Source organism: Haliea sp. (assembly GCF_041395985.1).
Taxonomy (GTDB): Bacteria; Pseudomonadota; Gammaproteobacteria; order Pseudomonadales; family Halieaceae; genus Haliea.
This window is the reverse complement of sequence record NZ_JAWKZJ010000008.1, coordinates 56,465-169,444: the sequence shown is the minus strand read 5'-3', so window position 1 is coordinate 169,444 and position 112,980 is coordinate 56,465. Positions and strand designations below refer to the sequence as shown.

Here is a 112,980-nt window from a genome sequence, read left to right as displayed (position 1 = left end):
GAGCCTACACGCTGGAGGCAATGCGGGAACTGGTCACGCGCTCCCTGGAAGATGGCACGCCTTCGGTCATGACCGCCATGGCGAAATACCACGCAACCGAGTTGATGCGCACGCTGGTCAACCACGGTATGGATGTTGTGGGCGGTCGCGGCATCCAGTTGGGGCCGCGCAACTTCCTGGCCGCGGGCTACCACGCGCTGCCCGTTGCGATAACGGTAGAGGGCGCCAATATCCTGACCCGGTCCCTGATGATCTTTGGTCAGGGTGCGATGCGCTGCCATCCTTATCTGTTTGATGAGATGCAGACCCTTGAAGCGGAGGAGATTCACGAAGGCCTGCGCGAGTTTGAACCGTTGCTGATGGGGCACCTTGGTCACGCGGGGAGTAATTTTGCCCGCCTCGTCACGCTGGGCCTGAGCGGCGCGTACTTCAGCGCGGTGCCTGCCGGGGCCGATGACTTCAGCAAGCGCTGGTACCAGCGCATCAATCATCTGAGTGCCGCCCTGGCCATCTGCGCCGATGTGGCACTGGGCGTGCTCGGTGGCGACCTCAAGCGCCGCGAATTGCTGTCCGCCCGACTGGGTGATGTGCACAGCCAGTTGCTTATCGCCAGCAGCCTGTTGAAGTTCCATGCCACCCAGCCGCGCAGCGAGGAGGCTGATGCGCACGCGGCCTATGCGCTGCAACGCGCGCTGCACCTCGCCCAGGAAGCGCTGGTTGCCTACTGCGCAAACTTCCAGCCCCGCGCTCTGGGACTTGCGCTGCGTGCCCTGTGTCTGCCCCTGGGCCGCATCTACCCGGCGCCAGACGACAACAGCATACGCAACCTGGGTGACCTGGTGATGGCGCCCAACCCGGTGCGCAGCATGCTTGCCGAGCGGGTCCACCTGAGTGTTGATCCCGAGGATGCGGTGGGGCGGGTGGAAAGCACCTACCAGATGCTGTTGGCCGTGGAGAAGCCCTTCGTTGCGCTGCAGAAAGCCTGGAGCAAGGGTGAACTGGACGCCGCAACGCTGGACGAGGCCCTGCAGGATGCCGTGAGCAAGCAACTGATCCCGGCGGAGGATGTTGAGCGGCTGCGTGAGTATGACGCGCGCCGCCGGGACTGCGTGCTCACTGACCATTTCGAGGCCTTGCTGTGAAGATCGAATGACCGTGCAGGGGATGGCGCAGCCCCGCGGCGCGGGGCTATCGCCATGAGCGGACGCGTCCCGCGGGGAGGGTGTCGACGGAGGCTTAGCCCTGGCTGGCTGCCAGGGCCTGCTCGATGTCGGCGATGATGTCGTCCACGTGCTCGATACCGACCGAGATGCGCACCATATCTTCACTGACACCGGCGGAGGCTAGTTCCGCAGGATTCAGCTGGCGGTGTGTGGTGCTCGCGGGATGACAGGCCAGTGATTTCGCATCGCCGATGTTCACCAGGCGCAGAATCAACTGCAGGGCATCGATGAAGCGTGCGCCGGCATCTCTACCGCCCTCGATACCGAAACTCAGGATGCCGGATGCCTTGCCACCGCAGATCTTCTTGCAGGTTTCACGGTAGGGGCTGTCCTTCAGGCCGGCGTAATTGACCCAGCTTACCTGCGGGTGCTTGCGCAGGTATTTGGCGACCTTTTTGGCATTGTGGCAATGACGCTGCATCCGCAGGTCCAGCGTTTCCAGACCCTGCATCAACAGGAAAGCGCTGTTGGGTGACAGCGCTGCGCCGGTGTTGCGCAGCGGCACAACGCGGCAACGGCCGATAAACGCGGCGGGCCCCATGGCTTCCGTGTACACCACACCGTGGTAGGAGGGGTCCGGTGTGTTCATGATCGCGAAGCGCTCAGGATGTGCGGCCCAGTCGAACTTGCCCGAGTCGACAATGGCGCCGCCGATCGTGGTGCCGTGGCCGCCAATGTACTTGGTCAACGAGTGCACGACGATGTCTGCACCATGCTCAAAGGGGCGGCACAGCGCAGGCGTGGCGACCGTGTTGTCAACGATCAGGGGCACGCCCGCGGCGTGGGCGATTTCCGCCCAGCGCGCGATATCTACAACATTGCCGGCCGGGTTGCCGATTGACTCACAGAACAGGGCCTTGGTGTTCCCGTCAATTAGCGCGGCAACCTTGTCGAAGTCATCGGCTTTGGCAAACCGCGTTTCGATTCCCTGGCGGGGGAACGTGTGGGCAAACAGGTTGTAGGTGCCGCCGTACAGCTGGGAAGTGCTGACAATGTTGCTGCCAACTTCGGCGATGGCCTCGATGGCATAGCGAATGGCGGCCATTCCCGAGGCAACCGCGAGTGCACCGATGCCGCCTTCGAGTGCTGCCACCCGCGCTTCCAGCACGGCGTTGGTGGGGTTCATGATGCGGCTGTAAATGTTGCCGGGGACCTTGAGGTCAAACAGGTCAGCGCCATGCTGCGTATCATTGAAGGTGTAGGAGGTTGTCTGGTAGATGGGTGTGGTCGCCGCGTTTGTAGCCGGATCGCCATCGTAGCCCGCGTGCAGTGCAATGGTTGCTGGTTTCATGGTGGCATGCTCACTTGTTGTCGAATTTTCGTTGGGCTGGAGGTTAGCAGACGCAGGACGCTTGGCAAGCCCCGCGGACCCACGTGACATGGCGCAACTTGCCCTGCAAGCTGAAGTGTATACAGTAGCAGTTTCGGTTCGGAAGGAGGCAGCGCATGAAGCTTACGGTCAACGGAATTCCGCGGGAGCTGGACTGTGACCCGGACATGCCTCTGCTCTGGGCACTGCGCGACCTGCTGCAGCTGCGCGGTACCAAGTACGGCTGCGGCAAGGGCCTGTGCGGTGCCTGTACCGTGCATCTCGACGGCAAGGCCCGGCGCAGCTGCCAGGTAACCGTGGCGGAGGCCGGCGCGGCGGCGGTGACCACCATTGAAGGGCTGTCCGCCGATGGTACGCATCCACTGCAGCAAGCCTGGCGGGAGCACAATGTACCGCAGTGTGGGTATTGTCAGCCCGGCCAGCTGATGGCTGCCAGTGCGCTGTTGACGGCGAGTCCGACGGCATCGGACGATGAGATCCGCAGCGGCATGTCCGGCAACCTCTGCCGCTGTGGCACCTACCCGCGTATTCATGCCGCGATAAAAAGCGCGCAGGGCAAGGTTCCCCTCGCCGACCAGGCGGGGGATTGACCATGAGTGTACTGACTCGCGTATCCCGCCGACGTTTCCTGCAGCTGACCGGCGTTGCTGCCGGCGGTCTGGTACTGGGGGCGGCGCTGCCAGGCCGCGCCGCGCTGGCCGGTGTTCTGGAGCAGTCCAGCGGTGCCGCGTTGAATGTCTTCGTCAGTATCCGGGAGGACGGGACGGTGGAAATCGTTGCGCACCGCTCGGAAATGGGCACGGGTATTCGCACCAGCTTGCCGCAGATCGTCGCGGACGAGATGGAGGCCGACTGGCAGCGCGTGCGCGTGATTCAGGCGCAGGCGAACCCTGCTTACGGGAGCCAGAACACTGACGGCTCTCGCTCGGTGCGCGATTTTTACCCGGTTATGCGGCAGATGGGTGCGGCCGCGCGCACTCTGCTGGAGCGCGCGGCGGCAGATGCCTGGGGCGTGCCGGCGGCACAGTGCGCAGCGCGTAACCACTCGGTCGTTGGCCCGGACGGCCGAACGCTGGGTTTTGGCGAGCTCGCTGCGCGCGCCGCAACGCTGCCCATGCCCGAGCCGTCTACGCTGCGCATGAAACCGGAGTCCGACTTTCGCTATGTGGGCCACGGCCTGCCCATTGTCGACCTGCAAGACATGACTGTAGGCAAAGCCACTTATGGCATTGACGTGCATCTGCCCGAAATGCTGTACGCGAGCATTGAGCGCAGCCCCTGGCTGCAGGGGAGAATAAAGGCACTGGATGCCGACGCTGCGCGCACGGTGGCCGGTGTGAGCGACATCGTGGAACTGAGGGCAGTGGAGGGCCCGCCCGGTTTCAACCCCATTGAAGGCGTCGCGGTGCTGGCAAGCAACACCTGGAGCGCGCTGCGTGGTCGCGGCGCACTGCAGATTGACTGGGCGAGAAGCAAGCACAGCGAGCATGACTCGGCGGCGTATATCGATGAACTGGTGTCCCGGGTCGAGGGCGGCCCGGGTGAGGTACGCCGTCGGCGCGGCGACGTCGAGTCCGCGTTGGCCTCGGCACACCAGGCCGTGACCGCGACCTATCGCACCCCTTACCTCGCGCATGCCCCCATGGAGCCCCCGGTGGCTACAGCACGTGTCAGCGACAACGGCTGTGAGGTCTGGGCCTGCACGCAGACACCCCAGGCAACCCGGCAGGCCGTCGCAGATGCCCTCGGCCTGGACGTCGACGCCGTCGTTGTTCACGTGACCCTGCTCGGCGGCGGTTTTGGTCGCAAGTCCAAGCCGGATTTTGCCGTGGAGGCGGCTCGCCTGGCCGCACATGCCGGGCGCCCGGTACAAGTGGTCTGGAGTCGCGAGGACGACATCCGCCACGATTACTTCCACGCCTGCAGCGCGCAGCATTTTCGGGGCGCGCTGGATGTCGGAGGTCGCGTTACCGCGTGGCTTGCGCGGGAAGCCTCACCACCCATCGGCGCCACCTTTGATACCACGGTCAGCATGAACAGCGAGGGCGGACTGTCACAAACCTTCGCCAGTGTCCCCTTCGCTGTGCCCAATCTGCAGATTGAAAGTCATCCGGCGCCCGCTCACGTGCGCATAGGCTGGCTGCGTTCCGTCTATAACATTCCCTATGCCTTCGGCGTCGGCTGCTTTGTCGACGAGTTGGCCCACGCAGCGAGGCGCGATCCGATCGAATTCTGGCTGGCGCTCATCGGTGACGACCGACTGCTCGACTTCAGCGGGGAAGGCTTCTCTTACAGTAATTACGGCCGGTCACTCGAGGACTACCCCTACGATACCGCGCGCCTTGCGGCGGTGATTCGCGCACTCGCGGACCGTATACCCTGGAAAACACCCTTGCCCGCGGGTCAGGGCTGGGGGTTCTCGGTGGCGAACAGTTTCCTCAGTAATATGGCCGTGGCAAGCAAGGTGGAGGTGCGCGACGGCCGACTTCGCGTGCTGGAAATGCACGGTGCACTGGATGCGGGCCGCATCGTCAACCCCGATCGTGTCCATGCACAGATGGAAGGCGGCATGATTTTTGGCCTGAGTCTGGCCTTGAATGGCGAAATCACCTTCGGAGGAGGCGAGGCACAGCAGTCCAACTTTCATGACTATCCCGTTGCCCGAATGCTGCAGGTGCCGCCGCTTATCAGGACCTACATCCTGCCCAGCGAGGCGCCGCCCAGCGGTGTGGGCGAGCCGCCTACGCCACCCGTCGCACCGAGCATTGCCAATGCCGTTTTTGCCGCGTGTGGCCAACGTATACGGGAGCTGCCGTTGGGCAGGCATTTTAATGTATAGGCCATCATCCCGCGGTGTGTCTGTTTGCTACCGGGGAGCCGCCGCATGCGATTGATGTCCCTTGGCCTGGTGCCCCAGATTCTGATCGGTGTCGCGCTGGGTTCGGTGCTGGGCGCAGCGGCCCCGGGAGTTGCCGCGCCGCTCGGTCTCCTGGGCGACCTCTTCGTGGGGATGCTCAAGGCGGTCGCGCCCCTGCTGGTCATGTTGCTGGTTATGTCGGCCATTGCCAATCGACATGAAAGCGGCAGCGACGGGCGCAAGTCGGCCTTCACCCTGCTGCTGTACCTCGTGGGGACCGTCAGCGCAGCGGTGGTGGCCGTCGGCATGAGTTTTGCCTTTCCCCAGCATATCGCGCTGTCTGCTGCAGCCAGTGGCAGTCCGCCGGTCGCTGTCACTGCGGTGCTGAGCGATGTCCTGTTCAAGCTGATCGACAACCCGGTCAACGCGCTGCTCACCGGAAACTTTCTCGGGTGCCTGACCTGGGCGATTCTGCTGGGTATAAGCTTCCGGCGTGCCAGTGCCAGTTTTCGCGAGCACCTGCAGACCCTGGCCACCGGCGTTGCTGATATCGTGCGCCATATCATTCGCCTCGCACCGCTGGGTATTTTCGGCCTGGTGTGCGCAACGGTCGCCAGCACCGGCCTGCAGGCCCTGGCCGGCTACGCCGGCCTCGCCCTGCTGCTGGTGTGCTGTATGCTGGTCATGGCACTGTTGGTCAACCCGCTGCTCGTGTTTCTCGTCCTGCAACGCAACCCTTATCCGATTGTCTTCAAATGTCTCGAGGAGTCTGGAATCACGGCATTCTTCACCCGCAGTTCGGCGGCGAACATTCCGGTTAACCTGAATCTGGCGAAGAAGCTGGGCATCAGCGAGGAGTTGTACACTGTGACCATACCGATCGGTGCCACGGTCAATATGGCGGGAGCCGCCATCACGATCACTGTGCTCACGCTCGCCGCAGCCAACACGCTGAATATCGAGGTGTCTCTGGGGGGGGCGTTACTGCTGTGCATGATTGCAGCGCTGTCCGCCTGTGGCGCCAGCGGCGTGCCCTCGGGGAGCCTGTTGCTGGTCCCGCTGGCGTGCTCGCTGTTCGGCATCCCCCTTGATGTGGCTATGCAGGTGGTGGCGGTTGGCTTCGTGATCAGTGTGATACAGGATTCCGCGGAAACCGCGCTGAATTCAAGTACGGACGTGGTGTATACCTACGCGGCGGACCAGTCGCGACTCTTTGCGCCGGTGTCCAGGAGTACCGCAGCATGACCCTGCGCCAGTATCAGGTGGATGCGTTTGCCGAGCGGGTATTCGAGGGAAATCCCGCCGCCGTGGTGCCGCTCGAGGCGTGGCCGGATGACAGTGTGCTGCAGGCGATCGCGGAGGAGAACAACCTCGCGGAGACTGCGTTTTTTGTTCCCGGCGGGGAGGGCTACGCACTGCGCTGGTTCACACCGGCTGCGGAAGTCGACCTGTGCGGGCATGCCACCCTCGCCGCCGCGCACGTGCTCTACACACAACTGGGCTACGATCAGGCCTGCGCGCGGTTTTTCACCCGCAGCGGTGAATTGCAGGTGCGTCGTCAGGGAGAGCGTTACCTGATGGACCTACCGGCAGTGCCCGTCGTGTCCTGCCCCACGCCCTCGGGTTTGGTGGCGGCACTTGGCAGCGCGCCGGTAGAGGTGCACCGCGGTGGGGACTATCTGCTTGCCGTGTATGCCAGTGAAGCGGAGGTCCGTGACTTGCGGCCGAGCCTCACGCTGCTCAGCGAGCAGCCTGCGCAGGGTGTCATCGTGACCGCGCCCGGCCAGCTGCACGATTTTGTCAGCCGTTTCTTTGCGCCCAGACTGGGTGTGCCGGAGGATCCGGTCACCGGTTCCGCCCATTGCCGGCTCGCCCCTTACTGGGCGGGGCGCCTCGCGAAGGAGCGTTTGTCGGCCCGTCAGGTGTCATCCCGTGGCGGCGAGCTGGGCATCGAGCTGCAGGGAAGCCGCGTGCAGTTTACCGGCAGTGCGGTGCTGTTCCTGGTGGGTGAACTGCATGGTGTGCGGCTTCAGGCAGCGCCGTAGCACTGTTTGACGGCACTGGCTCCCGTCGTGCGTAGCGCCTGGTATTTCTCCCAGAAGCCGGCGTCCACGCTGCGCAGGTAGGCGCTCCGGTTGCCCTGGCGGTAGCGGGTCAGGTGGCGTGGCCCGCCGTTGTAAACCCCATAGGTGGCCCGGGCCAGGTCGTCCACGTTGCCATTCACCGTGTGCTCACCGCGCTTGATCGCGTAGTCCACCAGGTAGTGCGAGAGAATCTCACTGCCTGCACGGGCGTTGTAGCCAACATTGTTCTGCAGCGCCTCGAGGTCGTAGATGTTGCGCCAGACGTGCTGGTTGATCTGCATCAGGCCCACCGAGCCCGCAGAGGAGCGAATTGGCACTACCGTGCCGTTCTCCGCAACGAACTGGCGCCAGCAGGATTCCTGCCATGCAGTTGCACGCACCAGATCCTGGTACAGCGGGAAAAACTCGGTGGGCACAGTGCCGCGGGCGCGTTCGGCCGCAATGCTCTCGTCCAGCAGTTGCTCCATGGCCAGCAGGTAGCGGTCGAGGTCAGCGGTTGCCGGTACCCAGCCGGTTAATAGTTGCACCAGACTCTTGCTCACCGTGCTGGCGTGCACATTCGGTATCAGCCAGGCAAAAGGGCCGGACGCGGCGGTCTCCTCCGGGCTTTCAATGTCCAGTTCAGGCGGCAAGCCCAGCAGCTCTCGCAGTTCGGGATCAACCGCTGTGCTGTAAGCCAACTCATCGTCACTGACGCTGGGGGCCAGCAGGCGGGCCAGGCGGCGCAGGGTCTGGCTGTCGAGCGTAAAGCCGAGTTGCGGCGCCATGTCATCCAGTGCCTGCAGCGCGTTGCCGGCACTGATAAATGCAGCAAGCTCCAGGCTGCGGCCACCCGGCACAGCAAGGGCGTTCTCTCGTAGCAGGGGCGCGAGGCGTGTCCAGGTGGAGAGGAAGAGTCCACGCACCGGGTCGCGTCCGGCGGGGTCAGTGGCCAGGGCATGGCGCAGTTCGTAGCGTGCCTCCATCAGCAAGGCGAGCAATTCCGCGCGCAGTTCCGGGTCTGCCGGTGCTGCAAGGTCTTTGATCAGCCAGGTGGCGAAGGCATCCCAGGCCTGCCAGGCAGCGTCCCAGGCCGCCAGCTCGGCGTCGGTCAGGGGTGCCGGATCTCCTGCGGGCAGGTCGGCGACCACGACGCTGGGCGCGCGCATCGACATCACCACGGTGAGGGCGCCCGGCCTAGCGTGCGCCCCGCGCAATTGCAGCGAACTGGCGACCGCGCTGCGCTCCTCCAACTTCGCCGGCAAGGCATCATGAATCAGTGAGCGCAACTCCGTGAGTGCGGGGCCGAAGTCCAGTGTGATGGCGCCGAGCCGCGGGTGTACCTGATCCTTGATCCAGTCCCAGAGCATCCCCGGCAGTTTCCGGCTGCCATCCTCACTGCTGAGCATGTTGGAATCCGTGACCCGAAAAGATACCCGGTCGCTGCCGGGTGTAACGCGCACATCCTCAAAGGTTTCAATCAGCCCACTCCAGGCGACGGGCAGGCGGCAGCGCCCACCCAGCAGCAGTCCGACCCGCGCATCAATGCGGCTGGTCAGGCGTAGCTGGCCCTGCTCGGTGCCCTCCACCCTGGGATCGGAGAGTGTCAGCGCATTGCAGGACTTGGAATCGTGGAACAGCTCAGCCTTGCGGTCAGCACCGTTGAACAACTGTGCGGCCAGTGCCTCTTCAACAATGGCAAGATCCAGCTCGAGGGGCAGCTCTATGTCGGCGGCCGCCGTGGGCAGCGCACAGGCCAGCAGCAGCGCGGCACAGAGTGCGCCGCGCAGGTCGAGGAGAGCAGAGTGTTGACGCATGGGGTGCAGCGACCGGTATGCAAGGAAAACCAGGACGGATGATACGCACAGCAGATGCTCCGCGACAGACGGTGGGCAGCAAATATCTTCGGCAAAAAGTCACGCCCGACGCCGGCCTCAGTCGGCCTCTTCGAGGGTTTTGATCAGCGCGTCGACATCAACCGCCTCACCGGCCAACCCGGCGACAATGTCCTTGAGTTGCGTCAGCGAAACGCGGCCCCGCTCGCGCGCCAGGGCACGGGTGACATCGTCAATGCCCGCCTGGCCATCGGTCGCCTGGCCAAGTGCCTGATCCAGCCGGTGCATGAACACGGCGGCGCGCGCAGTGACCGGCCCGGAGGAGCGTCGTGTGAACAGAGTGTCAGCCGCTTCCGCCCACGCCGTTTTCCACTCGATGACCTGTGCATAGCGCCAGTCACTGATACCCCCGGTGCGCACCAGGATGGCGGCCGCATAGTACTCTGCCAGCCCTTCAACGATCCAGTCTGCGCGCTCTCCTCCGCTGATGCCCGTCCCGACGTGGATAAGCTCATGAATCAGGCTACTGGTGCGGTTGCCGCTGATCAACGGGCGATCTGCGTGCATAAACAGGGAGCGTGTGCCGGACAGTCCGCCGCGCCACATCGGCTTGCCAGCGGTTACGATCAGCAGGTGCTCGGGAAAGTCGGGCAACACACGTTTGACTTCGGGCAGGTTCCAGGCAATGAACGCGAGCGTGTCCTGCAGTCGGTCTCCCTGGCCAGCAGGTGCGGCGACACGCACATCCGTGCCGGCGATGATGTCCTGCCGGCTGGTGATGTCTCCAACGATCAGCCAGCCCTTGGGGCGGGGAAATATCCGCCCGGGGTCGGTGATCAGGTAGCGCGAGGAGGAACCTTCACGAGTAGGGTAGGGGGCGGCAACCGACCATTCTTCCGGCAGCATAAACTGCAATTCGGCTTTGCCCTCCAGGCCCTTGGGCGCGCGCGCGGCGATGGGCGGGACCAGTTTGTCACTGCGCAGAATCGCCCAGTCATCTGTCAGCAGCGAATCATAGCTGCCACTGGCTTTCTGTTCGTCAATCACAAACTCATAGTGCAGGCTGTCTTCCGGCTCGCGCGGTTTCCATACGGCCGTGTTGCCCTCTACGGTCAAACCATGCGCTGCCCGCAGCGAGCGGTGACGCTCCGGGTCCAGTGTCAGGGTCAGCTGGCTCGGTAGCCGCTCGCCGCTCAGGCGTATTTCCACCCGGGCAACGTCGCTGTCCGGTGCAATCTTAGCCTGGTAGAGAATGTCATAATCGGCCGCCTGCACGCGTGTGGCGGCGAGCGGCAGCCAGAGCAGAGCGGTAAGGAGGGTTTTCGTCAAAGCAGACATGGCAACCTGACATCGGTGAGGTGAGGCGCTGAGGATACCAGTGGCGCTGGCAAAAGCCATACCGGTGGCAATTGTGCCAGGCCGGACGTACTATTTCCCTGCGGTCTCAACAATAAGGCAATAACCGACAGGGGGCGCCATGAACGAGAAAAGCAGTTTCGATATCCAACAGATCATAGAGCAGGTTCGGGCGATAATCACCCAGCCGGTCAGTTATTTTCAGTCGATGCCCAGGGCAGGCGGGTTTGGCGATCCCGTGGTGTTTGTCGCGGTCATGGGTGCCGTCGCAGGTGTCATTGCCGCGCTGTTTGCGCTGTTCGGCTCTGCGGGTGGCCTGCTGGTGGGTGTGTTCGGTGCCCTGATTTTTGGCCCGCTGATGGCTGTTCTGGGGGCGTTCATTGGCGCAGCCGTGCTGTACGTCATTTGGAAGCTGATGGGGTCCACAGAAGATTACGAAGCGGCATTTCGCTGCCAGGCTGCGCTTGCCGCACTGTACCCCGTCAGCGCCCTGCTGGGGATTATCCCCTACATCGGCAGTATCGTGACGATCGCCTGGGCGGCCTGGTTGCTGGTGGAGGCCAGCGTCGCCGTGCATGGGCGACAGCGGAAAACCGCACAGATTGTCTTCGGTGTGCTGGCCGTGCTGTTCATCTTCACCAGCCTGGGCAGCGAGCGCGCTTCCCGTGAGATGGAGACGCGCATGGAAGCCATGGGCGGCCAGTTCGAGGATCTGGAAGACCTGTCACCCGAGGAGGCCGGCCGAAAAATGGGTGAGTTTCTCAAAGGCCTGGAAGAGGGCGCCCAGTCGGACAGAGATCAGTGAAGAGACCGCCAGCCTAGGGCTGTGCACGCACCCAGGCCAGTTTGCCGCAGAGTTCCCGCGCGCCCTCCAGAGCGCGTGCAGTGGGGCGCTGGATCAGGTCCGGGTTGACCGACACCAGGCCGCCCTCGAGCGCCCGGAGACCCGGGTAGGCTTCCCAGTGCTGCAACCACTCCGGGTGCGCAGTGGCCATGCCGCCGGCGACAATCACGCGAGGGTTGCGCGCCAGCACCGATTCCAGATTGACGCGCGGTGCCAATGTGGCGGCATCCGCAAAAATATTGCTGCCGCCGCAGAGCGTGATGATCTGGCTGATCATGTGGTCTCCGTTGACTGTCTGCAGAGGCCGGTGCCAGATCTGGTAAAACACGGAAAGCGGTTCGGCTGAGGTGTAAGCGCCAGCGAGGTCCGCGAATCCGGTTTCTACGCGCTGTGCTTCGGCTTCACTGACCGCCTGAGTGCCCGCCAACTGTCCCAGGCGGCGGATACTGGCAGCGATATCCTCGAGCGAGCGCAATTCACTGACATACACCGGAACGCCCAAACGCTCCAGTTTCTCCAGTGCGCCGGCGCCGTTTCCCGAGCCCCACATCAGGATGAGGTCCGGTTGGCTGGCGACAATCTGCTCCAGGCTGAATGCATTGAAGGAGCCCACCACCGGCAGTGCGCGCGCCGTTTCAGGAAAATCGCTGTGGCTGACAACGCCGACCAGGCGGTCACCCGCACCGGCGCTGTACAGGTTCTCCACGATGTGTGGTGCCAGGGCTACGATACGCTGCGCAGGTTGCGACAGAGTCACGGTGCGCCCGGCGAAATCGACCACCGTTACCGGTTGGCCCGCACTCGCGGCGGCGTACAGGGCGAGCAGCCAGCACAGGGTGAGGCTGCGCATCACAGGCCGATCACCAGGGGTTGGCGCCCGTTTGGGTGTGGCTGTACCAGAACTTCGGCATGAAACAACTCGCGAAACAAGGCCGGGGTAAGCACCGTTTCCGGGCTCCCGCTGGCCACCGCCTGCCCGCGGTCCAGCACCAGCAGGCGATGGCTCACGCTGGCGGCCAGGTTGACATCATGCACCACCAGTATCACCGCACAGCCGCGCACCGCGATACCGGCGATGGTTGCGGCGAGCTGCTGTTGGTGCGCCAGGTCCAGTGCCGCGGTCGGCTCATCCAGCAACAGCAGGGTGCCGCGCATGTCGTCGGGGTGCCACAGCTGCGCCAGTACCCTGGCCAGTTGCACACGCTGCCGCTCGCCACCGGAAAGCTGCGTATACAACCGGTTGCGCAGGGAGAGTGTATCCGTGGCCCGCAGCACCTGGCGCACAATGTCCTGGTCGACGCGTAACCCGGTGCTGTGTGGCGTGCGTCCCAGCAGCACCACTTCTTCGACGGTGTAGGGAAAATTCAGCAGTGAGAGCTGGGGCAGAAACGCGCGCTGTTGAGCCAGTTGCTGCCGCGGCCAGCTCTCCAGCGCGCGACCGGCAAACAGCACGCTGCCGCTGGTGGCGGCAAAGTCCCCCGCGAGCAGCCGCAGCAGGCTGGACTTGCCGGCGCCATTGGTGCCGATCAGGCCCATCACTTCTCCCGGCGCAAGACTCAGGCTGATGTCCGTGAGTACGGGGTCACCCCAGGGCGCGGCATCCACGCTCTGCAACGCTAGCAGGCTCATGTCTGCATCCCGTACTGGTGGCGCTGACGTAGCAGGGAGATGAAGAACGGCACGCCGATCAGCGCGGTGATGATGCCCACCGGCAGCTCTGTGGGTGCCAGCACGATACGCGACAGTGCATCGGCGCAGACCAGCAGGATGGCCCCGGCGAGTGCGCTGGCGGGAAGCAGGGTGCGGTGATCGGGCCCGATCAGCAGGCGCACGATATGCGGCACCACCAGGCCGACAAACGCGATGGTGCCCACCAGCGCGACCGATGTCCCCACGCCCACAGCCACCCAGGCGATCAGTGCCAACTTGGTGCGGTTGACCGGTATACCCAGATGGCGCGCTTCCGACTCACCCAGCAAAAGCGTGTTGAGCGGCAGGGCGTATTGCGGTAGCGCCAACAGCACGGCCCCGGCGACTACCGAGGCCAGCAACAGGCGCGGCAGGTTGGCACCGTCCAGCCCGCCCATTTTCCACAGGCTGATCTGGCGCAGGCGCTCGTTGTCGGTGAAAAACTCCAGCAGACTGCCGGCAGCGCCGGCCAGCGCGGTAATAGCGATACCGGCCAGCAACATGGTGGCGACAGAGGTGCCGTTCTCCGAACTGGCCAGTCGATAGACGAGCAACACCGCCAGGACACCACCGGCGAAGGCGCCCAGTGATACCAGGCTCAGGCCGGCAAGGCCGGACAGGCTGCTGCCCCCGGCCACAATCAGCACAGAGGCGCCCAGTGATGCGCCAGCGGTGACGCCAATCAGCGATGGGTCCGCGAGGGGGTTGCGAAACAGCCCCTGCATGGCCGCGCCGCTCATGGCCAGAGTGGCACCGATAATGCCGGCCAGCAGGACCCGCGGCAGGCGAATCTGCTGCACGATCAGAGTGGCCTGGCCGCGGTCGCCTCCGAGCAGGACCGCCAGCGTATCCGAGGGCGCAATGTGTACGGCACCCGTGCCGAGTGCCAGCAACATGGCCAGAGGCAATGTGACAGCGAGGAGCAACAGCAGCCGCTGCGCCCGACGCCGTCGATCGATGACGTTAGTAATCAACGCCGAGCCGGGCCTTGATGCCGGCATTATAGGCGTGTTTGATTTCCTTGACCTCGGACACGGTGTCCATGATGTCCTGTAGCGCCTTGCCGCCACCCCGGCCCGTGACCACCACGCTCTGTTCGGCCGGCCTGCCGGCAAGGGCCGCGAGCACCGTCTCTTCGGGCAGGTAGTCAAAGGCCAGCATGTAGGTGAGTTCGTCCAGTACGACAAGGTGGTAGGCAGGGTTGGCCAGCATCGCTGCGGCCTGCTCCCATGTGCGCTTGGCGGCCGCGATATCTGCGCTGCGATCCTGGGTGTCCCAGGTGAACCCCGTGCCCATCTGATAGAAGTCTACCTGCGGACAGTGCTCCCGCAGGTAGATCTCCTCGCCGGAGAGCTGCTCGCCCTTGATAAACTGCACAACGCCGACTTTGTAGCCGTAGCCGAGGGCGCGCATGACCATGCCGAAGGCGGAACTGGATTTGCCCTTGCCATTGCCGGTGAGCAGTATGCCTACGCCACGTTCGGTGCTGGCAGCATTGATGCTGGCATCAACATTCGCCTTCTGCTTCTGCATGGCCTTCTTGTGTCGTTCGTTCTTGCGGTCATCTGTCATGGTGGTGCTCCTAGAAACTGTAGCGCAAGCCCGTGTAGGCGGCGCGTTCGCTGCTGCGATAGCTGGGGATTTCCTCATAGCTCGCATCCAGCAGGTTTTCCACCCGGCCATACACTTCGAGGCGCGGCGTGAAACGGTAGCGCACGTTCATATCGACCACGTCGTAGTCGTCGAGCTTCGAGCCGTCGAACTCCTGGGCATCACGGGATGCGCGCAGATTCAGGCTGAGTAACAGCTGCTCCCCGAGCGAATGCCATTGCAATCCCAGATTGGCGAGATGTCGGGGGCGATACACCCGTTGGCCACCGGCCGCGGTTTCGGTGTCGTTGTACGTGTAGTTACCCTGCAGGCTCAGCCCCATGGGCAGCGGGACGTCAGCCATCAGCTCAACGCCGCTGGAATCGCTGTTGTCGCTGTCCTGGAGATAGCCCGAGAAGCTCTCCAGGTCGAAGTAGATTTCGTCCTCCACCTGTTGTCTGAAATACACCGCCTCCAGTACCAGCCCGCTGTTATCGTACCAGCCGACACCGAGGTCATAGCCCTCGCTGCGTTCTTCCTGCAGCACGCTGCCTGTGGCGGGCGGGCTGGCAAAAAAGCTCTTGTTATAGGCGATTTCGTACAGGCTGGGCGCGCGAAATCCGGTGCTCCAGGCGGCTTTGAGCTTCACTTCACCGGCATTCAGGGCCGGCAGCAGGTAGGCGGCACTGACGCGATAGGAGTCGTGACTGCCGAAGTCTTCATTGTCGTCGTACCGTGCACCGGCGGTAAAGAACAGCTGGTCGGCGACGCGGCCCTGGTACTCCAGGTAATAGCCGGTCTGGTCGCGCTCGGTGTCGAAAGTGCCATCGTTCAGTGACTGCGTCTCGTGGTCGACGCCGTACACCAGTTGCAGGCTGTCTCCGGATGCGTAACTGCCGAGATAGGTCACACGGGTCAGATCGCCCTCGGTGCCAAAACCGGGCAGGCCAGCGGTAAACAGCTGCCGCTCCGTTTCGCTGCGATTGTAGGCGAGCTCATGCTGGAACTGTTCGCCGCGGAAGCTGGCAGCGGCGCGCAGCGCCTGCTGCTGGTAGCTGTCTGCACAGCGATTACTGGGTGCGAAGGTATCCACGGTAAAGCAGTTGTCGTACGCATTGTCACTGTCGACATCGCGGCCGACCAGTTCCAGACGCAGTTGGTCGCTGACATTCCAGCCCGCCCGGGTATGCAGGGTGCGGTTGTCGTAGCCGTCGTCGTCTGCCGGATCTGTGTCGGTCGTGCGTGAATTGAAGCCGTCGGTGCTGTAGTCAGCGATTGACAGGTTGCCATCGAGTTGCTCGTTGCCGGCGTGGAACTCCGCGCTGTATTGCGAGGTGCCATAGCGCCCGGCTTCAGCGGCGAGCTGCCCACCCGCACCGGGTTGCGTGGCGCGGGTGCTGATGTCGATGACGCCACCGGCATCGGCGCCGTACATCAGCCCCTGGGGGCCGCGCAGGATTTCCACGCGCTGCACACCGCTGCTCAGCAGATGCTCCAGGCGCGGGCCGAACTGCGGTGCGGTGGTGTCGGACACATTGATCCCGTCAATCAACAGCAGGGTGCGATACGCCTCCTCACCGCGTATCCGCAGCGAGGACACTTTACCGGCACCCCCGTTGTTGGTCACCGCCACGGATGGTGCCGTGCGCAGGATGTCCTGCAGGCTGGCAAAGCCGAGGCGTTGAATGTCCTCGGCGCTGATGACCGATACCGAAGTGGCGACTTCGCGCAGGGGCATGGCGACGCGCGAAGAGCTGATGACAATCTCTTCCAGGGCCGGATTGGTGGTATTGCCCAGGGCGGGCAGAGTGGTAGCCAACGCAACGGCGCCGGCGAGTTTTACTGCTTTCATAGGTAGTCCTCAATGCCGTGACACAGGTGGCGATTGAGGGAGGGAATCAGGGAACGCAATGCGGGAGAGGCATCATGCAACCTTCAATGAAGCCCTCCGCTCCATCGTTGCTCGTAACAGGCAGGTATCGGGCTCACAGAGTGCTCTGTTTACCGTTGCGGGGGCAGCGGAGGGATCGGCGCGGTGCCTTACCTCACTTCCCATTTAACCTGCCCAGCCGTGTCGAGTGACACCGGCGGCAGGCACCTGGTACGTCGCGCACTGTAGAGCGCGCGGCGTGGACTGTCAATTGTCCAGATTATGTCGACATGATGCAGGCGTCGTTCCCCGGGCGCGCATCGCGTAGAATGACGAGCCAGAGGCGAAAAGAGAGCGTTCATGACAGTGTCAGCAAAACAGGAAGCGCTGGTAGCGGAGCTACTGGGTAGAAAGCCCCGCGGGCTGCGGGAGGTCGCCGTGGCGGATACGCAGGGCCAGCCGCAGGTGATTCGCGTGGCGTCCCTGGTCGAGAGCACGCCGTTTCCTACCCTGTTCTGGCTGGTGGATCCGGCACTGAACTACCGCATCGACCGGGAAGAGGCGAGCGGACTGATTGCGCGCCTGCAGCAGCAGGTCGATGGTGATAGCGCGCTGCAGGAGGGTATGGCCGCTGACCACGCCGCCCACATCCGACTCCGCGATGCCTACCTGAGTGCTGAGGAGCGGGCATCCCTGCAGCGCCTGGGGTTTGTCGAGGTGCTGCGCCAGCGCGGGATCGGCGGTATCGCCGATTTCCAGCGCATACGCTGCCTGCACACCTGGTATGCGGCCCATCTGGTGGTGCCCAATACCATCGGTGGCCTGCTGGACGCGCATTGGGCGGCCGGGGCCCTCGCCTCGGGGGAGACCTAGCGCATGCAGAGTGCCAACCAGGCCGTTCTGCAGGCGGCCTTCGCCTGGCTGCAGGAGATGCCGGAGATCCCGGTGTGGTTATGCACGGTGGCCTCGGTGCAGGGCTCTGCGCCGCGACCGCCGGGGGCGCTCCTGGTGTGCAATGCCCGCGGCGATCAATTGGGGTCGCTGTCTGGCGGCTGCATTGAAGAGGATCTGTTGGAGCGCCTGCGCTCCGAAGCGCTGCCGGTGGCGGGTGCCGAGCTGGTGCCCTATGGCGTCACGGCGGAACAGAATGAGCGCCTGGGTTTGCCCTGTGGAGGCTTGTTGCAGGTGTTGCTGCAGCGGCTCGAACCGGCCCGGGACCTGCCCTGGCTGGCTGCAGCCCTGGAGGCGATCGCGGCGCGGCAGTGCTTGCAGCGGAGCGTCGCCATTCCCGCTGGCAGCACGCAGTGGTGCTCCGTGGTGTCCCACGTGCCACTGCAATTGCAGCCCGGCGAATTGTGCCAGACCTTTGGTCCGCAAATGCGCATGCTGCTGGTGGGTGCGGGGCAACTCAGCCAGTCCCTCGCCGAGCTGGCACTGGCGATGGATTACGATGTGCTGGTCGTCGATCCGCGTGAGGGATTGCGTGCGCAGTGGCAGGGCCCGGCTGTCTCGCTGCTGGGTGGGATGCCGGACGACGCCGTACGCGCATACGCCAGTGACCGCCACAGCATCGTTATTACCCTGACGCACGATCCGCGCATTGATGACATGGCGCTGATGGAAGCCCTCACTACCGAGGCCTGGTACGTGGGTGCCCTGGGATCGCGGAAAACCACCGAGAAGCGTTTGCAACGGCTGCGGCAGCTGGGTCTGGATGCTGCGCAACTGGCGCGCTTGCATGCCCCTGTCGGGCTGGATATCGGCAGCAAGACACCGTTGGAAATCGCGGTGTCTATCATGGCTGAGCTGGTCAGCCTGCGCCGCCAGAGCGTCGTCGCGTGACTGTCGGGGTCTTGCTGCTGGCCGCCGGGGAAAGTCGGCGTTTTGGCAGCGACAAGCGCCGTGCGCGGCTGCCGCACGGCCCCCGGTTGCTGACCGTCGTGGTCGACACGGTGCGCCGGACAGGTTTGCCGCTGCGCGTCTGCCTTCGCCCCGGGGAGGCAAGCCTCGCGGAGGAGTCCGGGCTGGAGTCAGGTGAGGTGCTCGTCTGCACGCAGGCTGCAGGCGGTATGGGCCACACACTTGCAGAAGGCGTGGCACAGCTGCCGTCCTGGGCAGGCGTGCTTGTTGCGCTGGCAGACATGCCCGGGATTCGGGTGGACACATTTTGTCAGGCAGCCGCCGCGCTGACCCCTGAGCGTATTGTCGTGCCGGAATTCCGCGGGCGTCCCGGGCACCCGGTCGGTTTCGGCCGTGACTGGTTTCCCCGGTTGCGGCAGTCGACCGGCGACGCCGGTGCGCGGGCGCTGGTTCAGGAGGCGGGAGGCTTGTGCGACAGGCTCGCAGTGACTGATGCGGGTATCCTGCGCGACATTGACTATCCGGACGATCTCGGCGGCTGGTCTACGGGCCCTGCATAAGCTGCAAGCGCCGGTTCGCCGGTGCTATAGTACCCGGCTTTGCATTTGCCACCGGGACATCCATGACAACCAATACTGATGATTTGCGCATTCGGCGCACCAATGAACTTATCGCACCGCAGCAGCTGATCAGCGACATCGCGGTGAGTGACACGGCGGCCCAGACCGTGACCGCCGCGCGGCAGGCGATCCACAACATTCTCGTCGAAGAAGATGACCGCCTGCTGGTCGTGGTGGGCCCCTGTTCCATTCACGACCCGGACGCGGCGCGTGATTACGCGGCGCGCCTGAAGCGTGTCGCCGAGGTACTGCAGGCTGACCTGCAGGTGGTGATGCGGGTGTACTTTGAGAAGCCGCGCACAACGGTAGGCTGGAAGGGGTTGATCAACGACCCGGACCTGAACAACACCTTTCAGATCAACAAGGGCCTGCACCTTGCTCGCAAGTTGCTGGCAGATCTGGCCGCCATGGGTCTGCCCTCGGGCACCGAGTACCTGGACCTTATCAGCCCGCAGTATGTGGCGGACCTGGTGGCGTGGGGTGCCATTGGTGCGCGTACCACCGAAAGTCAAACGCACCGCGAACTGGCGTCGGGACTGTCCTGCCCGGTCGGGTTCAAAAATGCCACGGATGGCGACATCCAGGTGGCGATAGACGCGATCAAATCCGCCTCCCAGCCGCACCACTTCCTCTCGGTGACCAAGCAGGGGCACTCGGCGATTTTCCAGACTGCCGGCAACGAGGATTGCCACGTTATCCTGCGCGGGGGTAAGCACCCGAATTACGACATGTTCTCCGTGGATGATGCCGCTGCCATGCTGCGCAAGGCCGGCCTGCCAACCCGCATCATGGTAGATGCAAGCCACGCCAACAGTCGCAAGATCCCCGCGCGGCAGGTGGACGTGATTCGTGATATCGGCGCGCAGGTGGCGCGGGGCAATCGTGCCATTTTCGGACTGATGATCGAAAGCAACCTCGTGGCGGGCCGCCAGGACGTGGTGGCGGGGGAGCCGCTGGTTTACGGCCAGAGCATTACCGACCCTTGCATCGACTGGCCCCATACAGAAGATCTGTTGGTCGAGCTGGCCGCCGCTGTGCGCGCCCGGCGGGCACAGTAACCGGGCCCACCACGCCCAACGGGAGGAACCATGTTCAGACGTCTGTGTTGGCTACTCGCCATGGTCCTGCTGGCGGCCTGCGGTGAAGGTGCGCGCGAGGAGGCTGGCCCCGGGCTGCCAGCGATCAGTGAGCACACCGCTGGCATGCAGTACATGGAGGGCTTCCAGAGCCTGTACTGGGATGAGGAGCGGGGACGCCTGTACCTCGAGATTGGCGAGTTCGAACAGCCCTTCATTTACGTCAGCAGTTTGTCCAGCGGGGTTGGCTCCAATGATCTCGGCCTGGATCGCGGTCAGCTGGGCAGCACCCGTCTGGCGCGCTTCACCCGGGTAGGGGACAAGGTGCTGTTGATGGCCGATAACCCGCTCTACACCGCCCGTAGCAACAATGCGGACGAGCGCCGCGCGGTTGATGAGGCCTTCGCCCGCTCTGCGCTGGCCAGTTTCCCGATTGTGGCAGGCAGTGCCGGGCGCGTGCTTGTCGACGGCACAGATTACTTCCTCAGCGATGTGCATGGCGTCGCGCGCCGCCTGCGCGACCGGGATGAGGGCGAATACCGCACAGACCCGGCGCGTTCGGCGGTCTACCTGCCGCGTACCCGCACGTTTCCAGACAATACCGAGGTGGATGCGCTGGTGACGCTGGCCGGCGAGCCTGCCGGCGAGCAGCTGGCCACGGTAACCCCGGACCCGCGGTTGTTGACTGTGCACCAGCATCACTCCTTTGTGCGCCTTCCCGAGCCGGGATACGAGCCGCTGCCTTATGACCCGCGCTCCGGGTTTATCGACCCGGACTACGATCAGCAACTTGCTGACTACGCTGTTCCCATCGGTGAACCCGTGCGTCAGCCCTACGCCTGGCGGCACCGGCTGCAGAAGAAAGACCCCGAGGCAGAGCGCAGCGAAGCCGTGGAACCCATAATCTATTACCTGGACCGCGGCGCGCCGGAGCCGGTGCGCAGTGCCCTGATGGAGGGTGCATCCTGGTGGAACGAGGCGTTTACGGCGGCAGGGTACGACAATGCCTTTCAGGTCAAGCTGCTACCAGAGGGCGCAGACCCGATGGATGTGCGCTACAACGTTATTCAGTGGGTACACCGCTCAACCCGCGGCTGGTCTTACGGGTCCAGCGTGCGTGACCCGCGCACCCAGGAAATCATCAAGGGACATGTGACGCTGGGCTCACTGCGGGTGCGTCAGGACTACCTGCTGGCCGAGGGTTTACTGGCGCCTTACGGGGAAGACGGTCATGTACCTGCAGACATGCTGGAGTTCGCGCTGGCGCGTATACGCCAGCTGGCCGCTCACGAAGTGGGCCACACCCTCGGACTGGAGCACAATTTTGCCGCCAGTGCAGACAACCGGGCATCGGTGATGGACTACCCGCATCCGTATGTGACGCTCACAGCGTCTGGCGAGCCGAACCTCTCTGCAGCTTATGCAACGGGGATCGGCGAGTGGGATAAACGCGCCATCATCTACGGTTACCAGCATTTCCCCGCAGCGGTAGACGCGAACGACGCACGTGAGCAGATTATCCGGGATACCTACGCTGCCGGGCTGCACTACGTGGCGGACGCACATGCCCGTGGTGATGCCTTTGCCGTCACGGCGGGCCCGGCGCACCCGTTGGGCAGCCTCTGGGATAACGGCAGTGACCCGGTGGCCGAGCTGAATCGGCTGATGACCCTGCGTGCGACGGTGTTGGCACGCTTTTCCGAGCGCACGGTGCGGTTGGGGCGCCCCCTGGCTCAGCTGGAGGATGTGCTGGTGCCCATGTACCTGTTGCACCGCTACCAACTGCAGGCGGCCGCCACCCTCCTGGGTGGGCAGGTGTTTACCTATGCCCTGCGCGGTGACGGACAGGTGCCTGTGGCTGCGGTGCTGCCCGCGCAACAGCGCGCTGCGCTGGAGGCGTTGCTTGCGACGCTGGCCCCGGAGGCGCTGGCCCTGCCTCCCGCCCTGTTGGCGCAGATACCGCCGCGTCCGCCGGGCTACAGCGACAGTCGTGAACTGTTCCCGCGTGACACCGGCTACGTGTTTGATCCCCTCGCGGCGGCGGCAACGGCAGCGGGCCTGACGCTGGACCTGTTGCTGAACCCGACCCGGGCCGTGCGCATGAACAACAACCAGGCGCGCTCTGCCGCCCAGCCGGGTTATGCGGAGCTGCTGGACGCCCTGCTTAAACGCAGCTGGTATGCGGACACCGAGCAGGGCAACGCAGGCGCACTGCAGCGGGTGGTGAATATGGAGACACTGCAGCGCTTGCTGCGTCTTGTGGGCAGCGGCGAGATTGAGCCGCAGGTGCGTGCGGAGAGCCTGGATGCCCTGCTGGCCCTGCGCGGCTGGCTGGAGCAGCGTGTGTCGGTGGTCCCTCCCGCGTGGCGGGCGCACTACCGTTTTGCGTTACTGCAGATCGCGCAGCTGTTGGACACGCCGGGCGCCATCGAAGGTTTGCGTACCCTCGAGGCCCCGCCGGGCTCTCCCATCTGAGGCCCCAGTGCGGGCGCTGGTCTCGCTTGTTATACCAGCAGCCGGCAGTCGCAGCCTCGGGGATGCCTGCCGGCTCACGGCTTTGTAGAGTGGGCGCAGGCAGTAACGCCATAATAATAACGATGGAAAGGATGTTCCTGTGCTGGAACTGGAAGCACTACGCCAGCAGGCGATGCTGGATACCGGGCTGGAGGATTTTGGCGACCCGGCGTTTTACGAGGCGTTGGAGCGCTTGCTGGAAGCGCTGCACAGCGAGGCCCGTCTGAACGACTTCGGTAGATTGCGCGCCGAAATGACCATTCTGGAAGGGCTCTCCCGCCGTCTGGAGATAGAAGATTATCTGGCGCGCCATCCGCAGGTGGCGGAGGAAACCGTGCTGCGGCCGGTGTTCATTCTGGGCCTGCCGCGCACTGGCACCACCGCATTACACCATCTGCTGAACCAGGATCCGCGCAATCGCACCCTGCGTCTCTGGGAAGCCCAGCAGCCCGTGCCGCCGCCGGAAACCGCAACGTACACCAGCGACCCGCGCATTGCCGCGCGTGCCGAAGGGGTGGCGCTCACCGAGACCTTCCTGCCGGGTTTCAAACAGACACACCTGATTGACGCAGAAGAGCCGGACGAGTGCTATATGCTGCTCAATCGCAATTTCATGTCGGTGGAATACTCGGCGCTGTTTCACGTGCCGAGCTATGCCAACTGGCTGTATACCAACCTGTGTCGCTCCGACAGCTATGACTACCACCGTCGGCAGCTGCAGCTGCTGCAGTCCCGCCACCCCGGGCAGTGGGTGCTCAAAGCACCGTTTCACCAGCTTGGCCTGCGCGAGATACTGCGCGTCTATCCCGACGCGATCATCGTGCAGACGCACCGTGCACCGTTGGCGTTCGTTGGCTCCGGTTGCAGCTTCAGCGAGGTGCTGCGGCGCAGCAGCAGCGATGTCATTGACCGGGCAGAAATCGGGCGTGACTGGATGACCATGCTCACCGCCTACACGCGCACCTTCGAGGCCGATCGTGCAGCGCTGGAGCCGACTCACCCGGGCCAGTTTCTCGATGTTTACCACGATGATTTTGTCGCCAACCCCTGGCAGCTCATCGAACAGCTGTATGCGTTGCGCGACATGCCGCTGGATGAGACAGCGCGTGCGCGCATGCAGGCGTGGCTGGATGCCCACCCGCGTGGCAAGCACGGCGTGCACCGCTACCGGCTGGAGGACTACGCCATCAGTCGCGATGAAGTGGCCGCGCTCTTTGCCGACTATATGCGGCGCTATCACCTGAGACTGGATGAAGAGGTAACGGTATGAATGAATCTGTAAACGCTGAACAGCGCGTCATGGACGGCAGCACTTGGAGCGATTTCTGCGATGCGCTGAAAGCCGCGGGCGCGCTGGTCGACGCCGAGAAAGCGCCCCAGGATGCGTTTACCCGGGCCGAGGGCTACCGCTACCTTTCGCGCATGTTGCGCGCCGGGCTGGAGAGTTTTCTGGAGGCGGGTGACCCGCGGTTTCCAGAGCTGCGCTGCCCGGCCCACGAAACCATCAAACTGGGGGCTGACAATCCCGACAATCACTACCAGACGGCGACCATTGATCCGCAGTATGACTATCGCATCACGGGTACGCGCGGCACTGTGAACTACCTGGGTTTTGGCACGGTGATCAATCGCTACAGCAGTGGCGGCGGCATGAAGACCGACGGCTGGCTGGATTCGCGGGACATGGAAATCAACCCGGACGGCACGCTGGAGATTATTGTCAGCCAGCGGCAACAGCCCGGCAACTGGCTGCCGATGGGGCCGGAGACCAATTCGCTGAATGTGCGCCAGACCTTTCAGGATCGCCGCAACGAGACCCGCGCCGAGATCCGCATAGAGCGCCTGGGCGCGGAGCACGAACGTCCCGACCCCCTGTCGCCGGAGAAGCTGGATCGCGCCCTGCAGGGCGCGGTGCAGTTCATACGCAGTACGACGGGGCTGTTTGAAGGCTGGGCTGCGAGTTTCCTGCCCACGCTGAATCAGGTGGCGCCGGCGGATCAGGCATTTTGCCAGGCCATTGGCGGCGACCCGAACATTTATTACTTCCACAGCGCCTGGGCCCTGGCGCCGGACGAAGCACTGTTGATTGAGGCGCCGGTTGTACCCGCCTGCCAGACCTGGAACTTCGTGCTGCAGAACTGGTGGATGGAATCACTGGATTTCCGCTACCACCAGATCCACTTCAACAAGCACACCGCGACCTATGAAGACGGCGGTGGTGTGGTGATCGTGGTGGCCCACGAGCAGCCACCGCAGGCGAATTGGGTGGAAACTGCGGGCCATCACAGCGGTACCCTGTGCTGGCGCTGGATCGGCGCGAGCGAGCACCCGCCGGTGCACGCCCGCGTGGTCAAGTTCAGCGAGTTGGGAACACTGCCCGGCCGCCGGCGCTAGCTGCCCAGCAGGCGCTCCCGGGCAGCCGCGTACTCCCGCTGCAGGCGGGCGACAAGCTCGCCTGCAGGCAGGATCTCTTTGACCGCCCCGATGCCCTGGCCGCAACCCCAGATATCCTTCCAGGCCTTGGCATCGCTGTTGCCGCCCGAGCCAAAGTTCATCGCCGAAGGATCGCTCTCGGGCAGGTTGTCCGGGTCCAGCCCGGCGGCTTCGATGGAGGGACGCAGGTAGTTGCCATGTACACCGGTGAACAGGTTGCTGTAGACGATGTCCGCCGCGCCGTGGTCGACGACGGCCTGCTTGTAGGCCTGCTCGGCGTTGGCTTCCTGTGTGGCGATAAACGCCGAGCCGATGTAGCCGAGGTCGGCGCCCATTGCCTGTGCGGCGAGTATGGCATCGCCGGTGGCGATGGAGCCGGACAACAGCAGCGGGCCATCGAACCACTCGCGAATTTCCTGAATCAGCGCAATCGGTGACAGAGGGCCTGCGTGACCGCCGGCGCCGGCGGCCACCGCGATAAGGCCGTCCGCGCCTTTCTCGATTGCCTTGCGCGCGAAGCGGTTGTTGATGATGTCGTGCAGGACAATGCCGCCGTAGCTGTGCACCGCCTCATTGACCATCTCCTTTGCTCCCAGCGAGGTGATCACGATGGGTACCTTGTACTTTACGCACATCTCGAGGTCGTGCTGCAGGCGGTCGTTGGAGCCGTGCACGATCTGGTTGACGGCAAAGGGTGCCGCCGGGGTGTCCGGGTGTTCGGCGTCCCAGGCCGCCAGTTCGCGGGTGATTTTCTCCAGCCAGACGTCCAGCTGCTCGGCAGGCCGCGCATTCAGTGCGGGGAAAGAGCCGACAATTCCCGCCTTGCACTGGGCGATGACCAGGTCCGGGTTGGAGACGATGAACATGGGCGCGGCAACGGCCGGCAAGCGCAGTTTATCCTTTAGAATTGCGGGTAGTGCCATGGGAAGGGGCTCCGGTTGACCGATGAATTTATGCAATTTATTGCATATTTGGTCAATATGCAACCTTTTGCATGGAGCGCGCACCAGGAGTAAGCTGACGAACTCCGGTCAGACCGTCACACAAGGTTAACAGTCGCAGCCATGGCTCTCTCTCACGCAATCATGACTGCTCTCCTGGAAGATGACATGTCGGGCTACGAGCTCGCCAAGGCCTTTGATATTTCACTGGGCCTTTTCTGGCGCGCCAGTCACCAGCAGATCTACCAGGAGCTGCACAAACTGGCAGACCGCGGCTGGCTGCAGTGCGAGACCGTCGCCCAGGCCGGCAAGCCGGACAAGATCGTCTATGCGCTGACCCAGGCCGGCCGCGATGCCATGGCGGAGTGGGTGCTGGGCAACTCGCGGGTGCAGGAGGGCAAGGATGATCTGTACGTCAAACTGTACAACCTGTCAGAGGCCAACGCCGCGCATCTGGCGGTCGAGATCGGGCAGCGGCGGGAGCAGATGATGCAGCGGCTGTATCTTTATGAAAAAATCCGCCGGCGTCACTACGCGGATCCGGACGCACTGCCCGTGCGGCGCAAGGGCGTTTATCTGGCGCTGCTGGCGGGTATCCGCCAGGGCGAGCACTTTCTCGCCTGGTGTGATGAGGCACAGGCGATGTTGGGGGATATCGGGTAGCCTGCAGCCTGGGGCATGCCTCCTCTCAGAGGCTTGCTTTTGTCTCTGCAAATGCGTGCAGCGCCGCGTCGATATCCCCAGTGCTCAATGCTGCGGACATCTGGGTGCGGATGCGCGCCCTGCCTTTCGGTACCACGGGAAACGAGAAAGCCACCACGTACACGCCCCGGGTGAGCATCGCCTCGGCAAACCGCGCTGCGGCGCCAGCATCGTGCAGCATCACGGGCACAATCGGGTGTTCCCCGGGCAGCAACTCAAAGCCCAGTGCCTGCAAGCCCTCGCGGAAGCGTGTGGTGTTGTCGGCCAGCCGGGTGCGCAGGGTCGGCTCGGACTCCACCAGCTCCAGTGCCTTGATCGCGCCGGCCACCACCGGCGGCGCCACGGTGTTGGAGAACAGGTAGGGGCGCGAGCGCTGCCGCAGCAGGTCGACCACTTCCTGGCGCGCCGCTGTGTAGCCGCCACTGGCGCCGCCCAGCGCCTTGCCCAGGGTTCCGGTGATGATATCCACCCGGTCCATGCAACCGCGGTACTCGTGTGTGCCCTTGCCGGTGGCACCCAGGAAGCCGGTGGCGTGGCAGTCGTCGAAATGCACCAGGGCACCGTACCGGTCCGCCAGGTCGCACACCTCGTCGAGACGCGCAATATAGCCGTCCATGGAGAACACCCCGTCGGTGGTGATCAGCTTGAAGCGTGCGCCCGCCGCATCCGCGGCCTGCAACTGCGCTTCCAGGTCCGCCATGTCGTTGTTGCGGTAACGGAAGCGCCTGGCCTTGCACAGGCGGATGCCGTCGATAATGCTGGCGTGGTTGAGTTCGTCGGAGATGACCGCGTCCTCCTCGCCCAGCAGTGTTTCGAAGAGCCCGCCATTGGCGTCGAAGCAGGAGGGATAGAGTATGGTGTCGTCCATGCCGAGAAATGTCGACAGCCGCTGCTCCAGCTGCTTGTGCAGGGTTTGGGTGCCACAGATAAAGCGCACTGAGGCCATGCCATAGCCCCAGTCCCGCAGGCCCTCCGCTGCAGCCGCGTTCACCGCCGGGTGCTGTGCCAGCCCCAGGTAGTTGTTGGCGCAGAGGTTCAGCAGCTCCCTTTGCGCCACGCCGACATGGGCACCCTGGGGTGTGGTGATGAGTCGCTCGTGCTTGGTCAGGCCGGCGGCATCAATCTCCGCCAGCTGCCCGGCCAGGTGTTCGCGAAATGCGCTGTACATGGTGGTTCAGTCCTCCCAGTTCAATACGACTTTGCTCGCTTCGCCCGAGCTCATGACATCAAAGCCCTGTTGAAAGTCGCGGAAGCTCATGCGGTGGGTGATAACCGGAGAGATATCCAGCCCGGACTCGATCATCACCGACATCTTGTACCAGGTTTCGTACATCTCGCGACCGTAAATCCCCTTCAGGGTGAGCATGTTGAAAATCACCGTGTTCCAGTCGATGGCGGTGTTTTCGCTGGGGATGCCGAGCATGGCCACCTTGCCGCCGTGGCACATGTTGGCCAGCAGGTCGCGGAAGGCCTGGGGGTTACCGGACATTTCCAGGCCCACGTCGAACCCCTCGTCCATACCCAGTGACTTCTGGACCTCGGCAATGCTCTCCCGGCTCACGTTGACCGTGCGGGTGGCGCCCAGGGTGGCCGCCAGCTGCAGGCGCTTGTCGATGACATCGGTGATCACCACGTGGCGCGCGCCGGCGTGTTTGCAGACGGCCGCCGCCATGGCGCCGATGGGGCCGGCACCGGTAATGAGGACGTCTTCGCCGAGCAGGTCGAATTGCAGCGCGGTGTGTACCGCATTGCCGAAAGGGTCGAAGAGGGCGGCTACATCGAGATCAATACCGGCGGAATGCTCCCACACGTTGGACATGGGGAGCGCCATGTACTCGGCAAACGCGCCGGAGCGGTCGACGCCGATGCCGCTGGTCTTTGCACACAGGTGGCGTCTGCCCGCCATGCAGTTGCGGCAGCGACCGCAGACCACATGGCCCTCGCCAGAGACGATCTGGCCGGGGCGGAAATCGACGACATTCGAGCCGACAGCAACAATCTCGCCCACGAATTCATGGCCGACGATCATTGGCACCGGCACTGTCTTCTGGGCCCAGGCGTCCCAGTGGTAAATGTGCATGTCGGTGCCGCAGATGGCAGTGCGTTTAACCTTGATCAGCACATCGTTGATGCCGAACGCGGGCTCGGGAACCTCTTCCAGCCAGAGGCCGGGACGGGCTTCTTTCTTGACCAGTGCTTTCATGAGTATCTACACCATAATGGAAATTATCCGGTATAGTAGAGACCTAGAATCCTCGATACAAGAATATTCTCTACTAAACTGGAAATCGTATGTCGAAATCCTCTCTCGATCCGGCCAGCAAGGTGCTTTGCGAACGCGTGACGGAGCTTCGCCAGGCGCACGGATTCACCCTCGAGCAGTTGGCCGCCGCCTCCGGGGTCAGCCGCTCCATGTTGAGCCAGATCGAGCGCGGGCAGGCCAACCCGACGCTGGCAGTGACCTTCCGCATTGCACAGGCCTTTGGTCTGAGTATAGGCGAACTGGTGGATGATCCCCTGGCCAGCGGTTTGATTGAAGTGGTGCGCGCCAACGACCCCTCCAGCCTGTTTCGCGCCGACAGCGAGTGCCAGATTCGCACACTGTCGCCCCTGCACATGGAAAAGCACGTGGAGTTCTATGAACTGCAGCTGCAGCCGGGTGCCAGTCTGGACAGTTCGGCACACTTCAGCGGCACGCGGGAGTTGCTGACACTTTCGGCGGGCGCGGCGCGGGTTGTGGCGGGAACCACCGAGTGTCGCCTGGACAGCGGTGATTCGGCCCACTACCGCGCGGATGTGGAGCACAGCATCCGGTCACTGGGCGATGAGCCCCTGCGCGGCTACCTGGTCGTGACCTACAAGTAGCGGCCCGGCCTGCGCGGCCCGGCCTGCGCGGCCCGGCCTACGCGGCCCGGCCTAACTACATAAACCCGGTTGGGATGGTCGGGGGTGGGGCAGTGCGTCGGCATGCATTGCGCGGAGGCTTCTGTTATATCGGGTGTAAGAATACCAACACAGACGAACAGGAGTGGGCCATGCAGGATCTCGATTTCACAGGCAAGATCGTACTGGTTACCGGCGGCGGTGCTGGCATTGGTCGCGCCATCGTTGAGGCGTTTGCGACGCGCGGCGCGCGACTGGTGGTGGCGGAGATCAATGCCGAGCGCTGTGCCGATTTGCGGGAGGCCCTGGCCGCCAGCGCAACCGATGCACTGGTCTCCAATACCGACGTCTGCGACCGCGCGGCAGTCGACGCCCTGATGGCCGAGGTGCAGGCGCGTTTCGGCGGGCTCGATGTGCTGGTCAATAACGTTGGCGACTTCCTCGGTCTCATCAAGCCCTTCGCGGCCTGTACCGACGAGGATCTCGACCGGCTTTATGCTGTTAACCTGAAGCATATCTTCACCGTGACGCGTGCTGCCATACCGCTATTGCAGTCGCGTGGACGGGGCGGCAGCATCATCAGTATCTCGTCCATTGAGGCCTTTCGCGGCATCCCCATGGTAACCACCTATTGTGCCTTTAAACACGCGATTACCGGGTTCACCCGCAGCCTGGCGCTGGAGCTGGGACCGGACGGAATTCGCGTCAACGCTATTGCACCTGAAACCACTGAGACCGACCAGGTGCGTCCATCTGAACTGATCGCGCCTGAGCATCAGGCGCACATCCGGCGCTGGATACCGCTGGAGCGCTTCGGCAGGCCACAGGATGCCGCAGGCTGTGCATTGTTCCTCGCTTCCGAACTGTCTGCCTGGGTGACGGGCACGACGATAAATCTCGATGGCGGTGCGCTCGCGGCGGCGGGCTGGTATCGTGACCCCAATGATCTGTGGACCAATGTGCCGGTGGTTTCTGGCAACGGTTTCAATTTCTGACTGTCGGGTCCAGAGCGTACATTCGATAGACAACGAGGACTTCCGTGACTGATTCAACACCGGGCGCCGCGCCGCGCGCCTATATCCTGTCGTTCCAGTGTCCAGACCGGCTGGGCGTTGTGGCTCGCTACTCCCAGCTGTTTCTTGAGGCCGGTGCCTTCATCACGGAGATTTCCAATTTCAGCGACCCGGTCAGCAACACTTTCCATTTGCGTTGCGTCTTCGACGACCGCGCCATGACGGTGCCCTATACCGAGTTCTGCCGCCGCTTTGCGCTGCTGGCGGACGATATGGGTATGCAGTACCGGTTGCGCCCCGCCGACGACCTGCCACGTGTGCTGCTTGCCGTGTCCCGTTACGACCACTGCCTGGTGGCCCTGCTCACGAAGTGGCGCGCAGGTGCGTTACCCGCGACCCTGGTGGGTGTGGTGAGCAACCACGAGGACTGCCGTGAACTGGTCGAGTGGTACGGCCTGCCCTACCACTACCTGCCGGTGACCCCGGAATATAAGGCTGAGCAGGAAGCGAAGCTGCTCCAGGTGTTCCGCGAGGAGGGGGCGGACCTGCTGGTGCTGGCGCGCTACATGCAGATTCTTTCCGATGCGCTCTGTGCCGAGCTCGCGGGCCGCGCGATCAACATCCACCATTCATTCCTGCCCGGTTTCAAGGGCGCCCGGCCTTATCACCAGGCCTATGACCGCGGAGTAAAGGTCATCGGCGCCACGGCCCACTACGTCACCCGTGACCTCGATGAAGGGCCGATCATTGCCCAGGAGGTCAAGGCGATTGACCACCAGGTGTCGGTTGAGCAGATGATTCATCTCGGTCACGACACCGAGGCCATCGCCCTTTCCCACGCCGTGCGACTGCACTGCGAGGAGCGCGTGCAGCTGAATGGTCAACGCACGGTGATTCTGTAGCGGCGGCGCGCCGCGTCAGGGTTTCCAGGGCACGCCGTTGATATGCCCGCCACCGTCCACGTAGAGGGTGTTGCCGGTGAGGTAACGCGACCCTTCGCTGGCGAGGAACAGCACCACCGGCGCAATGTCTTCCTCCGGGTCTCCGCTGTAGCCCATGGGGATCATCTTCTGGATGCCGGCCATCATTTCCGGCATCTCCGCCATGCGCGCACGGAACGCCGGGGTCGCTGCGCCCGGGCACACCGCGTTGCAGGTGATGCCGTCCTTCCCCCATTCGACGGCGGCGGTGCGGGTCAGGGTGCGAACCGCTTCCTTGGCACAGTTGTAGTCAACCGTACCGGCGTGGGCATTGACACCGTTGAGCGAGCACATGTTGATGACACGTCCCCAGCGCTGCGCTGCCATCACCGGATACACCGCCTGCATCGCGGCCGCGACGGCATGAAACCCCGCCATCATTGAACCCTGCAGGCGCTCATCGCTGATGCCGCTCACCGTGGTGCCCGCGCTGCCGGTGGGGTAGGCGTTGTTGACCAGTACATCTACGCGACCGAAAGCGTCCAGCGCCTGATTGACCATCGCGCGTACGCTGGCCAGATCGCGTATATCGGTTTCGATGAAGAGCCCCTTGCCGCCCAGGGCGGGTAGCGCGTCGGCGACAGCCTGGCCTCTGTCGCGGTCGATTTCGGCGACGACTACCGTCCAGCCATTGCGGGCGAAGACGCGAGCCAGGCCCTCGCCAATACCGCCGCCGGCGCCGGTGATGATGACCACTTCAGGTGTGTGCATGTCAACTTCCTCTGCTGCGAGTCGCAGGAATATACTATCGAAGCCTGGCGACAGGCAATTTTGCGGTCGGCACGTCGCCCCGCAGGCCCGGTTCGACGCATCGCGAGTCGCGCCCGGCGCCGACCCGCCGATGCTGGACGGGTAAACGAAGAAAATCACCGGGGAGGGAGCAGATGGAGATCGTGAGCAGGGCACTCAGGTTTGGTGAAGGGCCGCGCTGGCGCGATGGCTGGTTGTGGTTCTCCGATATGCGGGACAGCGCGGTGAAGCGTGTACGCCCCTGCGGTACGCAGGAGACCGTGCTCAGGCTGGAAGGCGACCCTTCCGGGCTGGGCTGGTTGCCCGACGGGAGTCTGCTGGTGGTTTCCATGCGCGATCACCGGCTGTTGCGTTGGACCGGGAGTAGGCTGGAGACCCTCGCCGACCTGTCGCCCTGGTGCGGCGGCCCCGCGAACGACATGGTGGTGGACCAATTCGGCAACGCCTTTGTGGGCAACCTGGGTTTTGACTTCAGTGAGGGTGAGGCCATGCGCTCCACTGTGCTGCTTCGGGTTGACGTTCGAGGCAGGGTGGCGGTGGTCGCTGACGATCTTGCCTGTCCCAACGGTATGGCGATTACGCCGGACGGCAGCACCCTGGTCGTGGGTCAGAGTGCGTCGTCCGACCTGCTGGCTTTCGATCTGGACGACGCTGGCAATCTTTCCAACCGGCGGGTTTATGCGGCTCTGACGGAGGGGCGGGTCTGTGATGGCCTGTGTATGGATGCTGAGGGCTGTGTCTGGGTTGCCTCGCCGATGACCCATGAGTTTTTGCACATCCGCCCCGGCGGTGAGTTGCTGCAGCGTGTGGACACGGGCGAACGGTTTGCGATTGCCTGCATGCTGGGCGGTGATGACCGCCGCACATTGTTTTGTCTCACCGCGGCGTCTCTGGAGGTGTTCGGGGATCCCGAGCAGATCGGAGGGCAGGTAGCCAGCATGCGTGTCAGTGTTCCAGGGGCGGGTTGGCCGTGAACCGGCCCCGCAGCGCGTGCGTGGTGGTACCGGCGGCGGCAGCCCTGTGCTAACCTGCCGCGGTGTACAGCAGAGGATGGGACATGAAACGGCAGAGTCTTTTTCGCGCGGTGGCGCTGGGTGCGCTGACTGCACTGGTCGCGGGCTGCACCTGGGTCAAGATCCCGGATGAAGCGCGTGCCCTGCCGCTGGTGGAGGCGTCCGAGGTTGCGCAGTGCAAGCGCCTGGGCAACATCACCACCAACGTCGCCTGGAAAGTGGCCGGCATTGAGCGCGGTGAAAACAAGATTCGTGTTGAACTCGACAATCTGGCGCGTGAGCGCGCGCTCAGTATGGGCGGCAACGCGGTCGTGCGTGAATCCATCCACGAGGGAACGGGCGATTACACCGCCTGGCTCTGTCCCTGATCCACGTCCCCACGGGGCGTCGCTGACGCTGCCGGAGGTGTCCACAGGATGACAGTGCCCAGGTCCCGGGGCAGCGCAGGCAATTATGTACCTTCAGTATTTCGGCCTCAGTGAAACGCCGTTCTCCATTGCGGTAAACCCACGCTATCTGTTTATGAGTCCGCGTCACCGCGATGCGCTGGCGCATCTGCTTTACGGCGTGGGCAGCGGCGGTGGCTTCATACTGCTCACCGGGGAGGTGGGCACCGGCAAGACCACGATCAACCGCTGCCTGCTGGAGCAGCTGCCCCCCGACACTGATATCGCCATCGTGTTGAACCCGGCCTTGAATGCGCAGGAGCTACTCGCCACCGTCTGCGATGAACTCGGCATCGAGTATGACGCCAACCAGCTGTCGCTGAAGGCGTTGACCGACAGCCTGCACGCCTTTCTGCTGCGGAACCATGCCCAGGGACGCAAGACGGTGCTGTTGATCGATGAGGCCCAGCACCTGGATTTTGAGGTGCTGGAGCAGATCCGCCTGCTCACCAACCTGGAAACACACAGCGAAAAACTCTTGCAGATTGTGCTGATAGGCCAGCCTGAGCTGGCGCAACTGCTGCAGCGTCCGGAGCTGCGTCAGCTGAATCAGCGCATCACAGCGCGATATACCCTTGCGCCCCTCAATCAGGCTGAGACGGCGGCCTATATCCGCCACCGGCTTCAGGTCGCCGGGCTTCCTGCCGGGCGCGAGTTGTTTCCGCCCGAGGTGGTGCGCGGTATTCACCGCGCGACCCGCGGGATACCCCGGTTGATCAACGTGGTGTGCGACCGCGTACTGCTGGGTACCTACGGCCGCAATCGCACGGTGGCGGATCGGCAGGTGCTGGCCCAGGCCATTGAGGAGGTGCTGGGTGAGCCGGTCACTGGTGCACGCCGCTGGCTGCAGCTGTGGCCGCTGGCTGCGGCGGCACTGGTGCTGCTGGTCGGCGTGTGGTGGCTGGCGGGAGTGAGTCGGCTCGCAGCGCCGGCGCCATCGGCGGCCTCAGCACCGGCAGCCACGCCTCCGGTTGCGGCAGCCGCCACACAGCCGGCTCTGGCAGCACCACCGCCAACACAGGCAGTGGCCGCACCGGTGCAGACCGAGGCGCCTGTTTGGGAGCTGTCGCCGGCGGAAGCGCTGCAAACCCTGTGGCAGTTGCAGGCGCCGGGTCCGGCGCCACCACTCGACCTGCTGTGTGACAACAGCATTCGCTTTCCCCTGAGCTGCCTGCGCGACAGCGCCGATACCTGGCAGGAGGTGATAGCGCTCAACCGGCCCGTCTTGCTGGATCTGGTGACTGCTGATCGATTTGCGGCCGCTGCCGTGTTCCTCGGTGAGTCATCGGGCAATGCCCTGCTGTGGTCCGACAAGGGCCTGATGCGTGTGCCGTTTGTGCAGTTGGCAGAGCGCTGGCGCGGCGGCTACCGACTGCTCTGGCGCCCGCCTGAGGGCTTCTCGGGGCCCGTAGGACGCTCGGACTCGGGGCCGGTCGTCGCAGATATCGCGGGACTTTTTGCCGAATTGGACGGGCAGGCCGAGCCGCTGGCTCTGGAGGATTACTCTCCGCTGCTGGCGGAGCGCGTGCGCCTGTTTCAGGCCAGCCAGCAGCTCAGTGCGGACGGGGTGGTTGGCGAACAGACCCTGCTGCGGCTGAACATCGCCGCGGGGCGCGATCTGACCGCGGCGGCGGCGTTGCAGCGATTGACGGCGGGGGCTGAGGCGCAATGATTCTTACCCCGGCAGTACAGGAGCGCCTAGCGTGTCGCTGATTCTGGAAGCGCTCAACCGGGCGCGTCGCGAGCAGCAGAATGCCGCGCCGGTGCCCGGTGTAGACAGCATACATTTCGAGGCTGAACCGCAGCAGCACCGACAGCGCTGGGCCTGGTTCCTGCTGGCCGCAGGAGGGGTTCTGGTGGTCGGCATACTGCTCGGCGGATATGTCACACGGTTTGCCGGGCCCGCCGTGCAGTTTCCGGTGCAGCCTGCGACGCCGCTGTTGCCGCCGCCCAGCGCATCGACAGAGGTCGCACCCACGGCTCAGGCAACAGCACCCCCAGTGGCTGTTGAGGCGATAGCGCCGGTCATGCCTACCCCGGTGGAGACGGCTGCGCCTGCGACCGCATCGGCAATGCCCGAAGAACGCGAGGCCAGCCCGGATGTGGCCGCCCTGTATGCCGGTGCCGCCCAGCTCGCAACCGAAGTGCCCGAGGTGCAACCAGCACCCGCCGCGGAGGACAGTGTTGCAGGCGCCGAAGACCCGCAGCCCAGAGCCGAGAACAGTGTGGATATCGCCGCCCTGGCGGCCGCCGCGGAGCAGGCGCTGGAGGATGTGCGACTTGCCGAGCACCCTGCGCCTTTTCTTGCCGAGCTTTCCCAGCAGCGCAAGGACGCGGTACCCACCCTGATGTACCTGCAGCATGATTACCGCGCGGAAGGCGGCTCCAGTGTGACCATCAACGGTCAGCAGGCGTCGGCCGGGCAGTCGGTCGGCCGCGGCGTGCGGGTGGATGAGGTGTTGCCCGACTCCGTCGTGCTCAGCCACGAGGGCGAGCAGTTCCGCTTGCGGGCACTGAACAGCTGGGTCAACCTGTAACCGGAAACGCTGCTTCAGTCGCGGCGCTATAACACCAGAGGGAGCAGTGCAGCGCGCTCGAAATCCATGGGCAGCGCATCGCGAGCGCGCTCCCAGGCAAGCTGTGAGTGGTCGCGGGCCGCCTGCTGCAGCGCCCGGTGGTCGAGTTGTGAAAGAGCGGCGAAGGCTTTTTGCAGCCTGATTTGCACCGCGATATTGCCCGCCCCGTCGCGGGCAATCGGCGTGAATACATCGTCCAGCAGATCGTGCACTGCAAGTGTCTGGAACCAGACCTGTGCCTTCGGCGCTTCGCCCTCGGCGTCCGTTTCCGCCTCCGTCGTGGCCCAGATTGACAGTGCGCGCGTGGCACGCCCGATCACATCGATGGCGGTGCCGGCGTCGTTCACCCCCGGTGAGAGTGCGCGTGAGGCGATTTCCCCCAGCACAATCAGGCCGAAGCGGGGGTCATAGTCGAAGGTGCGTGCGCGGCCGAGGGAAAACGCTGCCTGGATGTTCTCGAGCACTGTCTGCGGGCAGTCGCCCCCCGCCACGCAGGCCAGCGGTGTCTGCAGGTTGGTCAGGGTACCGGGTTCCACCAAGACGAAGATCTCCAGCCCGTGCTCCGCACTGCACTGCAGCAGCGCTGCCATATCGATGTGCTCCACGTAGCCTACTCTGTTCGCCAGAACCCTGCCTGCACCGACCGGGATACGTTGTTGCACTGACTCACAGGGGCGTGCGCCGATTCCGGGAAAGCGCGCCCGCCCCACCAGCGCCCGGGTGGCGACGTCCTCCACCCGCTCGACGGTTTCCGTCACCTTGGCCAGCTCGGAGAGGTGCTCGATCCAGCGTATCAGCGCAATGACAATCAACATGATGATCAGCACGGTGGTCAGAAATAGGACCACGTGTCCGCGCTCTCCGTATACGCCGGCATTCAGCGCCACAAGCCCGACAAGGCTGAACAGAAAGGTGCCGATGAACACGCTCAGGGCGTGCCTGGAGACTTCGTTGTCCATCACCAGCGCGGTCGCACGCGGCGACGTGCTTACCGTCACGGAGCCATGGGCGGTCACCAGGGTGGCCAGCGAAAATGTGGCGACCGCAAGCATGCTGGATGCGAGAATGTTCAGGATTCTGCCGACCGCATCCGCTGTCACCAGATCGGACATGCCGGGAGGGATTACCGGCGTCAGCCAGATGCCCAGCAACACTGAAATAAAGCCGGCGACCGTGTAGAGCAGGGCGATCAGCCACAGCTTACGCGAAACCTTGCGCTGCAGCCATTGCCAACGCTTTGTCAACCGCATGTGCCCCACCCCCATGTGTGTTATCCGTCCCCTGTGATCGCCGTTGTCGACACGATTCACAGCACTCCTTGATGGAGAGTACACTGCATAGAGGGTCAGGATCTGCTTTTCGCCATACTGCAGGGCCCGGTTCCCGGTTTGCAACACGAAGCGACGGATAATACTGACAGACAATCGGCTGCTGGCGGGCATCAGCGACCGGGAGGGCCTCTCTGCCATGAAATGGACACACCACCATGCCACCATCAACGGCATTCGCATGCACTATGTGGAGCAGGGAGCCGGCGTGCCGGTGGTGCTCTGCCACGGTTTTCCCCACCTCTGGTTCAGCTGGCATCGCCAGATCAGTGCACTGGCGCAGGCCGGTTATCGGGTAATTGCGCCGGATATGCGCGGTATGGGGCAGACCGAGGCGCCGCTGCCGCTGCAGGCCTATGATATCGATCACATCACGGCGGACCTGGTCGGCCTGCTGGAGCATATCGGCGAGCCTCGGGCCGTGTTCGCTGGGCTGGATTTCGGGGCCTTTGCCGTCTACGACCTTGCCCTGCGTCACCCGGAGCGGGTGATTGCCGTGATTGGCCTGGAGAACCCGGCCGCGCCGCACAACCCGGATGAGCCGCCGCTCACGGAATACCGGCGCATGGGCGAACAGCACTTCCTGCATATCGAGTATTTCCGTGAACCGCCGCGCGCAGATCGGGAACTGGCGGCGCAGCCCCGGCGGTTTTTACACAAGGTGTTCCATACGCTGAGCGGGGCCTGCAATTACTTTGACATGTTCCGTCACCCGCCGGGCACGTCCTATATTGATGCCATGGAGGAGCCGCCACCGCTGCCCTGGCCGTGGTTGTCGGAGCTCGAGCTGGAGTTCTTCGTCGCCGAATACAGTCGTACTGGCTTTACCGGGGGACTCAACTGGTACCGTGCGTTTGACCTCAAGTGGGCGCAGCGCAAGCCGTTTGAAGGGGTGCAAAGTGCGGTGCCTGCCTACTTCCTGGGCAGCGAGCACGATGTCGATCTCGAGGGCTTTCACGGTGAAGACCCGATCGGCCAGATGCGGGCCATCTTTCCACAGCTGCGTGCGGTGCGCATGATTCCGGGTGCTGGACACATGGTCCAGCTGGAGGCCTCGGATGCGGTAAACGAGATCCTCCTCGACTACCTCGCTGATATCGTCAGTCAGGACGCCCAACTGTCGCCGTGAGCGGCCACGAGGCCGTCTACGTCAGTGGATAGCGAGGTGCAGGCCTTCCTTGCCGAGCAACGTCACCTCCTGCTCGAGTTCCCGCGCCGTAAGCGGGTGGCGCTGTAGCCACGCCGGCGGAAACTCCAGGCTGATACCGTCCTCGTGCGCATGCACGGCAAAGTCGGGCAGGGCCTCCAGCTGTTCGACGTACTTGAACAGCAGCGCCAGCCGGAACAAGGTGACCAGGCGCAGCAGACGGGGGCGATCGCTCTCGGCCACGCCAGCCCAGAGCGGATGGTCCAGTTTGCCACGCTGTGTGGCGGCGAGAAGCGCCATCTGCTCCTGCTCTTCCTGGGAGAACCCGGGCAGGTCGGCATTTTGCAGCAGGTAGGCGGTATGGCGCTGGTAGTGTTTGTGTGAGATGGCCATGCCGATCTCATGCGTCAATGCCGTCCGTTCCAGGAGGTCGCGGTCGGTTCTGCGCAGTGACCAGCCATCGCGACTGGCGTTGAACAGGGTGCGCGCTCGACGGGCCATCAACTCCCCCATGACCGTGTCCACGCCGTAGCGTTGCATCAGCGCATTGATGGTGCGTTCACGCACATCTTCGTGCCCAAGGCGCCCCATCAGGTCGTAGATCACACCTTCGCGAAGTGCACCCCGTGAAGTTCGCAGCTGCGTGATGCCCAGCTCATCGAACAGGGCGCTGGTAATGGCGACACCGGCCGCGATGACGTTGCGTCTCTGGCTGCTCAACCCCTCCAGATCAATGGCATCGAAGTGCTTGAACTGCAACAGGCGCTTTTCCAGCTTCGCCAGTGCCTTGCGTGTAATCCCTCCCTCACTCCAGCCCTGGCTGACCAGCACCGATTCAATGGCCTGCAATGTGCCGGAGGAGCCCACACATTCTGCCCAGTGGCGTGAGTGAAAGTGATAGCGGATGTGGGAAACCTCAAGCCGGGCCCGCTCGTACGCGGCGCGGTAGTGACTACGGCTCACTTTGCCCGCGGGAAAGCAGCTGTCCGAATAGGAGACACAACCCATTTGCAGGCTTTCCAGCCGCTGGGGTTCAAACCGCTGGCCGATGATCAGCTCGGTGCTGCCGCCGCCGATATCAATGACCAGCCGTGACTGGGCGTCGTCGGCCAGCGTGTGGGCCACCCCCAGGTAAACCAGGCGAGCTTCTTCTCCGCCGTACACCACATCGACCGGCGCCCCGAGAATCCGCTGGGCGGGCAGGGTGAACTCCCGGCGGTTGTCAGCCATGCGCAGGGCGTTGGTGCCGACCACGCGGATGCGCTCCGGATCGACACTGCCGAGCATTTGTGCAAAGCGAGCCAGGCAGTCGAGGCCACGTGCGATGGCGTCCGCGGACAGTCGTCCATCCACCAGCCCCGCCCCTAACTGGACTTTCTCTGCCAGTGCCTCGACCGGGCGCATTTCGCCATGCTCGACGCGGGCGACGATGAGGTGAAAGGAGTTGCTTCCCAGGTCGACGGCTGCCAGCAGGCTGCCGTCGGCGAGAGGCGGTTGTACAGGGTGCGACAAGGCAGTGATGTCCCGTGCTCGTGTTCGGAGGCCTCCATGATAGCGGATGCCCTCTGCTGGCGCACGGAGAACGGCGTGATCAGGTGAGTGCGTAGGCCACGATGAGCAGGGTGACGAAGCCGATGCCGGCGCTGGTCAGCACCACTCTCGGCGTTGTTTTCGAAAGCTCGACTAACGGATCCCCGCCGCGCTGCACCCGGGCAATGACCGGCCACTCAATGGCACCGGCGAAGGCCAGGCTGCCAACGCTGGCCGCCAACAGTGCAATGCTGCAGGGTGTCTCTGCCGGAATGCTGAGCATGAACAGGGCAATGGCTGCGAGGGACCCCAGCGTGCCCGCATAGCTCATAACGAGGAACTGGCGCGGGCTGTTGTGCTTGAAATCCCATTCGAAAGCGAACAGGGCCAGGCGGGACGGACGCCGGTAGCGCCCCCGCGTGGCGATAGCGCCCAGGTAGTGGAACCATTCATGAACCAGGGTGCAGATGATGGCGCCGGCAGCTGCACCGCTGAGTACACCCAGTATTGCGGCAATAGGGAGTGCGGAGCTGCGGAACCAGTCATTGGCTGCCGCGAATATTGCCAGCAGCAGGGCGACGGTCGCAGCATGCGCAAGCGCCACGTTTCGGGGGTGTATGCCGCCCTTGGCGGAGACGGTGGTGTCTAGCGTGTTGTCCATGGTGCTTCCCGCTCAGGTAAGACCGATGGAGATTGTACGCGCCTCAGCGGCGTCTGGATCCGCTCCCCGGGGGGTGCTATTTACGCCCTGCGCCCGAGGGCCGTGCGGCGTACCCGCCCGGTTGACCGCTGATGCCTGACTGGATGTTCTGGATCTTGCCGCCGGTCTTCAGGAAAGCGCGCGTTTGTTCTTCTATGGAGTTGGAGGTCTCCACCGCCGCGGGCTGCTTTTTCTTGGCGGGTGCGCGTTGGGGCTTGGCAGACATAACCGGGTCTCTTTAAGCTGGACGGCCGGACAGTGTACCACAGCTGGCGCGCAGATGCTCCGGGCTACCCGATCACCACCCGGCGCGGCACGCGCGCTGGCATACGGGTCAGCAGTTCATAGCCTATCGTGTGTGCTTTTTCGGCCACTTCGGCAACCGGCAGGCCGGCGCCCCACAGAACCACGGGGTCGCCCAGGGCGACGCCCGGCAGGTCGGTCACGTCTACGCTGATCATATCCATGGAGACGCGGCCCGCCAGGGGCGCGCGTTGGCCGTTGACCAGTACCGGCGTGCCGTTGCCTGCGCCGCGCGGGTAGCCATCCCCATAGCCGACAGTCACGGTGGCTATACGTGAGGTCCGTGTCGCCTGCCAGGTGGCACCGTAACCTACCGCCTCGCCAGGCGCGATATCGCGCAGCGAGGTGACCCGCGAGACCAGGGTCATGACCGGACGCAGCGTATCCGCCGCGGTGTGGGGGGCAGCGAAGGGTGAGTTGCCCCAGAGCATGAAGCCGGGTCGGATCCAGTCGTAGTGGCTGTCGGGCCAGGCCAGGGTCGCCGGCGAGTTTGCGGCGCTGCGCTCTCCCGGGAGTGCCTGCGTCAGCCGCTCGAAGCGTGCGATTTGCTGCAGGGTTGCGGGGTGATCCAACTGGTCGGCACAGGCGAAGTGCGTGGTCAGTACCGGTGGCCCCGCAAGCTTGCCGCAGGCCAGCAGTCGCTGATGAAATTCGGCGACCTGCTCCGGCGCCACGCCCAGACGGTGCATGCCGGTATCCACTTTCAGCCAGCAGTGCAGCGGCGCCGGCAGTGTCGCCCGCTCCAGCCAGACCAGCTGTGTGGCGTTCTCTATGGTCAGCCACAGCTTGTGTTGCGCGGCGAGAGGCACCTCATCGGGATGAAAGGCGCCCTGTAATAGCAGGACGGGCGCGCGAATGCCCGCATCGCGCAGCTCCAGTGCCTCTTCGAGGCAGGCGACCGCCAGCGCGTCAACCAGCGGCTCCAGTGCCCGGGCCATGGTGGTGGCACCGTGCCCGTATGCATTTGCCTTCACCACCGCCATCACCCGGGATCGTGGTGCCAGCCGGCGTGCGAGGGCAAGGTTGTGGCGCAGCGCTGACAGGTCCAGCCGTGCCTCGCAGGGTCTGGCCATCAGTAGTCGTACCGATGCCGGGCAAACAGGGTTTGGGCAGCCAGCCAGACATCACCCACCTGTCCGTCACCGACGGGCTGGTTGTCGATGGACAGCACCGGTGCCACTTCCTTGCTCGAACTGGTGAGCCAGACTTCGTCCGCGCTACGCACCTCATCCATGGTGATTACCCGCTCGGCAACCGGGATGCTGCTGTGTCGACGCAGCATGTCGAGCAGCATGAGGCGGGTAATGCCGGGCAATTTCTGATGATCCAGCGGTGGTGTTGCCACCGCGCCGTTGGCGACAATGAAGACGTTGCAGGCGGCAGCTTCTGTCAGCTCACCCGCCTGATTGTAGAGCAGCGTCTCACCGTGGCCCCGGCTGTGTCCATGCTGGTAATGCATGACGTTGCCCAGCAGGGCGGTGGATTTGATGTTACAGCGTCGCCAGCGCAGATCTTCCGCCGTGGAGACGTGAAAGCAGCGTGCCGCCGCCTTGTCCGGTGCTGGGGGTGGGGCAATGTCGAAAGCGAAGGCGTAGCGAGTCGCTGTGATGTCCTCCGGGTAGGCGTGATTGCGCCGCAGGTCTGCACCGCGGCTGATATGGAAGTAGAGGCCGAGGTTGCCACCGCCATTGCGTTGCACGAGCTCATCGGCAATGGTCCGCCATTCCGCCTCGTCCAGCGTGACTTTCAACTCGATGGCGTCAAGGCCCTGCTGCATGCGCTGCATGTGCGGGCCAAAACCCACCAGCTTTCCAGCGTAGGAGGGCACCACCTCGTAGATACCGTCGCCGAAGAGAAAGCCCCTGTCCATGGGAGAAATACGGGCTTCGCTCATGGGCAGATAAGTGCCATTCAGATACACGATACTCATAGTCGTACCTTAGCCGGGTTAAAGAAAAATACCTTCATGCCGCCGCCTCAAGGAACCCTGTTAGCGTGCGCAGCTCACGAATCACCGCCTCGCCTTCGGAGGGGGGCAGCCCGTCTTCAGTGAGCGTGTTCGCTCGCGTCACGCCGTCTACGCTGCCGCGCTCTGACAGGTAGCGCAGCGTCTCCAGGGCTGAGAATTCTGACAGCAGGTCGCGCTCTGCCCAGAGTCCCAGAAAGGCCAGCAGCCCGTAGGCGCCCCAGTTGGAGACGTCCGCCACCAGCAATTCGTCGCAGGGCGTAACGGCCACGCGAATATCGAGACCGGCGATGGCCTCGGCAATATTGCCCATGCCGATTTCGTTGCCCCCGTCGCCGATGGCAATGGTGGGGCAGTGTGCAAGGGTCAGAAAAGGGTCGAATACACCGCACTGGGCGCTGATATCCTCCCCGCGCATATTGTAGTAGCGGCCATCAGCGGCGAGTCCCGGTCGCTCGATGCTGATAATGGCGCTGGGCTGGTTATCTGCCAGCCAGCGGGCGGCGCTGGCCGAGCCATCATCCGCGGGGTCCCGCTCCAGGGGCAGGATACGATAGCTGCTGGCCAGCACCTGTGCCAGTGGTGTGGCGCAGGCAATCACTGGCCGTGCACCGAGTGCCTGCAGGCCGTTATACAGGGCGATGGCGCCGACGGGACCATCGGTCTCGAAAGTGCCTGCCACGGGAAAGCCGGTGCCAATCAATACCGTGCCGCGGATATCGTGTAGCCGGCGTGCGGCGCGCAGGTAATAGCCCGGCGGGAGTGCCGCGCGGGCAACCTGCATCTGCCGTGGATTGCGCGCCACCAGCAGGCTTTCAATGGCTTCACTCAGGGCCTGTTCATCCACGGTTCTCACTCCTCGGGCAGGGGCTGCAGGGGCAGGTGTTGTAAACGCCAGTGATGCATATGCAAGGCATTGTGCGCCGCATGGGGACTGATTGCCGCAAAGTGCACCGTGCCCCCGGGGCTCAATTGGCTCATGCGGGATGCATCGATGGAGATCGCCGAGCCCAGCTTGGGATAGCCGCCGATGGTCTGCCGGTCGTTCAGCAGCACAATCGGTTGGCCGTCTGCCGGCACCTGAATGGCGCCGAGGCAGATACCCTCGGAGACGATGCCTGCGATGTCGCAGCGAATCACCGGGCCCTCCAGACGATAGCCCATGCGATCAGCACGTTGCGATACGGACCAGGTCGCGCTGTAAAAGCGTCGCTGTTGCAGGCGGTCAAAATGCTGCTGCTGGTAACCCGGCACTACGCGAACAGTCAGTTGTCCCGCGTAATGGGGTCTCTCGGCCGGCGGTACACACAGGCGTGGACGCCGGGTATCGCTGCGGCAGGGCAGGACGTCGTCGGGTGCCAGTTTCTCTCCGCGCAGCCCCCCGATGCCCTCGCGCAGTACGGTGGCGGTGCTACCGAACTGCGGGGTAACCTGAAAGCCATCGACCACACCGAGGTAATTTCGGCAACCCCGCTGCGGATGGCCCAATTGCACCCGGTCGCCCTTGTGTACCCGGTGGGTGGTCCACAGGTCTGCGGGCTTTCCGTTGACAAGGAGGGGGGCGTCAGCGCCGGTTACGCAGAGCAGGGTGTCCGTGTCCACCTCCACCTCGAGGCCGCCAAAACTGCACTCGAGCAGCGTGCAGTCGGCGCTGTTGCCGAGCAGCCGCTGGCAGAGCAGAAAGGCTTCCAGATCCATGGGCCCGCCTGTGGTGAGGCCCAGGTGATGCTGGCCAAAGCGCCCGCGATCCTGCAGCAGGCTGAGCACGCCGGGTTGGCGGACGCGCAGGCTCATGACAGTTCGCCGCCCAGTGCCAGAAAACGCTGCCGATCAATCGGCTCGAAGCGCACCCGGTCGCCTACGGCAACCGGCATGGGCGGGTTGTGTTCCGGATCGAACAGGCGTTGCGGGCAGTTGCCAATCAGGTTCCAGCCGCCCGGCGACACGGCGGGATAGACGGCGGTCTGGCGGTCGGCGATGGCCACGGCACCGCGGGGCACACGCTTTCGGGGTGTAGCCAGTCGTGGTGCGGCGATCCGGGAGTCGACGTGGCCGAGGTAGGCGAAGCCGGGGGCAAAGCCAATGGCATACACGGTGTACGCGGCGGCGCTATGCAGCGCAATCACCTCCTCGATGGCGAGCCCGCACTCCCTCGCCAGTCGCTCCAGGTCTGCGCCGCTCTCGGTACTGTAATACACCGGCAATACGATTTCCCGGCCGCCCTCGGCGGCGATGGCTTTGGCGATTGTCGGCTGCAGGGCCTGCAGCCGCCGCAAGACGCTGAAATGGTCTGTGCGCAGGGCATCGTAAATCACCAGCAATGATGCGTAGGATGGGACGAGGTCAATCAGGTCATCGCCCAGAGTGCCGCGTGCAGCCTCCGCGGCCGCTCGTACCTGTGCCGCCTCGCGCGGGCCGGCAGGTTCGTCCCCCGCCTCATTCGCAAAGGAGATCAGGATCGCATTCTCACCGGCGTGCCGCAGCTGCATGGCTGTCATGCGCCCCCTGCAATCAGCTGCCTGATCTCCTGAATGGCATTTACACCGTCCGGATTGTCGCCATGTACGCAGAGCGAGTCTATGGCCAGTGCCAGTGATTTGCCGCCGTGGGTGGTGACGGTGCTGTGTTCGAGGATCTGCCTCACCTGATCCAGCATGCGCTCTCGCGCGTGCACGGCGTCGGGCAGGCGCCGGGACCGCAGGCGTCCGTCGTCGGCGTAGCAGCGGTCGGCGAACGCCTCAAAGAGCAGGGTCAGGGCGTATTTCCTGGCCTCCTCGCGATGGCTGTCCGCCTCGGGCGTTGCCTGCAGCATCAATGCCAGCGGTCTGTGATAGCCGGCCACGCTGCGCATGACCGCTGTGCGCACGGCATCGTCGGCCATCATGTCGTTGTACAGGGCACCGTGTGGCTTTACATAGGTGATCTGCAGGCCGTGGCAGGCAGCCATGCCGTCCAGTGCGGCGATCTGGTAGCGCAGGCTGCTGGCCAACTCGTCTTCGCTGAGTGCCATGCTGCGCCGGCCGAAGCCGACCAGATCCGGGTAGGCCGGGTGAGCGCCCACGCTGACCCCGTGACGCGCTGCCAGAGCCAGGGTGCGGTCGATCGTCAGTGGGTCGCCGGCGTGGAAGCCGCAGGCGATGTTGGCCTGGTCGATATGTGGCATGACCGCGTCGTCCAGGCCCATGCGCCAGCTGCCATAACTTTCGCCGAGATCACAGTTGAGCAACATGCAAGCGACTCCTGTCGGGGGGCTGGTCAATCAGAGTACGGCCAGCTGGCTGTTGCGCAGGTCGGTAACCAGCATGCAGCCGGGGCTGTGGGTGATGGCCAGAGGTGGTTTCGCCTGTTCCAGCGCCACCTGCGGGGTTACCCCACAGGCCCAGAATACCGGAAGCTCGTCCTCGGCAATAGTCACCGCGTCGCCGTAGTCGGGGTGGTGCAGGTCGGCGATGCCGATCAGGGACGGATCGCCCAGGTGAACCGGAGCACCGTGCACGGCGGGAAACCGGGTGCAGATCTGGATTGCGCGAATCGCGTCCGCAGCCCGCATCGGGCGCATGCTCACCACCATGTTGCCGGCAAAGGGGCCGGCCGCTGTACAGGGCAGGCTGCTGCGGTACATTGGCACGTTGACGCCCTCCGAGACATTGCGCACGTCCAGTCCGTCTGCGAGCAGGGCCTCCTCAAAGGAGAAGGAGCAGCCAAGGGCGAAGGTCACCAGGTCCGGTTGCCACAGTGCATGCAGGTCGGCACGTTCCTCCTCGAAGGCACCGTTGCGGAACACGCGGTAACGGGGTACGTCGCTGCGGATGTCAATATCGCCCAGCAGCGGCAACGCTGTGTCGCCCGCCGCTGCGCTGACCGCCAGCAGGGGACAGGGCTTGGGATTGGCCTGGCAGAACCGGAGGAAATCATGCGCCCATTCCTGCGGCAGAATGACGATGTTGCACTGCACGAAGCCGGGCGCACAGCCCGACGTGTTGCCCGTGTGCTCCCCGGCGCGAATGCGCCGACGCAGTGCCGCAGGGGTCAGTGACGAATCCATTGAAGTCCTCGGTTGTCAAACAGGATAGGCGTGTGGAGCCGGCGCGCTGTATCCCGGATAATGTTCATCCCGTTGGTAACATCATAGTGGATTCGCCTCATGCTCGACCAGCTGTTACAGGTATTGACCCCGCGATACGTCAGTGAAGATGTCTTTGTCGCTGACAACATGCATCCCAGGGCGCCCCGCGTCTTTGGCGGGCAAGTGTTGGCACAGGCACTGCAGGCGGCGGCCGCCACGGTGCGTGCCGAACGCGCCGTGCATTCGCAACACGCCTATTTTCTGCGCCCGGGTGACCCCACTGAGGACATACGACTGGAGGTGGATCGGGCGCTCGATGGGGGCAGCCTGAGCTCGCGGCGTGTCGTGGCACTGCAGCGTGGCAAGCCGATACTGGTGTCTTCGGTATCCTTCCAGACCCCCGGTGCCGGCGAAGACTTCCAGCGCTCGGCACCTGAGGTGCCGCCGCCGGAAAGCCTGCCCAGCGAACGGCAACGAGCCCTGGAATCCGGTGACATGGACGACGCGTTTCCGCTGGTGACCGGGGAGGACCTCGATGTGCGCATGCTGACGCCCGTGGACTGGCACAATCCGCGCCCGCTGCCGCCGTCATTGTCGCTTTGGGTCAGGGCCAATGGTCGGGTAGACCACCCGGATTCGGTGCATGCGAGCCTGCTCGCGTATTTCTCCGATACGCTGATGATTGATGTGTGCCTCGCCGCGACCGGCCGCTCCTTCCTGCAGAAGGACCTGCAAGTGGCCAGCCTCGACCATGCCCTCTGGTTCCATGCGCCGGTGCATGCCGATGAATGGCTGCTGCATACGGTCGAGGCGGAGCGCGTGACGGCGGGTCGCGGCCTTGCGCACGGACGCTTCTTCAACCGCGACGGTGTACTGGTGGCATCCGTGTCCCAGCAAGGCCTGATGCGGCAGCGCTGATACGTTGCCACGTTGCATGGGGCATCTTATGATGGCCCGCCACATCGCGTAGACAGCAGCAAGGATCGTGACATGCCACACCCCGCCATCACTGCCGAAACCTATCCCCACAAGCCTGCCATCATCATGGGTGGCTCCGGCGAGGTGGTCACCTATGCCGACCTCGACGAGCGCAGCAATCAGGCGGCCCAGTTGTTCCGCTCCCTGGGGCTGAAGAAAGGCGACCACATCGGCATGATGCTGGTGAACTGTCGCCAGTTTCTGGAGATCTGCTGGGGCGCGCAGCGAGCCGGCCTGATCTTCACGCCGATCAGCACCCACCTGAAGCGGGACGAAACCGCCTATATCCTGGAGAACTGCGGGGCAAAACTGTTCATCGCGTCCCACTCGCTGGCAGCGGTGGCCGGTGAAATTCTCGCACTGGGCTCATCGGCGATCCGCCACTTTTACATGGTGGATGGCCTTGCCGATGGCTATGAGTCATGGGATGACAGCATTGGCCTGCAGCCGACAGAGCGCATCGCGGACGAGGCCAACGGGGTGCCCATGCTCTACTCATCGGGCACAACCGGCAAACCCAAAGGCGTATTCCTGCCGCCGCCCAGTGACGATGTCAATGCGCCGCACCCCCTGGCGGGCACTCTCGGCGCCGTGTTCGGCTTTGGCGAGGAAACTGTCTACCTGTCGCCGGCACCCCTGTATCACGCCGCACCGTTACACTACAACATGATGACGCTGTACCAGGGCGGCACCACGGTGGTCATGGAAAAATTTGATGCAGAAGCCGCGCTGGCGCTCATCGAAGAGCACCGCGCCACCCACAGCCAGTGGGTGCCGATCATGTTCGTGCGCATGCTGAAACTGCCCGAGGAGGTGCGCAAGCGCTATGACGTGAGCAGCATGCAGTTTGCAATCCACGCCGCGGCGCCCTGTCCGGTGGAGGTCAAGGAACAGATGATCGCCTGGTGGGGCGAGGTCATTGTCGAGTACTACGCGGCCAGCGAGGGCATTGGCATCACCATCATCGATTCTGCGAACTGGCTTACGCACAAGGGTTCTGTGGGGCCCGCACTGGTGGGCGCGGTACACATCGTGGATGATGAGGGTAACGAATTGCCCCCCGGGGAAATCGGTACCGTGTATTTCAGCGGCGACCAGGCCCAGTTCAATTATCACAAGGAGCCGGGCAAGACTGCAGAAGCCTTCAATGAGCGCGGCTGGGCGACAACGGGCGACGTGGGATATGTCGACAAAGAGGGCTTCCTCTACCTCACGGACCGCAAGAATTTCATGATCATCAGCGGTGGGGTAAACATTTACCCGCAGGAGATCGAAAATCTGCTGATCACCCACGATAAGGTCGCGGACGTTGCGGTGTTTGGCATTCCCAATGAGGAGTTCGGTGAAGAGGTGAAAGCGGTTGTACAGCCAGTGAACTGGGCGGATGCCACGGACGAGGTGGCTATCGAAATCATGGAGTGGCTGCGTGAGCGCATATCCCATATCAAGCTGCCGCGCTCGCTGGACTTTCACCAGCAGCTGCCGCGCATGGACAACGGTAAGCTCTACAAGCGGCACCTGGTCGAGGAATACCGCGGGGCGCACCGTGATCTGCCCAAAACCGGGGAAAACGACCCGCCTTCGTGATGGGTGGGGTGGCCAGAATTAACCTGTAATGCGTGTGGTCTTTGCAGTATGCTTGGAGCAAGGTCTCCGGCAACGAGGTAGCCAATGAGAACATCACGTAAACTTGCCCAACTGGAACGCCAGATGGCGAGTTGTTCAACGTATGAAGAGTGGCGCGAGGCCGCCATTGCCCACGATGAGCTCTCCGGCAAGCGCCGCTGGCGTGAGGTAGACCAGACCACGCAGTACGATTACAGCCAGATCCGCCTCCGCCTCGACCGTCTGCGCAGTCTGCGTTCCCGGCATGACTATCAGGGTCTGCTGTTCACCCTGAACGAAGGGATCCACGGGAATATGGGCGGCATGGGCCGCAGCTCGCTGTACCAGAATGCCAAATTCGGCACGAAACACCTGATTGAGCAGTATATCGACGAGGTTGCGGATTCGCTGCGTTACCTCGCCGAACTGGAGAGTGACGATGTCACGCTGCAGCAAAAGCTCGACTTTTTTTACCGTGCCAATATCTGTTTTGGCCGCTCGGCGCTGATGTTGAGCGGCGGCGGTGTGCTTGGGTTCTATCATCTCGGCGTGGTCAAGACGCTGCTCGAACAGGGCCTGTTGCCGCGGGTGATCTCCGGCTCCAGTGCCGGTTCGCTGGTCGCGGGCGTGGTCGGTTCGCATACGGATGAGGAGCTGCGGCACTTTTTTGACCCCAGCAACGTCCATTTCGAGGCGGAGCGTGAAGCCAGCGTGTTCTCACGCATGTTTCTCGGTCGCAACCCGCAAATTGACGTGCGGGATCTGGAGAACATCATCGCCCGGCTTATCCCGGAGATTACCTTCCAGGAAGCCTATGAAAAAACCGGGCGTCAGATCAGTATCACCGTTGCGCCGGCAGAAACTCACCAGCGCTCCCGGTTGCTGAATGCCATCACATCGCCCAACGTCTATGTGCGTTCAGCGGTGATGGCGTCCTGCGCCGTGCCAGGGGTGTTCCCGCCCGTGATGCTGATGGCGAAGAACGTGCACGGAGAGGCTCAGCCCTACCTGCCTACGCGCAAGTGGGTGGATGGGTCCATTGCCGATGATCTGCCGGCAAAACGACTGTCGCGACTGTACAGCACCAACCACTACATCGTGAGCATGGTGAACCCGATAGCCACCCCGTTTCTGCGCGGCAATCGTAAGAGTAATGGCCTGAGTGCCGCCCTGGGCAGCCTGGGTGTGGGTATCGGCCGTGAAGTGCTGAACTTCTACCGCGGCATGGTCCAGAAAAACGGTGACAACTGGCCGCGTTTCAACCTGCTGATGAACGGTATCCACTCCCTGATCGATCAGGAGTACAGCGGCGACATCAATATCGTGCCCAGCTTCCGCTGGTACAACCCGGCAAAGATTCTTTCCCACCTGTCTGAAAAGGAACTGGTGGCACTGATGGAGGGGGGCGCGCACTCGGCATTTCCCAACATCGAGGCAATCCGCATCTGTACCAAGATCAGCCGGGTCATGGAAGAGATACTGAATCGCTTTGAGTACGGTGATCTGCGGCCGGACAGTGGTCAGTACCGGCGACCCCGGGCGTCGCGGCGCCGGCCGCCGCCGACCCGGGCCGATCGGGAAGCCCAGCGGGAACACTTCACGACGCTGGAGGCTGCTGCGTCGAAGCCACCGCGGAAAGCCGCCAAGGCGCGGGTCAAGTCGCGGCGTAAGAGCCCTTCAGCGTCCGGCAAGAAGGACGCGACGGGAGAGCCTGGGCGTGCGGTGGCTTGATTTCCCCGTCATGATGCGGGCCGCTGCGTGAAACCCCTGGATTTCTCCCGGGAGCAGAAAGAGCGCATGGCGGGCAAGGTCAAGCGCTACCTCAACGAGGAACTCCAGCAGGACATCGGCAGTTTCGATGCCGAGTTCCTGGTCGATTTCATCGCCGAAGAGTTGGGCCCGTATTTCTACAATCGCGGTCTGTCTGACGCCATGAGCCTGTTTACCGAAAAGATGGGCGAACTCGATTATCAGGTGCAGGAGCTTGCCCAGGCCGAAGACTGAAACCTCAGTCGACGGCGCGCGGCGGCAGGTCGGGTTTTGCGTAGGCCATGCGTCGCAGGCGTTGGGTGCTGTAGTAGCTGTCCAGTCCGCTGAGTGCGACGGTGCCCGCTGCGCTGATATCTACCGAGCCGTCATCGGCCACGCAGTCATCAGGCACCTCCACCAGCACCACTTCCCCGATCAGCAGGTGCGTATCGTTGATGCGCAGCTGCTGATGCTCCCGCAGCTGCAGGCCCATGCGCACGCTGGCTTCCTGCACGAAGGGTGCGGCAAACCCCTCCATCCAGTACTCGCCTAACCCCGTCGCTGTAAATTCCGATTGCTCCCGAGGATAACGCGCCGCCGTCTGGTGTGCGGCTTCGATGAAGTGCTGGGCGACGTGGTTGATCGTGTAACACCGCGTGTCGAGGATGTTTTCCAGCGTGTGACGCTCAACCGGGCTGGGTCGCATGATCATTGCCAGCAGGGGCGGATGAGAGCCGAGGTGTACGACCGAGCTGATAATGGCGAGATTGCTGCTGCCGGCAGCGTCAGCGGTGCCCACCAGGTTGGCCGGTTTGAAGCCGCTGAGGGAGTTGATCAGGGCGGCGCGGTAGCGCGACGCCATGGCGGCGATGTCGCTTGCAGTGAAGTGCATGTGAATGTCCTAGTTGAGGTACAGGCGCCGGTAGCGGCGCTCTGCCCAGAGGCGGTAGATGCTGTCGGCCAGCGGGCGAATCAATGGCCAGCGCAGCCAGCGCCATAAGGGTCCCAGTCGGGTGTGCTGCCAGGCCATGACGTTGGCATCGATACCCGTCAGCAACTCACCGTTCGCTGTTTTCAGGTGCAGCGTTCTCAGCAGCGTTTCCCGGTCCGGCAGGTCCTCTCTGTCGTTCAGGCTGTGGATGTCCGTGAGCTGCAGGTCGGCATCGCACAGTTGCCCGAGTTTCGCCATTTCCCGGTTGCACAGCGGGCATTGGCCATCGTAGTAGAGTATGTCAGGCATGCAGGGCACTCACCGTATTGAAAACGTATGCCGGACAATACGTCTGTTTGGCGCTGCTGGATGCCTCGACACCGAGGCGCCAGCGCGCGGCACGGCTTACCCTAGTGGATCAGGTCAACGGCCAGTTGGGACAGCGGCTCCACCAGGTTGCCCCTGGCGTCCGCCTCCTGACTGGAGGCGGTACCTATCAGGGCCCGCTTCTTGATGCCCTGTACGATGGCCGCGAGGCGGAAGAGTGAGAATACCAGGTAGAAATTCCAGTTTTCGATGCCTGCACGTCCGGTGCGCTCGCAGTAGCGTGCAATATATTCCTCGTCGCTGGGTATCCCCAGTGCGGCACGGTCCACACCGCCCAGGCCTTTCATTGCGCTGTCGCGCGGCAGCATCCAGGCCATGCACTGGTTGGCGAGATCGGCCAGGGGGTGGCCCAGGGTGGAGAGCTCCCAGTCCAGCAGGGCGATGACGCGCGGCTCGGTCGCGTGGAACATCATGTTGTCCAGCCGGTAGTCGCCGTGTACCAGGCTCACCGTGCCGTCATCCTCCGGCATGTTTGCAGACAGCCAGCTCATCAGCATCTCCATGTTGGGCACGGTTCCGGTTTCCGAGGCGCGGTACTGGCGGGTCCAGCGTGCCAGTTGACGTTCAAAATAGTTGCCCGGCTTGCCGTAGTCGGAGAGTCCTACGGCATCCACATCCACTGAGTGCAGGGCTGCCATGGTCTTGTTCATGGCATCGTAGATGGCACCGCGCTCTTCATTGCTGGCAGCCTCCGGCAGCAGCGGGTCCCAGAGGATGCGGCCCTCCATGAACTCCATGACGTAGAACATGGAGCCGATGACGGATTCATCCTCACAGAGTACATGGGTTCGGGGCACCGGCACGTCGGTATCCTGCAGCGCGCGGATCACACGAAACTCGCGGTCGACTGCGTGCGCTGACGGCAGCAACTCACCCGGGGGCTTGCGGCGCAAGACGTAGGAACGGCCGTCAGCGGTCAGTTTGAACGTGGGGTTCGACTGTCCGCCGGGGAACTTCTCCGCGGTCAGGCCGTTCTTCATGCCGGGCAGGTAATCAGCCAGGTAAGCGGCGAGGCGTTTGGTATCGAGTTGCTGCGAGCTCATGATATTCCCTGTTGTGATCGGTTAACCGGCTAGTCTGGCGAGGGGTGGCCACAGCTACAATGACGCGGGGCGACAAAAATCTTGACCCGCGCCGACACCCGGCCGGGAGCGTTGAGCGCGCGTTCCCGTCCGGGTATGCTGCCGCTTCCTCCCGCAAACAAGTCTAACAGAGGTTTACGCGTGTACGAGCATTTGAAGCAGGCATGGCAACAGCTGACAGCACCCGGGCAGCCGTTTGAAGTCGAGACCGTGACGGTTTGTGGGGTACCAATCCGCAACTACCGCCATGCGCCACCCTCGCTGCGGGAAATCTGGTTGAGCACCGCAGGCCATGCGGACCGGGAGTATCTGGTGTACGGCGGCGAGCGCTGCACGTACAGCGAAGCACACACTTTTACCGCGAGCATCGCGCGCTGGATGCACGATGCCGGGGTGCGCCCGGGTGATCGAGTGGCGATTGCCATGCGCAATTTTCCCGAATGGATGCTCGCCTACTGGGCCGTGACCTCGATGGGGGCGGTGGTCGTTGGCATGAATGCCTGGTGGGTGGGGCAGGAAATGGCATTTGCGTTGGAGGACTCGGCGCCGACGCTGCTCATCTGTGACCGTGAGCGGCTGCAGCGCTTCTCCGAAATCCGTGAGCACTTCCCCGCGCTCAAGGTGGTCGCCGTGCGCCTGCAGGATGAGGCGCCGGCCTGGGCCACTGACTGGACCGAGGTGATCAATGCGGCACCGGAACTGCCCGCTGTGAGCATTGATCCGGATGATGACGCCTGTATTTTCTATACCTCCGGCACCACCGGGCGACCGAAGGGGGCTCGCCTGACGCACCGGGGCTGTGTCGCCAATGTCATGAACGTGGCGTTTATCAACACGGTACAGCCCATGGCGGTGGCGCTGGCCAATGGCAAGCCACCGCCGGCGCCCGGCTCCACGCCCGCGCCCAATTCCCTGCTGGCAACCCCGCTGTTTCACGTGACCGCCAACAACTGTGTTGCCCATGCCACCACGCTGGCTGGCGGCAAGCTGGTGCACATGTACAAGTGGGATGCGGCCGAGGCGCTGCGCCTGATCGAGGAGGAGGCGATAACCACCTTCAATGGGGTGCCGATGATGGCCCGAGAAATCCTCATGCACCCGGATTTCGCCCATCGGGATACCTCGTCGCTGCTCGTGTTGGGCGGCGGAGGCGCAGCGTTGCAGCCTGACCTGGTCGAGAAAATCCAGACCCGGTCGCGCGCCGCCCGCCCCAATACCGGCTATGGCATGACAGAAACCTCCGGCATCATCGCCGCGGTTTCCGCCGATTTCTTCGTCGACAAGCCGGCCAGTGTCGGGCCAGCCATGCCTACCCTCGAGGCCAGGTGTGTGGGGCCTTCCGGTGAGGACCTGGGTGTCAATGCCATTGGCGAGCTGTGGGTACGCGGCGCACCGGTGATCAAGGGGTATCTGAATCGACCGGAGGCGACAGCGGAAACCATCACGGAGGGCTGGCTGCATACCGGCGATATCGCGCGGATTGATGAAGATGGCTTTATTTTCCTGGTCGACCGCGCCAAGGATATGGTGCTGCGTGGCGGCGAAAACGTCTACTGTGCGGAGGTTGAAAATGCCCTCTTCGCCCACGATGCAGTGGCAGAGTGTGTGGTGTTTGCCGTCGCCGATGAACGACTTGGCGAGGAGGTGGGAGCCGCCGTGTATCTACACCCGGGTGCAGTGCTCGACGCCACGCAGCTGCGTGCCCACTGTGCCGGTCAGCTCGCCCCGTACAAGGTTCCACGTTACATCTGGTTTCTGCCGGAGCCGCTGCCGAGAAACGCCAATGGCAAGTTTCTCAAGCGGGAGCTCCGCGAGACACTGCGACTGGAGGACGCGCAGTGATCAGCTCTCCACAAAGGCGCGCTCAATCACGTAGTGTGCCGCCTTGCCGTGGCGCGACTCGTGGAAGCCCCGTGCGTTGAGCAGCGCCCCCATGTCTTTCAGCATGCTCGGGCTGCCACACAGCATGAAGCGGTCGTGTTCCGGATCAATGTTCTGCAGGCCGACATCCGCGGGTAATGTACCGTTGCTCAAGAGGTCGGTCAGGCGCCCGGTGTTGCGGTAGGGTTCCCGGGTCACGGTAGGGTAATAGGTCAGTTTGCTGCGAATCTCCTCGCCGAGATACTCGTGCTCGGGCAACTCCCGGGTGATGGTGTCCTGGTAGGCGAGTTCGCTGGCGCTGCGACAGCCGTGGGCCAGAATGACACGATCAAAACGCTCGTAAATGGCCGGGTCCTTGATGATGCTGAGAAAGGGGGCCAGCCCTGTGCCGGTACCCAGCAGGTACAGGTTGCGTCCAGGGAGGAGGTTGTCCAGCACCAGTGTCCCTGTCGCCTTGCTGTTGACCAGCAGTTCGTCACCAACACGGATGTTCTGCAAGTGCGAGGTGAGTGGGCCATCTGCGACCTTGATACTGAAGAACTCCAACTGCTCCTCATAGTTGGCGCTGGCCATGCTGTAGGCGCGCAGCAGGGGGCGTCCCTCCCGCTCCAGCCCAATCATGGTGAAGTGGCCGTTCTCGAAGCGAAACCCGGGGTTGCGCGTGGTCTTGAAGCTGAACAGGCGGTCCGTCCAGTGATGTACATCGGTGACCCGTTCCCGCAGTAGCGTGGCCATTGCTGATCTCCTGCCAGAGGTGAAGTAACAGCCCTACTGTAGGCGTCAGTTATATATTGGTAAAACGGGTTTTATAAATATAAAATATCGAATTTACCAATATAGGTGCCCGGCATGCGCTACACCCTGAGGCAGCTCGAGGTCTTTGTGGCCACGGCACAACATGAAAACATCAGCCGCGCGGCCTCGGCGTTGGCAATGTCCCAGTCCGCAGCCAGTGGTTCACTGCGCGAGTTCGAGCAGCAATTTGATGTGCAGTTGTTCGACAGGGTGGGCAAACGGCTGCGCCTGAGCGAACTGGGTCGCCAGTTGCGTCCGGCGGCAGAGGAATTGCTGGCACGCGCGCGGGCTCTGGAACAGGCGCTGTCAGGCGAGGAGGTCAGTGGTCGTTTGCAGGTGGGGGCCACGCTCACTATTGGCAATTACCTCGCCGTGCCGATGATCGCCGCCTTCCGCGCCCGCTACCCAGCAGCCGATGTGGCTCTCAGCGTTGCGAATACGGCAGCGATTGCCGACAGGGTGGCGCATTATGCGCTGGATATCGGTCTGGTCGAGGGGGAACTGAGCCACCCTGACCTGAGCTGTGAACCCTGGCAGATGGATGAGCTGACGGTGTTCGCCGCTCCGGGCCACCCACTGGCGCGAAAACAGGCGCTCACGGATGACGATCTGCTGGGGCTGGACTGGATTGTGCGTGAGCCTGGCTCAGGTACCCGACAAACATTCGACCGCGCCATGCACGGCATTTTGCCCGCACTGCGCGTTGTTCTGGAGCTACAGCATACCGAGGCTATCAAACGCGCCGTTGAAGCAGGTCTCGGGGTGGGGTGCCTGTCGCGCATCAGTCTGGTGGAGGCTTTTGCCCGGGGTTCCCTGGTCCCGTTGCGCGTCCCCGGGCGCGATTTCACGCGGCGCCTGCAGATCGTCCTGCACCGGCAGAAGTTTCACACCGCTGCCCTGCGCCAGTGGCTGGCACTGTGCCATGAACAGGCGCAGTGAACACTCGTCGCGAAGGCGGGTACACTACGCACATGTTGAATACGGATAACAGCGGGCAGGCGCCCATTGAACCGATTGATGCGGTGCAGCGCGCGCAGGTGGTGCAGGCAACACAGCATTGGGTGGAGCAGGCCGCGCTACTGCTACAGCGTTCGCTGCCGCAGCCTGCGGTCCTGTTCGACCTGCGTGGCGGCACGGCCGGCATGTTCCGGGTGCAGCGTGGGCTGTGCAGCATCCGCTACAACCCGTGGATCTTTGCCAGGCATTTTCAGGAGAACCTCCAACACACGGTGCCTCACGAGGTGGCGCATTACGCGGTGCATGTGCATTACCCGAACCGGCGCCTGAAACCGCATGGGCCGCAATGGCGGCGCATGATGCAGCTGTTCGGCGTGCCGCCGAAGGTGACTTTCGACCTGGCGCTGGACGGGGTGCCGATGCGTCGCCAGCAGCGCCACCCCTATCACTGCGGCTGTCGTGAGCATGCGGTATCAACCGTGCGCCACAACCGGATGCGGGAGGGTCGAGCCCGCTACCTGTGTCGTTACTGCAAGGGCGCCTTGGTGCCGTTTGACCAGTAGTGTTGCACTAGTTCACCGTAACGGCGAGTTCCACGCCGCTGAACGGTTCCGCGGCCTCATCATTGTCTACCGGGGTGATTTCCAGTCGTAGCTCAGCGATACCTGCCTGCAGTAAAATATCCCGTGCAGTGGCGGCGCGCTGCTGCGCGAGTTGCGCCAGCGCTGCCTCAGGCACTGGCCATTGGTCACGGATGATGCGCGCCTGTTGTAACACGGAAGGTGCCTCGCTCGCCGGCTCTGTCTCCTGACCGGTCGGTGGGGGCGGTGCAAGCCCGCCGTACAGGTCGCTTATGACATCTTCCCAGGCCCGGGTGCGATCGCGAATATCCTCGGCAGCCAGGCCGGCCTCAAGCAGGGCGGCTTCAAACAGCTGGCGCTGCAACTGCGTGCGGTCGCTGTCCCGTTCCACGCGGCCGGTGATCTGCAGCCGCAGGTCCGGCCTTTGCTGCATGGCGGCGGCGAGGTCACGCAGCTTGCCCTGGCCGTGGGCGTCCAGCTCGCTGCTGCCAGCCGCAAAATCCACGGTGTCCAGATCCTCGCTACTGCCCACGAGCTTGGCGAGCAGGGCAAAGGGCGCGGTAACTGCCTTGGTCAACAGGTTGACGAAAGCGCCGGCAATCACGCTGCCCAGGCTGAACTGAGGGTTGTTCACGTCGCCGCTGACGGGGACGGCAATATCGATAACCCCGTTGCTGTCGGTGAGCAGGGCAATGCCAAGCCGCAGGGGCAGATCCATTGCCTTGCTGCTATCTACCCGTTCACCCAGCTGCAATTGCTTGATGACGATCTGGTTGTTCCCCTGCAGACGGTCATTTTCCAGAGCGTACTGCAGATCGGCGGTCATTACGCCATCTTCGATCGCATAACCTGCATAGGTGCCTGAATAGGGTGTCAGACGCGACATATCCAGGCCCCGGAAGTGCAGGGTGAGGTCGAGTGCGGGCGGGCTCTGTAACGGGCTCGCGGTGCCCCTGAGTGTTACCGGCGCATAGCCGTCCACTGAGCCCTTGAGGTCCACCGCCAGCGCCTGACCGGGGCGCGTACTGAGGTTGCTGAGGGTGCCATCCAGGTCGCCGATCACCGCACGGAAGCGAATGGGCAGCGACTCGTCGAGGAAGTCCAGCGTGCTGTCGGATACAAAGATCGCGGGCAGGTCAGCTGTCCAGGCTGCTTCGGGCAGGTCCGCGGCGACGTCGTCGGTCTCGCCTTGCGGCGCGCCCTGATCCGGCGCCTCCACACTCTTCGCGGCATCTTCAGCGAGTATCCGCTGGGCGTTGATCTGCCCATCCTCCTCAATGTGCAGGCGGCCCTCGTAGCCTTCGATGTGGAGTTCGGCGAGACTGACGCTGCGTGCCTCAGGCTGCACCGCCAGACCAGTCCATGAGACGCTGTCCCAGCGGGTCAGCGCATTCTCCGCACCGAGCAGGCGCATGGAAAAATCGCTCACAGCCCCGTCTGCAGCAACGCTTAGGGGGAAGAAGTTCAGCAGCTGTACGGTGCCGCTGGTGCGCGCCTCGCCGCTGCTGATCCGGGCCTGCAAAACGGTGGGTAGGTTGGGGGCGAACCAGGCCAGGGGGAGTGCGTCCAGGGCGAAGGCGATATTCCCCGAGCCGTCTCCTGCGTGCAGCGCACCCGCAAGGTCCAAACGGGCCGCATCATTGACCTCGAGCGACAAGGAGAGCGCCGAAGGCGCCGTTGCGGGCCAATGCAAGTCCCGTAACTCGGCGGTCACTGGCGCGATGCGCAGCAGCGCCGGGTCGGTGAACTCACTGCGCCAGCGCAGTTCGCTGTGTTCCAGGGCGGCGAGGTTGAGGCGCAGTGCCCACCCGTTACCCGCGGGTTCACTGGAGGTTTGCGGCGTGTCGGCTGTCGGCTGTTGCGCGACAGCGGGCAGCAGCATCTCGGTCAGGCTCACGCGCTTGCCTTCGCTCCAGCCCTCGACCGCCAGACCGTTGATGCCCAGCCTGTCCAGGGTGACCGCCTTCGTTGCGCTGTCCAGCTTAACTCCGGTCACTTGCAGGGCTTTTAACGCCACTCCGGTATCTGGCAGTTGCGCCACCTGCTCGGGTGCGAGAGTGATGTCCTTGAGCGTCAATGTGCCGTCTGCCACGGTGTAGTGCAGGGCCTTTGACCAGTCCACTGTGTAATCGAGCCCCAGGTCAAGCTGGCCGCTCAGCAGCTCGAAGGCCACCCAGGGTCTGGCGAAACGCAGCGCGGGCTGCAGGTCGATACGGTGCAGTTGCAGGTGGCCGCTGCTACGGCCGGTGGGAATAGACAGCTCGCCCTCCCAACGCAGTTGCCCGCCACCCTCGGTGCCGGCGCGCAGTTGGTAGGGCTGCCCCTCCGGCTTTACCGTCGACAGATCCGTTATCGTGAGGCTGAATCCGTCCAGGTGCGTGCTGTACGCATCGGGATGCAGGTGATCGGTTACCGCGATGCGTGTGGCGTCTAGCGACAGTTCTCCGATAGTGATGCCGGGCAGCGCAGCGTCCTCTTCCGCCGGCTCGCTCTCGTCGTTCTGTGACAGGAAGTCGGCGATGTTAAGCTCGCCACCTGCCTGCCGTCTCAGGTGTACCTCGAGGCCCTCCAGGGTGATGCTATCCAGTACCACGCCATTCCCGGCCAGTGAGGTCAGTGACAGATTCACCTCGGCGTGGTTGAAGGCCAGAAACGGACTGCCGTCTGGCTCGCTGAGCGTTGCCTCGCGCACCTCGACAGCGAGTGTGAAGGGGTTGAAGAGAATCAGTTCGGTACCCAGTTGCCGACCGTAGTGATCCTGCAGGAAGCGGTGGGGCAGGATGTTCAGTGCCGGCAGCACAATCAGTACGCTGCAGGCAAGGTACACGGCATAGGCAATCAACAGCCCTTTCACGACGCTGTACACGGATTGACCTCCAGAAGTCATGGTCAGCTGCCTACTATACGGCAAATGCCGCTGCGATCGCAGGGCGTGTCTAGAGGCCCTTGCGGTAGGTGTAGGGTGTCAGGCCGGTCCAGCCCTTGAACGCGCGGATAAACGCGCTGGCTTCCGAGAAACCCGAGCGGTGGGCAATTTCCTCAATCGAAATGCCCTGTTTGCCGAGGAAGTGCAGTGCGGTGTCGCGTCGCAGCTGGTTCTTGATGTCCTTGAAGGTAGTGCCCTCTGCAGAGAGTCGGCGCCGCAGTGTCTGCGGGTGAATGTCCAGGGTTTCGGCAACGGTACTCAACTCTGGCATTTCGTGCAGGCTGTGGCGGATCTGGTCGCGAACCCGCGCCGTCCAGCTGTTGCGCGGGAAGTCCTGGGTCAGCATCATCAGGACGGGGTGGCGCAGGTAGTGGCGCAGTCCCTGTTCCGACTGGGTGATGCGCTTGTCCATCAGGGCCGCCGAGAACACCAGTTCACAGTGGTCGGCCTCAAAGTGAACCGGATTGGCGAGGAACATGTGCCGATAGTCCTCTGGCCGCGCGGCGGGCGCGTAACTCAGGTTGACCGCCTGTATCGGCAGGTGCTCTTGCACCAGCCAGCTGCAAAACCGGTGGGCATTGAACAGCATGAGTTCCACGGGCCAGGCCTCCAGCGATGTCAGGCTTTGCGCGTGGAGGCGCAGCCGAACCTGGTCAGCCTCTTCAATCAAACCGGGCCAGGGCGACGAGTCGAACAGCTGAAAGAAGCGGCAGTAGCGATTCAGTGCCTGCCCCAGCGTTTCGCAGCCGATCACCGCGTGGCACATCATGGACCATGTGCCGATGGGCAGCCGGCGTGAGGCATAGCCGAGGGATTCGTCCTGCATGGCGAGCATGGTGCTCACCTGCAGGTCGGCGTAACGCTCAATGGAAATGCGCGCTCCGTCCTCCAGCAGCAGTCGCGGGGAGATGCGGTTCTTGCGCAGCAGCTCCATCGGGTCGAGGCCAATCGCGACCGCGTTACGCAGCACCGCACGCGCAAAGTACACCGAGATCGACAGCTCACGCATCAGGCGGGTCTGCCATTGCGCGAGATCTGCACGGGCTTGTGCTCGACAGCCGCCACGCGATTCCGCCCGGTGTGCTTGGCCAGCGTCAGTGCCCGTCGAGCGTCGGCGCAGAGCTGTTCCAGCGAGCCGTCGGCCCGCGTGTCGGCGACGCCCAGACTCACCGTGAGGGGAATGGGGTGGTCATCGATGTGCAGACCCGAGGTGGCAAGGTGCTGCTGGATGCGCTCGGCGAGTTTGCGGGCCGAGTCCAGGGTGGAGTTGGGCAGTACAGCGAGGAAGGTATCGTCGTCGTAACGGGCAATGGCGTCGCTGGCGCGGCACTCCGCTTCCAGACAGCGCGCCACCTGCTGCAGTGCCCGGTCACCTGCGCCGTCACCGAAATTGTTGTTCAGTTGGCGCATGTGATCGATGTTCAGCATGATCGCTGCGGTGGGCTGGCCATGCCGGGCGGCGTTGGCCAGGGTGACGTGCAATGCGCTTTCCAGGCCGCGTCGATTGAGCAGGCGGGTCAATGGGTCCAGTGTATTCATGCGCCGCAGTTGCGCTTGCTGTTCGAGCAGCACTGCAGCGAGATAGCCCAGTACAATGAGTACGTGCGCGGCCCCGAGCAGTGCCGCCGCAGCGCCGCCAAAGGGCTGCGGTGTTCCCGTGTGCAACTGGCGCAAGGACTCGAGCATCGCCAGGCACAGGATGAGCCCGGCCACTGCGACCAGCGCATCCCCCGCATTATGTTCGCGCCAGCTGCGCTGCGCGTGCAGCACCGCCAGTGCACCACCAAGGAGGGTGCTGCCTGCCGCATAGACCTGGGCGGAATGCGGTGGCTCCAGCGTCAGGACGCCGAGGCTGCTGGCCGCGAACAGCAGCCCGAGCAGCACACGGCCCCCGGCCATAGCGCTGCGCGACATGCCGGCGAGGAGCAACAGGCTGCTGCTCAGCAGTGATGCGATGAAGGGTACGGACGGCGGCACAGAGAACTCTGTGAGACCGGTCACTGCGGCAGTAGCACCCGCGAACAGTGCCAGCAGGAAATACAGGGTGAACAGGCCCAGCCCTCCGGGGGGTGGCCGCACGCCACTCAGCACGTGCAGAATGAACAGCTGAGACCCGACGAGCGCAAACAGTGCGCCGTAGTGCAGGGAATTGATCGTATCGAACAGGCTACTCGTCATGTCGGGCTAGGGCTCGGCCGCCAAGGGCTGTCAGTTTAAGTCAATAAAATTGTTTGCAGGGGTCATTGTTGCACTGTCCCCTGCTCACCATACTGTGGTGTTATTCCTGTAGCTACCAGAGGCAATTGATCATGTTGCAACGCGACTTTACGGACGAACAGATTATGTTCCGTGATGCCTACCGCAAATTTCTCGCTGCGGAGATTGTGCCACATATGGAGGCGTGGCGAGAGGCAGGTATTGTCGATCGTTCCGCTTTCCGCAAGGCCGGTGAAAAGGGCTTCCTGATGGTGTGGCCGGAAGAGAAGTATGGCGGTATGGGAGACCCGGATTTCCGCTTCGAGCAGATCATCATCGAAGAAGCGGCCTATGCGCGCGTCGGTGACTGGTACAGCACGCTGCACAGCCGGTTGGTCGGCCCCTACTTCACCCGTTTCGGCAATGAGGAGCAGTGCCAGCGTTTCCTGCCGCGCTGTGTGAGTGGAGAGTGCATTCTTGCCGTCGCCATGACCGAGCCAGACGCCGGCAGCGACCTGGCCGGTATGCGCTCTACCGCCGTAGAGCAGGGTGATCACTGGGTGCTGAACGGTTCCAAGACCTACATCTCCAATGGTATCAACGCCGATGTCGTGATTGTTGCGGCAAAGACTGACCCCGAAAACAACCCCCATCATATGACCCTGTTTCTGGTTGAACGGGGCATGGAGGGCTTTGAGCGCGGGCGCAACCTGAAAAAGATGGGCCTCAAGGCCCAGGATACCGCCGAGCTGTTCTTCAACGATGTCAAGGTGCCGAAGGCCAATGTCCTGGGCGAGCCTGGCAAGGGGTTCATCTACCTGATGGAGGGGCTGGCGGAAGAGCGCTTGATCGGGGCCTGCGGCTACCTGTCGGCGGCGCAGCTCTCCTGGGATCTGACCGCAGAGTTCGTGCGCGAGCGGAAGGCCTTTGGCAAACCGCTGGCGGCGTTCCAGAATACCCAGTTCAAGCTGGCGGAAATGCGTACCCAGCTCGATATTGCACAGATTTTTGTCGACCAGTGCGTGCGCGCGTTTAATAATGGCGCGCTGACGGCTGTGGACGCCGCCAAGGCCAAGCTGGTCACCAGTGAGTTACAGATTGCCGCTGCGGACCTCGGTGTCCAACTGCACGGCGGTGCCGGGTATATGGATGAATACCCGATCAGTCGCCAGTGCACAGACGCCAAGATCGCGACGATTTACGCGGGCAGCTCCGAGGTGATGAAGATCATCATCAGCCGTGATTGTCTTTCGGACAACTATACGCCGTTCAACACGCGGAATTTCTGATCACAGCAACACTGACTTTTTCAAGCAGGAGAACATCATGGATTTGAAAGGAAAAGTAGCCATTGTTACCGGGGGGGCTTCCGGCCTGGGCCGTGCCACGGTAGAAGCCTACGTGGCAAAGGGCGTCAAGGTCGCCATTTTCGACCTGAATGAAGCCAACGCGCAGGAGGTGATCAGCAAGCTGGGCGCTGACAACGTTGCCTTCTGGAGTGTCAACGTGGCCGACGAAGACTCTGTGCGCGAGGCGGTGGCGGGCGTCGTCGACACCTTCGGCGCGGTGCACATCTGCAACAATTACGCCGGTATCGGCAGCGCCTGCAAGACCCTGGGCAAGAATGGGCCGTTCCCGCTGGATCAGTTCCTGCCGGTGATCAATGTGAACCTGGTGGGCACCTTCAATGTCGCCCGCTATGCCGCCGAGCAGATGGCGAAAAACGCGCCGGTAAACGGCGACGACGGCCGGGGTGTGATCATCAACACGGCGTCCATCGCGGCGATGGAGGGCCAGGTTGGCCAGCTGGCCTACAGCGCCAGCAAAGGCGGTATTGTCGGTATGACGCTGCCCATGGCGCGTGACCTGGCAAGCTACGGCATCCGCGTGAACACCATCGTACCGGGCCTGATTCACACACCGTTGTTCGAAAGCCTGCCGGAGGCGGCCTACAATTCTCTGGCCAGCAGTGTCTGTTACCCGCGTCGGCTTGGTCGCCCGGAGGAAATTGCGCATCTGTCGGTTTTCATCGCCGAGAACGACTATGTGAATGGCGAATGCATCCGGCTGGATGGCGCCATTCGCATGCAGCCGCGCTAGGAGGGCGTCACCATGGGACCTTTGAACGGATTTACCGTAATCGAACTGGCCGGCATCGGGCCTGCTCCAATGGGGGGCATGATGCTGGCAGACATGGGTGCCGAGGTGATTCGCATTGAGCGTGCCAATGGTGCCGATCTGAAACAGTTGAAAGACGTCAGTGCGCGGGGCAAGAAGTCCGTCGTGCTGAACCTCAAGCATCCTGAAGGCGTCGAGACGCTGTTGCGCATGGTTGAGAATGCGGATGTCCTCATTGATCCCTATCGCCCTGGAGTCTGCGAAAAACTCGGCATCGGGCCTGATGCCTGCATGGCGCGCAATCCCCGCCTGGTGTTTGCACGCATGACTGGCTGGGGCCAGGACGGGCCACTGGCGCGCGCCGCAGGACACGACATCAATTACATCTCTCTCACCGGCGCGCTATTTGCTACTGGGCGACGCAACGAAAAGCCGGTGCCGCCGCTGAATCTGGTCGGCGACATGGGTGGCGGCGGCATGCTGTTGGTAAACGGTGTGCTGGCGGCCTTGCTGGAAGCGGCCAACTCGGGCAAGGGCCAGGTGATTGACGTGGCAATGGTCGACGGTGCGGCGCAGCTGATGTGGATGTTCCATGGCTTTGAGGCCGTTGGTGCCTGGGATGCCTCCCAGCGTGAGGCCAACCTGCTGGATGGCGCAGCCCATTTCTATGACACCTACGAGTGTGCCGATGGTCGCTACATTTCCCTGGGTTCGATTGAGCCGCAGTTTTATGCATTGCTGATGCAACTCGCGGAGCTTCCTGAAGCGGACTTCGCGAACCAGCATGATGTAGCGCGCTGGCCCGAGCTGACGGAAAAGCTGGCGGCGATCATCAAGCAGAAGACACAGGCCGAATGGTGCGAACTCATGGAGGGCACTGACGTGTGCTTTGCGCCGGTACTGTCCTTCACCGAGGCGCCCAGCCACCCGGCCAACGTCGCCCGAAACACCTACATCGAGGTGGACGGCGTCACGCAGCCGGCTCCCGCGCCGCGTTTCAGCCGCACCCCGTCGAGCGTGGCGCACGGGCCGCGTGCCCTGGGCGAGGATACGGCTGCTACACTGGCTGCCATGGGGTTCGCCGAGAGTGAGATTCACGCATTACGCGACGCGGGCACGATTGGCTGAACCTGAGCGCAACGAGGAAAGGAACCATGGCGAATTACGAAACGGTGACAGTAGAACGCTTCGACCAGGTGGCTCTGGTCAGCCTGAACCGGCCGGATAACCTGAATGCGTTCAACGCGGCACTGCGGCGCGACATACTGCTGGCGATCAATGACGTGAATGCGGACCCCGGTATCCGCGTCGCCGTGCTGACCGGCGCCGGGCGGGCGTTCTCGGCGGGCGCAGACCTGGGCGAAGTGACCGGTGCAGATTTCGATGTAGAGCACCAGCTCAACAGCGAATACAAGCCGGTGCTGCTGGCCATCCACGAGGCGCCGATACCCTGGATCAGCGCGGTCAATGGCGCTGCGGCAGGCGTGGGCAGCGCGTTCGCCATGGGCTGCGACCTCACCGTGATGGCCGACAATGCCTACGTGTACCAGGCCTTCGCGGCGATCAGTCTGGTCCCCGATGGCGGTGCCACCTGGCACCTGGCCAGGACGCTGGGGCGCAAACGTGCCTACGAGCTGATTGTCACCGGTGAGAAGCTGCCTGCGCAGCGCTGTCAGGAACTCGGGCTGTGTAACCGGGTGGTTGCTGCGGATGCGCTGGTCGCGGAGTCACTCGCCTGGGCGCAGGAACTCGCTGCCAAGGCGCCACTGGCCCTGCGATATGCCAAGGAATCCCTGAATTTTGCCCTGGAGCAGGATCTGTCGGCGACGATATCCCAGGAGGCCCGACTGCAGAAAATCTGCATTGGCAGTGCTGACGCAAAAGAGGGTGTCGAAGCCTTCATTGGCAAGCGTGCACCTGTCTGGCAGGGCAAGTAGGCGGGGCCCCGTGCCCGCCGTCACCGCATGACGGAAAAGCTGCGCCCTGAGCTACTGGCGCTGCGTGAGCGACTGCAACGCACCCAGGACGATAATCGCGCCGAGGCGCGGACCCGACGGCATGCCGCCGGGTATCGCACGGCTCGCGAAAACCTCTACGACCTGGTCGACGAAGACAGCTTCCAGGAATATGGGCAGCTGGCGGTGGCGGCGCAGCGCACGCGGCGCGACTATCTGGAGCTGCAAAGCAGCACCGCTGGCGATGGCATTATCACCGGTACCGCAACCATCAACGCAGATCAGGTCGGGGTGCAGGCAGCTCGCGCTGCGGTGGTGATCAACGACTACGCGGTCCTGGCAGGTACCCAGGGTTTCTTTCATCATCGCAAGCTGGACCGCCTGTGTGAGCTTGCGGAGCAGCACCGCCTGCCGGTGGTCATGTTTACCGAGGGAGGGGGTGGCCGTCCCGGTGACACCGATGTGCTGACACACATTGCCGGGCTACATGTGGAGTCCTTTGCAACCTGGGCTCGACTGGCCGGCCGGGTGCCGCGTATTGCAGTCAACAACGGTTATTGCTTTGCCGGTAACGCGGCGCTTTTTGGCTGTGCCGACTTCACCATCGCCACGCGGGCTTCGTGGATAGGCATGGCCGGTCCGGCCATGATCGAGGGCGGTGGGCTGGGCAAGGTCGCCGCCACCGACATCGGCCCGCTGGAAGAGCAGTTAAAAAACGGCGTCGTGGATATTCCCGCCGAGAACGAAGCGCATGCCACCGCCCTGGCCAGGCAGCTGCTGGGGTATTTCCAGGGGCCAGTGCGCGAGTGGTCCTGCGTCGACCAGAGCGCGTTGCGCGCTGCCGTGCCGGAAGACCGGCGCTGGGCCTACCCGGTGCGCAAGGTCATCGAGACGCTGGCGGACAGTGGGTCGTTCCTCGAATTGCGTCGCGTCTACGGGCGCAGCATCATCACTGGATTCATCCGGCTCGAGGGTCTGCCGGTCGCGCTGATTGCCAACGACTGTCAGCAGCTGGGTGGGGCGGTGGATGCCGAATCGGCGGAAAAAGCGGCTCGTTTTCTGGGCGTGTGCGATGCCTTTGGCCTGCCGGTATTGTCGCTGACGGATACCCCGGGGTTCATGGTGGGGCCGGCAAGCGAACGGCAGGCAGCGGTGCGCCGCATGTCCTCGCTGTTTACCACCGGGGCCCGTTTGCAGGTGCCGGTGGTGGCGGTTTTCCTGCGCAAGGGCTACGGGCTGGGTGCCATGGCCATGACCGGGGGCAGCTTCCTTGCGCCGGTCTACGCCGCTGCCTGGCCCACGGGGGAGTTCGGTGGCATGGGACTCGAAGGCGCAGTGCGCCTGGGCTACCGGAAGGAACTGGAGGCGGTGGAAGATCCCGCTGAGCGCGAGCAGCTGTTCGAGCAACTGCTGGCGAAAATGTACGAGGCCGGCAAAGCCACGGAGGCCGCATCCTTTCTGGAGATTGACGCGGTTATTGACCCGGCGGATACCCGGGCCGAAGTGTTGCGTGCCCTGCGGGCTGCGGGCATCTGTTCGCAGCCTGCCGCCCCAGGGCCAGCGGCGCCATAAACCCTGTTTTCACACAAGTTGGAGAAATACCATGCAGAACCTGTTTAACGTCAGTGGGAAAGTGGCCGTAGTAACCGGCGGTTCGCGCGGTATTGGGGCGATGATTGCCGAGGGTTTCGTGGCCAACGGTGTTAAAACCTACATCACAGCGCGCAAGGTCGAGGAGCTTGAAGCCACCGCGGAGCGTCTTTCCGCGTACGGGGAGTGTATTGCGATCTCCTCGGACCTCTCCACCCTGTCGGGGATTACCGCGTTTGCTGCGGCGCTGCATGAGCGTGAGTCTGCACTACACATTCTGGTCAATAACGCCGGGGCAACCTGGGGCGCAGCTATCGACGAATTTCCGGAGAGTGGTTGGGACAAGGTGATGGACCTGAACGTCAAATCAATCTTCTTCCTCACCCAGCAGATGCTGCCATTGCTGCGCGCCGCGCGCCGCGAAGACGACCCGGCCCGCGTGATCAATATTGGCTCGGTGAACGGTATTACCAATGCCCACGGCAATAACTACGGCTACAGTGCAAGCAAGGCGGCGGTACACCAGCTGACCCGGCAACTGGGTGCTGACCTGGCCAAGGAGGGCGTCAACGTCAATGCCATTGCCCCCGGGCTCTTCCCGAGCAAGATGACGTCGCATCTGCTACCGCATGAGGCGGAACTGGTGAAGAGCTTTCCAATCAGCCGTATGGGGTCCCCTGAGGATGCGGCGGGCACTGCGATCTACCTCAGTTCACGCGCCGCTGCCTGGGTGACCGGCCACGTACTGGTGCTGGATGGTGGCCTGGTTGCCGAAGCCTGAGGTGCCCGCCGCCGGTCCGCAGCGCGTTCCGGCGGCAGGATCTGGAGCCTGGGCTCACTCCGTCGTCGTGTTCGCGTAGAGCGTCACCCACTCGGTCAGCAGTCGCACGCCATAGCCGGTCGCGCCGGTCAGCGGCGGTTTGCTGGTGGTTTCATAACGGCCGTTTCCGGCCATGTCGACATGCACCCAGGGCGTATCGCCGGCAAATTGCTGCAGGAAAACAGCGCCCGCCTGCGCGCCAGGGGCGCCCGTGTTGCGGATGTCAGCTACCGTGCTGTCAATGATTTCTTCATAGGGGCCCAGGGGCAGGCGCCACACCCGCTCCCGGGTCAGCTCTCCAGCCTGGGTCACACTGTCGACCAGTGTATCGTCGGCACTGAACACGGCGGCATAGTCGCGGCCCAGGGCGCGCACCTTGGAGCCGGTCAGGGTGGCGATATCGGCAATGACCCGTGGTTTGAATTTCTCCCGTGCGTACCAGATGCCATCCGCGAGTACGAGACGCCCCTCGGCGTCGGTGTTGGCGATTTCGATGGTGATACCGCTCGCCGATTTCACGATGTCTCCTGGCAACTGTGCTGTGCCCGAGACGGCGTTCTGTGACAGCGGCATAACGCCGACCACGTTGACCGGTGCGCGTTGGCGCGCCAGTGCCTCCAGCGTGCCCGCCACTGCCGCGGCACCGGCCTTGTCACCGGTCATGGCAAGCAGGGATTCGGCATCCAGCTTCAGGTTGTAGCCGCCGCTGTCGAAGGTGATGCCCTTGCCGACCAGCGCGATGGGCGCGTCCTTGCTGCCGCGCCACTGCGCGATCAGCAGGTGCGAGCCGTGCTGGCTGCCGCGGCTGACGCCGTACAATGCCGCCATGCCCTCCTGAAGAACCTGCTTGGGTGTCAGCACGGTGATTTTTATCCCGAGGGGCTCCAGACGCTGCCTGACATGGTCTGCGAAGGCGGCGGGGTAGCCGTCACTGCCCGGGAGGTTGGTCAGTTCCCGGGCGGTAAAGACGCCCTCCGCGAGGGCACGCAGCTGTGTATAGCGCGCCTCGGTCGTCTTCGGGTCGGAGACCAGCCAATGATAGGTTTGTGCCGGACGCGGCTCCGGGGCAGACTTGTAGCGGTCAAAGCGGTAGTTCGCCAGGTCAGCGCCGTGTGCCACGGCTGCGACCAGGGCGCTGTGACTGGCATTCTGCGGCAACAGTCCGGTGTTGACCGCGACAATGCGCGAAGGTCGCGTCGCCAGATGCAGTGCCAGGGCCGCGCCCACAGACTCTGCATCTGCCCGTTGCAGCGTCGCGCCGTCGCCCATCCCCAGCGCGACCAGTCGTTTCGCATGCATTCCCGCGGGAGCAAGCACTTCGAACTGTTCGCCGAGGGCACCGGTAAACGCCTGGGCATCTATCGCCCGCTGAAACTGGGCCACCGTCTCTGCCGGCCATGCAGCGGGTGCAGCGGGAGTGCCGTCTGCAAACAGTGGCACCAGCACCACCACTGTATCTGCCTCGGCAGGTGATGTTTCGCTGAACAGGTTCTGTGTTTCCAGGTAGTCGGCTTGTGTAAGGCTGGTGGCGAGCAGCAGACCGACGGCTGCGCAGTAGCGAAGCATAGTCTTCATGGTGGGAGAGTTCTCCTTGGTTTCAGGTGGTGATGATCAGGCGCAACGCCTGCAGTTGCAGGCTGGCATGGGCGATGTGCAGTGCGGACTCGTCAATCCGGTAAGCGAGATGGTCCAGCTCCTCCTGTCGTATGGACGGGTTCACCGCACGCAGGGCCTGCAGGCGCTCCAGCTCGGCACCCAGCTCTGCACGCATGTTTTGCTCGGCATCGGCAAGCAGCGGTGCAAGGCGCTCTGTCGCCAGGCGGCTGGCGAGCAGCATCTTGTTGTCCACCTCCTGCTGTACCTGCTTGATGATGGCAAGGGCCGTGCTCTTGTTGACGCGTTCGACCAGGCCGTTGAGCCGCTCGTGCGGCACCAGTGCTGCGAGGTCCTTGCCGCGTGCATCGACCAGCAGGCGCAGGGGCGATAACGACAGAAAGCGCTCCAGCTGCAGATTGCGGGGCGCGACACAATTGACGGTAAATACGCACTCCAGCAGCATGGTGCCCGGGGCGATGCCCTTGAGCTTTATGGTGCCGAGGGCGGCGTTGCCCAGTTCGGTGGAGCGGACCATGTCCATGGCCTCAACCAGCATTGGGTGCTCCCAGGTGAGGAAGGCCATATCCTCGCGTGCGAGGGCCTTGCTCCGCGAGAAGGTGACGGTGGTGCCGTCCTCCTGCAGGTGCGGGAAGTGGCCTGTCAGCATATGGTCCGTTGGGCGCAGCACCAGTGTGTGGTCTGAGTGATGCTCATGTTCCACACCATAGGCCTCACACAGAAGTTCGAGGTAGTGTTGCAGCTCGTCGCCGGCCTCCTGACTGCTGATTTCCGCAATCAATTCCCCAGCCACTTCGGCCTTGCAGGAGTTGCGCTCAAGCAGCCGGTCGCGTCCCTCCCGCAGCTCCCGTCGTGTATCCCGGGTGAAGGCCGCGGTATCGGCGATCAGCGTTTCCAGGCTGTCGTCCGGTTTCTGCAACAGCGGCAGCAGGCGCGATGCGAAGCGGTCGAAAATCATGGTGCCCGCGGAGCAGCTCTCCTGGAACAGGTTCAGGCCCCGGTCGTACCACTCCAGCAGCACCTCCTGTGCGCTGTCAGCCAGATACGGCACGTGAATCTGTACATCCTGGGCCTGGCCGATGCGGTCGAGACGGCCGATACGCTGTTCCAGCAGGTCAGGATTGAGCGGTAGGTCGAACAGGATCAGGTGGTGGGCAAACTGGAAGTTGCGCCCCTCGCTGCCAATTTCGGAACAGACCAAGGTCTGTGCCCCGGCAGATTCGTCGGCGAAGTAGGCTGCGGCCCGGTCCCGCTCGATGATGGACAGGCCCTCGTAGAACGCCGCGGAGCGGATGCCCGCGCGCAGGTGCAGATAATGCTCCAGCGTCACGGCTGTTTGGGCCCGGGCGCAAATCACCAGCACTTTTGCCGGGCGCAGGGCTTTCAGGGTTTGCTCCAGCCAGGCCACGCGGGGGTCGAACCCCAGCCAGCTGTCATCGTGGTAGGGGGCTTCGGGGTGCAGTGCCTCGGCAAGGTCGCTGTTGGCATGACGGTACGGGTCGGGTTGCTGCAGTGGGTAGCGGTGCAGCACGCGTTGGGGAAAGCCGCTGATGGCAGCGCGTGTGTTGCGGAACATCACCCGCCCGGTGCCGTGACGATCGAGAATCTGTGCGATCAGGGTGTCGGTGGGTGCAGCCGGGTCCAGTCCTGCGGGCAGGTCAGCCGGCCGCTCGCCGCGTTCCAGGCTCAGGGTGAGGTCGCTCCAGCGACGGTACTGCTGCTCTTCCTCGCGGAAAGCCTCGAGCGAGTGAAAGCGCTCCGGGTCCAGCAGTTGCAGGCGCGCGAAGTGGCTCTCCAGACCGACCTGCTCAGGTGTGGCGGTGAGCAGCAGAAGCCCCGGATTCTGGCGTGCCAGTGCGGCCACGAAACGGTAGTCCTCACCGGGTTGCTCCGGGGACCAGTGCAGGTGATGCGCCTCGTCCACGACCACCAGGTCCCAGTCCGCCTGCAACGCCTGCAGTTGTCGCGCTTGCGAGTCCCGGAACAGGTCGAGGCTGCACAGCACGAGCTGCTCCGCCTCGAAGGGATTCTCGCCATCGACTTCCGCGAGCGGGTCTTCGTCCAGCAGTTCGAGTGGATCCGAGGTGTCCAGGCGCTGGGCATCGAACAGTGAAAAGTGCAGGTTGAAGCGGCGCAGCATCTCTACCAGCCACTGGTGCAGCAGCGTTTGTGGCACCAGCACCAGCACTCGCGAGGCCCTACCCGTAAGCAGCTGCTGGTGCAGGATCATGCCGGCTTCAATCGTTTTGCCCAGGCCGACTTCATCGGCCAGCAGGACCCGCGGCGAGTAGCGCTGCCCCACTTCGTTCGCGATATACACCTGGTGCGGCAGCAGGCTCGTGCGAGAGCCCATCAGCCCCCGTGCACGGGAGCGCTGTAGCCGGTCTATATGCGAGAGGGTGGCAACCCGCAGGGCAAAGTCACTGGTTTTATCGAAGTGGCCGTTCAACAGGCGCTGCTGCGGCGTTGTAATCTGTACGAAAGGGTCCAGCTCCAGCTCGGAAACCGTCACGCTTGCATCGTGGTGATCGGTACCGGTGTAGAGCAGCAGTCCAGCGCTCTCGGTGACTGCCGTCACTGCCAGCTCGCTGCCGTGCACAGTCGAAATGTGGTCGCCCACCTTGAAGCGCAACCGGGTCAGCGGTGCGCTGTCAGCGGCGTAGGTGCGTTCTTCACCCACCGCCGGAAAGCTCAGTGTAACGCGTCGCGGCTCGACCTCGACGATGATCCCCAAACCCAGCTGCGCATCGGCATGGCTGACCCAGCGTTGACCTACGATGTATTCCATGGTGTCCCGTTTGCTGCCGGGCCCCAGGTTACGGCCCGCAAAAGACGCCTAGTCTACCATTGACGGGCAGCCGGGTTGAGGCTTGCGGCGCTTCTGCGCCGAAATTGCCGCGTTTATGCCCGCTCTTCGGGGAAAAACAGCGCCAGACTGTTGCGATAGGCGGCCTGGAGCAGGGTCTCGACGGGCACATCCAGCACGTCGGCCACACGTTCGGCAATGAAGGGCAGGTAGAACGGGGCGTTGGGCCTGCCCCGGTAAGGCACCGGGGTCAGGTAGGGTGCGTCGGTTTCCAGCACCAGTTGCTCCAGCGGCGTTGCGGCGACCACGGCGCGCACGTTGTCGGCGCTGTTGAAGGTGGTGATCCCGTTAAATCCCAGCATGAAACCGGCCTCCAGGCAGAACTCGGCCAGCGGCAGACCCGAGGTAAAACTGTGGATCACGCCCTTGCGCCGCAGCTGCGGTGCGTACTCGGCGAGAATGTCACGGGTATCTTCATCGGCGTCACGGGTGTGTATAACGACCGGCAGGTTCAGGTCCGCGGCCAGTGCCAGCTGCGCGGCAAACACCTGTCGCTGCACGCTCCGGTCGGCGTGGTCGTAGTAATAATCCAGGCCGATTTCCCCAATCGCCACGATTCTGGCGTCCTGTGCCTGCTCGCGAATCCTGGCTGCTACGTTGGCATTGAAGCCCTCGGCTTCGTGCGGATGAATACCCTGGGTGCCCCAGATATCGGGGGCCGTGCGGGTTAACGCGAGCACGCGGTCGAGGTTGGCGGCGGACACGGCAATGGTCACGATGCGCTCAACGCCGACACTGCGAGCGCGCAGCAGGGTGTCCTGCAGTGCCTCCGGTTCCAGGTAGTCGAGATGGCAGTGGGTCTCGATCAGCGGCGTGGCGAATAGCGGTATGTCGCGGCGTTTGCTGTTACTCATGCGGCCTCCGAGTGCGGGTTTGCGGCGCCCGTGCGGGCCGCCTGGAGAGTGCGGGACCGCCGCCGCTGCCGTCCGGCGCGCGTGTCTCCAGTTCGGTGATGGTGTCTGTGATCTGTTCCCATAGCCATTGGTGCAGGGGTGACTGATCCGTGCGGCGGTGCGCTACCAGCATGTAATTCAGCGTGTAATCGCTGCCCGGCGGCGTCGGCAGGGCAACGATGCCACTGGTGATATGGGTGTTTTGCAGAACATAGGCCGGGCCGGGCAGGAAATAGTCGGTACTGCGCAGCACTTCCATCGCCGTCATCAGGTGCGAGGTTTCCAGCGATCCCTGCAGGGGGCTGCGCACGCGCATGAACGCATCTGAGCTGCGCGCCAGCTCGGCCTGCTCCAGGTCGGGGATATAGACACGGATCAGCGGAAAGCTGGCCAGCCGGTCCCAGCTGATCTCACCCTGGGTCAGCGGGTGCCCTGCGCGCACCAGAATCGCGGTGGGCGCGCTCACCAGTTGCTGCACCCGATAGTCAGCGGGGTAATGGGATTGGGCGATATGAATTGCAAAATCCAGACTGCCGGTCGCCAGTGCCTCAAGCTGGTGCTCAAGGCGCGTGATCGTGCGTATGGAGAGTCGCGGTGCCAGTCGATGCAGCCGCTGGATGAATTCGGGAAGCAGCGCGATACCCACGTACTCGGAGAGGGCCACGGTGATTTCGCCCGTGTAGGTGTAGGGGTCAAAGCGTGAGCCGGAGACCAGTCGGTTGATATCGTCCAGTACCCCGCCCAGTTCTGCCGCAAGCTCCAGCGCGCGCGGCGTGGGCTGCATGCCGCGCTGGCTGCGCGTGAACAGGGGGTCGCCAAACAGGGTGCGCAGGCGACTCAGGGTTTTGCTCATGGCCGGTTGCGTGATGTGCAGGCGTTCTGCCGCCCGCGATACACTGCGTTCCTCGAGCAGTGCATGCAGGGCCACCAGCAGGTTCAGGTCGGTTTTGTGCAGATTGAGGGTGTCCACCGCTCAATTATGAATCATTTTCATGGCAAACATAAGAAAAATACATTGGATATATATCGAGAGGCTATCTATCCTTCGCCTATCTCATGAGCGTTTGCGTCCTCAGTGACGGAAGCGCCCATCCAGGTCCAGCAAGTGACAGTTTCAAACCCGCCGTCTGGCGGGTTTTTTTTGCCTGCGCGGCGCCGATTGGCGTTTCGTTGCGGGCACTACGGCGACGGCCAGTGCCTGGTAGGCCTCCTCAAGGCAGTCCCGATAGCGTTCCGGGTCTGGCAGCATGGCGCGGTCAGCGAGCACCGAGACGGTGACTTTGCCGCAATAGCTGAACACCATGTGAAAGATGCCCATACCGGGTGTAAGTACCCCCAGCCCGTAGTAGTCCATCAGGCGCGCTCCCGCACAGTACAGCGGCTGGTCTGGCCCGGCGACGTTGGAGACGACGGTCGACACGTTAAGCGGCAGGTAGCTGGAGAGATGATTGCGCGCCCAGAAATTCGCTACCGGGCGGGTCAGGGCCGGGGTGAACACCCCAGCCAGTTTCAGCATGTCGACCAGCGGGCTGACGCTGCCGGCTTTCTGTGCATCCAAGGAGCTGTGGTGAATGGCCTGTAACTGGGCTGCGGGGTCGGCGATGTCGGTGTGCAGGCATGTGAAGACCGAACCGACCTGGTTATGATCTTCGCTCGACGCCCGACGGGCGCGCATGTTGATGGGAATCGCGGCGGATAGCGCGGCGTCGGGGGCTTCTCCACACTGCTCGAGATAGCGTTGCAGTGCACCGCCGACCACGGCCAGCGCAACATCGTTGAGCTTGACTCCGGCTGCATCCTTGATCGCCTTGAAGTCCTGCAGCTTGAATTCAGCGGCGGTGAATACCCGGTGCGGACTCACCGGTGCGTTAAAGCGGGTCTTGGGGGCCTGCATGTCCAGGCCGGGATAATCGCCCTTGACCACCCCTGCCGCATAGCGCGCCAGCTTCAACGAGTTGCTCGCGGCGCCACTGACCACGCCGGCGACATTCTTGATACCGTTGACGGTAGCGCGGGACAGCAACTCCGCCATGCCGGGTGTGATGTCCACCAGGCGTGGCAGCGGCTCGGGGCTGGCGGCATGGTCCGGGGATGGCACCAGGTCGTGTATCAGCGCGGCGATGCTGTTGCCGCCCATGCCGTCAACCAGCGAGTGATGGATCTTGATCATGACCGCGAAGCTGCCCCTCGGGAGTCCGGGAATGCGATCCAGCCCCTCGATGATGTACGCTTCCCACAGCGGCTTGGACATGTCCAGCGGACGGGAGTGCAGGCGGGCAACCTGGATGCAGAGCTGGCGCCAGTCTCCCGGGCTGGGCAGGGCGATATGCCGCAGGTGGAACTCCACGTCGAAGCGCTCGTCCTTGACCCAGTAGGGACGATCCAGGCCACCGGGTACCTGCACCAGCCGGGTACGAAACAGCGGCTGGTTGTCCAGCCGTCGCTCAAATGTGGCAATGACCTGCTTGAAGCGAACCTTGCCACCCGGCGCTGTCGAAGGGTCGTAGATACCCAGGCTGGCAATGTGCTGCGGCGTGTTGCCCCGTTCAAGGTTGATGAAGGCCGCGTCCAGAATACCTAGCTGTTTCATCGTGGGCTCCGGTTTGCCGGCTGATGACGGATGGAAGATGTGTCTGCGTGGAAGCCGTTATATCATCATTGGTTCGGATGCTCTAGCGAGCGCCGTATGACGTACGTGGCAGCGAGGTAGGCGATGAGGCAGGAGGAGTCTGCAGTGGGCCGGGAGTGGTTGGCCATGCTTTGTGTCGTGCTGCTGGGGGCAGCGCCGTTCGCTGTGGTCAATGCCGCTCCCGGCGCAAGCTATGGCCATGATTTCATCCGCGCCGGCAAGGCATGGCCCGATGAGGCACCGGTTGCGCGCCGTGTGGATGTTGACCCGACCACCCGCCCGGAGTCGGCCGCATTGCAGCGTCAGCGGCTCGATGAACTGGAGATGCAGCAGGGGCCTTATGCCCCCGGCCTGACTGAGCCACTCGCCGATCTGGGACGCAGCCTGTCCCGGTCCGGGGATATCGTCGGCGCGGCGCGCGCCTACAACCGCGCCCTGCACGTGCTGCGCGTGAATGAGGGCCTCTACAGTGACAACCAGTTGCCGCTGATTCGCGAGCTGTTTTCGGTGCATCGCAGCCTGGGCGACTGGCGCGCGCTGGATGCGCGCTACGACTATTACTTCCGCTTGCTGGGCGGCGCGGGCCGGCAGCCCGACGCGCGCGCTGCGGCTGAGTACTTTCGCTGGCAGCGCGAGGCACTGCGGCGCGGGCTGGATGCCAGCGACCACCGGCGTCTGGTGCAACTCTATGAGAGCAACGAACAGCTGTTGACCGCTGCCCGCGACACACTGCCCGCGGAGCAGCGCTGGCCACTGGTCGACAGTCAGTTGCGCAATCTGTACATGATACAGGCCCAGGCCCGTCCTGACGCTTTTTCTTCGCGCAGTGACAGCGCGCTGGGCTTCGGCTTTCGTCAGGAGCCGGTGCAGGAGCTGGATGTCTACGAGCAGCGGCTGGTCACCCTACAGCGTCTTGCGGAGGGCCGTGGCACGGAACTGCTGGTTGAGTTCATTGCAGCACAGGATGTGCGCGACGAGGCGCTGCGTGCCCGCGCCTGGCTCGCACTCGCTGACTGGCGTCATTGGAACGGTGCACAGGGCGATGCACTGCAGGATTACCGCGCGGTAGCAGCGCACCTGCAGGCGACCGGTCAGCGGACCTTGCTCGATGAGTGGTTCGGCAGCCCGGTGGAATTGCCGGATAATGGCGCGTTTCTCCGCGACCCGGGCGAGGGCGGCGTGCTGGTCAGCGCCCGTTTCAGCATCAACGAGCGGGGCGTGGCACGGGATGTCGAAACCGAAGCCTACGACGAGGGCGACAAGGGCTTCGCCATGCGGCTCTACCGCGGCCTGCTGAGAACCCGATTTCGCCCGCGCCTGGAGGACGGTGCGCCGATTGCCAGTACCGGTGTCGAGCGGACCTACCGCTACCTCGACCCGGAAGCCATCAGGCGTTTTCGATCACCATGAGCGCACCGCGCGCTTCAACACTGCCGCGGCAGCGCCAGGGCAGAAGCTCGGCACAGTGCCGATCCACGCAACTCTGCGCCATGTCGAGGAACGTCGAACGCTCAGGGTCGGCAATGACAATGGTCTTCACGCCGGCCTTCACGGCGCGATTGACGAGGTTGGTAACCGGGCGCACCAGTTCATCCCAGAAACACACATCAGCAGCCAGCAACAGGTCATAGCTCGCCAGCTCCCGGGTGCTGATCTGCTCGAAACGTTTCACCTGGTGACGCGTGCTGACCCCGTTCAGGGCGGCAACTGCCTCGAGGTAGGGGAAGACGTCCGGGTCGGCATCCAGCGATGTGACGTCACTGCCCAGCCTGGAAGCGCACCAGATGCCGGCAATGCCCCAGCCGCAGCCGACGTCCAGCACCCGGGCGGCGTGCGCCGGCGGGTGTTTCTGTAGGTAATCCAGCAGCAGGCAGCTCGACTTCCACAGCTTGTTGCCATGAATGCTTGGCAGGTTGCCGCGGCGGCGGACGCGGCGTATCGCCGGATGTGCTGCGGTCGGCATAATCATGCCGCGGAAGCGGCGTTCGGTGCGCGGGCCCCTGCTGTTTGCCGCCACCTCAGTGCGACCGTTCCAGCAGCTCTACATCCTCAGCCTGAGGGCCCTTGTCGCTGGCGGCGGTGTGGAAGGCCACGCGCTCGCCGTCGCGCAGGCTGCGGCGGCCCTCGCCGCGAATTGACCGGAAGTGCACAAACACCTCCCGACCGTCGTCGCAGGTGATGAAGCCGAAACCCTTGGCGCTGTTGAACCATTTGACAGTGCCCTGTTCCCGGTTGCCGGCAGATTGCCGGGCAGCCCGCGCTGGTTTTTCCTGTCTGTCGTTTGCGGCCCGCGGGCCTTGTGTTGCCGACACCGGCCACAGTGCGCCCAGCAGCGCAGAACTGGTGGTGGCCACCGCGAACAACACCAGCAGGGTGGGATCGGGGAAGGGTAGGTCAAGCATGGAGCCCGCCAGCGCGGAGAGCGCCAGTGCAATGAGCAGTGTGATGATCAATTGGGACATTAAGCGCATGGTGTTCCTCGTCAGTTAATGGGTTGACGCCTGTGATGGAGAGCCAGGCGCAATTGAGCAGCCCTGCGGCGGCTGTCGCCGCGGGCAGTCAGTGTGAGACAGGTTAAACCTAAAGCATGGCGTGGGGCCGTGAGCGACCGCCTTTGCAATTCAGAGCTTCTGTACGTCCTCCGCCTGCAGGCCCTTGGGGCCCTCAACCAGGCTGAACTCTACAGTCTGACCCTCATTGAGAGTGCGGTACCCCTCGCCCTGAATCGAGCGGAAGTGCACGAACACGTCCTCGCTGCCTTCCTCGCGGGTTATAAAGCCGAACCCCTTGGCGTTGTTAAACCACTTCACCGTGCCACTTACACGTTCATTCATACCCCTTTCCTCGGTATTTCCTGCCACTTTTTATTATTCCCGGCGCATGTCTGCGACGGGTTCTGAATGCTTGCACCGAGTGTGTGCGTTACAGCTGCGCGATATAATCCGCCTGCCCGCGCAGCTTGTGCAGCGCCTGATCCAGCGCCGCCAGTTTTTCCCGTTCCTTGTCGACCACATCCTGCGGCGCCCGATCAACAAAGTTGCTGTTGCCCAGTTTGCCCTGCAGACGGCCGCGCTCCTTCTCCAGTTTCTCCACCTCACGGCCCAGCCTGGCCAGCTCGGCATCGCGGTCAATAAGCCCGGCAAGCGGTACCAGCAGTTCCAGCTCTCCCACCAGTCCCGTGGCGGCAACCGGTGCCTGGGCATCGGTATCCAGCCATTCAATGCTGTCCAGCCGGGCGAGCTTCTTCAGGAAACCGGCGTTGTTCCGCAGCCGCTCGCGATCCAGATCGCTCCCGTTGCGACACATCAGGTCCAGACCCCGGCCCGGCGGCACGTTCATTTCTCCACGGATGTTCCGAATGCCGACAATCACCGCTTTGAGCCATTCTATCTCCGCATTCGCGGCACTGTCCACGGCGCCGGCATCGCTCTCCGGCCAGGGCTGCAGCATGATACTGGGACCGGTAATGCCTGCCAGTGGCGCGGCACGTTGCCATATCTCTTCGGTGATAAACGGCATGATGGGGTGCAGCAATCGTAGCCAGGTTTCCAGCACGGTGATCAGGGTGTGGCGCGTTCCGCGCAGCTGCTCGGGCGCCGCCTGCTCGTCCCAGAGCACCGGTTTCGACAGTTCCAGATACCAGTCGCAGTACTCGTTCCAGATGAACTCGTAGAGTGCCTGGCTTGCGAGATCGAAGCGGTACTGGTTGATTGCATTCGCTACCGCATCCGCCGTCTCCTGCAGGCGTGAGAGAATCCAGCGGTCTGCGAGGCTGAGTTGCAGAGGCAGGCTCGCGTCAGTGCCGCAGTCCTGCTGCTCGCAGTTCATCAGCACATAGCGCGCCGCGTTCCAGATCTTGTTGCAGAAGTTGCGATAGCCCTCAATGCGGCCTATGTCGAACTTGATGTCCCGGCCGGTGGAGGCCAGCGAGCAGAAGGTGAAGCGCAGCGCATCAGTGCCGTAGGCGGCCAGACCCTCGGGGAACTCGGCGCGTGTCTGCTGCTCGATCTTTTTCGCCAGCTGCGGTTGCATCATGCCCTGGGTGCGCTTGGCCACCAGCGGCTCGAGTGCTATGCCATCGATGAGGTCAATCGGGTCCAGCACGTTGCCCTTGGACTTGGACATTTTCTGGCCCTGGGAGTCGCGCACCAGGCCGTGTACATACACGGTCCTGAAGGGCACCTGGGGCCTGCCATCCGTGTGTTTGAGAAAATGCAGGGTGAGCATGATCATCCGCGCCACCCAGAAAAAGATGATATCGAATCCGGTCACCAGCACATTGGTGGGGTGGAAGGTGCGCAGTTCCTCGGTATCGTCCGGCCAGCCCAGCGTGGAGAAGGTCCACAGCGCCGAGCTGAACCAGGTGTCCAGCACGTCCTCGTCCTGCAGTAGTTCGGTGCCTGCGTCCAGGGCGTATTTTTCCCGGACTTCGGCTTCATTGCGTCCAACGTAGACCTTGCCGTGTGTGTCGTACCAGGCCGGAATGCGGTGCCCCCACCAGAGCTGCCGGCTGATACACCAGTCCTGGATGTCGCGCATCCAGGCGAAATACATGTTCTCGTATTGTTTCGGCACAAACTGGATACGGCCGTCTTCAACAGCGGCGATGGCGGGCTTCGCCAGGTCTGCCACCTTGACGTACCACTGGTCGGTAAGCCACGGCTCCACCACGGCACCGGAGCGGTCACCGCGAGGTACCTTGAGGGTATGAGGCTCGATTTTCTCGAGCAGTCCCAGTGCGTCGAATTCGGCGACGATGGCCTTTCGCGCCTCGAAACGCTCCATGCCAGCGTACGCTGCGGGTGCCTGCTCCCCGTGTTGGGCGGCGTAGCCCTCAAAGGTGAGTACGGTGAATTCGCCGAGAACGTGCGCGTTGCGGTCGAAAATATTGATCAGCGGCAGGTTGTGGCGTTTGCCCACTTCATAGTCGTTGAAGTCGTGTGCGGGCGTGATTTTGACGCACCCGGAACCGAATGCCGGATCCACATAGTCGTCGGCAATAATCGGCACCAGGCGGCCGGTCACGGGCAGGCGTACTTGTTTACCGATCAGGTGCTGGTAGCGAGGGTCCTCCGGATGCACGGCAACCGCGCTGTCGCCGAGCATGGTTTCAGGTCGTGTGGTGGCGACGACCAGATGCCCTGCCTCGCCCTCCAGGGGATAGCGGAAATGCCAGAGCGAACCCTGTTCTTCTTCATTCAGCACCTCCAGGTCGGAGATGGCCGTGTTGAAAACCGGATCCCAGTTCACCAGGCGCTTGCCCCGGTAGATGAGGCCCTGGTCATACAGCTGTACAAAGACTTCACCGACCGCTGCGGAAAGGCCCGGATCCATCGTGAACCGTTCGCGGCTCCAGTCAACCGAGGAGCCGAGGCGGCGGATCTGGCGGGTAATGTTGCCGCCGGATTCCCCCTTCCACTCCCAGACTTTGCTCAGGAAGGCTTCACGGCCCAGATCGTGGCGCGAGACGCCGTTCGCTGCCAGCTGCCGCTCCACGACCATTTGCGTTGCGATACCTGCGTGGTCGGTGCCCACCTGCCACAGTGTATTGTCGCCGCACATGCGGTGGTAGCGCACGAGACAGTCCATGATGGCGTTGTTGAAGCCGTGACCCATGTGCAGGCTGCCGGTGACATTCGGCGGTGGGATCATGATGCTGTAGCTGCGGTCGCCGCCACTGGGCTTGAAATACCCCTGTTGCTCCCAGTGGTCGTACCAACGGGATTCTATTGCGGCAGGTTGGAAGGTCTTGTCCATCGCGTCAGCTGTCCGGGTGCGAAAAGCGCGGGATTATACGCCGCTGAGGTCGTGCTTTTCCAATTGGTAACCTCGGGCTTTGTAAAAGCGCCAGGATTCCCGCAGTACCGCGAGACTGGCTTCGTCCTGGGTCACCACCTCGGCGACCCGGTGGAAACGGGCGAAAAATGCCGGCACCTGTAGCTGCAGGTTGATCAACAGGTCATCGTGCCCGGCAGGCTCTTCGCCCCAGCCGATCGCCACGAGGTCGGAGCCGGGGTCTCCGGCCAGTCCATGTGGCAGGAAACTGCCCGGGCGAAAGGCCCAGAGCAGGGTGTCCAGCGCGCGCGCCTGATCCTGGTCCCGGGCGTGAATATAGATGCGGTGTCCGCGCTGAAACGCCTTGTCGGCGAGGCGGGCGGCGACCTGCAGGCGACGTGCCTCGCCAGCCTGCTGGATCACGTAGAACCCGACCCGGGTCATGTCAGCCTGCGGCCCGGTCCTGCAGATAGCGGGTGAGCATCGCGACAGGACGCCCGGTAGCACCCTTGGGCGCGCTGTTCCAGGCGGAGCCAGCGATGTCCAGGTGCGCCCAGGGGTAACCCTCGGCAAACGCAGCGAGGAAGCAGGCAGCGGTTATCGAACCGCCCTCGGGTCCGCCGATGTTGGCGAGGTCCGCGAAGTTGCTGTTGAGTTGCTTGCGGTAGTCCTCCCACAGTGGCATGCGCCAGCCGCGGTCGTGGGTGACGGTCCCCGCTTGCAGCAGCTGCTCGGCCAACGCGTCGTTGTTGGCATAGACAGCCGAGGCGTGCGAGCCCAGCGCGACGACGCAGGCGCCGGTCAGTGTCGCGATGTCGATGACGGCGGCGGGCTTGAGACGGCGGGCAAAGGTGAGCGCGTCGCACAGGACCAGGCGGCCTTCGGCATCGGTATTGAGAATCTCGATGGTAGTGCCCGACATGCTCTTGACCACATCACCGGGTTTGGTGGCCCGGCCGCTGGGCATATTTTCCGCAGCGGCGATAATGCCGGTGACGTTCAGCGGCAGTGCCATATCGATCACCGCCTGCAGGGTGCCGAGCACACTTGCCGCCCCGCACATGTCGTACTTCATCTCATCCATCTTTGCCCCGGGTTTGATGGAAATGCCGCCTGAGTCGAAAGTGATTCCCTTACCCACCAGAACCTGGGGTGCGCTGCCCGACTTGCCGCCACGATACTCGATGACAATCAGCTTGGCGGGCTCGTCGCTGCCGGCCGACACCGAGAGCAATGAGCCCATGCCCAGCTCGCGCATTTTCTTCTCCTCCAGCACCTGGGTGCGCACTTTGCTGTTGCCGCGGGACAGCTTGCGCGCCTCGCTGGCCAGATAGGTGGGCGTACAGATGTTGCCCGGAAGGTTGCCCAGTTCACGGGTATAGTTGATTCCCCTGCCCAGTGCGGCGCCCTGGTCCAGCGCCGCCTGCGCCTGCTGGCTGGACAGGCCCTTGCCGGGATTGACCGCCAGTTTCTTCAGTGCAAGGGGATCCTTGGGTTTGGAGAGGGTGCGCGTGTAGCGGTAACTGCCAACGGTGATAGTGCGCGCGACCAGTTCCAGCAGCCAGGCGCCCTCCACATCATCGTTCAGCAAATCGGCAGCGTGCAGTAGCGCCTCGGTTGTGCTGCAGGCGTTCAGTGCGGTGCTCAGCCCCTGCACGGTTTCACGCGCGACGGCCGGGTTGAACTTTGCGCGCTCGCCGCAGCCCAGCAGCATCACGCGGTCGGCATTGCCGATTCCGGGCAACAGCTGGGTCTCCCCCGGCTTGCCTTTGAAGTCCCCGAGTTTGAGTGCGGCGCGCAGCGTGCCGGCGCTGTCCAGGGCCTCCGCGGTGGCGGACAGCTCATTGCCGAACACCGCGACAATGGCGCAGCGGGTTTTGCTCTTGGCCGGGTCCGCGCTGGCGCGGGCGATGTTAAAGGTGAGTGTGCTCATTATCGGTGCCTGCTAGTTTTCGTGGGCGGGGAAAAGAGCGCTAGTGTATGATGTACAGCGAAGAAACTGAACCTTTGGCGGTGGCCCCGATCAGGTGCCTGCCACGTTGCAATCTGGGCCTGCATGAAAATCCTGGCGTATCTGACCCGCGACGTCCTGCAACACACCGTTGCGGTGAGTTTTACATTGCTGGTAATCATTTTCAGTGGACGCTTCGTCAAGTACCTTGCCGAGGCCGCGGTGGGCAACCTCGCCGGCGATATTCTGCTGCCGGTCATGTTCTTTCGCCTGCCTGGCTTCCTTGAACTCATTCTCCCGCTGGGTCTCTTTCTCGGCATATTGATGGCCTATGGCAGGCTGTATGTGGAAAGCGAAATGGTCGTGCTTTCGGCCTGTGGCGTCAGCCCCACCCGGCTGGCCGGCTACACGCTGGTGTCGGCCCTGCTGGTGATGACCCTGGTAGCCCTGCTCAGCCTGTTGGTGACGCCGCTGGGAGCGGCGCGCTCGTCGGCGCTGCTGGATGACCCGGAAACATCACAGGGCCTGCAAACTCTCGCTGCGGGTCGCTTCCAGAACCGTAAATCAAGCGGCGTGGTCAGCTATGCCGAGCGCATAGACCCGGACAGTGGTGTGATGCACGCTGTCTTCCTGTCGCAGCAGTCCGCGGTACCGGGTGGGGGCACCCGGTTGACGATCACCGTGGCCTCCGAGGGCGAAATTGTCCTCGATGCCGAGACCGGCGCGCGTTACCTGGAATTACGCGACGGTTACCGCTATAGCGGGCAGCCAGGCGAGCTTGACTATGAGGTCGTGGAGTTCAAGCGCTTCGGCGAGCGCATTCCCGAACCGGAAGGCGGTATTCGCAGTGTACCGCGGGTCGATGCGCGCCCCACCCGGGCGCTGCTCGAATCGCCGGTCGCGGAAGAGCGTGCTGCGTTGCACTGGCGTCTGTCACTGCCGGTTACCGTGCCCATCGTGGCCATTATCGCCCTCGCCCTCAGTCGTACAGACCACCGGCGCGGTCGCTACATCAAGATGGCACCCGCCTTCGCCCTGTACCTCATCTACCTGGTTTTGTTGACCAAAGCGCGCTCGGCCATGGAGGAGGGCGCGGGCCCGCTGGTGTTCTGGGCGGTGCACCTGCTCTACGCTACGCTCGCCCTGGTGCTGCTCTACGGTGACACCCTGCGCCGACGCCTGCGCAGCGGTCGATCCCGGGGAGGCGTCGATGCGCCTGCTTGACTGGTACATCGGGCGGACACTGCTCGCCTCCATTTTTATGGTGCTGCTGGTCATTGTGGGTATCGACGTGGTTTCCGTGTTCATCGATGAATCCGGCAGCCTCAGTGAAACCTACACCTTTCTGGAAATGTCCCGCTATGTCGTATTGACGATCCCCGGTCGCCTCTATGAGTTCATACCCTCCGCAGCACTGATTGGCAGCCTGGTCGGTCTCGGGCAACTGGCAACAGCCAGCGAGCTCACTGTCATGCGTGGTGCAGGTGTATCTATCGCGCGTCTCGTTGTGGTGGTCATGAAGTACGCCCTGTTGGTGGCGTTGGCAGGATTCACACTGGGGGAGGTGGTGGCGCCGCCAGCCGAGCAACTGGCCGAGAGTCGCCGCGCCTTGGCGCAAAGTGCGCCTGGCGGGCTCGCTGGCCGTTACGGCATCTGGAATCGCGAAGGCGATTCCTACCTGTACTTCAATGCGGTAGAGAGTGAAACCGCCCTGCGCGGGGTGGTGCTGGTACAACTGGATGAGCGTCGGCGCATGGTGTCGTCACTTGCCGCGCAGCGTGCCCGCTTCGCCGGTGACCACTGGGTGCTGGAGGACGTGGTGAAAACGGATTTCAGCAGTTGGGAGACGACCCGCGTGCGTGCCGAGACCCTGCGTTGGGACACCGGCATTACACCGCAGTTACTGACCATGGAAGTCGTTTCCCCGGAACGACTGCCCCTGCTTGATCTGCAGCGGTACAGCCACTATCTGCAGCAGCAGGGCCTGGATGCCGACGACTTCGAACTCGCCATGTGGCGCAAGTTGTTGCAGCCTGCCTCCATTGCAGGGTTGGTGCTGGTCGCGATCGCGTTTATTTTCGGCCCGCTGCGCGATGGCACCCTGGGCTTGCGCATATTTGCCGGCGTGCTCGTCGGCGTGGCCTTCCAGATCGGCGAAGACCTGCTGGGCCCGGCGAGTCTGGTATTTGGCTTTCCGCCGCTGTACGCGGCGCTGGCGCCTGTATTGCTGTGCATTGGCGCGGGTGTGGCACTGCTCCTGCGCACCCGTTGAGCCTGTACTGGCGGACTACTTTTTTGCCTTGGGCAGCAGCTGGAGCCGGGTGCCGCTCAGGGTGTCATGCCAGTAGCGCCCCTGTTTGTCGAACAGGCACCACCAGTAGCCCAGACCCGCGGGCAGCAGGGAGACCAGTGTGGCCGCGCAGCGCAGCAGGCAGCGCCCGGTACCAGGAGGCTGGCCCTGCTCATCGACCAGTTTGATCCGCCACGCCTGCATACCCAGGGTTTGTCCCCCCTTGCGCCAGAACAGGGTAAAGAAGATCGCCACACAGCAGACGCTCAGCAACTGCACGATGTGCGGATTCATCTGGTAGTAGTCGACGCCCTCCTCAATGCCAAGCACCCACATTTCCACTGCACTGGCCACGGCAACGGTGACGCCGATCAGCGGTATGACCAGCAGGGTGTCGTACAGCAGGGCGGCGAGCCTGCGCAGTAGCGAAGGGGGGGCGATCGGTTCCTGTTCGGGCATGATGGCTCCTGCTGGATTGAAGGCGCGGAGAGTCTAGCACCGCGTGCGCATTACCGGATTGTAAATTGTTCTGCCGCGCCCGGCAGTGCTACATTGCCGCATCAATCAGGCAGGGGAAAGGCGGATGAACGTGCTGCTGGTGGAGGATGACCGCGCGGTGGCCGATTTTATTGTGTCGGAACTGCAGGAAGCCGGGCATGCCTGTACCCACTGTGCTGACGGTGAGTCAGGCCTCGCGGCTGCGCGCAGCGGCCAGCACGATGTGCTGGTGGTCGACCGCATGCTACCGCGGCTCGACGGACTGGCCCTGCTGCGCAGGCTCCGCGAGGGGGGTCAGCGTACGCCGGTGCTGCTCTTGAGTGCCCTGGGCAGTGTCGACGACCGGGTGCAGGGGTTGCACTGCGGCGCCGACGACTATCTCGTAAAGCCCTTCGCCATGGCCGAGCTGCTGGCGCGTCTGGAAATCCTGGCGCGACACGCGCGGGAGTTGGGTGCCGAGGTGGCAACGCGCCTGCAGGTCGCCGATCTGGAAATGGACCTGCTCAGCCAGGAGGTGCGGCGTCAGGGCGAAGTGATCAGTCTGCAGCCGCGCGAGTACAAGTTACTGGAGTATCTCATGCGTCACGAAGGGCAGGTGGTCACCCGTGCCATGTTGCTGGAGCACGTATGGGGGTATCACTTCGATCCGCAGACCAATGTTATCGATGTGCACGTGTCCCGCCTGCGGCAGAAAATCGACCGCGATTTTTCGCCCCAGCTGCTGACCACGGTACGGGGTGCCGGATACACCCTGGGCGCGGGCTAGGCCATCATGCGCTTCCTGGATGTCGTCAAGAGCCTGACGTTCCGCTATATCGCCAAGTATGTCACCGCGCTCAGCGCCACGGTGTTTCTGCTCCTGGCGGTTCTTTACGCCTATTTCAGTTACGGCTATTTCAGCGAGCTCCGGTCGTCTATTCTGGATGAACTGGAGACCCTGCAAGTTGTGTATGCGGGGCAACAGCTGCCGGGCGTTGAGCAGTATCTGGAGGATCAGCGCAACCTGCCGACGATCGGGCGCTTCAACTACCTGATTGTCGACGGGAATGGCAACAAGATTGCCGGCGATCTGGCGCAGACGCCGCGCTACCGTGAATTTTCCGGTGGCTGGCTCGGCTTCCAGCTGGCGCTGCTCAACTGGGGGGAGCCGGTAGATGTCGATTTTCTCGCCCGGCGGGCGCAGCTCGGTGGCGGAGTCGACGCGCTGGTCGCGCGTAATTATGCCGATGCGATCGCCAGCGGTGGTCTGGTCTTCAACACCCTGTTCAGGGCCATGATTGCCACCCTGCTGCTGGGCATTGTGGGCGGATTTTTCAGCGCCGCTACGACCCTGCACCGGTTTGAACGCCTGAACAGTGAGCTCTCTAGCATTGTGCGCGGGAACTTTTCCCAACGCCTTACGGTGGCGGGAAAGCACGGTTACCCGCGGGAGCTGGCACGGGCGATGAACCAGATGCTGGATCAGATCGGATCATTGATGCAGGGCGTGCGCCTGGTCTCCGACAACATCGCGCACGATCTGCGCACGCCCCTGACACGCATTCGCAATCAGTTGAGCCAGCTGCGGCAGCGGTTGGACGCCACGGGGCAGGACGAGGTTGATCGTATTATCGAGGACTGCGACAGCCTGCTGTCATCCTTCAATGCGCTGCTGCGCATCTCAGCGCTGGAGTCAGGCAGTCGTCCGCCGGTGCATGCCCGTGTGGACCTGTCCAATGTGCTGGCGGATGTGGTTGAGCTGTATGAGCCGGTGGCCAACGAGCGCGATATCCAGCTGCGACTGTCGCTTGCGGCAGGCATTTCCTGCCCGGGCGACACCGACCTGCTGTTCCAGATGTGCGCCAACCTGCTGGACAACGCCATCAAGTACACACCCAACGGCGGACAGATCGAGGTCGGGCTGTCGCGACAGCCCGAGGGCAACGAGATCGTGGTGGCCGATTCCGGGCCGGGTATCGACCCGCTGGACCGCAAGAACGTGTTCCGACGCTTCTTCCGTGTTGAATCCAGCCGTGGCGAGCAGCCCGGGCACGGTTTGGGCCTGAGTCTGGTGCAGGCGATCGTGCATTATCATGCCGGGAGGATTGTGCTCGATGACAATGAGCCGGGGCTGCGTGTCGAGGTTATTCTGCCGGCGGTGGATCAGCCAGACTGATAGCGCTGGTATCCGGTGCCGCGGCGGTGTCTCGTTTGCGGTACTGCGATTCCAGTACGTCGGCGCCGGGCGGCGCGAGGCTGATTCCGGATACGTCCACGTCGCGTGCCGCGGGTCGCGAGGGCGTTTCAAGCAGATCGCTGCCGGGTTCTGCCAGCGACAGCCCTGAGTCGGGGATCGGCGCCGCTGCTGTGTTGCGCTCCAGCGTGGGAATTGTCTCGCCAACGTCGCCCAGTGTGAGGTGGCTGGTGTCCGGCGGTGGCGGCGCGGGCGCACTCGGCGCCGCAAGACGCGCACCCACCTCGGCCACATCGAGCGGGGGTGGCTCGGGAATCGCACTGGGTTGCGCTGCCCGCTCTTCCGGGCGCAGGACATCGCTGCCCGGTGGTGCCAGGCTCAGGCTCGAGGGGGTATCCCGGGGTACTTGCCGGATGATCGGTTTGCCGCCGGCACTCTCGATCGCTTCCCGGTATTTACGCGCTACATCGGCATCACAATCCCGTTTCAACAGTTGCGGTTTGCCGCTGAACAGCTTGTCGAGGGTCTGTTCGCCGGCCTTGAACAGGCGCCCCAGGTTGCGACGCACGGTGGCCTCATCCTGACCATCGAGAAGTTCTCCTGCGAACATGACATCGTAACGGGTATCCATGGGTCGTCCTGCCTGCCCTTGCCTGATTCGAGTATAGGCGTTGACGGCGGGCAGACCAAGCGCCACCCGGTGGGCCGCCACCCGGTGGGGTGTCGTTTGGCGGCCACCCACGCGCTGCCGCAAGCGAGTACCGCCGTGCGCCGATCTCGGGTAAAATTGACCCCACAATTCTGGAGGTTTTATGTCCGTCGAAGAACAGATTCGGGAACAGTTGATCGCCGGTCTGGCGCCTGTGCACCTTGAGGTGGTGAATGAAAGCCACCTGCACAGCGTGCCGCCCAATTCAGAGACCCATTTCCGTGTGGTCCTCGTCAGCGATGCCTTTACCGGCAAACGCCAGGTAGCCCGACACCAGCAGGTGTATGGTCTGCTGGCGGCACAGATACAGGGGCCCGTGCATGCGCTGGCCCTGCACACCTACTCGCCCCCGGAGTGGCAGGCGCGGGAGCAGCCGGCACCGGCTTCACCGGATTGCCTGGGCGGCAGCAAGGCGGAGTCACAGGGGGCGCAGGCATGACGGACACGGTGGTTGCCGCGCTCTACCGTTTCGTCACCCTGGACGACTACCGGGCGCTGCGTGAACCCCTGCTGGATGTGTGTCTGGATGCTGGCGTCAAGGGCACACTGCTGCTCGCCGCAGAGGGCATCAACGGCACGATTGCGGGCTCCCGGGAGGGCATTGACCGCGTGCTTGGCTGGTTGCGTAGCGACCCCCGACTTGCCTTGCTGGAGCACAAGGAGTCGCTGGATACCGCCATGCCGTTCTACCGCATGAAGGTCAAGCTGAAACGGGAAATCGTCACCATGGGCATTGACGGTATCGACCCCAATCGTGTGGTGGGCACCTACGTGGCGCCCCACGACTGGAATGACCTGGTCAACGACCCTGACGTGCTGCTGCTGGATACGCGCAACCGCTATGAATACGGTATCGGCTCCTTTCGCGGTGCCATAGACCCGCAAACCACGTCTTTTCGCGAGTTTCCCACTTTTGTGCGTGAAAACCTTGACCCTGCAAAGCACCGCAAGGTGGCGATGTTCTGCACTGGCGGGATCCGCTGTGAGAAGGCCTCTGCCTTTATGCTGCAGGAGGGATTCGAGGAGGTCTACCACCTGCAGGGCGGTATCCTCAAATACCTCGAGGAAGTGCCAGAGGCCGAGAGCACCTGGGAAGGTGAGTGTTTCGTTTTCGATAACCGGGTGGCCGTCAATCACAGGCTGGAAAAGGGACAGTATGACCAGTGCCACGGCTGTCGCCACCCGATCACGGAAGCCGACAAGGCTTCCGGGCGTTATCAGCGCGGGGTGTGCTGCCCGCAGTGCTACGACAGCCTGACGGAAGACCAGAAGGCCCGATTTGCGGAGCGTCAGCGGCAGATAGAGCTGGCGGCGCAGCGGGGTGAGCAGCATGTGGGTGCGGCGCCGCCACTGCGGCAGCGACGCCGTGCCGCGACTGCCGGGGAGTCCTGATCCGGCATTCGCGGTGCCTCAGCGGCGTGGTGGGGGCGGTGGTGAAAGCCGGGACGGCAGCGCGTTGCGCACCGCCGCTATGGGGACGAAGCGGCTGTCCTGCAGTCCGTCACCTTCCGAAATAATACCGCTCAGGAGCGGCTCTCCGTCATCGTTCAGCTGTATCACGGCGCCGCCGGAGGCGCCTTTGTGTGCCCGGCAGTCACTGTAGCCCAGCGCAGCATTGCTGCGTGTGATGCGGCAGGTGGGGTCGTAACTCAGAATACGGCCCCCGGCGCCGACGCCGGTATCCCTCGAATAACCCGCCATCAGCACAGTTTTCTCCGTGTCGGCCAGCCCCGGGTGTAGTGCCAGTGCTGGAATATCCGCGCGCGCTACCGCTTCCGTCAATCGCAGCAGCGCCCAGTCAGCTGCCATGCTGCCGCCGTCTGCAACCGGACGCGCGCTGATGATGCGCGGCGCCGGGGACCCGGGCAGGAGGGTGAAGGTAATGCGCTTGCTGAGGTCGCGGTACGCCTCCAGGCAGTGCCAGGCGGTCACAATAAGGTCAGCCTCAGGTGCCTCGTCAGCCGCGATCAGCGTGGCACTGCACCGTTCGGTGTGGTGCGTGGCGTGGCCCTGTTCGGTTTTCAGGCCGGGCACGCTGAGTTGGCCTATGGCAGATAGCCAGCGCGGTGACTGTCCGGACAGTTGCTGCCGAGGGTCTTCGCCCGCTGCATTGGCGAAGATGGGCAGGAGCAGTTGCAGGGCGAGCGTGCGAACCAGGGCTTTTTTTCCAGAATGGCTCAACATGTTGGTCAGCCTTGTGCGGTGCATGCTTGGTCATCGCTATCGGGGTCAGTAGCATGGTCGACGAATGCGGTCGAGCAAGCAAGCAGAGGTGAGTATGCAGCAGAGTAAACAGTGTATTGCGGTGGTGACAGGGGCCAGCCGGGGCGCTGGCAAGGGGATTGCACTGGCCCTGGGTGCTACCGGTGCCACCGTGTACATCACCGGCCGCAGCTGGGCCGCGGGTGAGGCCGCGCTACCCGGTTCACTGACAGAGACGGCGCAGGCCATTGAGGCGGCGGGCGGGGTTGCTGTCCCGGTCCGCTGCGACCACAGCGTGGATGCCGACGTTGCAGCGCTGTTCGCACGCGTGCAGCAGGAGCATGGACGGCTGGACATTCTCGTGAATAACGCGACCAGCCTGCACCCGGCGCTCACCGAGACCGGGCCGTTCTGGGAGAAGCCGCTGGATCTGACCACGCTCTGGGACGTGGGCATGCGCTCGCACTACACCGCAAGCTGGTATGCTGCCCCCCTGCTGCTCGCCAACGGTGAGGGGTTGATTGTCAATACGTCGTCCTTCGGTGGACGCATCTACATGCATGGGCCGGCCTATGGTGCCGGCAAGGCTGCGATTGACAAGATGGCGCACGATATGGCGGTGGACTTTCGTCCGCATAAGGTAGCCGTGATTTCCCTGTGGATGGGGTTGTTGCTGACCGAGCGCACGCAGCAGGTATTCGACGCCGAACCGGACAAGTACGCGGATCTGATGGCGACCGCAGAGCACCCGGAATTCAGTGGTCGTGTGATCGCAGCCCTGTGGGCCGACCCGGAGCGAATGGTTCACAGCGGCACGGTGTGCATCGGTGCCGAACTCGGGGAGGCTTATGGTGTGCAGGACATCAACGGCAATCAGCCGCCATCACACCGCGCATTCTTCGGGCCGCCGACGACTTTTGGTGACGCGGTGGTCGAGTAGCCATACCTTAAATAGAGGATGCCGCTCGCCTGTACCTCGCGTTTAATGGCCGTTCGGGCGTACAGTCGTCACTTACAATAGCAATAACAGGTAGCAGGAGGTTTTCATGGCCACTTCATCAGCCGGCGCGATATCTGCGGCGGATACCCACAGTCTGGGTTCGGCGCGCGCCGAAGCCCTTCTCGAAGCTGCCCGCGCGCTCGGGCCCGTGCTCCGGGAGCGCTCTGCCCAGTGCCGCGCCGAACGCAAGGTGCCGGTAGCAACTATCGCCGATTTCCACGCCGCGGGCTTTTTCAAGATGTTGCAGCCCGAGCAGTGGGGTGGCTATGCCATGGACCCGCAGGTGTTTTATTGCGTGGGGCTGGAGATTGCCCGGCACTGCATGTCCAGCGCCTGGGTGTTGGGCGTGGTTGCGGTGCATAATTGGCAACTTGCCGTGTTTGATGACCGTGCCGCCGCTGATGTCTGGGGTGACGATCCGTCGGTACTCATCTCCTCGTCCTACGCACCGGTAGGCAAGGTGACACCGGTCGAGGGGGGCTACCGGCTCAGCGGTCGCTGGAGTTTCTCCTCGGGCAGCGAGCACTGCCAGTGGGCGTTTCTCGGGGCGGTGGTGCCCACAGCAGAAGCGCCCTTCGACATGATGAATTACCGCACTTTCCTGGTGCCGGTGAGCGACTACCGGATTGTGGATAACTGGGACGTGGTGGGATTGCAGGGAACCGGCAGCCACGATGTGGTGGTGGAGGACGCCTTCGTGCCAGAGCACCGCACTCACCGCTCCATTGACGGCTACCTCTGCGACAATCCGGGCAACGCGGTCAACGACGCGCCGTTGTACCGGCTCCCGTTCATGCAGGTGTTCGTGCGCGCCGTGTGCACAGCGAGCCTCGGTGCCTTGCAGGGCTCACTTGACGATTTTGTGGACGTGGCCAAAACGCGGCGTATCGGCCCCAATATCATGAGTGCGGATCCCGCCGTGCGCCGCCTGGCAGCGGAGGTCAAAGCGTCCATCGAGGAAATGAAGCTCACGATGTTGCGGAATTTTGATGCCATGATGGCCTGCACACGCGCCGGTGAACCGATTCCGGTGGAAGATCGCGTTCGTTATCGCTACGATTCCGCCGTCGTGGCCGACCGCTGTCTTGAGCTCTCGGGGCGCATGTTGAAGGCGGCGGGTAGCGGCGGCATCCGCCTGGGGAGCGAACTGCTCGCGCGACACCTGGATATACTGGCGAGCCAGGCGCATGTGGCCAACAATTCACTGCCTTTCGCCGACAATATGGGCGGCGTGCTGTTTGGCGAGGAAAACCGCGACTACGCGATCTGATCTGTGACAGGGGTGAACAACATGGCATACAAGGGACTGCTACCCGAGGGCAATTACGCGGACTGCGCCAACGGCTATCGCATACATTACCTCGATGAGGGGCAGGGCGATGTGGTCGTGTTTCTACACGGCTCCGGCCCGGGCGCGAGCGGCCACAGCAATTTCAAGGGCAACTACCCGGCTCTGGTCGAGGCAGGCTATCGTTGCATCGTCCCCGACCATATCGGCTACGGTTTCTCCGACAAGCCCGACGATGTCGATCACACGCTCGACTTTTTCGTGGAGTGCATCAAACAGACGCTGGATACCGTGTGCGTAGAGCGCTGCACCGTGGTCGGCAACTCGCTGGGTGGTGCGGTGGCCCTGGGGCTCGCGCTGCAGCACCCGCAGCTGGTGGAAAAGCTGATCCTGATGGCGCCGGGTGGCCTGAGTGAATTGCATGAATACCAGCAAATGCCTGGCATGCAGAAAGTGTTCAAGGTGTTCGGTTCTGGCGAGCCGGTAACTCACGAGGTCATGAAGGACCTGTTCGCGACGGGACTGATGTACGATCCGCGTCATGCCACCGACGAGTTGGTGAAAGAACGTATGCAGATCATGCAGATCATGAACGGCCATGTGATGGCAAGCATGAAGATCCCGGTGCTCACCTCGCGCCTGGCGGAAATCCAGTGCCCGGTGCTGGGCTTCTGGGGCATGAATGAGAAAATGATGCCGGAGAACGGGATTCTGGCGATGGCCAAGAACCTCAAGCATATGCGGCTCATCCTGATTTCCGAGTGTGGACACTGGGTGATGGTGGAACACGAGGATCTGTTCAATCGCGAATGTGTGGAGTTCCTGCGTCATGGATGAGGCCGGCCGCATGGCTCTGGGCGATGAGCTCTATCGCGCACTGCGCGAATTCCGTACCCTGGCGCCGCTCACCGAGCGCGCTCCCGACATCACCATCGACGATGCCTACCACATCAGCCTGCACATGCTGAATCTGCGCCTGGAGCGCGACGGGGAGCGCGTCGTCGGCAAAAAAATCGGCGTCACCAGCAAGCCTGTGCAGGATATGCTGGGGGTGTTCCAGCCCGATTTCGGCTTTCTCACCAATGTCATGGAGTTTCCGGATGGCGCGGACATTCCGGTGGCGGGGCACCTGATTCAGCCCCGCGCGGAAGGTGAGATCGCCTTTCGCCTGAAGAAGGACCTGCAGGGCCCCGGGGTGACAGAACAGGATGTCCTGGACGCCACCGAAGCGATCATGCCCTGTTTCGAGATCGTCGATTCGCGCATTCGCAACTGGGAAATCAAGATTCAGGACACGGTCGCGGACAACGCCTCCTGTGGGGTTTATGTGCTCGGCCAGAACGCGGTGGACCCGCGGGATTTCGACCTGCCCAACCTGAAGATGCGCATCTGGAAGAACGGCGAGTTCCACTCCGAGGGGCTCGGTAGTGCAGTACAGGGGAATCCGCTGACGGCGGTGGCCTGGCTGGCCAACACGCTGGGCGAGTTCGGTATCCCGTTCAAGGCCGGTGAAGTGATTCTGTCCGGCTCCCTGGCACCGCTGATCCCTGTCGTGGCCGGTGACAGCATGCGCCTGGAACTCGAGGGAATCGGTGAATGCAGCTGCCGGTTTGTGTGACCAACTGAACACTGATGTGGAAGATGAGCAATGAGTAAGAAAATCAGGGCGGCCATTATCGGCCCCGGCAATATCGGCACGGATCTGTTGATGAAAGCGATGCGCAGTGACGTTATCGAACCGGTCTGGATGGTGGGTGTGGACCCGGAATCGCCCGGGCTGGCGCGCGCCCGTGATATGGGTATCAAGACCACCTGTGAAGGGGTGGACGGCCTGGTGCCCCACATGCGCGAAGACAATATCCAGATCTGTTTTGACGCCACCAGCGCCTATGTCCATGCGGACAACAGCCGCAAGGTGAATGCCCAGGGCGCGGTGATGATCGACCTGACCCCGGCGGCCATCGGCCCGTTCTGTGTGCCCCCGGTCAATCTCAAGAACGCCGTGGCCGAGCGGGCCATGAACGTCAATATGGTGACCTGCGGCGGGCAGGCGACCATTCCCATGGTCGCTGCGGTGAGCCGTGTGCAGGCAGTGAGCTATGGTGAGATCGTGGCAACCGTCAGCTCGCGCTCCGTGGGCCCCGGAACGCGCAAGAACATCGATGAATTTACCCGCACCACCGCCAAGGGTGTTGAGTTGATCGGCGGCGCGCAGCAGGGCAAGGCGATCATTATCATCAACCCTGCAGAGCCGCCGCTGATCATGCGCGATACCATCCACTGCCTGACGGTGGATGAGCCCGACCAGGATGCGATCACCCGCTCGGTGCACGAGATGGTGGCAGAGGTGCAGAAGTACGTGCCCGGTTACACCCTGAAGAACGGGCCCACCTTCGATGGCAAGCGGGTCAGCATCTATATGGAAGTGGCCGGCCTCGGTGACTTCCTGCCGCGCTATGCAGGCAACCTCGACATCATGACAGCGGCCGGCTTGCGCACGGCAGAAATGTATGCCGAAGAAATACTGGCCGGTCGCTTTGTGCCGGCAGCGGCCTGAGGGGGAGAGACGCGATGAATTTACAGGGCAGGAAAATCCAGGTGCATGATATGTCGCTGCGCGATGGCATGCACCCCAAGCAACACCAGATCACCGTAGAGCAGATGGTGGAGATCGCGGTGGCCATGGACGAGGCGGGGATTCCGCTGATCGAGGTGACCCATGGTGACGGGCTGGGGGGCGCGTCGGTGAACTACGGTTTCCCCGCGGCCAGCGACCAGGAGTACCTCACTGCGGTGTGCAAGGCGGTGAAGAAGACCCGCGTGTCCGCACTGCTGCTGCCGGGCATCGGCACTGTGGACCACCTGAAGATGGCGGTGGACTGCGGTATTTCGACGATTCGCGTGGCCACACACTGCACGGAGGCCGATGTCTCCGAGCAGCACATCAGCATGGCGTCCCAGATCAGCGGCCTCGACACGGTGGGGTTTCTGATGATGGCCCACATGATTCCCGCGGAAGAACTGGTCGTGCAGTTGAAGCTGATGGAGTCCTACGGTGCCAACTGTGTGTACATCACCGACTCCGCGGGCTACATGCTGCCTGATGACGTCACCTCGCGTGTTGCGCTGGCCCGCAAGGAGCTGAAGCCCGAGACCGAACTGGGTTTCCACGGCCACCACAACCTGGGCATGGGGATTGCCAACTCCCTTGCCGCGGTGGAGGCCGGTGCCACGCGCATTGATGGCTCCCTTGCCGGGCTGGGCGCAGGGGCGGGCAACACGCCATTGGAAGTGTTCCTGGCGGTATGCGACCGCATGGGCGTGGAGACGGGTGTCGACCTGTTCAAGGCCATGGATGTGGCGGAAGACCTGATTGTCCCGCTGATGGATCACATGGTGCGTGTGGACCGCGATTCCCTGACCCTGGGCTGGGCGGGGGTGTACTCCAGCTTCCTGCTGTTCGCCAAGCGCAGCGCCGCCAAGTACGGTCTCTCTGCGAGGGATATTCTGGTGGAACTGGGCCGCCGCCGTACGGTGGGTGGCCAGGAAGACATGATCGAAGATCTGGCCATGGACATGGCTCGGGCCCGCGACAGCGCCTGACACATCGTACCCAGGGCGGCGGCGTGAGACAGCCGCTGCCCGCGGGTCAACCCGTCAGCCGGTTCAACCCGTTCAGGGCCGCAATGCGATAGGCCTCTGCCATGGTGGGGTAATTGAAGGTGGTGGAGATAAAGTAGCGCAGAGTGTTGCCGTCCCCCGTCTGTTTCATGATGGCCTGCCCGATGTGAATGATCTCGGTCGCCTCTGCGCCAAAACAGTGTATGCCGAGAATTTTCAGGGTGTCTGGGCAGAACAGAATTTTCAGCATGCCTACGTCCTCCCCCGAAATCTGCCCGCGCGCGGTGTCCTTGAAGAAGGCGCGCCCCACTTCGAAGGGGACTCGGCTGTCCGTGAGCTCCCGCTCTGTTTTGCCCACGGAACTGATCTCGGGGATGGTGTAAATGCCCGTGGGCACGTCATCCACGTACCGCGTGCTCGCCTTGCCGCGGGACACGGCGGCGGCGGAACGTCCCTGGTCGTAGGCAGCGCTGGCCAGGCTGGGCCAACCAATCACGTCGCCCACGGCGTAGATGTTGGGCACCGCGGTCTGGTAATGCTTGTTCACCTGCAATTGCCCGCGCTGGTCCGCGGCAAGTCCAACTGCCTCCAGGTTCAGTGCATCCGTGTTGCCTGTGCGCCCGTTACACCACAGCAGGGCATCACCGCGCAGGTGCTTCCCCGATTTCAGGTGTAACACCACACCGCGGTCGCTCGCTTCCACGGATTCATACTCTTCACGATGCCTGACCATCACGCCCATATCGCGCAGGTGGTAATTCAGGGCGACGGAAATCTCATCGTCCAGGAAGGCCAGCAGGTTATCGAAGCTGTTGATGAGTTCGACCTTGACCCCCAGACCACTGAAAATCGACGCGTATTCACAGCCGATGACGCCGGCGCCATAAATGAGCAATTTGCGCGGGGTGTGTTGCAGGTCGAGTATGGTGTCGCTGTCATAGATGCGCGGGTGGCTGAAGTCCACGTTGTCTGGCTGGTAGGGTCGGGAGCCGCTGGCAATGACGATATCGGTTCCGGTGAGGCGCTCGGTGATGCCATCGGGGCGGCGCACGGCAAGCGTGTGTGCGTCGATGAAGCTGGCCTTGCCCAGGTGCAGTTCGATCGCGTTGCGCGCGTAGAACTTGCTGCGCATATCAACCTGCCGCTCGATCACGCCGGTAGCGACGGAGAGGGCCGTAGGGTAAGGTATCTGGCGGCTGTGGCCGATTTCGCGAAACAGCTTTCCGGTATTGAAGCGGATCAGTTGCTTCACGGCATGGCGCAGGGCCTTTGAAGGAATGGTGCCGCGATGCACGCAGCCGCCGCCGACCAGCGGGCGATCCTCGATGACTGCCGCGCGCTTGTCGTGCTTAGCGGCGTTCAGCGCGGCGCTCTCGCCCGCCGGCCCGGAGCCAATCACCAGTACGTCAAACGTGTTGTTTTTCCCCATACCCTCTGCCCTCACTCCCAGCGGCCACACCGGGCCGTGAAGGTCGAGCATTCTAGCCCGGGCGTGGGTTCAGGTAAATTCCGCCGGTGGCGGGGTTAGTGGGTTTTGTCACCCGGCTCGCCGGCCTCGGAGTTGCAGTGGTTGTCCTGTCGGTCCAGTGTGCCGACGTCCAGCACTGGTGCCGCGTCGATGTGCTCGGCATCCATCATCCTGGCGATACGCTGCAGGGAGGAGATGATCATGGTTTGCTCCCACTCCTGCAGTTCGTCGAACTGGCGCTTGAACTGTTCCTGCAGCGGAATGGGTGCGCTGATCAGTACTTCCATGGCCCGGGGTGTCAGGTGAGCGTGCACCTTGCGCTTGTCAGTATCCGAGCGCTTGCGATAGACCAGACCGCGCTTCTCCAGCCGGTCGAGTATTGTGGTCACGGTCGCCTGACTCAGGCTGATGTCGGTGGCCAACTCGCCGATGGTGACTTCACCGCGTTGGCGGATGGTCTGCAACAGCAGAATCTGTGGCGCAGTGAGTCCCGTGGTCTTGGCCAGATGTCTCGAATGCAGGTCAGTGGCTCGGATTACACGTCGCAGCGCGACCAGGACATCATCGATACGGGCCAACAGGAGGCTCCTCTCCGTTGCGTGAATCCACATAGTGTACCTCCGGAAGCCGCTGCGATGTTAGTAGCGGCCACCTCGACTCTGGGAAAAATGGCAAACGTGCCCGCACACTGTAAATATTTAGTAAACAAAAAACAAATAATTCATCAAAATGCCATAAAAAGCGGCTAAAAGATGTAAAAAGAAACTAACGGTATTTTCGTTATGCGCCAATTTTGGTTATAATGTTTAGCGCACTAAATATTAGAGGGCAAATAGATCATGGCCAACGACCTGAGATTACGCGTGCCCACCGCGGCAGACGGCATGGCAGTGCACGAACTCATCGCAGCCTGTCCGCCGCTGGACACCAACTCCGCCTACTGCAACCTGGTTCAGTGCTCGCACTTCGCAGCGACATCAGTGGTCGCGGAGGCCGACGGCGAAGTCGCGGGCTTCATTTCCGGGCACCGTATTCCCGAGCGGCCTGACACCCTGTTTGTATGGCAGGTAGCAGTGGGCGAGAGTGGCCGAGGTCGCGGACTGGCCGGGCGCATGCTCGACGCTATCGTGGACCGCCCCGGAAACGAGTGGATCCAGCATATGGAGACGACCATCACCGAAGACAACGCCGCCTCCTGGAAGCTGTTTGAAAGCTTTGCCGGGCGTCGGTGCGCAACGCTGGAGCGGGCGGTCTGGTTCGACCGGAATCGCCATTTCAAAGGCAGCCATGACAGCGAGATCCGCGCGCGCATTGGCCCGCTGTCCAGGCCGGTTCTGCGCGCTGTAGGGCGCTGACCTGGTCGCGCCGCGAGGCGTCTACCCCACACACCTTTTTCGCAGTCACAGTACACAGATTTAACGAGAGGATGACACATGAAGATTTTTGAAGAGATTGAATCCGAAGTTCGCAGCTACGCCCGTTCCTTCCCCCGCGTGTTCAACCGGGCCCAGGGCGAGTACCTGTACGATGAGGACGGTACGCAGTACCTCGACTTCCTGGCCGGCGCCGGCACACTGAACTATGGCCATAATAACCCGGCCTTCAAGAAAGCGCTGCTGGATTACATTGAGGCCGACGGTATCAGCCATGGTCTCGACCTGCACACCAAGGCAAAGGCGGAGTTCCTCGAGACTTTCAACGAGAAAATCCTCAAGCCGCGTGATCTCGAGTTCGTGGTCCAGTTCACCGGTCCCACGGGCACCAACGCGGTGGAAGCCGCACTGAAGCTGGCGCGCAACATTGCCGGCCGCGAGAACGTGATCTCATTCACCAACGGTTTCCACGGCGTCAGCCTGGGGTCACTGGCGGCCACCGGTAATTCGCACCACCGCGGCGCTTCTGGCGTGAGCCTCAGTGGCAGCAGCCGGATGCCGTTTGACGGCTATCTTGGCGATGGCATTGACACCACAGCGTATCTGGACAAGGTGCTCTCGGATTCAAGCAGCGGCATTGATGCGCCGGCCGCCGTCCTGGTAGAAACCGTGCAGGGCGAGGGTGGCATCAACGCCGCGAGCTTTGAGTGGCTGCGCAACCTGGAAGCCGTGTGCCGCAAGCACGACATGTTGCTGATTGTTGATGACATCCAGGCTGGCTGCGGGCGCACCGGCACCTTCTTCAGCTTTGAGGAAGCCGGTATCAAGCCGGATATCGTCACTCTGTCGAAATCGCTCAGTGGCTACGGATTGCCTTTCGCGGTCGTACTGATCAAGCCGGAGCTGGATCAGTGGAAACCGGGCGAGCACAACGGCACGTTCCGCGGCAACAATCTTGCGTTTGTCACCGCCAAGGCTGCTATTGATCACTTCTGGTCCGACGACACCTTTGCCAAAGCGGTGCAGGCCAAAGGGCGCTACGTCTCGGAGCGGTTGGAAGCTATTGTGGCGCGGTATGGGGAAGGCAATTTCAGCACGCACGGCCGTGGCATGTTCCAGGGTATCAACTGTGTGAACGGTGAGATCGCCGGACGCATCACCCGCAAGGCCTTTGCCAAGGGGCTGATGATCGAGACCAGCGGCGCAGACGATCAGGTCGTGAAGTTTCTGTGCCCGCTGACCATCTCCAGGGAGAACCTCAAGCGAGGCATTGATATTGTCGAGCAGGCGATCGCCGAGGTGTGTGCTTCCGAAGGAGAGATCCCTGAAGTCGTGGACTTTTTCGAAGACGATTACAGCGTCTCGGACGACGATCGCTTTCGCAAGGCAAGTTGATCGCCTGCGATCCTCGCTGCCGCGAAGAGCGGTGATAGACATGTACAGGAGTTGGAGAATTACAGGATGATTGTAAGAGATCTGGATACGGCGGCCCGGGAAGGCCGCATGATCAAGGACCCCGCGGGCAATTGGGATAGCACGCGCCTGTTGTTGAAGGATGACAACATGGGCTTTTCCTTTCATATCACGACCATTTACGCGGGTGCGGATTTCCGCATGCACTATAAGAACCACCTCGAGTCGGTGTATTGCATCTCCGGCAAGGGTGAAGTGGAAACGCTGGCCGATGGCAGGGTGTACCCCATTGCGCCGGGCACGCTGTATGTGCTCGACAAGCACGATGAACACAAGCTGCGAGCGACCACTGAAATGAAGATGGCCTGCGTGTTCAACCCGCCGCTGCACGGCACCGAAGTGCACAACGCAGACGGCGCCTACGAGTTGCACGCTGACCGCGTGGGGGCGTGAGTCCCATGGGTGAGGTAGCAAACATAGTCCAAGCGGCCGGTCCCGGTGGGTGCAGTGCGGAACTGCGCTCCGGGCGCAAGACGGGGGGATCCGTGAACACGCATACCGTGGAAAAAATTGGCGGCACGTCCATGAGTGACTACGCCGCCGTTCGTGACAGCATTGTTTTCGGCCAGCGCAATGGCAACACGCCGTATCAGCGCATTTTCGTGGTGTCCGCCTATGGCGGCATCACCAACAAGTTGCTGGAGCACAAGAAAGATGGCAAGCCCGGCGTCTACGGCCTGTTTGCCAGCAGCTTCCAGGACCGCAGCTGGGAAGAGGCGCTGGACGCCGTGCGTGACAGCATGTTTTCCATCAACGCGGAGCTGTTTCGTGACGCGCAGGCCCTGCAGGAAGCCAACGACTTCATTGGCGAACGGCTCGAGAATGCGCGCAAGTGCCTGGAGGATCTGCACAGCCTTTGCGGTCACGGGCACTTCTCGGTGGAAGATCATCTGGTGACGGTGCGCGAGATGCTCTCCAGTGTGGGGGAGGTGCACAGCGCCTGGAACATGGCAACGCTGTTGCGTCGTGACGGTCTCAACACACGGTTTGTCGACCTGAGCGGCTGGCAGGCGGCCGGTAGTCAGCCGTTGGACGCCTGTGTTCAGCAGGCCTTTGCAGACATCGATCTGGACACTGAACTGCCCGTCGTGACGGGCTATGCGCACTGCAGCGAGGGCTTGATCACGCAGTTTGACCGCGGTTACAGCGAAATGACCTTCAGCCGTATCGCGGTATTGACCGGCGCCCGTGAGGCGGTCATTCACAAGGAGTTCCACCTGAGCAGTGCGGATCCGCGGCTGGTTGGGGAGGACAACGCGGTACCTATCGGACGCACCAATTATGATGTGGCGGACCAGCTTGCCAATCTCGGGATGGAGGCCATTCATCCCAAGGCGGCCAAGGGGCTGCGCCAGAACGGTATTCCGCTGCGGGTCAAGAATACTTTCGAGCCAGAGCACACAGGTACCCTGATCACAGGTGATTATGTCAGTGACACCGCCTGCGTGGAGATCATTGCCGGCTGTCGCGGCGTGTATGCCCTGGAACTTTTCGATCAGGACATGGCGGGCATCATTGCCCACTATGACACCGAGATACTGCGCTACGTGCAGCGTTTCAAGGGCCATATCGTGGGCAAGGATATCAATGCCAACACGGTCACCCATTACCTGGATGTCAATCTGAAGACGGTGAAGCGCATCAAGAAGGCCCTGCAGGAGATGTTTCCGGAGGCTGAAATTCGCGAGCAGAAGGTGGCGATCGTTTCGGCCATCGGCAGCGATATGCAGGTGCCCGGCCTGTTGGCCCGAACCGTTGCCGCCCTGTCCAAACACGACATCAGCGTACTGGCGATTCACCAGTCCATGCGCCAGGTGGACATTCAGTTCATCGTCAACGACGATGACTACGAGCAGGCAATTCGCGGCCTGCACGCCACACTGGTGGAGCCGCACGACCACGGTCGCGCCATCTGTCTGGCCTCCTGACTCCCCCCCCCCTGACAGCCGCGCGCAATGCGCGCGGCGTTGACCGACATCAATGCCTGTAATCCGTAGCTGCCTTAACCTGCACACAGGGTGATGGACACCCTGGTCCATATTGAGGAGTGAATGATGAAACAGGTAACAAAACTCGCCCTGGCGGCGGTTGTCGCGGGCATGGCTGTGAATGCGGCCGCCTACGAGCAAGGTGATTGGATACTGCGCGCAGGTGCCGTGACGGTGGCGCCGGACGAGGACAGTGACAGCATCGTGTTGCCCACAGCTCCACCCACCGTGCTGCCCGGTGTCTCTGTCGATAACGACACCCAGCTGAGTATCATCCCGGTTTACATGGTCACGGACAACTGGGCGATTGAAGTGCTGGCGGCGACGCCCTTTGAGCACGATATCACGGTCGACGGTGTCGGTATTCCCGCGGGTTCAATCAAGCACCTGCCGCCCACGGTCAGCATGCAGTGGTATCCACGCGGTGGACAAAAAGGCTGGCAGCCCTACGTGGGCGCGGGCGTGAACTACACCATAATTTTCGACGAGAAGGTTGATCCGGCACTGGCGGGTGCATTGAATGGCCTGATCGGCGCTACCGAGGCTGATTTGTCGCTGGATGATTCCTTCGGCTTGGCGGCGCAGGTCGGTGTGGACATCCCGCTGTCGGACAACTGGGCCATCAACGCTGCCGTCTGGTACATCGACATCGACACCACGGCGAAGATCCGCACCGATGTTGGTACGGTTGCGTTTGATGTCGATATCGATCCCTGGGTTTACAACGTCGGTATCGCCTACCGCTTCTAGGTGGACGCAGCGGAGGTGCGCGTCCGGTGCACCTCCGCTAATGCGGCTGTCCCGCAGTTTCCGCTTTCTGCCGATCCAGTTTCCCGTTTCTTCCCGATCGAGTTTCCGCTGCGGGCCCGTATTCAGTGATGGTGGCTGTGATCCATGGCGTCAGGGCCTGTCTCCTGCTGCATGGCGTGGGCGCCGTGCCCTGCATGTGCCGCGGTCAGGTAGACCGTCCAGCATCCCGAGGCGATCAGCAGCAACGCCAGCGCCAGTTTCAAGCCCTTGCGCCGCAGCGCCGTTTGCACGGCTCCTGCCCCGAAGCTGGTGGCGAGCATGGCCGGCAGCGTGCCGAGGCCAAAAAACAGCATCATCAATGCCGACTGCCCGGCATCCTGCGCCGTGGCTGCCCAGGCCAGGCTGCTGTAGATCAGTCCGCAGGGCATCAGACCCCAGCACAGCCCCAAGGCAGCGCCCTGGTACCAGTGGCGCAGTGGCAACAGTGACTGTGACCAGCGTTGCACTGGCCGCCACAGGACCGCTCCACCACGCTCCAGCCAGGTGAGCACACGCCACCAGTCGGCGATATAGAGCCCCATGGCGATCAGCAGCATGCCGGCGAGGTAGCGCAGCGCCAGCGTCCAGCCGGCGATATCGATACTGCCCGCAGCAAAGCCCAGCGCTGCCCCCAGTGCCGTGTAGCTGGCAATACGGCCACCGTGGTAGGCCAGGGTCATGCCGGTGCTTTTTACACCACCGAGTTGTAGAGCTGCGGCAATGCCACCACACATGCCGAGGCAATGTCCGGCACCCGCCAGTCCCAGCGCGAAAGCGCTGCCCAGTTCAGCGATCATCGGCATCCTCTTTCTTGCGATGGTTCTGTTCCTCATCCATCAGGATGCGTGAAGCTTCCTTGTCGAGGTCCTCATATTGCCCGCTGTCGATGGCCCAGATAAGGAGACGGATCACGATGACGCAAAACACCAGCGCAACTGGAATCAGCAGATACAGGCTTTCCATAGACGACGCTACCTCAGCGCTGTACCCGGTTCAGGCGCAGCGAGTTCATGACCACAATCAGCGAGCTGAGCGACATACCCAGCGCTGCCGCCCAGGGTGGAATATAGCCGAGTGCAGCCAGGGGTATACCGAGGCCATTGTAGCTCAGTGCCCAGATAAAATTCTGGCGGATGACCCCGACACACTTCCGGGCCTTGGCCAGGCTGCGGGTAACGGCGTGGAGATTGTCATCGTCGACAACAAAGTCGGCTTGCGCGCGCGCCAGATCCGTGGCGCTGGCCACCGCAAACGAGGCATCGGCGAGGCTCAGCAGTGGTGCATCATTGAGCCCATCGCCGACGGCCATGACCACCTCACCGGCCTCCTGCCAGCGCCGCACTTGCTGCATTTTGTCCTCGGGCGACAGCCCTGTAGCAACGAAGTCGAACCCGAGCTGGCTGCCCAGGCGGCGACCCGCGGCGGAGCTGTCGCCGGTCAGGAGCGCCAGTGACAGGCCGGCCTCGCGCGCGGCCACTACGACCGTAGCGGCCTCGGGTCGCAACGGATCGGATAGACCGAACCAGGCCAGCGGCCTGTCACCGGCACAGAGCGCGACCCAATACAGCTCTTCGTCGGGCGGTGGCGGCAGTCCAGGTGCCAGTTCCCGACAGAAACGTTCACTGCCCATGCGATAGCGCGCACCACGCCACAGGGCCTCCACGCCGGCACCTGTCACGTAGCGTGGCGCGCTGAGCCCCGCAACAGCGTCCCCACTGAACGCGTTGGCGATAGGGTGGTTGGAGTACTGTTGCAAGGCCGTGGCCACAGCAATCAGGTCGGGTTCGCTCTCGCCCGCTGTGCAGGGATTGACCGACTCCAGCTGCAACCTGCCCTGGGTGAGTGTGCCGGTTTTATCGAAGACCAGACGCTGTGCGTGTGCCAGCGCTTCAATGGCGTTTTCGCCGTGCACAATGATGCCCTGTGCCCGCAGTGCACTGGCTGCAGCGGTGAGTGCGGCGGGTGTCGCCAGTGCCAGGGCGCAGGGACAGCTGACCACCAGCACCGCAAGGCAGATCCACAGCACCTGGTCGGGGGCTATCTGGCTCCAGACCACGCCGGTCAATGCGGTGATTATGAGGATGGCGCCCACGAACCAGGCGGAGAGCCGGTCTGCCATGCGGGCGAGTGCCGGCTTGGCACGCTGTGCCCGGTCCACGCTGTTCTGCAGTGCTGCCAGGCGGCTGTTTTCATAGAGCTGGTCGACGCGCAGGTCGATGCTTCCCTCGAGGTTCAGGGTGCCGGCAAACACCGAATCCCCGGGCTCAACAGTGCGCGGTACATGTTCGCCATTGAACGTGTCTTCGCGTACCGCGCTGCTGCCTGTTATCACTGTGCCGTCGACCGCGATGATTTCACCGGCGCGCACTCTCACCGTAGCGCCGCGCTGTAGCTGCCGTCGCGACTGGCGCAGCCAGCGGCCGTCCTCCTGCTGTACCAGTACCGTCAGCGGCAGGTGGCTCTCTGCGTCCTGGCAGGCGATCGCATGGCGACGCCGGACGCGCTTTTCAAAGAAGCGACCGAGCAGCAGGAAAAACGTGAACATCACGACGGAATCGAAATACACCTCACCACTGCCGGTGAACGTCGCCCATACGCTGGCAACGAACGCCAGGCCGATGGCCAGGGCGACCGGGAGATCCATCACCAGGGCGCCCTGTCGCAGGTGTCGCCACGCGGTCACAAAGAAAGGGCGGGCAGAGTAGGCGACGACAAAGCTGGCGACCAGCAGGCTGACGCTGCGCAAGAGCATCTGGTATTCCTGCGCGATACCCTGCAGGTCGCCTGCGTGCAGGGCAATGCCAAACATGCCCACCTGCATCATGCCAATACCGGCGACGGCAACTCGGCGCAGGTCGGCACGGTACTCCTGTTCCAGTTGCGCACGCTGTGCACTGGCCTGGAAGGGACGCACGCGGTAGCCGAGCGATTCCAATACAGCGAACAGCCGGCTGGGTTGCAGCTGCTGTGGATCATAGCGCACGCTGAGACGCTGCTGCTGCAGGTTCACCTGCGCGTCCAGCAGTCCGGCTTCGCGCTGCAGGGTTTGTTCGATCAGCCAGGTACAGGCGGCGCAGGTTACGCCGCCGAGCAGCAGGCTGGCGTATTCGCTGTGCTCGTTTTCACGCTGGCAGTACTGCGCGCGCAGCGCGGGGTCATCGTAGAGCAGGTATTCATCAGGTGTCGCTGCCGGGGCATCGCTGGCGGGCTTTTCACTGTAGGCGGTGCGCTGGCGGTAGAAACCGCCCATGCCACTGCCGGCTATCAGGCTGGCAACGGCGCTACAGCCCGGACAGCACATCGGTTGGCGGATGCCGTCGATCGCCACGGCAAAGTCGGCGCCCGGTGGTACCGGCTCGCCGCAGTGAAAGCAGGGTTGTGCGCCCGTCATGACAGGCTCACAGCGTATCCTGGGCGCCCTGTTGCAGCAGGTCGGAGGCTTCCACGATACCGTCCAGTCGCCATGTGCCCTCGGCACCGTCCCGGAGTATCCAGTGCCAGCGTTCGGCCACCGGCGCGGGCAGGGCAGCGTTATAGACGCCCAGGCCAACCCGTTGCAGGCTGACGCTGAAATCACGGTCGGACTCGATAGGATGCGAGAGCACCAGCTCGAGTGTTGCATCGGACACCGCACCCTCGGGCGTGTGCACGGTCACCTGTCCCGGTGTCAGCATCAGGTTTGCGCTGATGCCCAGCGCCCTGGCCCGTTCCTGCCGCCCCAGTTGCTGGTTGATTGCCAGGCCGACCTTGTAGTACTCGTCCACGACCAGGTCGTCGGCGTGGTTATAGGCGGTGTAGATCAGGTGCATGCTGACCACAACCACAGCCGCCGGCAGTGCAATCAGGAACCAGGGCCAGAACTGGCGGTACCAGGGCTGGGTGTCGTCGTCGGCGTACCGGGGTCTGTTCATAAGGGTCTCATGAAGCGGGATTCGGAGCTGACCTGCAGGGACTCGCGGTCCGTCGCGCGTGCCGTGAATTCGATTTCGGTGCTGGGGCGAGACAGCCGCTCCGGCGCTACACGTACGCGCAGATTGATACTGCGTACTTCCCCGCCGTCCAGCGTGTGCAATGTATCACCGATAATTTCGGCACCATCGATACCAGTGACAACAATCTCAAATTCATGCATCGACTGTTCCATATTCACCAGGTTCAGCGTGTAGATGTTCTCGATGTTACCGTCCATGGTGGTCACGTACAGCTCGTTGCGATCGCGGATCACCGTCATTTCCAACGGCACGCGGCTGATGACGCGGTAGCTGAACAGGCTGACCATCACCGTCAACACCAGCACGTAGCCGATCATACGTGGGCGCAGCCAGTGTGTCTTGCCACCCTGCAACTGATGTTCGCTGGTGTAGCTGATCAACCCTCGGGGGTAGGACATCTTGTCCATCACAGAGTTGCAGGCGTCTATGCACAGGGCGCAGCCGATGCATTCATACTGCAGCCCGTTGCGGATATCGATACCGGTGGGGCAGACCTGCACGCAGAGATTACAGTCGATACAGTCACCCAGTCCCTGCGCCCTGTGGTCGGCATCGCGCTTGCGTGAGCCACGGGGCTCGCCGCGGCCCGGATCATAAGAGACGATCAGGGTATCCTGGTCGAACATGACGGACTGGAACCGCGCATAGGGACACATGTACTTGCAGACCTGTTCGCGCATCCAGCCCGCGTTGATGTAGGTGGCGCAGGTGAAGAAAATCGTCCAGAGCACGCCCCACTGCCCGGCCGACAGGGTCAGCAGGTCCGGAAGCAGTTCGCGAATCGGATAGAAGTAGCCGACAAAGGTCATGCCGGTCAGAAATGCCATAAACAGCCAGCCGCCGTGCTTGAGGATCTTGCGAACCACTTTCTCCAGCGACCACGGCGCCTTGTCGAGGCGCATGCGCTGGTTGCGACTGCCCTCGAAGCGCTGCTCGATCCACATGAAAACGCTGGTCCATACGGTCTGCGGGCAGGTATAACCGCACCAGACGCGGCCGGCAAATACGGTCACGGCGAACAGCCCGAAAGCGGCAATAATCAGCATGAAAGCGAGCAGGGGGAAGTCCTGGGGCCAGAAAACCAGGCCCAGAATATGGAATTTGCGTTCCGGCAGGTCGAACCATACAGCCTGGCGGCCATCCCAGGACAGCCAGGGCAGCAAAAAATAACCCAGCAGCAGGGGCCAGCCGGTGTAAAGCCGGATGCGCTGGAAAAAGCCCTCAATCTTTCGTGTGTAAATTTTTTCACGGCGCTGGTAGAGGTCGATCTCGCTGACTTCTGCCGGCGCGACTTCCTGCACGTCAATAAGCTGTTTGTCGTTCATACCGCTTTACCGAAGAGACATGACGCGAGGCGTCGTGATGCCGGCCTTCCGGATGGGAGGCCGGCGAGGGTGATTAATTGCTGAGGCTGTAGACGTACGCCGTGAGGATGTGGATCTTGTCCTCGGTGAGGCTGTCGCCGAAGGCGGGCATCACGCCGTTGCGACCGGCACGCAGCGTGTGCGCTATTTGCTCCCGCGTGCCACCGTACAGCCAGATGCCATTGGTCAGGTTCGGGGCGCCAAAAATGGCGTTACCCTTGCCATCGGGGCCGTGGCAGGCTGCACAGTACATCTGGAAGTGCTTCTCACCTTGCGCTGTCAGTTCTGGATCGGTAGTGCGCCCGTTCAGCGAGACCACGTATTCGGCGGCCGCCGCAATGCCTTCATCACCCAGCACGCTGGCCCAGGCGGGCATGGCGGCACGACGCCCCTGGAGCAGGGCGGTCTTGATGGCGTCCGGTGACCCGCCCCAGAGCCAGTCGTCGTCGGTCAGGTTGGGGAAGCCATAGCGCCCCTTGCCGTCTGCACCGTGACACTGTGCACAGTTGTTGCCGAACAGGCGGGAACCCATTTTCACCACCGCGGGATCCTTGGCAATCTCCTCAACGGACATGGCCAGGTAGCGGCTGCGCATTTCACTGTAGCGTTCATCCGCAGCGGCGACTTCCTCACGGTGCTGCTCAAGCTGGGTCCAGCCGATCAGCCCGGGGTAGTTGCCCATGCCGGGGTAAACGATGAGGTAGCCGATAGCCCAGACGATGGTGATCACGAACATATAGAACCACCAGGCCGGGAGCGGATTGTCATACTCCTCGATGCCGTCGTGCGCGTGGCCTGTGGTCTGTTCGGTAGTGCCTTCACCGCGCTTGCGGTTGGCAAGCAGGATCCAGGTAATGCCGACGATGGTGACGGTGGTCAGGATGATGATCCACCAGTGCCAGAAACTAGCCATTCCTTGCTTCCTCCTGCGTGCTACGTTGACTCAGTTCCTCATCTGCGAAGGGCAGG

General features: G+C 63.1%; 105 protein-coding genes, 1 pseudogene and 1 riboswitch (2 of these 107 only partly in view). Of the genes and pseudogenes, 53 read left to right on the top strand and 53 right to left on the bottom strand.

Annotation, left to right across the window (positions count from 1 at the left end; genetic code table 11):
• Positions 1-1,142, top strand: the final stretch of a protein-coding gene (locus R3E49_RS14960) for an acyl-CoA dehydrogenase (protein ID WP_371295783.1). Its footprint begins 1,264 nt before the window's first position; the window shows 1,142 of its 2,406 coding nt (coding positions 1,265-2,406); the start codon falls outside the window, past its left edge; it ends in the stop codon at positions 1,140-1,142.
• A 94-nt stretch (positions 1,143-1,236) separates the two neighbouring features.
• Here R3E49_RS14960 and R3E49_RS14955 read toward each other — a convergent pair whose 3' ends face one another.
• Complete coding sequence (locus tag R3E49_RS14955; RefSeq protein ID WP_371295782.1) at positions 1,237-2,514, bottom strand: O-acetylhomoserine aminocarboxypropyltransferase/cysteine synthase family protein; 1,278 nt, start codon at positions 2,512-2,514, stop codon at positions 1,237-1,239.
• A gap of 155 nt (positions 2,515-2,669) precedes the next feature.
• Here R3E49_RS14955 and R3E49_RS14950 point away from each other — a divergent pair, with 155 nt between their 5' ends.
• The 4 genes from R3E49_RS14950 to R3E49_RS14935 are packed head-to-tail and all read left to right on the top strand — an operon-like array spanning position 2,670 to position 7,455.
• Positions 2,670-3,143 carry a (2Fe-2S)-binding protein gene (locus R3E49_RS14950; protein ID WP_371295781.1) on the top strand — a complete coding sequence of 158 codons (474 nt, stop codon included), beginning with the start codon at positions 2,670-2,672 and terminating at the stop codon, positions 3,141-3,143.
• A 2-nt stretch (positions 3,144-3,145) separates the two neighbouring features.
• Positions 3,146-5,392, top strand: coding sequence for a molybdopterin cofactor-binding domain-containing protein (locus tag R3E49_RS14945; protein WP_371295780.1), 2,247 nt, complete (start codon positions 3,146-3,148; stop codon positions 5,390-5,392).
• A 45-nt stretch (positions 5,393-5,437) separates the two neighbouring features.
• Positions 5,438-6,655 carry a serine/threonine transporter SstT gene (gene sstT, locus R3E49_RS14940; RefSeq protein ID WP_371295779.1) on the top strand — a complete coding sequence of 406 codons (1,218 nt, stop codon included), beginning with the start codon at positions 5,438-5,440 and terminating at the stop codon, positions 6,653-6,655.
• On the top strand, positions 6,652-7,455 hold the full coding sequence (locus R3E49_RS14935; protein ID WP_371295778.1) for a PhzF family phenazine biosynthesis protein: 804 nt from the start codon (positions 6,652-6,654) through the stop codon (positions 7,453-7,455). Before sstT ends, R3E49_RS14935 begins: the two co-directional genes overlap by 4 nt.
• Here the strand turns inward: R3E49_RS14935 and R3E49_RS14930 are convergent.
• A complete protein-coding gene (locus R3E49_RS14930) occupies positions 7,440-9,290 on the bottom strand; it encodes a transglycosylase SLT domain-containing protein (RefSeq protein WP_371295777.1) in 1,851 nt (616 codons plus the stop codon). The two genes, R3E49_RS14935 and R3E49_RS14930, sit on opposite strands and share 16 nt — an antisense overlap.
• Before the next feature lie 117 nt (positions 9,291-9,407).
• Positions 9,408-10,646, bottom strand: coding sequence for a hypothetical protein (locus tag R3E49_RS14925; protein WP_371295776.1), 1,239 nt, complete (start codon positions 10,644-10,646; stop codon positions 9,408-9,410).
• A 139-nt stretch (positions 10,647-10,785) separates the two neighbouring features.
• Between R3E49_RS14925 and R3E49_RS14920 the strand changes: the two genes are divergently transcribed.
• On the top strand, positions 10,786-11,469 hold the full coding sequence (locus R3E49_RS14920) for a YIP1 family protein (RefSeq protein WP_371295775.1): 684 nt from the start codon (positions 10,786-10,788) through the stop codon (positions 11,467-11,469).
• A gap of 13 nt (positions 11,470-11,482) precedes the next feature.
• Here R3E49_RS14920 and R3E49_RS14915 read toward each other — a convergent pair whose 3' ends face one another.
• From R3E49_RS14915 to R3E49_RS14895, 5 genes are all read right to left on the bottom strand, one after another.
• Complete coding sequence (locus tag R3E49_RS14915) at positions 11,483-12,358, bottom strand: cobalamin-binding protein (protein WP_371295774.1); 876 nt, start codon at positions 12,356-12,358, stop codon at positions 11,483-11,485.
• Positions 12,358-13,137: a heme ABC transporter ATP-binding protein gene (locus tag R3E49_RS14910; RefSeq protein WP_371295773.1), complete on the bottom strand. Its 780-nt coding sequence runs from the start codon at positions 13,135-13,137 to the stop codon at positions 12,358-12,360. The genes R3E49_RS14915 and R3E49_RS14910 overlap by 1 nt, the downstream gene beginning before the upstream one ends.
• Entirely contained in the window at positions 13,134-14,093 is a 960-nt protein-coding gene (locus R3E49_RS14905) for a FecCD family ABC transporter permease (protein ID WP_371295814.1), read from the bottom strand. The genes R3E49_RS14910 and R3E49_RS14905 overlap by 4 nt, the downstream gene beginning before the upstream one ends.
• Before the next feature lie 67 nt (positions 14,094-14,160).
• The gene (cobO, locus tag R3E49_RS14900) at positions 14,161-14,769 is read right to left on the bottom strand and encodes a cob(I)yrinic acid a,c-diamide adenosyltransferase (RefSeq protein WP_371295772.1); all 609 of its coding nucleotides are present in this window, start codon (positions 14,767-14,769) and stop codon (positions 14,161-14,163) included.
• Between the two features lie 10 nt (positions 14,770-14,779).
• The gene (locus tag R3E49_RS14895) at positions 14,780-16,639 is read right to left on the bottom strand and encodes a TonB-dependent receptor plug domain-containing protein (protein ID WP_371295771.1); all 1,860 of its coding nucleotides are present in this window, start codon (positions 16,637-16,639) and stop codon (positions 14,780-14,782) included.
• Between the two features lie 101 nt (positions 16,640-16,740).
• A riboswitch (cobalamin riboswitch) is annotated at positions 16,741-16,904 on the bottom strand.
• A gap of 113 nt (positions 16,905-17,017) precedes the next feature.
• On the opposite strand from R3E49_RS14895, the gene R3E49_RS14890 reads away from it, so the two are divergent.
• The 7 genes from R3E49_RS14890 to R3E49_RS14860 all read left to right on the top strand — a co-directional run bounded on the left by R3E49_RS14890 (position 17,018) and on the right by R3E49_RS14860 (position 25,121).
• Positions 17,018-17,530 (top strand): DUF501 domain-containing protein, encoded by a 513-nt coding sequence (locus tag R3E49_RS14890; protein WP_371295770.1) that lies wholly within the window; start codon positions 17,018-17,020, stop codon positions 17,528-17,530.
• 3 nt (positions 17,531-17,533) lie between these two features.
• The gene (locus R3E49_RS14885) at positions 17,534-18,499 is read left to right on the top strand and encodes an XdhC family protein (protein WP_371295769.1); all 966 of its coding nucleotides are present in this window, start codon (positions 17,534-17,536) and stop codon (positions 18,497-18,499) included.
• Positions 18,496-19,077 carry an NTP transferase domain-containing protein gene (locus tag R3E49_RS14880; protein WP_371295768.1) on the top strand — a complete coding sequence of 194 codons (582 nt, stop codon included), beginning with the start codon at positions 18,496-18,498 and terminating at the stop codon, positions 19,075-19,077. The genes R3E49_RS14885 and R3E49_RS14880 overlap by 4 nt, the downstream gene beginning before the upstream one ends.
• 62 nt (positions 19,078-19,139) lie before the next feature.
• Positions 19,140-20,195, top strand: a complete 1,056-nt coding sequence (locus R3E49_RS14875; protein ID WP_371295767.1) for a 3-deoxy-7-phosphoheptulonate synthase — start codon at positions 19,140-19,142, stop codon at positions 20,193-20,195.
• Between the two features lie 30 nt (positions 20,196-20,225).
• Entirely contained in the window at positions 20,226-22,688 is a 2,463-nt protein-coding gene (locus R3E49_RS14870) for a zinc-dependent metalloprotease (protein ID WP_371295766.1), read from the top strand.
• Positions 22,689-22,827: 139 nt separating this feature from the next.
• Entirely contained in the window at positions 22,828-23,997 is a 1,170-nt protein-coding gene (locus R3E49_RS14865; RefSeq protein ID WP_371295765.1) for a sulfotransferase, read from the top strand.
• Positions 23,994-25,121 (top strand): DUF1214 domain-containing protein, encoded by a 1,128-nt coding sequence (locus R3E49_RS14860; RefSeq protein WP_371295764.1) that lies wholly within the window; start codon positions 23,994-23,996, stop codon positions 25,119-25,121. The genes R3E49_RS14865 and R3E49_RS14860 overlap by 4 nt, the downstream gene beginning before the upstream one ends.
• Here the strand turns inward: R3E49_RS14860 and R3E49_RS14855 are convergent.
• On the bottom strand, positions 25,118-26,083 hold the full coding sequence (locus R3E49_RS14855) for an NAD(P)H-dependent flavin oxidoreductase (RefSeq protein WP_371295763.1): 966 nt from the start codon (positions 26,081-26,083) through the stop codon (positions 25,118-25,120). The genes R3E49_RS14860 and R3E49_RS14855 overlap by 4 nt on opposite strands.
• A 141-nt stretch (positions 26,084-26,224) precedes the next feature.
• On the opposite strand from R3E49_RS14855, the gene R3E49_RS14850 reads away from it, so the two are divergent.
• Entirely contained in the window at positions 26,225-26,764 is a 540-nt protein-coding gene (locus tag R3E49_RS14850) for a PadR family transcriptional regulator (protein WP_371295761.1), read from the top strand.
• 25 nt (positions 26,765-26,789) lie between these two features.
• Here R3E49_RS14850 and R3E49_RS14845 read toward each other — a convergent pair whose 3' ends face one another.
• Both R3E49_RS14845 and tdh read right to left on the bottom strand, forming a co-directional pair.
• The gene (locus R3E49_RS14845) at positions 26,790-27,971 is read right to left on the bottom strand and encodes a glycine C-acetyltransferase (protein WP_371295760.1); all 1,182 of its coding nucleotides are present in this window, start codon (positions 27,969-27,971) and stop codon (positions 26,790-26,792) included.
• Between the two features lie 6 nt (positions 27,972-27,977).
• Positions 27,978-29,006, bottom strand: a complete 1,029-nt coding sequence (gene tdh, locus R3E49_RS14840) for an L-threonine 3-dehydrogenase (protein ID WP_371295759.1) — start codon at positions 29,004-29,006, stop codon at positions 27,978-27,980.
• Between the two features lie 89 nt (positions 29,007-29,095).
• On the opposite strand from tdh, the gene R3E49_RS14835 reads away from it, so the two are divergent.
• The 3 genes from R3E49_RS14835 (at position 29,096) to purU (ending at position 31,601) form a co-directional block, all read left to right on the top strand.
• Positions 29,096-29,668, top strand: coding sequence for a helix-turn-helix domain-containing protein (locus tag R3E49_RS14835; RefSeq protein ID WP_371295758.1), 573 nt, complete (start codon positions 29,096-29,098; stop codon positions 29,666-29,668).
• A gap of 170 nt (positions 29,669-29,838) precedes the next feature.
• Positions 29,839-30,681 carry an SDR family NAD(P)-dependent oxidoreductase gene (locus R3E49_RS14830; RefSeq protein WP_371295757.1) on the top strand — a complete coding sequence of 281 codons (843 nt, stop codon included), beginning with the start codon at positions 29,839-29,841 and terminating at the stop codon, positions 30,679-30,681.
• A 44-nt stretch (positions 30,682-30,725) separates the two neighbouring features.
• Entirely contained in the window at positions 30,726-31,601 is an 876-nt protein-coding gene (gene purU / locus R3E49_RS14825) for a formyltetrahydrofolate deformylase (protein WP_371295756.1), read from the top strand.
• A gap of 15 nt (positions 31,602-31,616) precedes the next feature.
• Here the strand turns inward: purU and R3E49_RS14820 are convergent, their stop codons facing one another.
• Complete coding sequence (locus tag R3E49_RS14820) at positions 31,617-32,390, bottom strand: SDR family NAD(P)-dependent oxidoreductase (RefSeq protein WP_371295755.1); 774 nt, start codon at positions 32,388-32,390, stop codon at positions 31,617-31,619.
• Positions 32,391-32,563: 173 nt separating this feature from the next.
• Between R3E49_RS14820 and R3E49_RS14815 the strand changes: the two genes are divergently transcribed.
• The 4 genes from R3E49_RS14815 (at position 32,564) to R3E49_RS14800 (ending at position 36,425) form a co-directional block, all read left to right on the top strand.
• Positions 32,564-33,403: an SMP-30/gluconolactonase/LRE family protein gene (locus tag R3E49_RS14815; RefSeq protein WP_371295754.1), complete on the top strand. Its 840-nt coding sequence runs from the start codon at positions 32,564-32,566 to the stop codon at positions 33,401-33,403.
• Positions 33,404-33,486: 83 nt separating this feature from the next.
• Positions 33,487-33,810, top strand: a complete 324-nt coding sequence (locus R3E49_RS14810; RefSeq protein ID WP_371295753.1) for a DUF4156 domain-containing protein — start codon at positions 33,487-33,489, stop codon at positions 33,808-33,810.
• Positions 33,811-33,895: 85 nt separating this feature from the next.
• On the top strand, positions 33,896-35,560 hold the full coding sequence (locus R3E49_RS14805) for an AAA family ATPase (protein WP_371295752.1): 1,665 nt from the start codon (positions 33,896-33,898) through the stop codon (positions 35,558-35,560).
• Positions 35,561-35,591: 31 nt separating this feature from the next.
• Positions 35,592-36,425 (top strand): general secretion pathway protein GspB, encoded by an 834-nt coding sequence (locus tag R3E49_RS14800; protein ID WP_371295751.1) that lies wholly within the window; start codon positions 35,592-35,594, stop codon positions 36,423-36,425.
• 26 nt (positions 36,426-36,451) lie between these two features.
• Here R3E49_RS14800 and R3E49_RS14795 read toward each other — a convergent pair whose 3' ends face one another.
• The gene (locus tag R3E49_RS14795; protein WP_371295750.1) at positions 36,452-37,714 is read right to left on the bottom strand and encodes a DUF2254 domain-containing protein; all 1,263 of its coding nucleotides are present in this window, start codon (positions 37,712-37,714) and stop codon (positions 36,452-36,454) included.
• A gap of 217 nt (positions 37,715-37,931) precedes the next feature.
• Here R3E49_RS14795 and R3E49_RS14790 point away from each other — a divergent pair, with 217 nt between their 5' ends.
• Positions 37,932-38,921 carry an alpha/beta fold hydrolase gene (locus R3E49_RS14790; protein ID WP_371295749.1) on the top strand — a complete coding sequence of 330 codons (990 nt, stop codon included), beginning with the start codon at positions 37,932-37,934 and terminating at the stop codon, positions 38,919-38,921.
• A 21-nt stretch (positions 38,922-38,942) separates the two neighbouring features.
• Here the strand turns inward: R3E49_RS14790 and R3E49_RS14785 are convergent, their stop codons facing one another.
• From R3E49_RS14785 to R3E49_RS14740, 10 genes are all read right to left on the bottom strand, one after another.
• Positions 38,943-40,451 (bottom strand): Ppx/GppA family phosphatase, encoded by a 1,509-nt coding sequence (locus tag R3E49_RS14785; protein ID WP_371295748.1) that lies wholly within the window; start codon positions 40,449-40,451, stop codon positions 38,943-38,945.
• Between the two features lie 79 nt (positions 40,452-40,530).
• Entirely contained in the window at positions 40,531-41,130 is a 600-nt protein-coding gene (locus R3E49_RS14780; RefSeq protein WP_371295747.1) for a hypothetical protein, read from the bottom strand.
• Positions 41,131-41,206: 76 nt separating this feature from the next.
• Positions 41,207-41,395, bottom strand: coding sequence for a hypothetical protein (locus tag R3E49_RS14775; protein ID WP_027948541.1), 189 nt, complete (start codon positions 41,393-41,395; stop codon positions 41,207-41,209).
• A 64-nt stretch (positions 41,396-41,459) separates the two neighbouring features.
• Positions 41,460-42,545 (bottom strand): alanine racemase, encoded by a 1,086-nt coding sequence (alr, locus tag R3E49_RS14770; protein ID WP_371295746.1) that lies wholly within the window; start codon positions 42,543-42,545, stop codon positions 41,460-41,462.
• Positions 42,545-43,402, bottom strand: a complete 858-nt coding sequence (locus R3E49_RS14765; RefSeq protein WP_371295745.1) for an aminotransferase class IV — start codon at positions 43,400-43,402, stop codon at positions 42,545-42,547. Before R3E49_RS14765 ends, alr begins: the two co-directional genes overlap by 1 nt.
• Before the next feature lie 34 nt (positions 43,403-43,436).
• Positions 43,437-44,285 (bottom strand): DUF4392 domain-containing protein, encoded by an 849-nt coding sequence (locus R3E49_RS14760; protein WP_371295744.1) that lies wholly within the window; start codon positions 44,283-44,285, stop codon positions 43,437-43,439.
• A 5-nt stretch (positions 44,286-44,290) separates the two neighbouring features.
• Positions 44,291-45,232, bottom strand: coding sequence for a biotin-dependent carboxyltransferase family protein (locus R3E49_RS14755; RefSeq protein WP_371295743.1), 942 nt, complete (start codon positions 45,230-45,232; stop codon positions 44,291-44,293).
• On the bottom strand, positions 45,229-45,936 hold the full coding sequence (pxpB, locus tag R3E49_RS14750; protein WP_371295742.1) for a 5-oxoprolinase subunit PxpB: 708 nt from the start codon (positions 45,934-45,936) through the stop codon (positions 45,229-45,231). Before pxpB ends, R3E49_RS14755 begins: the two co-directional genes overlap by 4 nt.
• Complete coding sequence (locus R3E49_RS14745; RefSeq protein ID WP_371295741.1) at positions 45,933-46,667, bottom strand: 5-oxoprolinase subunit PxpA; 735 nt, start codon at positions 46,665-46,667, stop codon at positions 45,933-45,935. The genes pxpB and R3E49_RS14745 overlap by 4 nt, the downstream gene beginning before the upstream one ends.
• A gap of 30 nt (positions 46,668-46,697) precedes the next feature.
• Entirely contained in the window at positions 46,698-47,483 is a 786-nt protein-coding gene (locus R3E49_RS14740; RefSeq protein ID WP_371295740.1) for a putative hydro-lyase, read from the bottom strand.
• 99 nt (positions 47,484-47,582) lie between these two features.
• Here R3E49_RS14740 and R3E49_RS14735 point away from each other — a divergent pair, with 99 nt between their 5' ends.
• The 4 genes from R3E49_RS14735 to R3E49_RS14720 all read left to right on the top strand — a co-directional run bounded on the left by R3E49_RS14735 (position 47,583) and on the right by R3E49_RS14720 (position 52,091).
• Entirely contained in the window at positions 47,583-48,422 is an 840-nt protein-coding gene (locus R3E49_RS14735; protein ID WP_371295739.1) for an acyl-CoA thioesterase, read from the top strand.
• Positions 48,423-48,494: 72 nt separating this feature from the next.
• The gene (locus tag R3E49_RS14730; RefSeq protein WP_371295738.1) at positions 48,495-50,069 is read left to right on the top strand and encodes an acyl-CoA synthetase; all 1,575 of its coding nucleotides are present in this window, start codon (positions 48,495-48,497) and stop codon (positions 50,067-50,069) included.
• An 84-nt stretch (positions 50,070-50,153) separates the two neighbouring features.
• The gene (locus R3E49_RS14725) at positions 50,154-51,818 is read left to right on the top strand and encodes a DUF3336 domain-containing protein (RefSeq protein WP_371295737.1); all 1,665 of its coding nucleotides are present in this window, start codon (positions 50,154-50,156) and stop codon (positions 51,816-51,818) included.
• A 27-nt stretch (positions 51,819-51,845) separates the two neighbouring features.
• Positions 51,846-52,091 (top strand): DUF2164 domain-containing protein, encoded by a 246-nt coding sequence (locus R3E49_RS14720; RefSeq protein WP_371295736.1) that lies wholly within the window; start codon positions 51,846-51,848, stop codon positions 52,089-52,091.
• Between the two features lie 4 nt (positions 52,092-52,095).
• On the opposite strand, the gene R3E49_RS14715 is transcribed toward R3E49_RS14720, so the two are convergent.
• The 3 genes from R3E49_RS14715 to R3E49_RS14705 all read right to left on the bottom strand — a co-directional run bounded on the left by R3E49_RS14715 (position 52,096) and on the right by R3E49_RS14705 (position 54,197).
• A complete protein-coding gene (locus R3E49_RS14715; RefSeq protein ID WP_371295735.1) occupies positions 52,096-52,728 on the bottom strand; it encodes a flavin reductase family protein in 633 nt (210 codons plus the stop codon).
• Positions 52,729-52,737: 9 nt separating this feature from the next.
• Positions 52,738-53,076, bottom strand: coding sequence for a thiol-disulfide oxidoreductase DCC family protein (locus R3E49_RS14710; protein ID WP_371295734.1), 339 nt, complete (start codon positions 53,074-53,076; stop codon positions 52,738-52,740).
• A 101-nt stretch (positions 53,077-53,177) separates the two neighbouring features.
• Positions 53,178-54,197: a phosphotransferase family protein gene (locus tag R3E49_RS14705; protein ID WP_371295733.1), complete on the bottom strand. Its 1,020-nt coding sequence runs from the start codon at positions 54,195-54,197 to the stop codon at positions 53,178-53,180.
• A 180-nt stretch (positions 54,198-54,377) separates the two neighbouring features.
• Here R3E49_RS14705 and R3E49_RS14700 point away from each other — a divergent pair, with 180 nt between their 5' ends.
• The gene (locus R3E49_RS14700) at positions 54,378-56,078 is read left to right on the top strand and encodes a class I adenylate-forming enzyme family protein (RefSeq protein ID WP_371295732.1); all 1,701 of its coding nucleotides are present in this window, start codon (positions 54,378-54,380) and stop codon (positions 56,076-56,078) included.
• Here R3E49_RS14700 and R3E49_RS14695 read toward each other — a convergent pair whose 3' ends face one another.
• On the bottom strand, positions 56,079-56,852 hold the full coding sequence (locus R3E49_RS14695; RefSeq protein WP_371295731.1) for a ferredoxin--NADP reductase: 774 nt from the start codon (positions 56,850-56,852) through the stop codon (positions 56,079-56,081).
• A gap of 114 nt (positions 56,853-56,966) precedes the next feature.
• Here R3E49_RS14695 and R3E49_RS14690 point away from each other — a divergent pair, with 114 nt between their 5' ends.
• Together R3E49_RS14690 and R3E49_RS14685 are read left to right on the top strand one after the other, a co-directional pair.
• Entirely contained in the window at positions 56,967-57,851 is an 885-nt protein-coding gene (locus R3E49_RS14690) for a LysR substrate-binding domain-containing protein (RefSeq protein WP_371295730.1), read from the top strand.
• A gap of 32 nt (positions 57,852-57,883) precedes the next feature.
• On the top strand, positions 57,884-58,432 hold the full coding sequence (locus tag R3E49_RS14685) for a SprT-like domain-containing protein (RefSeq protein WP_371295729.1): 549 nt from the start codon (positions 57,884-57,886) through the stop codon (positions 58,430-58,432).
• Between the two features lie 7 nt (positions 58,433-58,439).
• On the opposite strand, the gene R3E49_RS14680 is transcribed toward R3E49_RS14685, so the two are convergent.
• From R3E49_RS14680 to R3E49_RS14670, 3 genes are all read right to left on the bottom strand, one after another.
• Positions 58,440-61,316, bottom strand: a complete 2,877-nt coding sequence (locus R3E49_RS14680) for a DUF748 domain-containing protein (RefSeq protein WP_371295728.1) — start codon at positions 61,314-61,316, stop codon at positions 58,440-58,442.
• 70 nt (positions 61,317-61,386) lie between these two features.
• Positions 61,387-62,385, bottom strand: coding sequence for an AraC family transcriptional regulator (locus R3E49_RS14675; RefSeq protein WP_371295727.1), 999 nt, complete (start codon positions 62,383-62,385; stop codon positions 61,387-61,389).
• On the bottom strand, positions 62,385-63,554 hold the full coding sequence (locus tag R3E49_RS14670) for a GGDEF domain-containing protein (RefSeq protein WP_371295726.1): 1,170 nt from the start codon (positions 63,552-63,554) through the stop codon (positions 62,385-62,387). The genes R3E49_RS14675 and R3E49_RS14670 overlap by 1 nt, the downstream gene beginning before the upstream one ends.
• Before the next feature lie 131 nt (positions 63,555-63,685).
• On the opposite strand from R3E49_RS14670, the gene R3E49_RS14665 reads away from it, so the two are divergent.
• Genes R3E49_RS14665 through R3E49_RS14640 form a run of 6 tightly spaced genes read left to right on the top strand, consistent with a single transcriptional unit; the run spans position 63,686 to position 70,016 of the window.
• The gene (locus R3E49_RS14665; protein ID WP_371295725.1) at positions 63,686-64,861 is read left to right on the top strand and encodes an acyl-CoA dehydrogenase family protein; all 1,176 of its coding nucleotides are present in this window, start codon (positions 63,686-63,688) and stop codon (positions 64,859-64,861) included.
• A 37-nt stretch (positions 64,862-64,898) separates the two neighbouring features.
• The gene (locus R3E49_RS14660; protein WP_371295724.1) at positions 64,899-65,672 is read left to right on the top strand and encodes an SDR family NAD(P)-dependent oxidoreductase; all 774 of its coding nucleotides are present in this window, start codon (positions 64,899-64,901) and stop codon (positions 65,670-65,672) included.
• 12 nt (positions 65,673-65,684) lie between these two features.
• Complete coding sequence (locus tag R3E49_RS14655) at positions 65,685-66,818, top strand: CaiB/BaiF CoA transferase family protein (protein WP_371295723.1); 1,134 nt, start codon at positions 65,685-65,687, stop codon at positions 66,816-66,818.
• Between the two features lie 26 nt (positions 66,819-66,844).
• Positions 66,845-67,627, top strand: coding sequence for an enoyl-CoA hydratase/isomerase family protein (locus R3E49_RS14650; RefSeq protein ID WP_371295722.1), 783 nt, complete (start codon positions 66,845-66,847; stop codon positions 67,625-67,627).
• Between the two features lie 27 nt (positions 67,628-67,654).
• Positions 67,655-69,217, top strand: coding sequence for an acyl-CoA carboxylase subunit beta (locus R3E49_RS14645; protein WP_371295721.1), 1,563 nt, complete (start codon positions 67,655-67,657; stop codon positions 69,215-69,217).
• A gap of 31 nt (positions 69,218-69,248) precedes the next feature.
• Positions 69,249-70,016: an SDR family NAD(P)-dependent oxidoreductase gene (locus tag R3E49_RS14640; RefSeq protein ID WP_371295720.1), complete on the top strand. Its 768-nt coding sequence runs from the start codon at positions 69,249-69,251 to the stop codon at positions 70,014-70,016.
• A 54-nt stretch (positions 70,017-70,070) separates the two neighbouring features.
• Here R3E49_RS14640 and R3E49_RS14635 read toward each other — a convergent pair whose 3' ends face one another.
• From R3E49_RS14635 to R3E49_RS14615, 5 genes are all read right to left on the bottom strand, one after another.
• On the bottom strand, positions 70,071-71,630 hold the full coding sequence (locus R3E49_RS14635; RefSeq protein WP_371295719.1) for a M17 family metallopeptidase: 1,560 nt from the start codon (positions 71,628-71,630) through the stop codon (positions 70,071-70,073).
• 22 nt (positions 71,631-71,652) lie between these two features.
• Positions 71,653-74,457, bottom strand: coding sequence for an RNA polymerase-associated protein RapA (gene rapA / locus R3E49_RS14630; protein ID WP_371295718.1), 2,805 nt, complete (start codon positions 74,455-74,457; stop codon positions 71,653-71,655).
• Positions 74,458-74,570: 113 nt separating this feature from the next.
• Positions 74,571-75,389, bottom strand: coding sequence for a TatD family hydrolase (locus tag R3E49_RS14625; RefSeq protein WP_371295717.1), 819 nt, complete (start codon positions 75,387-75,389; stop codon positions 74,571-74,573).
• Positions 75,382-76,398 (bottom strand): LysR family transcriptional regulator, encoded by a 1,017-nt coding sequence (locus R3E49_RS14620; RefSeq protein ID WP_371295716.1) that lies wholly within the window; start codon positions 76,396-76,398, stop codon positions 75,382-75,384. The genes R3E49_RS14625 and R3E49_RS14620 overlap by 8 nt, the downstream gene beginning before the upstream one ends.
• A 144-nt stretch (positions 76,399-76,542) precedes the next feature.
• A complete protein-coding gene (locus R3E49_RS14615; protein ID WP_371295715.1) occupies positions 76,543-78,018 on the bottom strand; it encodes a wax ester/triacylglycerol synthase family O-acyltransferase in 1,476 nt (491 codons plus the stop codon).
• Positions 78,019-78,183: 165 nt separating this feature from the next.
• Between R3E49_RS14615 and R3E49_RS14610 the strand changes: the two genes are divergently transcribed.
• A complete protein-coding gene (locus tag R3E49_RS14610; protein ID WP_371295714.1) occupies positions 78,184-79,467 on the top strand; it encodes a hypothetical protein in 1,284 nt (427 codons plus the stop codon).
• On the opposite strand, the gene R3E49_RS14605 is transcribed toward R3E49_RS14610, so the two are convergent.
• The 6 genes and pseudogenes from R3E49_RS14605 to R3E49_RS14580 all read right to left on the bottom strand — a co-directional run bounded on the left by R3E49_RS14605 (position 79,445) and on the right by R3E49_RS14580 (position 85,765).
• Entirely contained in the window at positions 79,445-80,020 is a 576-nt protein-coding gene (locus R3E49_RS14605; RefSeq protein WP_371295713.1) for a methyltransferase, read from the bottom strand. The two genes, R3E49_RS14610 and R3E49_RS14605, sit on opposite strands and share 23 nt — an antisense overlap.
• Positions 80,021-80,075: 55 nt before the next feature.
• Positions 80,076-80,288 (bottom strand): annotated as a pseudogene (locus tag R3E49_RS14600) (cold-shock protein); the annotation flags it as partial.
• 390 nt (positions 80,289-80,678) lie between these two features.
• Complete coding sequence (locus R3E49_RS14595; RefSeq protein ID WP_290744330.1) at positions 80,679-80,891, bottom strand: cold-shock protein; 213 nt, start codon at positions 80,889-80,891, stop codon at positions 80,679-80,681.
• Positions 80,892-80,979: 88 nt separating this feature from the next.
• Complete coding sequence (locus R3E49_RS14590) at positions 80,980-83,814, bottom strand: valine--tRNA ligase (protein WP_371295712.1); 2,835 nt, start codon at positions 83,812-83,814, stop codon at positions 80,980-80,982.
• Positions 83,815-83,847: 33 nt separating this feature from the next.
• Complete coding sequence (locus R3E49_RS14585) at positions 83,848-84,276, bottom strand: DNA polymerase III subunit chi (RefSeq protein WP_371295711.1); 429 nt, start codon at positions 84,274-84,276, stop codon at positions 83,848-83,850.
• Between the two features lies 1 nt (position 84,277).
• A complete protein-coding gene (locus R3E49_RS14580) occupies positions 84,278-85,765 on the bottom strand; it encodes a leucyl aminopeptidase (protein WP_371295710.1) in 1,488 nt (495 codons plus the stop codon).
• A gap of 123 nt (positions 85,766-85,888) precedes the next feature.
• Here R3E49_RS14580 and lptF point away from each other — a divergent pair, with 123 nt between their 5' ends.
• Positions 85,889-87,007 carry an LPS export ABC transporter permease LptF gene (gene lptF / locus R3E49_RS14575; RefSeq protein ID WP_371295709.1) on the top strand — a complete coding sequence of 373 codons (1,119 nt, stop codon included), beginning with the start codon at positions 85,889-85,891 and terminating at the stop codon, positions 87,005-87,007.
• Positions 86,994-88,055 carry an LPS export ABC transporter permease LptG gene (gene lptG, locus R3E49_RS14570; protein WP_371295708.1) on the top strand — a complete coding sequence of 354 codons (1,062 nt, stop codon included), beginning with the start codon at positions 86,994-86,996 and terminating at the stop codon, positions 88,053-88,055. The genes lptF and lptG overlap by 14 nt, the downstream gene beginning before the upstream one ends.
• A 15-nt stretch (positions 88,056-88,070) precedes the next feature.
• On the opposite strand, the gene R3E49_RS14565 is transcribed toward lptG, so the two are convergent.
• The gene (locus R3E49_RS14565) at positions 88,071-88,532 is read right to left on the bottom strand and encodes an RDD family protein (RefSeq protein ID WP_371295707.1); all 462 of its coding nucleotides are present in this window, start codon (positions 88,530-88,532) and stop codon (positions 88,071-88,073) included.
• A 124-nt stretch (positions 88,533-88,656) separates the two neighbouring features.
• Between R3E49_RS14565 and R3E49_RS14560 the strand changes: the two genes are divergently transcribed.
• Positions 88,657-89,337: a response regulator transcription factor gene (locus R3E49_RS14560; RefSeq protein ID WP_371295706.1), complete on the top strand. Its 681-nt coding sequence runs from the start codon at positions 88,657-88,659 to the stop codon at positions 89,335-89,337.
• A 6-nt stretch (positions 89,338-89,343) separates the two neighbouring features.
• Positions 89,344-90,726 (top strand): ATP-binding protein, encoded by a 1,383-nt coding sequence (locus tag R3E49_RS14555; RefSeq protein ID WP_371295705.1) that lies wholly within the window; start codon positions 89,344-89,346, stop codon positions 90,724-90,726.
• Here R3E49_RS14555 and R3E49_RS14550 read toward each other — a convergent pair.
• The gene (locus R3E49_RS14550; protein WP_371295704.1) at positions 90,695-91,375 is read right to left on the bottom strand and encodes a hypothetical protein; all 681 of its coding nucleotides are present in this window, start codon (positions 91,373-91,375) and stop codon (positions 90,695-90,697) included. The two genes, R3E49_RS14555 and R3E49_RS14550, sit on opposite strands and share 32 nt — an antisense overlap.
• A 181-nt stretch (positions 91,376-91,556) precedes the next feature.
• Here R3E49_RS14550 and R3E49_RS14545 point away from each other — a divergent pair, with 181 nt between their 5' ends.
• Both R3E49_RS14545 and R3E49_RS14540 read left to right on the top strand, forming a co-directional pair.
• Complete coding sequence (locus tag R3E49_RS14545; RefSeq protein WP_371295703.1) at positions 91,557-91,892, top strand: BolA family protein; 336 nt, start codon at positions 91,557-91,559, stop codon at positions 91,890-91,892.
• The gene (locus R3E49_RS14540) at positions 91,889-92,845 is read left to right on the top strand and encodes a rhodanese-related sulfurtransferase (protein ID WP_371295702.1); all 957 of its coding nucleotides are present in this window, start codon (positions 91,889-91,891) and stop codon (positions 92,843-92,845) included. Before R3E49_RS14545 ends, R3E49_RS14540 begins: the two co-directional genes overlap by 4 nt.
• Before the next feature lie 18 nt (positions 92,846-92,863).
• On the opposite strand, the gene R3E49_RS14535 is transcribed toward R3E49_RS14540, so the two are convergent.
• A complete protein-coding gene (locus tag R3E49_RS14535; protein ID WP_371295701.1) occupies positions 92,864-93,637 on the bottom strand; it encodes a serine protease in 774 nt (257 codons plus the stop codon).
• A gap of 94 nt (positions 93,638-93,731) precedes the next feature.
• On the opposite strand from R3E49_RS14535, the gene R3E49_RS14530 reads away from it, so the two are divergent.
• The 6 genes from R3E49_RS14530 to dmpG all read left to right on the top strand — a co-directional run bounded on the left by R3E49_RS14530 (position 93,732) and on the right by dmpG (position 99,546).
• The gene (locus R3E49_RS14530) at positions 93,732-94,595 is read left to right on the top strand and encodes an SDR family NAD(P)-dependent oxidoreductase (RefSeq protein WP_371295700.1); all 864 of its coding nucleotides are present in this window, start codon (positions 93,732-93,734) and stop codon (positions 94,593-94,595) included.
• Positions 94,596-94,701: 106 nt separating this feature from the next.
• A complete protein-coding gene (locus tag R3E49_RS14525; protein WP_371295699.1) occupies positions 94,702-95,925 on the top strand; it encodes an acyl-CoA dehydrogenase family protein in 1,224 nt (407 codons plus the stop codon).
• 21 nt (positions 95,926-95,946) lie between these two features.
• Entirely contained in the window at positions 95,947-96,780 is an 834-nt protein-coding gene (locus R3E49_RS14520) for an alpha/beta fold hydrolase (protein ID WP_371295698.1), read from the top strand.
• A complete protein-coding gene (locus R3E49_RS14515; RefSeq protein WP_371295697.1) occupies positions 96,773-97,561 on the top strand; it encodes a fumarylacetoacetate hydrolase family protein in 789 nt (262 codons plus the stop codon). Before R3E49_RS14520 ends, R3E49_RS14515 begins: the two co-directional genes overlap by 8 nt.
• Before the next feature lie 30 nt (positions 97,562-97,591).
• The gene (locus tag R3E49_RS14510) at positions 97,592-98,500 is read left to right on the top strand and encodes an acetaldehyde dehydrogenase (acetylating) (protein ID WP_371295696.1); all 909 of its coding nucleotides are present in this window, start codon (positions 97,592-97,594) and stop codon (positions 98,498-98,500) included.
• A gap of 14 nt (positions 98,501-98,514) precedes the next feature.
• Complete coding sequence (gene dmpG, locus R3E49_RS14505) at positions 98,515-99,546, top strand: 4-hydroxy-2-oxovalerate aldolase (protein ID WP_371295695.1); 1,032 nt, start codon at positions 98,515-98,517, stop codon at positions 99,544-99,546.
• 46 nt (positions 99,547-99,592) lie between these two features.
• On the opposite strand, the gene sthA is transcribed toward dmpG, so the two are convergent.
• Together sthA and R3E49_RS14495 are read right to left on the bottom strand one after the other, a co-directional pair.
• Positions 99,593-100,993 (bottom strand): Si-specific NAD(P)(+) transhydrogenase, encoded by a 1,401-nt coding sequence (gene sthA, locus R3E49_RS14500; protein ID WP_371295694.1) that lies wholly within the window; start codon positions 100,991-100,993, stop codon positions 99,593-99,595.
• Between the two features lie 95 nt (positions 100,994-101,088).
• Complete coding sequence (locus tag R3E49_RS14495) at positions 101,089-101,643, bottom strand: MarR family winged helix-turn-helix transcriptional regulator (RefSeq protein ID WP_371295693.1); 555 nt, start codon at positions 101,641-101,643, stop codon at positions 101,089-101,091.
• A 228-nt stretch (positions 101,644-101,871) separates the two neighbouring features.
• Here R3E49_RS14495 and ectA point away from each other — a divergent pair, with 228 nt between their 5' ends.
• From ectA to R3E49_RS14470, 5 genes are all read left to right on the top strand, one after another.
• Entirely contained in the window at positions 101,872-102,387 is a 516-nt protein-coding gene (gene ectA / locus R3E49_RS14490; protein WP_371295692.1) for a diaminobutyrate acetyltransferase, read from the top strand.
• A gap of 78 nt (positions 102,388-102,465) precedes the next feature.
• A complete protein-coding gene (gene ectB, locus R3E49_RS14485; protein ID WP_371295691.1) occupies positions 102,466-103,800 on the top strand; it encodes a diaminobutyrate--2-oxoglutarate transaminase in 1,335 nt (444 codons plus the stop codon).
• A gap of 66 nt (positions 103,801-103,866) precedes the next feature.
• A complete protein-coding gene (locus R3E49_RS14480) occupies positions 103,867-104,271 on the top strand; it encodes an ectoine synthase (protein WP_371295690.1) in 405 nt (134 codons plus the stop codon).
• A gap of 92 nt (positions 104,272-104,363) precedes the next feature.
• Positions 104,364-105,806, top strand: a complete 1,443-nt coding sequence (locus R3E49_RS14475; protein ID WP_371295689.1) for an aspartate kinase — start codon at positions 104,364-104,366, stop codon at positions 105,804-105,806.
• Positions 105,807-105,932: 126 nt separating this feature from the next.
• Positions 105,933-106,616: an OmpW family protein gene (locus tag R3E49_RS14470; protein ID WP_371295688.1), complete on the top strand. Its 684-nt coding sequence runs from the start codon at positions 105,933-105,935 to the stop codon at positions 106,614-106,616.
• A gap of 122 nt (positions 106,617-106,738) precedes the next feature.
• Here the strand turns inward: R3E49_RS14470 and R3E49_RS14465 are convergent, their stop codons facing one another.
• The 7 genes from R3E49_RS14465 to R3E49_RS14435 all read right to left on the bottom strand — a co-directional run.
• Positions 106,739-107,452: a sulfite exporter TauE/SafE family protein gene (locus R3E49_RS14465; protein ID WP_371295687.1), complete on the bottom strand. Its 714-nt coding sequence runs from the start codon at positions 107,450-107,452 to the stop codon at positions 106,739-106,741.
• Positions 107,442-107,618 (bottom strand): cbb3-type cytochrome oxidase assembly protein CcoS, encoded by a 177-nt coding sequence (gene ccoS, locus R3E49_RS14460; protein ID WP_371295686.1) that lies wholly within the window; start codon positions 107,616-107,618, stop codon positions 107,442-107,444. The genes R3E49_RS14465 and ccoS overlap by 11 nt, the downstream gene beginning before the upstream one ends.
• 13 nt (positions 107,619-107,631) lie before the next feature.
• Entirely contained in the window at positions 107,632-110,046 is a 2,415-nt protein-coding gene (locus R3E49_RS14455) for a heavy metal translocating P-type ATPase (RefSeq protein WP_371295685.1), read from the bottom strand.
• A gap of 7 nt (positions 110,047-110,053) precedes the next feature.
• A complete protein-coding gene (locus R3E49_RS14450; RefSeq protein ID WP_371295684.1) occupies positions 110,054-110,566 on the bottom strand; it encodes a FixH family protein in 513 nt (170 codons plus the stop codon).
• A complete protein-coding gene (ccoG, locus tag R3E49_RS14445) occupies positions 110,563-111,972 on the bottom strand; it encodes a cytochrome c oxidase accessory protein CcoG (RefSeq protein ID WP_371295683.1) in 1,410 nt (469 codons plus the stop codon). The genes R3E49_RS14450 and ccoG overlap by 4 nt, the downstream gene beginning before the upstream one ends.
• A gap of 73 nt (positions 111,973-112,045) precedes the next feature.
• Positions 112,046-112,924, bottom strand: coding sequence for a cytochrome-c oxidase, cbb3-type subunit III (gene ccoP, locus R3E49_RS14440; RefSeq protein WP_371295682.1), 879 nt, complete (start codon positions 112,922-112,924; stop codon positions 112,046-112,048).
• Positions 112,917-112,980, bottom strand: partial view of a cbb3-type cytochrome c oxidase subunit 3 gene (locus tag R3E49_RS14435; RefSeq protein WP_290744270.1) — the end only. It continues 116 nt past the right edge of the window; 64 of the gene's 180 nt are visible here — the last part of the coding sequence; its start codon lies beyond the right edge, outside the window; it ends in the stop codon at positions 112,917-112,919. The genes ccoP and R3E49_RS14435 overlap by 8 nt, the downstream gene beginning before the upstream one ends.

Coding starts and splice junctions, on each gene's coding strand:
- R3E49_RS14955 (WP_371295782.1), bottom strand. CDS start 2,514: ATGAAACCAGCAACCATTGCACTGCACGCGGGCTACGATGGCGATCCG.
- R3E49_RS14950 (WP_371295781.1), top strand. CDS start 2,670: ATGAAGCTTACGGTCAACGGAATTCCGCGGGAGCTGGACTGTGACCCG.
- R3E49_RS14945 (WP_371295780.1), top strand. CDS start 3,146: ATGAGTGTACTGACTCGCGTATCCCGCCGACGTTTCCTGCAGCTGACC.
- sstT (WP_371295779.1), top strand. CDS start 5,438: ATGCGATTGATGTCCCTTGGCCTGGTGCCCCAGATTCTGATCGGTGTC.
- R3E49_RS14935 (WP_371295778.1), top strand. CDS start 6,652: ATGACCCTGCGCCAGTATCAGGTGGATGCGTTTGCCGAGCGGGTATTC.
- R3E49_RS14930 (WP_371295777.1), bottom strand. CDS start 9,290: ATGCGTCAACACTCTGCTCTCCTCGACCTGCGCGGCGCACTCTGTGCC.
- R3E49_RS14925 (WP_371295776.1), bottom strand. CDS start 10,646: ATGTCTGCTTTGACGAAAACCCTCCTTACCGCTCTGCTCTGGCTGCCG.
- R3E49_RS14920 (WP_371295775.1), top strand. CDS start 10,786: ATGAACGAGAAAAGCAGTTTCGATATCCAACAGATCATAGAGCAGGTT.
- R3E49_RS14915 (WP_371295774.1), bottom strand. CDS start 12,358: ATGCGCAGCCTCACCCTGTGCTGGCTGCTCGCCCTGTACGCCGCCGCG.
- R3E49_RS14910 (WP_371295773.1), bottom strand. CDS start 13,137: ATGAGCCTGCTAGCGTTGCAGAGCGTGGATGCCGCGCCCTGGGGTGAC.
- R3E49_RS14905 (WP_371295814.1), bottom strand. CDS start 14,093: ATGTTGCTGGCACTCGGCACGGGTGCCGTACACATTGCGCCCTCGGAT.
- cobO (WP_371295772.1), bottom strand. CDS start 14,769: ATGACAGATGACCGCAAGAACGAACGACACAAGAAGGCCATGCAGAAG.
- R3E49_RS14895 (WP_371295771.1), bottom strand. CDS start 16,639: ATGAAAGCAGTAAAACTCGCCGGCGCCGTTGCGTTGGCTACCACTCTG.
- R3E49_RS14890 (WP_371295770.1), top strand. CDS start 17,018: ATGACAGTGTCAGCAAAACAGGAAGCGCTGGTAGCGGAGCTACTGGGT.
- R3E49_RS14885 (WP_371295769.1), top strand. CDS start 17,534: ATGCAGAGTGCCAACCAGGCCGTTCTGCAGGCGGCCTTCGCCTGGCTG.
- R3E49_RS14875 (WP_371295767.1), top strand. CDS start 19,140: ATGACAACCAATACTGATGATTTGCGCATTCGGCGCACCAATGAACTT.
- R3E49_RS14870 (WP_371295766.1), top strand. CDS start 20,226: ATGTTCAGACGTCTGTGTTGGCTACTCGCCATGGTCCTGCTGGCGGCC.
- R3E49_RS14860 (WP_371295764.1), top strand. CDS start 23,994: ATGAATGAATCTGTAAACGCTGAACAGCGCGTCATGGACGGCAGCACT.
- R3E49_RS14855 (WP_371295763.1), bottom strand. CDS start 26,083: ATGGCACTACCCGCAATTCTAAAGGATAAACTGCGCTTGCCGGCCGTT.
- R3E49_RS14850 (WP_371295761.1), top strand. CDS start 26,225: ATGGCTCTCTCTCACGCAATCATGACTGCTCTCCTGGAAGATGACATG.
- R3E49_RS14845 (WP_371295760.1), bottom strand. CDS start 27,971: ATGTACAGCGCATTTCGCGAACACCTGGCCGGGCAGCTGGCGGAGATT.
- tdh (WP_371295759.1), bottom strand. CDS start 29,006: ATGAAAGCACTGGTCAAGAAAGAAGCCCGTCCCGGCCTCTGGCTGGAA.
- R3E49_RS14835 (WP_371295758.1), top strand. CDS start 29,096: ATGTCGAAATCCTCTCTCGATCCGGCCAGCAAGGTGCTTTGCGAACGC.
- R3E49_RS14830 (WP_371295757.1), top strand. CDS start 29,839: ATGCAGGATCTCGATTTCACAGGCAAGATCGTACTGGTTACCGGCGGC.
- R3E49_RS14820 (WP_371295755.1), bottom strand. CDS start 32,390: ATGCACACACCTGAAGTGGTCATCATCACCGGCGCCGGCGGCGGTATT.
- R3E49_RS14815 (WP_371295754.1), top strand. CDS start 32,564: ATGGAGATCGTGAGCAGGGCACTCAGGTTTGGTGAAGGGCCGCGCTGG.
- R3E49_RS14810 (WP_371295753.1), top strand. CDS start 33,487: ATGAAACGGCAGAGTCTTTTTCGCGCGGTGGCGCTGGGTGCGCTGACT.
- R3E49_RS14805 (WP_371295752.1), top strand. CDS start 33,896: ATGTACCTTCAGTATTTCGGCCTCAGTGAAACGCCGTTCTCCATTGCG.
- R3E49_RS14795 (WP_371295750.1), bottom strand. CDS start 37,714: ATGCGGTTGACAAAGCGTTGGCAATGGCTGCAGCGCAAGGTTTCGCGT.
- R3E49_RS14790 (WP_371295749.1), top strand. CDS start 37,932: ATGAAATGGACACACCACCATGCCACCATCAACGGCATTCGCATGCAC.
- R3E49_RS14780 (WP_371295747.1), bottom strand. CDS start 41,130: ATGGACAACACGCTAGACACCACCGTCTCCGCCAAGGGCGGCATACAC.
- R3E49_RS14775 (WP_027948541.1), bottom strand. CDS start 41,395: ATGTCTGCCAAGCCCCAACGCGCACCCGCCAAGAAAAAGCAGCCCGCG.
- alr (WP_371295746.1), bottom strand. CDS start 42,545: ATGGCCAGACCCTGCGAGGCACGGCTGGACCTGTCAGCGCTGCGCCAC.
- R3E49_RS14765 (WP_371295745.1), bottom strand. CDS start 43,402: ATGAGTATCGTGTATCTGAATGGCACTTATCTGCCCATGAGCGAAGCC.
- R3E49_RS14755 (WP_371295743.1), bottom strand. CDS start 45,232: ATGAGCCTGCGCGTCCGCCAACCCGGCGTGCTCAGCCTGCTGCAGGAT.
- pxpB (WP_371295742.1), bottom strand. CDS start 45,936: ATGACAGCCATGCAGCTGCGGCACGCCGGTGAGAATGCGATCCTGATC.
- R3E49_RS14745 (WP_371295741.1), bottom strand. CDS start 46,667: ATGTTGCTCAACTGTGATCTCGGCGAAAGTTATGGCAGCTGGCGCATG.
- R3E49_RS14740 (WP_371295740.1), bottom strand. CDS start 47,483: ATGGATTCGTCACTGACCCCTGCGGCACTGCGTCGGCGCATTCGCGCC.
- R3E49_RS14735 (WP_371295739.1), top strand. CDS start 47,583: ATGCTCGACCAGCTGTTACAGGTATTGACCCCGCGATACGTCAGTGAA.
- R3E49_RS14730 (WP_371295738.1), top strand. CDS start 48,495: ATGCCACACCCCGCCATCACTGCCGAAACCTATCCCCACAAGCCTGCC.
- R3E49_RS14725 (WP_371295737.1), top strand. CDS start 50,154: ATGAGAACATCACGTAAACTTGCCCAACTGGAACGCCAGATGGCGAGT.
- R3E49_RS14715 (WP_371295735.1), bottom strand. CDS start 52,728: ATGCACTTCACTGCAAGCGACATCGCCGCCATGGCGTCGCGCTACCGC.
- R3E49_RS14710 (WP_371295734.1), bottom strand. CDS start 53,076: ATGCCTGACATACTCTACTACGATGGCCAATGCCCGCTGTGCAACCGG.
- R3E49_RS14705 (WP_371295733.1), bottom strand. CDS start 54,197: ATGAGCTCGCAGCAACTCGATACCAAACGCCTCGCCGCTTACCTGGCT.
- R3E49_RS14695 (WP_371295731.1), bottom strand. CDS start 56,852: ATGGCCACGCTACTGCGGGAACGGGTCACCGATGTACATCACTGGACG.
- R3E49_RS14690 (WP_371295730.1), top strand. CDS start 56,967: ATGCGCTACACCCTGAGGCAGCTCGAGGTCTTTGTGGCCACGGCACAA.
- R3E49_RS14685 (WP_371295729.1), top strand. CDS start 57,884: ATGTTGAATACGGATAACAGCGGGCAGGCGCCCATTGAACCGATTGAT.
- R3E49_RS14675 (WP_371295727.1), bottom strand. CDS start 62,385: ATGCGTGAGCTGTCGATCTCGGTGTACTTTGCGCGTGCGGTGCTGCGT.
- R3E49_RS14670 (WP_371295726.1), bottom strand. CDS start 63,554: ATGACGAGTAGCCTGTTCGATACGATCAATTCCCTGCACTACGGCGCA.
- R3E49_RS14665 (WP_371295725.1), top strand. CDS start 63,686: ATGTTGCAACGCGACTTTACGGACGAACAGATTATGTTCCGTGATGCC.
- R3E49_RS14660 (WP_371295724.1), top strand. CDS start 64,899: ATGGATTTGAAAGGAAAAGTAGCCATTGTTACCGGGGGGGCTTCCGGC.
- R3E49_RS14655 (WP_371295723.1), top strand. CDS start 65,685: ATGGGACCTTTGAACGGATTTACCGTAATCGAACTGGCCGGCATCGGG.
- R3E49_RS14650 (WP_371295722.1), top strand. CDS start 66,845: ATGGCGAATTACGAAACGGTGACAGTAGAACGCTTCGACCAGGTGGCT.
- R3E49_RS14645 (WP_371295721.1), top strand. CDS start 67,655: ATGACGGAAAAGCTGCGCCCTGAGCTACTGGCGCTGCGTGAGCGACTG.
- R3E49_RS14640 (WP_371295720.1), top strand. CDS start 69,249: ATGCAGAACCTGTTTAACGTCAGTGGGAAAGTGGCCGTAGTAACCGGC.
- R3E49_RS14635 (WP_371295719.1), bottom strand. CDS start 71,630: ATGAAGACTATGCTTCGCTACTGCGCAGCCGTCGGTCTGCTGCTCGCC.
- rapA (WP_371295718.1), bottom strand. CDS start 74,457: ATGGAATACATCGTAGGTCAACGCTGGGTCAGCCATGCCGATGCGCAG.
- R3E49_RS14625 (WP_371295717.1), bottom strand. CDS start 75,389: ATGAGTAACAGCAAACGCCGCGACATACCGCTATTCGCCACGCCGCTG.
- R3E49_RS14615 (WP_371295715.1), bottom strand. CDS start 78,018: ATGAAACAGCTAGGTATTCTGGACGCGGCCTTCATCAACCTTGAACGG.
- R3E49_RS14610 (WP_371295714.1), top strand. CDS start 78,184: ATGCTTTGTGTCGTGCTGCTGGGGGCAGCGCCGTTCGCTGTGGTCAAT.
- R3E49_RS14605 (WP_371295713.1), bottom strand. CDS start 80,020: ATGCCGACCGCAGCACATCCGGCGATACGCCGCGTCCGCCGCCGCGGC.
- R3E49_RS14595 (WP_290744330.1), bottom strand. CDS start 80,891: ATGAATGAACGTGTAAGTGGCACGGTGAAGTGGTTTAACAACGCCAAG.
- R3E49_RS14590 (WP_371295712.1), bottom strand. CDS start 83,814: ATGGACAAGACCTTCCAACCTGCCGCAATAGAATCCCGTTGGTACGAC.
- R3E49_RS14585 (WP_371295711.1), bottom strand. CDS start 84,276: ATGACCCGGGTCGGGTTCTACGTGATCCAGCAGGCTGGCGAGGCACGT.
- R3E49_RS14580 (WP_371295710.1), bottom strand. CDS start 85,765: ATGAGCACACTCACCTTTAACATCGCCCGCGCCAGCGCGGACCCGGCC.
- lptF (WP_371295709.1), top strand. CDS start 85,889: ATGAAAATCCTGGCGTATCTGACCCGCGACGTCCTGCAACACACCGTT.
- lptG (WP_371295708.1), top strand. CDS start 86,994: ATGCGCCTGCTTGACTGGTACATCGGGCGGACACTGCTCGCCTCCATT.
- R3E49_RS14565 (WP_371295707.1), bottom strand. CDS start 88,532: ATGCCCGAACAGGAACCGATCGCCCCCCCTTCGCTACTGCGCAGGCTC.
- R3E49_RS14560 (WP_371295706.1), top strand. CDS start 88,657: ATGAACGTGCTGCTGGTGGAGGATGACCGCGCGGTGGCCGATTTTATT.
- R3E49_RS14555 (WP_371295705.1), top strand. CDS start 89,344: ATGCGCTTCCTGGATGTCGTCAAGAGCCTGACGTTCCGCTATATCGCC.
- R3E49_RS14550 (WP_371295704.1), bottom strand. CDS start 91,375: ATGGATACCCGTTACGATGTCATGTTCGCAGGAGAACTTCTCGATGGT.
- R3E49_RS14545 (WP_371295703.1), top strand. CDS start 91,557: ATGTCCGTCGAAGAACAGATTCGGGAACAGTTGATCGCCGGTCTGGCG.
- R3E49_RS14540 (WP_371295702.1), top strand. CDS start 91,889: ATGACGGACACGGTGGTTGCCGCGCTCTACCGTTTCGTCACCCTGGAC.
- R3E49_RS14535 (WP_371295701.1), bottom strand. CDS start 93,637: ATGTTGAGCCATTCTGGAAAAAAAGCCCTGGTTCGCACGCTCGCCCTG.
- R3E49_RS14530 (WP_371295700.1), top strand. CDS start 93,732: ATGCAGCAGAGTAAACAGTGTATTGCGGTGGTGACAGGGGCCAGCCGG.
- R3E49_RS14525 (WP_371295699.1), top strand. CDS start 94,702: ATGGCCACTTCATCAGCCGGCGCGATATCTGCGGCGGATACCCACAGT.
- R3E49_RS14520 (WP_371295698.1), top strand. CDS start 95,947: ATGGCATACAAGGGACTGCTACCCGAGGGCAATTACGCGGACTGCGCC.
- R3E49_RS14515 (WP_371295697.1), top strand. CDS start 96,773: ATGGATGAGGCCGGCCGCATGGCTCTGGGCGATGAGCTCTATCGCGCA.
- R3E49_RS14510 (WP_371295696.1), top strand. CDS start 97,592: ATGAGTAAGAAAATCAGGGCGGCCATTATCGGCCCCGGCAATATCGGC.
- dmpG (WP_371295695.1), top strand. CDS start 98,515: ATGAATTTACAGGGCAGGAAAATCCAGGTGCATGATATGTCGCTGCGC.
- sthA (WP_371295694.1), bottom strand. CDS start 100,993: ATGGGGAAAAACAACACGTTTGACGTACTGGTGATTGGCTCCGGGCCG.
- R3E49_RS14495 (WP_371295693.1), bottom strand. CDS start 101,643: ATGTGGATTCACGCAACGGAGAGGAGCCTCCTGTTGGCCCGTATCGAT.
- ectA (WP_371295692.1), top strand. CDS start 101,872: ATGGCCAACGACCTGAGATTACGCGTGCCCACCGCGGCAGACGGCATG.
- ectB (WP_371295691.1), top strand. CDS start 102,466: ATGAAGATTTTTGAAGAGATTGAATCCGAAGTTCGCAGCTACGCCCGT.
- R3E49_RS14480 (WP_371295690.1), top strand. CDS start 103,867: ATGATTGTAAGAGATCTGGATACGGCGGCCCGGGAAGGCCGCATGATC.
- R3E49_RS14470 (WP_371295688.1), top strand. CDS start 105,933: ATGAAACAGGTAACAAAACTCGCCCTGGCGGCGGTTGTCGCGGGCATG.
- R3E49_RS14465 (WP_371295687.1), bottom strand. CDS start 107,452: ATGATCGCTGAACTGGGCAGCGCTTTCGCGCTGGGACTGGCGGGTGCC.
- ccoS (WP_371295686.1), bottom strand. CDS start 107,618: ATGGAAAGCCTGTATCTGCTGATTCCAGTTGCGCTGGTGTTTTGCGTC.
- R3E49_RS14455 (WP_371295685.1), bottom strand. CDS start 110,046: ATGACGGGCGCACAACCCTGCTTTCACTGCGGCGAGCCGGTACCACCG.
- R3E49_RS14450 (WP_371295684.1), bottom strand. CDS start 110,566: ATGAACAGACCCCGGTACGCCGACGACGACACCCAGCCCTGGTACCGC.
- ccoG (WP_371295683.1), bottom strand. CDS start 111,972: ATGAACGACAAACAGCTTATTGACGTGCAGGAAGTCGCGCCGGCAGAA.
- ccoP (WP_371295682.1), bottom strand. CDS start 112,924: ATGGCTAGTTTCTGGCACTGGTGGATCATCATCCTGACCACCGTCACC.